General features: G+C 34.2%; 85 protein-coding genes, 3 pseudogenes and 1 other annotated feature. Of the genes and pseudogenes, 72 read left to right on the top strand and 16 right to left on the bottom strand.

Translation table 11 applies throughout. The features are described 5' to 3' along the window. The first annotated feature begins 264 nt into the window (after positions 1-264). The 5 genes and pseudogenes from LY60_RS14940 to LY60_RS14920 form a co-directional block, all read left to right on the top strand. Positions 265-591, top strand: a complete 327-nt coding sequence (locus tag LY60_RS14940; protein ID WP_145085665.1) for a DUF1904 family protein — start codon at positions 265-267, stop codon at positions 589-591. A gap of 57 nt (positions 592-648) precedes the next feature. Then, on the top strand, positions 649-1,245 hold the full coding sequence (locus LY60_RS14935; RefSeq protein ID WP_145085662.1) for a HutD family protein: 597 nt from the start codon (positions 649-651) through the stop codon (positions 1,243-1,245). Positions 1,246-1,328: 83 nt separating this feature from the next. Next, positions 1,329-1,886: a cysteine hydrolase family protein gene (locus tag LY60_RS14930; RefSeq protein ID WP_145085659.1), complete on the top strand. Its 558-nt coding sequence runs from the start codon at positions 1,329-1,331 to the stop codon at positions 1,884-1,886. A gap of 108 nt (positions 1,887-1,994) precedes the next feature. Next, positions 1,995-3,410 (top strand): MATE family efflux transporter, encoded by a 1,416-nt coding sequence (locus tag LY60_RS14925; protein ID WP_145085656.1) that lies wholly within the window; start codon positions 1,995-1,997, stop codon positions 3,408-3,410. Positions 3,411-3,652: 242 nt separating this feature from the next. Further along, positions 3,653-3,831: pseudogene (locus LY60_RS14920) on the top strand (PEP-utilizing enzyme); the annotation flags it as partial. A gap of 73 nt (positions 3,832-3,904) precedes the next feature. On the opposite strand, the gene LY60_RS14915 reads toward LY60_RS14920, so the two are convergent. After that, on the bottom strand, positions 3,905-4,477 hold the full coding sequence (locus LY60_RS14915) for a TetR/AcrR family transcriptional regulator (RefSeq protein ID WP_170226259.1): 573 nt from the start codon (positions 4,475-4,477) through the stop codon (positions 3,905-3,907). Positions 4,478-4,628: 151 nt separating this feature from the next. Between LY60_RS14915 and ppsA the strand changes: the two genes are divergently transcribed. The 9 genes and pseudogenes from ppsA to helD all read left to right on the top strand — a co-directional run bounded on the left by ppsA (position 4,629) and on the right by helD (position 16,506). Continuing rightward, the gene (gene ppsA, locus LY60_RS14910; RefSeq protein ID WP_145085650.1) at positions 4,629-7,262 is read left to right on the top strand and encodes a phosphoenolpyruvate synthase; all 2,634 of its coding nucleotides are present in this window, start codon (positions 4,629-4,631) and stop codon (positions 7,260-7,262) included. Positions 7,263-7,304: 42 nt separating this feature from the next. After that, positions 7,305-8,564 (top strand): MFS transporter, encoded by a 1,260-nt coding sequence (locus tag LY60_RS14905; RefSeq protein ID WP_145085647.1) that lies wholly within the window; start codon positions 7,305-7,307, stop codon positions 8,562-8,564. 204 nt (positions 8,565-8,768) lie between these two features. Next, positions 8,769-9,986, top strand: a complete 1,218-nt coding sequence (locus LY60_RS14900; protein WP_145085644.1) for a PLL family lectin — start codon at positions 8,769-8,771, stop codon at positions 9,984-9,986. Positions 9,987-10,137: 151 nt separating this feature from the next. Further along, on the top strand, positions 10,138-10,650 hold the full coding sequence (locus LY60_RS14895) for a DUF2680 domain-containing protein (RefSeq protein WP_145085641.1): 513 nt from the start codon (positions 10,138-10,140) through the stop codon (positions 10,648-10,650). Between the two features lie 116 nt (positions 10,651-10,766). After that, positions 10,767-11,024 (top strand): annotated as a pseudogene (locus tag LY60_RS14890) (TfoX/Sxy family protein). A gap of 297 nt (positions 11,025-11,321) precedes the next feature. Continuing rightward, positions 11,322-12,533 (top strand): DUF819 family protein, encoded by a 1,212-nt coding sequence (locus LY60_RS14885; protein ID WP_145085638.1) that lies wholly within the window; start codon positions 11,322-11,324, stop codon positions 12,531-12,533. Positions 12,534-12,550: 17 nt separating this feature from the next. After that, positions 12,551-13,525: a dipeptidase gene (locus LY60_RS14880; protein ID WP_145085635.1), complete on the top strand. Its 975-nt coding sequence runs from the start codon at positions 12,551-12,553 to the stop codon at positions 13,523-13,525. Between the two features lie 230 nt (positions 13,526-13,755). Next, on the top strand, positions 13,756-14,082 hold the full coding sequence (locus LY60_RS14875) for a PadR family transcriptional regulator (RefSeq protein WP_145085632.1): 327 nt from the start codon (positions 13,756-13,758) through the stop codon (positions 14,080-14,082). A 135-nt stretch (positions 14,083-14,217) separates the two neighbouring features. After that, the gene (gene helD / locus LY60_RS14870; RefSeq protein WP_170226258.1) at positions 14,218-16,506 is read left to right on the top strand and encodes an RNA polymerase recycling motor HelD; all 2,289 of its coding nucleotides are present in this window, start codon (positions 14,218-14,220) and stop codon (positions 16,504-16,506) included. A 1-nt stretch (position 16,507) separates the two neighbouring features. On the opposite strand, the gene LY60_RS14865 is transcribed toward helD, so the two are convergent. After that, positions 16,508-17,371: a LysR family transcriptional regulator gene (locus tag LY60_RS14865; protein WP_145085626.1), complete on the bottom strand. Its 864-nt coding sequence runs from the start codon at positions 17,369-17,371 to the stop codon at positions 16,508-16,510. Between the two features lie 161 nt (positions 17,372-17,532). Here LY60_RS14865 and LY60_RS14860 point away from each other — a divergent pair, with 161 nt between their 5' ends. The 20 genes from LY60_RS14860 to LY60_RS14765 all read left to right on the top strand — a co-directional run bounded on the left by LY60_RS14860 (position 17,533) and on the right by LY60_RS14765 (position 41,146). Further along, on the top strand, positions 17,533-18,441 hold the full coding sequence (locus LY60_RS14860; protein WP_145085623.1) for a DUF4392 domain-containing protein: 909 nt from the start codon (positions 17,533-17,535) through the stop codon (positions 18,439-18,441). A 47-nt stretch (positions 18,442-18,488) separates the two neighbouring features. Further along, on the top strand, positions 18,489-19,262 hold the full coding sequence (locus tag LY60_RS14855) for a LamB/YcsF family protein (RefSeq protein ID WP_145085620.1): 774 nt from the start codon (positions 18,489-18,491) through the stop codon (positions 19,260-19,262). 14 nt (positions 19,263-19,276) lie between these two features. Then, positions 19,277-20,032 (top strand): 5-oxoprolinase subunit PxpB, encoded by a 756-nt coding sequence (gene pxpB / locus LY60_RS14850; protein WP_145085617.1) that lies wholly within the window; start codon positions 19,277-19,279, stop codon positions 20,030-20,032. Further along, entirely contained in the window at positions 20,019-21,062 is a 1,044-nt protein-coding gene (locus LY60_RS14845; RefSeq protein WP_145085614.1) for a 5-oxoprolinase subunit C family protein, read from the top strand. The genes pxpB and LY60_RS14845 overlap by 14 nt, the downstream gene beginning before the upstream one ends. A gap of 49 nt (positions 21,063-21,111) precedes the next feature. After that, on the top strand, positions 21,112-21,909 hold the full coding sequence (locus LY60_RS14840) for a putative hydro-lyase (RefSeq protein WP_145085611.1): 798 nt from the start codon (positions 21,112-21,114) through the stop codon (positions 21,907-21,909). A 134-nt stretch (positions 21,910-22,043) separates the two neighbouring features. Then, positions 22,044-24,029 carry a transporter substrate-binding domain-containing protein gene (locus LY60_RS14835; RefSeq protein WP_145085608.1) on the top strand — a complete coding sequence of 662 codons (1,986 nt, stop codon included), beginning with the start codon at positions 22,044-22,046 and terminating at the stop codon, positions 24,027-24,029. A gap of 1 nt (position 24,030) precedes the next feature. Then, positions 24,031-25,404, top strand: a complete 1,374-nt coding sequence (locus LY60_RS14830; RefSeq protein ID WP_145085605.1) for a sigma-54-dependent transcriptional regulator — start codon at positions 24,031-24,033, stop codon at positions 25,402-25,404. A 174-nt stretch (positions 25,405-25,578) separates the two neighbouring features. After that, positions 25,579-26,943 (top strand): alanine/glycine:cation symporter family protein, encoded by a 1,365-nt coding sequence (locus LY60_RS14825; protein ID WP_145085602.1) that lies wholly within the window; start codon positions 25,579-25,581, stop codon positions 26,941-26,943. A 208-nt stretch (positions 26,944-27,151) separates the two neighbouring features. Further along, a complete protein-coding gene (gene recJ / locus LY60_RS14820; protein WP_246145513.1) occupies positions 27,152-28,834 on the top strand; it encodes a single-stranded-DNA-specific exonuclease RecJ in 1,683 nt (560 codons plus the stop codon). A 126-nt stretch (positions 28,835-28,960) separates the two neighbouring features. After that, positions 28,961-29,389: a MarR family winged helix-turn-helix transcriptional regulator gene (locus LY60_RS14815; RefSeq protein ID WP_145085596.1), complete on the top strand. Its 429-nt coding sequence runs from the start codon at positions 28,961-28,963 to the stop codon at positions 29,387-29,389. A gap of 158 nt (positions 29,390-29,547) precedes the next feature. Next, entirely contained in the window at positions 29,548-29,901 is a 354-nt protein-coding gene (locus LY60_RS14810; RefSeq protein WP_145085593.1) for a carboxymuconolactone decarboxylase family protein, read from the top strand. A 47-nt stretch (positions 29,902-29,948) separates the two neighbouring features. Continuing rightward, a complete protein-coding gene (lpdA, locus tag LY60_RS14805) occupies positions 29,949-31,655 on the top strand; it encodes a dihydrolipoyl dehydrogenase (protein WP_145085589.1) in 1,707 nt (568 codons plus the stop codon). After that, positions 31,648-32,631, top strand: coding sequence for a lipoate--protein ligase (gene lplA / locus LY60_RS14800; RefSeq protein WP_170226257.1), 984 nt, complete (start codon positions 31,648-31,650; stop codon positions 32,629-32,631). The genes lpdA and lplA (LY60_RS14800) overlap by 8 nt, the downstream gene beginning before the upstream one ends. Positions 32,632-32,789: 158 nt before the next feature. Continuing rightward, a complete protein-coding gene (locus LY60_RS14795) occupies positions 32,790-33,917 on the top strand; it encodes a GGDEF domain-containing protein (protein ID WP_170226256.1) in 1,128 nt (375 codons plus the stop codon). A 249-nt stretch (positions 33,918-34,166) separates the two neighbouring features. Next, positions 34,167-35,627, top strand: a complete 1,461-nt coding sequence (locus tag LY60_RS14790) for a Na+/H+ antiporter NhaC family protein (protein WP_145085580.1) — start codon at positions 34,167-34,169, stop codon at positions 35,625-35,627. 295 nt (positions 35,628-35,922) lie between these two features. After that, positions 35,923-37,341, top strand: coding sequence for a LuxR family transcriptional regulator (locus LY60_RS14785; protein ID WP_145085577.1), 1,419 nt, complete (start codon positions 35,923-35,925; stop codon positions 37,339-37,341). Between the two features lie 124 nt (positions 37,342-37,465). Continuing rightward, a complete protein-coding gene (locus LY60_RS14780; protein WP_145085574.1) occupies positions 37,466-38,038 on the top strand; it encodes a hypothetical protein in 573 nt (190 codons plus the stop codon). Positions 38,039-38,049: 11 nt separating this feature from the next. Next, positions 38,050-40,182 (top strand): hypothetical protein, encoded by a 2,133-nt coding sequence (locus tag LY60_RS14775; protein WP_145085571.1) that lies wholly within the window; start codon positions 38,050-38,052, stop codon positions 40,180-40,182. 9 nt (positions 40,183-40,191) lie between these two features. Next, the gene (locus LY60_RS14770) at positions 40,192-40,746 is read left to right on the top strand and encodes a hypothetical protein (protein ID WP_145085568.1); all 555 of its coding nucleotides are present in this window, start codon (positions 40,192-40,194) and stop codon (positions 40,744-40,746) included. Continuing rightward, positions 40,739-41,146 carry a hypothetical protein gene (locus tag LY60_RS14765; protein ID WP_145085565.1) on the top strand — a complete coding sequence of 136 codons (408 nt, stop codon included), beginning with the start codon at positions 40,739-40,741 and terminating at the stop codon, positions 41,144-41,146. Before LY60_RS14770 ends, LY60_RS14765 begins: the two co-directional genes overlap by 8 nt. A 101-nt stretch (positions 41,147-41,247) precedes the next feature. On the opposite strand, the gene LY60_RS14760 is transcribed toward LY60_RS14765, so the two are convergent. After that, positions 41,248-43,104, bottom strand: coding sequence for a sensor domain-containing diguanylate cyclase/phosphohydrolase (locus tag LY60_RS14760; RefSeq protein ID WP_170226255.1), 1,857 nt, complete (start codon positions 43,102-43,104; stop codon positions 41,248-41,250). A gap of 427 nt (positions 43,105-43,531) precedes the next feature. Here LY60_RS14760 and LY60_RS14755 point away from each other — a divergent pair, with 427 nt between their 5' ends. Then, positions 43,532-45,823 carry a sensor domain-containing diguanylate cyclase gene (locus LY60_RS14755; RefSeq protein WP_145085559.1) on the top strand — a complete coding sequence of 764 codons (2,292 nt, stop codon included), beginning with the start codon at positions 43,532-43,534 and terminating at the stop codon, positions 45,821-45,823. Positions 45,824-45,858: 35 nt separating this feature from the next. Here LY60_RS14755 and rsiV read toward each other — a convergent pair whose 3' ends face one another. Further along, positions 45,859-46,755, bottom strand: coding sequence for an anti-sigma-V factor RsiV (gene rsiV / locus LY60_RS14750; RefSeq protein ID WP_145085554.1), 897 nt, complete (start codon positions 46,753-46,755; stop codon positions 45,859-45,861). Between the two features lie 12 nt (positions 46,756-46,767). After that, positions 46,768-47,256 carry an RNA polymerase sigma factor SigV gene (locus tag LY60_RS14745; RefSeq protein WP_145085550.1) on the bottom strand — a complete coding sequence of 163 codons (489 nt, stop codon included), beginning with the start codon at positions 47,254-47,256 and terminating at the stop codon, positions 46,768-46,770. A gap of 338 nt (positions 47,257-47,594) precedes the next feature. On the opposite strand from LY60_RS14745, the gene LY60_RS14740 reads away from it, so the two are divergent. The 11 genes from LY60_RS14740 to LY60_RS14690 all read left to right on the top strand — a co-directional run bounded on the left by LY60_RS14740 (position 47,595) and on the right by LY60_RS14690 (position 60,124). Beyond that, the gene (locus LY60_RS14740) at positions 47,595-48,383 is read left to right on the top strand and encodes a helix-turn-helix domain-containing protein (protein ID WP_170226254.1); all 789 of its coding nucleotides are present in this window, start codon (positions 47,595-47,597) and stop codon (positions 48,381-48,383) included. A 307-nt stretch (positions 48,384-48,690) separates the two neighbouring features. Further along, entirely contained in the window at positions 48,691-49,335 is a 645-nt protein-coding gene (locus LY60_RS14735) for a bifunctional 4-hydroxy-2-oxoglutarate aldolase/2-dehydro-3-deoxy-phosphogluconate aldolase (RefSeq protein ID WP_145085544.1), read from the top strand. 1 nt (position 49,336) lies between these two features. After that, the gene (locus LY60_RS14730; RefSeq protein ID WP_145085541.1) at positions 49,337-50,359 is read left to right on the top strand and encodes a sugar kinase; all 1,023 of its coding nucleotides are present in this window, start codon (positions 49,337-49,339) and stop codon (positions 50,357-50,359) included. Positions 50,360-50,361: 2 nt separating this feature from the next. Next, positions 50,362-51,027 (top strand): hypothetical protein, encoded by a 666-nt coding sequence (locus LY60_RS14725; protein WP_145085538.1) that lies wholly within the window; start codon positions 50,362-50,364, stop codon positions 51,025-51,027. Between the two features lies 1 nt (position 51,028). Continuing rightward, positions 51,029-52,207, top strand: a complete 1,179-nt coding sequence (locus LY60_RS14720; RefSeq protein WP_145085535.1) for a pyridoxal phosphate-dependent aminotransferase — start codon at positions 51,029-51,031, stop codon at positions 52,205-52,207. Continuing rightward, positions 52,191-53,387, top strand: a complete 1,197-nt coding sequence (locus LY60_RS14715; RefSeq protein ID WP_145085532.1) for a Zn-dependent hydrolase — start codon at positions 52,191-52,193, stop codon at positions 53,385-53,387. The genes LY60_RS14720 and LY60_RS14715 overlap by 17 nt, the downstream gene beginning before the upstream one ends. Further along, a complete protein-coding gene (locus LY60_RS14710; protein ID WP_145085529.1) occupies positions 53,377-54,126 on the top strand; it encodes an aspartate/glutamate racemase family protein in 750 nt (249 codons plus the stop codon). The genes LY60_RS14715 and LY60_RS14710 overlap by 11 nt, the downstream gene beginning before the upstream one ends. Further along, on the top strand, positions 54,126-55,529 hold the full coding sequence (gene hydA, locus LY60_RS14705; RefSeq protein WP_145085525.1) for a dihydropyrimidinase: 1,404 nt from the start codon (positions 54,126-54,128) through the stop codon (positions 55,527-55,529). Before LY60_RS14710 ends, hydA begins: the two co-directional genes overlap by 1 nt. Positions 55,530-55,575: 46 nt before the next feature. Continuing rightward, positions 55,576-56,955 (top strand): sigma-54 interaction domain-containing protein, encoded by a 1,380-nt coding sequence (locus LY60_RS14700; RefSeq protein ID WP_145085521.1) that lies wholly within the window; start codon positions 55,576-55,578, stop codon positions 56,953-56,955. A gap of 187 nt (positions 56,956-57,142) precedes the next feature. After that, positions 57,143-58,675, top strand: coding sequence for a Na+/H+ antiporter NhaC family protein (locus LY60_RS14695; protein ID WP_145085518.1), 1,533 nt, complete (start codon positions 57,143-57,145; stop codon positions 58,673-58,675). Between the two features lie 24 nt (positions 58,676-58,699). Beyond that, a complete protein-coding gene (locus LY60_RS14690) occupies positions 58,700-60,124 on the top strand; it encodes an amidohydrolase family protein (RefSeq protein WP_145085515.1) in 1,425 nt (474 codons plus the stop codon). Positions 60,125-60,359: 235 nt separating this feature from the next. On the opposite strand, the gene LY60_RS14685 is transcribed toward LY60_RS14690, so the two are convergent. Continuing rightward, positions 60,360-60,824, bottom strand: a complete 465-nt coding sequence (locus LY60_RS14685) for a hypothetical protein (RefSeq protein ID WP_145085512.1) — start codon at positions 60,822-60,824, stop codon at positions 60,360-60,362. A gap of 160 nt (positions 60,825-60,984) precedes the next feature. On the opposite strand from LY60_RS14685, the gene LY60_RS14680 reads away from it, so the two are divergent. Continuing rightward, positions 60,985-62,718 carry an aminotransferase class V-fold PLP-dependent enzyme gene (locus LY60_RS14680; protein ID WP_145085509.1) on the top strand — a complete coding sequence of 578 codons (1,734 nt, stop codon included), beginning with the start codon at positions 60,985-60,987 and terminating at the stop codon, positions 62,716-62,718. Here LY60_RS14680 and LY60_RS14675 read toward each other — a convergent pair. The 3 genes from LY60_RS14675 to LY60_RS18070 form a co-directional block, all read right to left on the bottom strand. Then, positions 62,711-63,733, bottom strand: coding sequence for a PLP-dependent cysteine synthase family protein (locus tag LY60_RS14675; RefSeq protein ID WP_332459412.1), 1,023 nt, complete (start codon positions 63,731-63,733; stop codon positions 62,711-62,713). The genes LY60_RS14680 and LY60_RS14675 overlap by 8 nt on opposite strands. 104 nt (positions 63,734-63,837) lie before the next feature. After that, on the bottom strand, positions 63,838-64,650 hold the full coding sequence (locus LY60_RS14670; RefSeq protein WP_145085506.1) for an alpha/beta fold hydrolase: 813 nt from the start codon (positions 64,648-64,650) through the stop codon (positions 63,838-63,840). Between the two features lie 217 nt (positions 64,651-64,867). Next, a complete protein-coding gene (locus LY60_RS18070) occupies positions 64,868-65,041 on the bottom strand; it encodes a hypothetical protein (RefSeq protein ID WP_170226252.1) in 174 nt (57 codons plus the stop codon). 354 nt (positions 65,042-65,395) lie between these two features. On the opposite strand from LY60_RS18070, the gene lplA (LY60_RS14665) reads away from it, so the two are divergent. Genes lplA (LY60_RS14665) through lipB form a run of 4 tightly spaced genes read left to right on the top strand, consistent with a single transcriptional unit; the run spans position 65,396 to position 68,178 of the window. Next, a complete protein-coding gene (lplA, locus tag LY60_RS14665; RefSeq protein WP_145085503.1) occupies positions 65,396-66,364 on the top strand; it encodes a lipoate--protein ligase in 969 nt (322 codons plus the stop codon). 10 nt (positions 66,365-66,374) lie between these two features. Then, complete coding sequence (locus LY60_RS14660; protein ID WP_145085500.1) at positions 66,375-66,614, top strand: biotin/lipoyl-containing protein; 240 nt, start codon at positions 66,375-66,377, stop codon at positions 66,612-66,614. Positions 66,615-66,623: 9 nt separating this feature from the next. Beyond that, positions 66,624-67,478, top strand: a complete 855-nt coding sequence (gene lipA, locus LY60_RS14655; protein WP_145085497.1) for a lipoyl synthase — start codon at positions 66,624-66,626, stop codon at positions 67,476-67,478. A gap of 19 nt (positions 67,479-67,497) precedes the next feature. Beyond that, positions 67,498-68,178, top strand: coding sequence for a lipoyl(octanoyl) transferase LipB (gene lipB, locus LY60_RS14650; protein ID WP_145085494.1), 681 nt, complete (start codon positions 67,498-67,500; stop codon positions 68,176-68,178). 279 nt (positions 68,179-68,457) lie between these two features. Here the strand turns inward: lipB and LY60_RS14645 are convergent, their stop codons facing one another. Beyond that, positions 68,458-69,330, bottom strand: coding sequence for an AraC family transcriptional regulator (locus tag LY60_RS14645; RefSeq protein ID WP_145085491.1), 873 nt, complete (start codon positions 69,328-69,330; stop codon positions 68,458-68,460). A gap of 150 nt (positions 69,331-69,480) precedes the next feature. Here LY60_RS14645 and LY60_RS14640 point away from each other — a divergent pair, with 150 nt between their 5' ends. The 5 genes from LY60_RS14640 to LY60_RS14620 all read left to right on the top strand — a co-directional run bounded on the left by LY60_RS14640 (position 69,481) and on the right by LY60_RS14620 (position 75,835). Then, complete coding sequence (locus LY60_RS14640) at positions 69,481-70,713, top strand: Zn-dependent hydrolase (protein WP_145085488.1); 1,233 nt, start codon at positions 69,481-69,483, stop codon at positions 70,711-70,713. A gap of 141 nt (positions 70,714-70,854) precedes the next feature. Continuing rightward, positions 70,855-72,015 (top strand): M20 aminoacylase family protein, encoded by a 1,161-nt coding sequence (locus LY60_RS14635; protein ID WP_145085485.1) that lies wholly within the window; start codon positions 70,855-70,857, stop codon positions 72,013-72,015. Positions 72,016-72,341: 326 nt separating this feature from the next. Beyond that, positions 72,342-73,688 carry an MATE family efflux transporter gene (locus LY60_RS14630; protein ID WP_145085482.1) on the top strand — a complete coding sequence of 449 codons (1,347 nt, stop codon included), beginning with the start codon at positions 72,342-72,344 and terminating at the stop codon, positions 73,686-73,688. Between the two features lie 102 nt (positions 73,689-73,790). Continuing rightward, positions 73,791-74,014: a binding site (T-box leader), on the top strand. Positions 74,015-74,092: 78 nt separating this feature from the next. Next, complete coding sequence (trpS, locus tag LY60_RS14625) at positions 74,093-75,082, top strand: tryptophan--tRNA ligase (protein ID WP_145085478.1); 990 nt, start codon at positions 74,093-74,095, stop codon at positions 75,080-75,082. A gap of 114 nt (positions 75,083-75,196) precedes the next feature. Further along, the gene (locus LY60_RS14620; RefSeq protein ID WP_246145510.1) at positions 75,197-75,835 is read left to right on the top strand and encodes a lactate utilization protein; all 639 of its coding nucleotides are present in this window, start codon (positions 75,197-75,199) and stop codon (positions 75,833-75,835) included. A gap of 226 nt (positions 75,836-76,061) precedes the next feature. Here the strand turns inward: LY60_RS14620 and LY60_RS14615 are convergent, their stop codons facing one another. Beyond that, positions 76,062-76,667 (bottom strand): hypothetical protein, encoded by a 606-nt coding sequence (locus LY60_RS14615; protein WP_145085475.1) that lies wholly within the window; start codon positions 76,665-76,667, stop codon positions 76,062-76,064. A 238-nt stretch (positions 76,668-76,905) separates the two neighbouring features. Next, positions 76,906-77,118, bottom strand: coding sequence for a BlaI/MecI/CopY family transcriptional regulator (locus LY60_RS14610; RefSeq protein WP_145085472.1), 213 nt, complete (start codon positions 77,116-77,118; stop codon positions 76,906-76,908). Positions 77,119-77,632: 514 nt separating this feature from the next. On the opposite strand from LY60_RS14610, the gene LY60_RS14605 reads away from it, so the two are divergent. Together LY60_RS14605 and LY60_RS14600 are read left to right on the top strand one after the other, a co-directional pair. Then, positions 77,633-78,133 (top strand): GNAT family N-acetyltransferase, encoded by a 501-nt coding sequence (locus LY60_RS14605; RefSeq protein WP_145085469.1) that lies wholly within the window; start codon positions 77,633-77,635, stop codon positions 78,131-78,133. Positions 78,134-78,731: 598 nt separating this feature from the next. After that, a complete protein-coding gene (locus LY60_RS14600) occupies positions 78,732-79,106 on the top strand; it encodes a hypothetical protein (protein ID WP_145085466.1) in 375 nt (124 codons plus the stop codon). Here LY60_RS14600 and LY60_RS18400 read toward each other — a convergent pair. Beyond that, positions 79,085-79,466: pseudogene (locus LY60_RS18400) on the bottom strand (IS1634 family transposase); the annotation flags it as partial. The gene LY60_RS14600 and the pseudogene LY60_RS18400 sit on opposite strands and share 22 nt — an antisense overlap. Positions 79,467-79,799: 333 nt before the next feature. Here LY60_RS18400 and LY60_RS14595 point away from each other — a divergent pair. The 11 genes from LY60_RS14595 (at position 79,800) to LY60_RS14545 (ending at position 90,949) form a co-directional block, all read left to right on the top strand. After that, positions 79,800-80,699: a MurR/RpiR family transcriptional regulator gene (locus LY60_RS14595; RefSeq protein ID WP_145085463.1), complete on the top strand. Its 900-nt coding sequence runs from the start codon at positions 79,800-79,802 to the stop codon at positions 80,697-80,699. A gap of 72 nt (positions 80,700-80,771) precedes the next feature. Further along, positions 80,772-81,584: a Nif3-like dinuclear metal center hexameric protein gene (locus tag LY60_RS14590; protein ID WP_145085460.1), complete on the top strand. Its 813-nt coding sequence runs from the start codon at positions 80,772-80,774 to the stop codon at positions 81,582-81,584. A 193-nt stretch (positions 81,585-81,777) separates the two neighbouring features. Beyond that, a complete protein-coding gene (locus LY60_RS14585; protein WP_145085457.1) occupies positions 81,778-82,725 on the top strand; it encodes an ABC transporter permease in 948 nt (315 codons plus the stop codon). An 8-nt stretch (positions 82,726-82,733) separates the two neighbouring features. Then, positions 82,734-83,636, top strand: a complete 903-nt coding sequence (locus LY60_RS14580) for an ABC transporter permease (protein WP_145085454.1) — start codon at positions 82,734-82,736, stop codon at positions 83,634-83,636. Positions 83,637-83,658: 22 nt separating this feature from the next. Then, a complete protein-coding gene (locus LY60_RS14575; RefSeq protein WP_145085677.1) occupies positions 83,659-84,618 on the top strand; it encodes an ABC transporter ATP-binding protein in 960 nt (319 codons plus the stop codon). 16 nt (positions 84,619-84,634) lie between these two features. Further along, entirely contained in the window at positions 84,635-85,594 is a 960-nt protein-coding gene (locus LY60_RS14570) for an ABC transporter ATP-binding protein (RefSeq protein ID WP_019229806.1), read from the top strand. 54 nt (positions 85,595-85,648) lie between these two features. Next, complete coding sequence (locus tag LY60_RS14565) at positions 85,649-87,232, top strand: ABC transporter substrate-binding protein (protein ID WP_212633494.1); 1,584 nt, start codon at positions 85,649-85,651, stop codon at positions 87,230-87,232. Between the two features lie 65 nt (positions 87,233-87,297). Then, on the top strand, positions 87,298-88,056 hold the full coding sequence (locus LY60_RS14560; RefSeq protein WP_019229804.1) for a creatininase family protein: 759 nt from the start codon (positions 87,298-87,300) through the stop codon (positions 88,054-88,056). Between the two features lie 14 nt (positions 88,057-88,070). Continuing rightward, entirely contained in the window at positions 88,071-89,147 is a 1,077-nt protein-coding gene (locus tag LY60_RS14555; RefSeq protein WP_145085451.1) for a M42 family metallopeptidase, read from the top strand. 110 nt (positions 89,148-89,257) lie between these two features. Continuing rightward, entirely contained in the window at positions 89,258-89,482 is a 225-nt protein-coding gene (locus tag LY60_RS14550; protein ID WP_145085449.1) for a creatininase family protein, read from the top strand. A gap of 396 nt (positions 89,483-89,878) precedes the next feature. Beyond that, positions 89,879-90,949: a DegT/DnrJ/EryC1/StrS family aminotransferase gene (locus LY60_RS14545; protein ID WP_145085446.1), complete on the top strand. Its 1,071-nt coding sequence runs from the start codon at positions 89,879-89,881 to the stop codon at positions 90,947-90,949. Positions 90,950-91,932: 983 nt separating this feature from the next. Here LY60_RS14545 and LY60_RS14540 read toward each other — a convergent pair. After that, entirely contained in the window at positions 91,933-92,850 is a 918-nt protein-coding gene (locus LY60_RS14540; RefSeq protein WP_145085443.1) for a hypothetical protein, read from the bottom strand. A gap of 103 nt (positions 92,851-92,953) precedes the next feature. After that, positions 92,954-93,514 carry a hypothetical protein gene (locus tag LY60_RS14535; protein WP_145085440.1) on the bottom strand — a complete coding sequence of 187 codons (561 nt, stop codon included), beginning with the start codon at positions 93,512-93,514 and terminating at the stop codon, positions 92,954-92,956. Between the two features lie 435 nt (positions 93,515-93,949). Between LY60_RS14535 and LY60_RS14530 the strand changes: the two genes are divergently transcribed. Together LY60_RS14530 and LY60_RS14525 are read left to right on the top strand one after the other, a co-directional pair. Continuing rightward, positions 93,950-94,558, top strand: coding sequence for a recombinase family protein (locus LY60_RS14530; protein WP_145085437.1), 609 nt, complete (start codon positions 93,950-93,952; stop codon positions 94,556-94,558). 305 nt (positions 94,559-94,863) lie between these two features. Continuing rightward, positions 94,864-95,382 carry a hypothetical protein gene (locus LY60_RS14525; protein ID WP_145085434.1) on the top strand — a complete coding sequence of 173 codons (519 nt, stop codon included), beginning with the start codon at positions 94,864-94,866 and terminating at the stop codon, positions 95,380-95,382. A gap of 321 nt (positions 95,383-95,703) precedes the next feature. Here the strand turns inward: LY60_RS14525 and LY60_RS14520 are convergent, their stop codons facing one another. Beyond that, the gene (locus tag LY60_RS14520; RefSeq protein ID WP_145085431.1) at positions 95,704-96,156 is read right to left on the bottom strand and encodes an NUDIX hydrolase; all 453 of its coding nucleotides are present in this window, start codon (positions 96,154-96,156) and stop codon (positions 95,704-95,706) included. Positions 96,157-96,559: 403 nt separating this feature from the next. Between LY60_RS14520 and LY60_RS14515 the strand changes: the two genes are divergently transcribed. After that, positions 96,560-98,503 carry a P-loop NTPase fold protein gene (locus LY60_RS14515; RefSeq protein WP_145085428.1) on the top strand — a complete coding sequence of 648 codons (1,944 nt, stop codon included), beginning with the start codon at positions 96,560-96,562 and terminating at the stop codon, positions 98,501-98,503. Positions 98,504-98,764: the final 261 nt, after the last annotated feature.

Here is a 98,764-nt window from a genome sequence, read left to right as displayed (position 1 = left end):
CTGTTTAATTAAAATAGAACCATCTTGGAATGTAAATGTTGTTGAATACTTATATCAATACATACCCATATAAATTAAAATAGAACCATCTTGGAATGTAAATAGGATTAGAGAGTAATATTGACCCTACTTAGAAATGTTAGGCATATATTTTATAATATTAGTATTTTAATTTGCTATGTTTATTTAACGTTTTTTATTAATGTTTTTTTATAGTTGATATGATAAAATAGAATAAAATAATTTAGACAAAGAGAGGTTACTATGCCAGCATTAAGATTTAGAGCAATAGATATGAACAAGGCTTTAACAATAAGCAAATTGATGATTGATGATCTTCAGGAGTTGATTCAGTGCCCAAGAGAATATTTCAGCATAGAGGTAGTAAGTTCTTCATTCATAATGGATGAAAAAGTTGTGGAAGGTCTTCCGGCTGTGGATGTTTTATGGTTTGACAGAGGACAGGAAGTTCAAGACAAAGCAGCTATGATAATTACAAAGCACATAAACCTATTGGGATACAAAAATGTGGACGTTATTTTTCAAGCGCTTGAAAAAAGCAGATATTACGAAAACGGAGAGCATTTTTAAGTATTTGTAACTGAAGCGCTTATGAAAATACTATATTAATTTTACAAGGAGGTTGCTTTGAAAACCACATTAATTAGAAAAGATGATGTTATAACTTCAAAATGGGCAGGCGGAGAAAGCAGACAATACTTTATTTATCCTTTGAATTCTTCTTATGCTGACAGGAATTTTTCATTTAGGCTCAGCATGGCCGAGTCTTACAGCGAAGAGGAAGCAAAATACAGCAATCTTGAAAATTACACCAGACACTTGATCATGCTTGAAGGGAAGGCTCATGTTTTTCACAAAGACCACTATGATTTGCTTATGGAACCCTACAAACATATTGATGTGTTTGACGGAGGATGGGAATCATCAGCGGCAGGCAAGGTAACAGATTTCAACATGATGCTTTCAAAGGACTTTCATGGAAAGATGACTGTTGTTGAAAATGACGGAATACTTAAAAATGAATTTTGCAGGGAATATAATAAAACATTTGATTTCAATGCATTTTATTGTGGCAAAGGTGAAGCTGTTTTTGAAGTGTCTACTGGCGAGAAGATTGAAATATCTGAGGGAGATATGGCAATACTAGAAAATGTGGAAAATGATGTTGAAATTAATGTTGTTCTTAAAGAATCAAAGCTTGTACGGATGGATATTCTGCATTGAATGAAGTGATTTCATTGAACGCAGTTTAGCTGATTCAGACTGGGCAAGAAATGCAATTGAAAATATATAGTAGGAGTATGGCTATGAATGATACAGTACTGATTATAATTGATATTCAAAACATGTATTTTGAGGAAGGAAGTTATAAACTGTTCGATGCTGATGAAGCATCTTTAAAGGCTGCTAAAATATTGAATCATTTCAGAAGCAAAAATTTGCCTGTAATATATATAAAACACCTTTTCAAGGACAATAAAATAACTAAGCAGGAGCTGATGAGAAAGTGTGAAATTCATAAAAATGTCATGCCTGTTCATGGTGAAACTATAATGGAAAAGAATTATCCAAGTTCATTTCTTAATACTGATCTCAAGACATGTCTGGATGATTTAAAGGCTTCCAAGCTTGTAGTAGCCGGAATGATGAGTCATATGTGCATTGATACAACTGTCCGAGCAGCGCAAAATTACGGATATGATGTAACTGTACTTGAAGATGCGTGCACAACAAAGAACTTGAACACAAAAAACGGAGAAATCCATGCAAGTGTGGTTCATGATGTGTTTATGGCTTCCTTGAATGGTACATTTGCCAGGGTTATGACAGTGGATGAATACATAGGTGCTGAAAATCAACAATAAGTAAATATATACTTCATGTTGACTTATTATATCATTAGGAATATAATATTGTTTTGCAAGAAAAAGTTGCTCAGGCAGCTTTTTTTTCTTGACTTGAAGGAGGACAAAATGGAACAAATCAAAGAAAACAAAATGGGTGTAATGCCTGTTAGAAAATTGCTGGTAAGTATGTCTATACCCATGATGATATCAATGGTAGTACAGGCTTTATATAATGTTGTTGACAGCATATTCGTTGCAAGAATCAGCGAGGATGCACTGACTGCAGTATCGCTGTCTTTTCCGGTTCAAAACCTTATGGTGGCTATAGCAGTAGGTACAGGTGTAGGAATCAATGCTTTGCTTTCAAAAAACCTTGGTGAGAAAAACATGGAAGAAGTAAACAGCATTGCAGACAATGGAATATTTCTGGCATTTTTAAGCTATTTGTTATTCCTTGTTTTTGGAATGACATTTGTCAGACCTTATTTTGGAGCTCAGACAAACAACGCTGAAATAATTGAATACGGAATTTCTTACTTATCTGTATGCACCATTGCTTCTATTGGGATTTTCGGACAGGTAACATTTGAACGTCTGCTGCAATCCACAGGAAAAACCATATTCACAATGATGACGCAGGGAATCGGTGCAATCATAAACATAATACTTGATCCAATATTAATATTCGGTTTGTTTGGCATGCCAAAAATGGGAATAGAAGGAGCAGCTCTGGCAACTGTCATAGGTCAAATTGCCGCATGGCTTTTAGCTGTTGTTTTTAACGTCAAATACAACAATGAAATTAAAATTCAGGCAAATGGCTTCAGACCTAACATAAAAACAATTAAAAAAATCTATGCAATTGGTATTCCGTCAATAATAATGCTTTCAATCACTTCTGTTACAACATACTGCATCAACAATATTCTGATGAAATTTTCAGCAACAGCAACAGCTGTGTTCGGAGTGTACTACAAGCTTCAAAGTTTTGCGTTCATGCCGGTGTTTGGCCTCAATAACGGTATGGTTCCCATAATTTCATACAATTATGGCGCCAGATACAAGGAAAGAATAATTCACACAATCAGATTGAGCATAGAAATTGCCATTGGAATAATGCTTTTTGCACTTTTAATAATACAGCTGTACCCTGAAAAGATGCTTTTATTATTCAATGCTTCAAATGACATGATAAACATTGGAATTCCGGCTCTAAGGATTATAAGTCTCAGTTATATTTTTGCAGGATTTTCAGTTGTTGCAGGGTCTGTTTTCCAGGCATTTGGCAATGGTGTAATGAGTCTCATGGTTTCGGTGGGCAGACAGCTGGTGGTCCTTGTTCCAGCAGCATATCTTCTTTCTCTCACAGGCAATGTGAACCTTGTATGGTGGTCATATCCAATAGCGGAAGTAGCTTCTCTTGTATTGAGCATATTTTTCCTGAAGATCATATACAGCACGAAAATTGAGCCAATTTCAGATTGCTTTGGCGGAGATGATGGTGATGACATTGCAGGCGGTGCATTGCAGGGAGCAAAATAATAATTAAATTGAAAATCTGCACGGCCAGCGCCGTGATACATCATAAGATTGTAAATAACTAACACGTCTTGCCGTGTTCAGACTATTGACAACCCCGACACTTGGTATTTTTTAATGACCCTTGATTATTTAAATCAAGAGTCATTTTTTTTTCTAATAAACCATGGAGGCAATGGACAAGGAAGAAGAGATTATAAGTCGTTTGAAAAATCTACCGGGAGGCAGCAATAAGGCTAAAAAAATTTGTTACCATAAAAGGATTAGTTACTGAAGTAGGAGGTTTCACTACACACGGAGCTGTTATTACACGAGAATATGGACTTCCGGGAGTAGTAGGTGTTGAAAATGCCACAAAACTTATAAAGACGGTCAGAGAATTCGTGTAAATGGTACTGAAGGATATGTTGAAATATTGGGGTAAACAATAAGAGAATAAAGCAAGATACCTACTTTTATTCGAGAAGAGTACCTTGCTTTATTTGCAATAGAATTAATTATTTACTTGTTTTAAATATTCCATAAAAAAATAATTTGCCTAAATCGCTACGTACTTTTTGATCTAAGTTAGACTGTAGAGCTTTATTTACTGCATGAATGTAAATCAAAATTGATTCAGGGGAAATGTCAGTATCTAAATCCCCTTCTAATTTACCTTGATCGATTAATTGCATTAGCAAGGGAATGGTTTTATTCTCGCCATATTCATCAAGAAATTTCTGAATTAAAGGGTCCTTTATAAAATCAATCTGATTAAAAATTTCAATAAATGTATTGCTGGAATTAGTAGAAATAAAATGCATCTTGTTTATTTTTTCTTTAAAAGAGAGATCGCTTTCAACTAGAGCTTTCATATCAATCATTATGTCATCCATTATTTTGAAGAAAGCCTGTCTTGCCAAATTTTCTTTACTTTCAAAAAAATTATATATACTAACTTGAGATACATTAGCACTTTTTGCGATTTCAGCAATACTGACTTTTTTTATACCATACATTGAAAAAAGTTTAAGAGCAGCATTTAATATATCATTAATTTTATTTTCTCTGCGTATTTCAAATCCATTCATATGATTCACCTCATTACAAGTGTAACAATATTTATGAAATATTTCAAGATAATATTTCATAAATATATTGACAATGTGATTTTTGTGATATATTATGAAATATATACTGAAAATATTTCATAATTTTAATTTATGTCTAGGAGGTATTTGCATGAATTCTTATGTGCTTAGCTTTAAGGAAATTGATAAAACAAAGCTTATGGTTGTTGGAGGAAAAGGATTAAATTTAGGTGAGCTGTCTAAAATTGAAGGAATACTTGTACCAGAGGGATTTTGCATCACAACTGAGGCATATAAAAAGGCAGTTGAGTGTGAAGAGTTAAATATGCTTTTAGATAAATTATCATCGCTTCAGGCAAGAGACAGAGAGAAAATTGAGGAAATTAGCGGTAAAATTCGTAAAGCAATAGAAGAAAAAGAAATCAGTGAAGAAATTAAGTCTGATATTATTAATTGTTTATATAAGTTTGGTGAGAAGGATGCATATGCTGTACGGTCAAGTGCTACAGCTGAGGATTTGCCATTAGCTTCATTTGCTGGGCAGCAGGACACCTACTTGAATGTAATTGGCATAGATTCTATTCTGCATTATATTAAAAAGTGTTGGGCGTCTTTGTTTACAGATCGTGCTGTAATTTATCGAATACAAAATGGATTTGATCATCACAAGGTATATTTATCTGTGGTGATTCAAAAGATGATTTTTCCTGAAGTTTCTGGAATTATGTTTACAGCTGACCCTGTAACATTTAACCGAAAAGTACTTTCTATAGATGCAAGTTATGGACTTGGTGAAGCCTTGGTCTCTGGTTTAGTTAATGCAGACAATTACAAGGTTCGAGATGGTAAGATTATCCACAAAAAGATTTCAATAAAAAAATTAGCAATTAGTCCTCTGAACCAAGGAGGTACTGAAGAAAGAAAAATTGAATTAGAAAAACAAAATGTACTAACACTGAGTGATGAACAGATCTTACAGCTTGAAGAAATAGGAAGGAATATTGAGTATTATTTTGGCCATCCTCAAGATATTGAGTGGTGCCTGTTTGATGGAATGTTTTATATTGTCCAGAGTCGCCCTATCACGACATTATACCCAATCCCAGAGGAAGAAGACTCGAATAACCGTGTGTATGTATCATTAGGACACTTACAGATGATGACTGAGGATATCAAACCATTGGGAATGTCATTTTGTCAAATGCTATCATTTTGGTTTGGACAAAATTTAAAGCCCGCTGGCGGTAGACTTTTTATTGATGGGACATATGATTTATCTTCACCTATTGGAAGAAAGGTCTTAATTTCTAGTGCGGGAAATGCTGACATACTCATGAAGAATGCTCTTGTTAACTTAATGAAAAATATAGATTTTATCAATAAGCTTCCAAAAGGAAAGGGTACTATAAATGCAGGTACAGGAGCTCTAGCATGGATAATACCTGCAATTAAAGTGTACAGGAAAAATGATGTTAAAGATATAAAAGATATAATCACCTATAATGAGAAATTAATAGTGGATATGGAACAAAAAATTAAAACATTGTCAGGAGAAAAGCTGTTTGAATTTATTTTAAAAGATACAAATGATTTAAAGGATGTTCTCACAGGTCCTGAAAATATGAAAATGATGGTAGTGGGTGGATTTGTATCTAGTTGGATAAATAAAAAAATCGAAAAATGGTTAGGAGAAAAGGGTGCAGCAGATATGCTCTCTAAATCAGTAGAAAATAATGTTACTACTGAAATGGGGTTTGCACTTTTAGAGATAGCAGATGTTTCAAGACAATACCCAGAAGTTATTGAATATTTGAATAATGCTTCAGATGAGACATTTTTTGACGATTTATCAAAATTAGAAGGTGGAAAAACTGTAGGTACGGCCATGGAGAAGTTTCTTGAAAGGTATGGTATGCGTTGCCCTGGTGAGATAGATATAACAAAGACCCGTTGGAGTGAAAAACCGACAGCTATTATTCCTATGATTCTAAGTAATATAAAAAGCGTTGAGGAAACTACAAGTGTTGATAAATTTGAGCAGGGGCGTCTAGAAGCATTAGCAAAAAAACAAGAACTACTAGGTAGAATAGAACAATTGCCTGGTGGAAAATCAAAGGTTAAAAAGACAAAGAAAATGATTAGTGTTTTAAGGAATGTGATTGGTTTTAGGGAATATCCTAAGTATTCATTTATTAAGCGTTTTCAAATTTATAAGAATGCTCTAATAAAGGAGGCAAATGCTTTACTACAAAAGGGACTAATTAATGATATAGAGGATATTTATTATCTATATTTTGACGAATTACGAGATGTCGTTAAGACACAAAAGATAGATTACAATTTAATTGCCAAGAGAAAAGAAGCGTATAAAACATATGAAAAGCTTACGCCGCCTAGAGTATTGACTTCAGAAGGGGAAGTGATTTCTGGGGAGTATAACACTGAAAATATTCCAGAAGGCGCTTTTGTAGGGGTTCCAGTCTCAGCTGGTATCATCGAGGGTACAGCAAGAGTTGTTTTGAAATTGGAGGATGCCAGCATAGAGGAGGGTGATATTTTAATAACATCATTTACTGATCCTAGCTGGACTCCATTGTTTGTATCTATTAAAGGGCTTGTTACAGAGGTGGGAGGATTAATGACCCATGGAGCCGTTGTAACTCGAGAGTATGGTATACCTGCAGTAGTAGGAGTTGAAAATGCCACTAAACTTATTAAAGACGGACAGAGGATTAGAGTAAATGGAACTGAAGGTTATATAGAAATATTACAACAGGATTCGTAAATATTACTGAAGGCTTCATAATTGACAGGAGGAAATGACCGAATGAAAAGAGAAAGAAAATGCATCAACTCTAACTTTTTATTGTTCTTATTAGGTAGAATTGTATCTGATACTGGAACGAGCATTCAAATGATGATTATGCCCCTATATATTATAGATATAGGCGGGACGGCTAATACAGTAGGGGTTTTTTCTTTCTTGTCTTTATTACCAGCGCTTCTTGTATATCCTTTTGCAGGAGTTATTGGAGATAGACTGAATAGAAAAAGAATTATGGTAGTTACCGACTTCATCAGTGCTGTAGTATTATTAGGGTTAGGTTGGTTGTCCTATTTAGGCACAATGAAGCTTTCGTTATTACTAACTGTACAGGTAATTATTTCATTAATGAATGGGTTATTTGAACCTGCTACAAGGGGAATGCTCCCCCAGCTGGTGGATAAGGAACAATTGACTCGTCATAATTCAACTGTAGCTTCTGCTAGGAGTGCATCTGTATTAGTAGGTCCATTGATAGGTGCTGCACTATATGCTAATTTTGGAATAACTATTGTGTTTTTTGCTAATGCGGTTTCATTTTTATTATCTGGAATCAGTGAGATGGGCATTGGGTATATTCATATAAAGCAGAAAGCTACAGATGGTATAAAAGGAATTATGAATGATTTATCTGAAGGTATCAAATTTGTTTTGCAAAATAATCTTATTCGTAAATTAAGCTGTTTTCTTTTAGTGAGCTATTTTGTCATACAGCCAATTTTTAGTGTGATGCTACCATTGTTTTTCAAGAGAAGTTTATCATATACAGATGTACAATACGGTTATCTACAAACAATCATTATATTGGGCTCACTAATAGGGAGTATTATGATTGGTTTATTATATAGAAAAGAAAAAAGGATGACTAAGCTACTTGTTATAGGCTCTATTATACTTTTGTGTGGAATGCTATTGTTTACAGCTTTAATTTTCCCCATCAGTGTACTAACATTAGGTAATGATACAATCATTTACTTTATTTTATTGGCTACAGTGCTAGGTATTTTTAGTGCGGGAAATATGTTTATCTCTGTTCCAGTTCAGACTTTTATTCAACAGGCGACACCAAATGAATATATGTCTCGTGTGTTTTCATTAGTAAGTATGATTTCTCGCGGAGGAATACCCCTTGGTGCTCTTGTTTATGGAATGATTCTAGAAAAAGCTGAAATGCACTGGACAGTGCTGATAACATCTGTGTTTATAGTATTGACATTTATTATATTTTTTAATTCTTTATCAAGGTCTTCAAGCAGTATGTAATGTTAAAATTTACCGAGGCTAATTAATTGCTAATGTTTTAAAATCTGATAATATGGTGAAAAATCAATTATCAGATTAAGAGTGTGCTCAGGCTGTGAAACAGCCGTCCACACTCTTTTTTTATTAACATAATTTCTATGTAACAGTAACAAGTGCCGGAAATCACAATAAAATAGTATAAGTAGTATTTAAGGAGGATATAAAATGTTTAATGAACCATATGGATTTCAAGCACCAATAAATAATAATCAAGATTACTTATTTGCTCAGCGGGAAAGAAATGTTCAGGATATCATGCAAAATATTCGTTCACAGCATGACGGCCTTTATTATGAACTTGAGCAGGAAGGTCTAAACAGAAATATAGTTGATATGCTGTTTTATCTTGCTGTAAATTATGTTATGAGCCAACAGTTAGGAAATATGTCTGCAAATCAATTGTATTCAAGGTTTCAAAATCAAATTCCATGGTATGGATTAATGGTAAGACAATTTAATATACCTCGCAACAGACTGGACCGTATTTTAATAAGGCTTATTGAAATAGTTCTGGAACTTATAAGAGACGGTGGAGGTATGCCAGGACCTGGACCTGGTCCTGAACCTGGCCAGGGATGGTCTGGATGGGAGGATCTGGGTGGTGTGCTTTCGACAGCTCCTTCAGTTTCATCCTGGCAGCCTAACAGATTGGATGTTTTTGTGGGAGGTTCTGACAATGCCATGTACCACAAGTGGTGGGACGGCAGAAGCTGGAGCATATGGGAAAACCTCGGAGGCATTCTTACTTCTGCACCTGCAGCAGTATCATGGGGGCCTAACAGAATAGACGTATTTGTACGTGGAACAGACAATGCCATGTATCACAAATGGTGGGACGGAGCAAGATGGAACGACTGGGAAAATCTCGGCGGAGTTTTGACATCAGCACCTGCAGCAGCATCCTGGCAGCCCAACAGGCTGGATGTATTTGTAAGGGGAACTGACAACGCTCTTTACCACAAGTGGTGGGACGGGGCAAGGTGGAATGACTGGGAAAGCCTTGGAGGAAACCTCAACTCTTCTCCTGCAGCAGTATCATGGGGTCCAAACCGTATTGATGTGTTTGCAAGAGGAATGAGAAACGATCTTATTCACAAATGGTGGGACGGCAGAAGCTGGAGCGGCTGGGAAAGCCTTGGAGGAACATTGACATCAGGACCGGCAGTTTCATCACGCAGGCCAAATCATCTGGATGTGTTTGCACGAGGAAGAAACAACAATCTGATTAAGAGAACATGGAATGGAACAAGGTGGGAAGACTGGCAGAACATTGGAGGTAATCTTGACTCAGAACCTGCAGCAGTATCGTGGGGACCTAACAGAACCGACGTGTTTGCACGAGGAATGAACAAAAGCCTAATCCACATCTGGCAGGGGAGATAATATACAAAGAACATCCTGAATTCAGGATGTTCTTTTAAATGTAACTAAATACCATAAAAATAAAATATAAAAGACATATTTTTGCCATAGTACTGCTTTATATTAATACCATAGAAACAAACACAAAATCAAATATTGGGAGGTCAATAAAATGACAAATTTAAAAAAATTAGCAGTACTCGGAGCAGTAGTAATGGCAATAGGAACAACAACAGTAACGGCTTTTGCCGCAGCAAATTTTGCTACGCCTGCTGAGTTAGCTGCAGCAGTAACAGGAAAAACAGTTGAGGAAGTAACTGAAGAAAAATTACAAAGCGGAAAAACATATGGAGAAATTGCAAAAGACTATGATTCGTTGGAAGAATTTCAATCAGCTATGCTTGAAAACAAAATTGCAATTATTCAGGAAAGAGTTGAGGCAGGTACCATGACACAGGAAGAGGCAGAAGCCATAATCAAAGCCATTGATGAAAATCAGGCAGTTTGCGATGGAACAGGCCAGACAAGAGTTGGACAGCAGTTTGGTGCCGGATTTGGTGGAATGATGGGTAATGGAAACGCTCAAGGCAGAGGATTAGGAAACGGTCTTGGAAGAGGCCAGGGCGGGAACATGGCAGGAAATGGTTTTGGACTTAGAAATGGCTCCTGCATAGTACAAGAATAATTTACTTAAACCTTGCAGTCAGTGATTGCAAGTTTTTTTTATGTGAATATTTTGTGAGACTTGCTTTATGGACAGCATAATAGTAAAATGAAAATAAATGTGATGAGGAGGATGAAATGGGAGAATTGTCAAATTTAATAAACATTGGAAAGACAGTTGAGGAACAGCTTAATCAGATTGGAATTATAACGTACGAGCAGTTGAAGGAAACAGGAAGCAAAGAAGCTTGGCTAAAAATAAAAGCAATAGATGCTTCAGCATGAATAAACAGACTTTATGCACTGGAAGGTGCTGTTCAGAACATCAAAAAAACACATCTTTCACCAGAAAAGAAAGAAGAGCTGAAAGAGTTTTATAATTTTTTTAAGAATTGACTTATTGTTTTATAACGATAAGTCTTTTTTATATACGAGGAAAGTTCTCTTTCCTAGTTTATAAAAAACGGGGATTGCAAAGGGCGGGACGCCCTTGCCGTCAAGGGGGGTGCTCAGCAAAAAATACGTTAGTATTTTTTGCGCCGAAGGGGGACATAGGTCCCCCTAGCGGAGTTGCGAAGCAACTTTTTTATACTTTCAATAATGTCTGATAAGTAATAAACTCAAATCATCTAAATATAATATAGTAATGTTCAATAAAATGAACAAAATAAGAATTAGCTGAAGGAGGTTATTATGAATACTTTAATAAGTGCTGACAACACTTGGGCGTTGTGGTCTATTCTCATTGGCATTGCTGCAATGAGCATTTACCTTGAACAAACTTATGCCTGGGCTTCAAAGATTACCGGCGCCATAATTGGTTTGGTGGCAGCCATGCTTTTAGCCAATTTCAATGTTATTCCTACAGCAGCTCCCACATACGATGTAGTATGGGGTTATGTTGTGCCCCTTGCTATTCCTCTTTTATTATTTGATGCCAACATCAAGAAAATCTGGAGGGAAAGCGGAAGAGTTTTAATCATGTTTTTGCTAAGTTCCATAGGAACCATTGCGGGTGTTTTATTATCATTTATGCTGCTGAAAAATTATATTCCGGACTTATACAAAATGGCAGCCATGATGACCGGTTCGTACATTGGCGGAGGCGTAAACTTTGCTGCCATGGCTGAATCATTTGGAACAGGAGAAGAGTGGATATCAGCCCTTACAGTTGCAGACAATCTTTTAATGGCATTATATTTCTTTGTGCTGCTGGCAATTCCTTCAATTGGATTTTTTATGAGAAAGTTCAAACATCCCCACATTGATGCCGTAGCTGAAAATGCAAATAAAGAAGAAGGAGAAACACTTGCTGCCCAGTACTGGGGAAGAAAAGACATTTCCTTAAAAGACATATCTTTTGCAGTTGCTATTGCTTTTGTAGTAGTATGGATTTCCACAGCACTTTCGTCATTCCTGTCCGGTGTTATACCAAAAGGCAATTTTGTGTTGAATTTGTTTAATGGCTTTTTAGGCAACAAATATCTTTTGATAACAACATTTACAATGCTGCTGGCTACATATGCTCCTGGATTCATAAATAGCATTCACGGAGCTCAGGAACTTGGAACATTTTTGATTTACATATTCCTTGTGGTAATAGGAGTTCCTGCTTCAATACCCGTTATTATTTCACAGGCACCTCTGCTGTTGGTGTTCACTGGGGTCATAGTGCTTATTAACATGATTGTATCTTTCATATTCGGTAAATTATTTCACTTTTCACTGGAGGAAATTCTTCTTTGCTCAAATGCAAACATAGGCGGCCCCACAACAGCAGCTGCCATGGCCATAGCCAAAGGCTGGAATAAACTCATAGGTCCTATAGTGTTGGCTGGAATTTTTGGATATGTAATAGGAAACTATCTTGGAATATTTATGGGTAACCTGTTTCAATTAATGTAGTTTTCAAAGGGGGAAATATGTTTCTGGACATACATGGTGATATTTGGACAGATGTTACAATTAAAAGGGGATTGGGGAGAAAAAACATCATAAGAAACGATCATCTTGAAAGATTTAAAACAGGAGGAATGGCAGGGGGGATATTTGTCATATGGGCAGATCCTCCTAATGATAAAAGACCAAGGGAAAGAATTGTTGAAAGCATAAAATCAATGAGCTGTGAGCTGTGGGAAAGCAGAGACTTTTTAAAGGTTATGCTTAACACACATGATTTTTATACGGCAATGAAAGAAGATAAACTGGCTGTAATGCTGGGGTTGGAAGGATTAAGCTGTATAGGCGAAGAAGTGGATGACTTGTACACCTTGTACCAGCTGGGCTTCAGACATGCAACACTCACATGGAATGAACAAAACGATTTAGCAACAGGTGTGAAGGGTAATCAGGACAGAGGGCTTACCCGAAAAGGAAAAGAAGCAGTAAAAATAATAAATGATCTTGGAATTATGCTTGATGTATCCCATGCCAACGAAAAAACTTTCTGGGATATATGCAATGAAACAGATGTACCTTTCATGGCCTCTCATTCAAATGCTAGGATATTGTGTGATGTGCCGAGAAATCTCACAGACAATCAAATAAAAGCAATAGGTGAAAAGAAAGGTCTAATAGGCATGAACTCATTCAATGAGTTTATAAGTTTTGAACCTGAAAACATGACAGTTGATTTTCTAATTAATCACCTGGAGCATGTTGTTGAACTCATTGGAATTGACTGTGTGGCTCTTGGTTTTGACTTCTTTGACTATTTAGAAGGAGATACTACAAACAGCTTTACAAGTGATGCTTACAAAGGAACAATAGGTCTTGAGAACATAACCAAAGGCAACAACATGCTTGTAAAACTTGAAGAAAGAGGATTTTCCAAGGAAGACATAGAAAAAATAAGCTATAAAAACTTTCTGGGTTTCATGGACAGAGTTTTGAAATAAAAACTATTATGTCCTGGTAACGAATAGGAAAAATTTCATTATATTTAAGCTTTATTTCCCTGCGAGTTTTTTATTAATCAAATGCTGATAATACAATCGGAAATAAATGGATAATATTGCCTGTATTATGATTGGGATTAACGTTTACAGATTGAAAATACAGGTGTATAATAAATGTGAACTTTATTATTAGGGGAGATAAAGTGAAAATATTATATGGGTGGGGAAGCATGAACAATAAAATTTCCTCTGATTTGCTGAGAGGACATTCTGACACTATGATTCTTAAGCAGCTTATGAATGGTGACAAATATGGTTATGAAATAACCAGATTGATTAATTCAAGTTCTGCGGTTGAATATGAACCTAAGGAAGCCACAATGTATTCAAGCCTTAAAAGATTAGAAAATGAAGGCTGCATAATCTCCTACTGGGGTGATGAATCCCTGGGCGGAAGAAGGAAGTACTACACCATAACGGAAAAAGGTAGACTGACCTATTTCGAAAATAAGAAAAACTGGGAATATGTAAAAACTATTCTCGAACAATTGTTGTAACGATACAAGGAACTTGTGCTATGCAGGTTCCTTTTTCCTTTTGTTGATTTTGAATTCGCCATGTTTCTCCTTGACCATGTGTGTTATTTAAGTTATTATATAAAACGGCCGACAAATGCCGGTGAAGGAGGATATATGACACTTAGAGATCATCCTGATTATGAAATAGAACAAAAAAGACTTGAAGAAACTGTTGATTATATTGAAAACAACATAGGTTCATCGGAAAAGAACAAGGATTTGTACAAGGCTGAAATAAAGGACGCATATTCAAACCTTGATCCCACAGATTCAAGCCACAGCTACATGTCCATAATGCTGCACACAAGACTGTTGGATGAGCTGGAAAGAAACTTCGAAAGATTTGTGAAGGCAAAGGACAAACCGTATTTTGCTCGTATTGACTTTCAGGAAGAGGGAAGAAACCTAACAGAAAAATTTTATATAGGCAAGTTATCACTGCTCAGGCCTGACTGGGAAGTTCCCATGATACTGGACTGGCGTTCACCTCTTGCCAGCGTTTATTACGACGGAAGGCTCGGACATGTTACATACCTCAATGATTTGGGAGAAGAAATGTCTGGTGAGCTTCTTTTAAAAAGACAGTACGAAATAGAAAACAAACAGCTTAAAAACATAATGGATGTGGACATTACTGCCACAGATACTTTTTTACAGGCTTCACTTGGAGAAAACAAAGACAATCGTCTTAAGGACATAGTTTCAACAATACAGGCAGAACAAAACGCCATAATAAGATCAGACATAAACAAGCCCCTGATAGTCCAAGGGGTTGCAGGAAGCGGAAAAACAACCATAGCACTTCATCGAATAGCTTATCTCATATATACATATGAAAAATCATTTTATCCTGAAGAATTCATGATTATAGCTCCTAACAGATTGTTTTTGAACTATATTTCAGGTGTATTGCCGGAGCTTGGAGCTGACAATGTAAAACAGACCACATATGCTGATTATGCCTTTGAGCTCATAGGAAACAAGTACAAACTCACGGATTCCGAAGAGAAGCTTGTTTCAATCATCAATACAAATCATGTGGATTCACAAAATTCTGAATTAATTAAAGTTTCAGCTTTCAAGGGTTCTCTTGCATTCAAAAACATCCTTGCAAGATATGTGAAGGAAATTGAACTTGGCTACATACCAGAGGAAGATTTCAAGCTTGAAGGCTGTACGCTCATGAGCATAAAGGAAGTAAAAAATGCACTTCTTCGGGATTACAACCACCTTCCCCTTTATAAAAGGTTCGAGCAAATTGAAAAGCACCTGAGGTTTCGCCTGGATAAGGAAAAATCAAGAATTTATGATGAAGCAAAACTATCCTATGACAAGAAAATTGAAACCATAAGAAAAAATGAACCTGACAGCGAAGAACGAAGGCTTGTGATAGTTGACTTGTTGAACATAAGAGATGCAGCCCTGGAAAAAATAAAGAGAAACACAAAGAATGCCGTAAAAAATTACATGAGTCAATTTGTGAAAAAAGATTTGTTCCACTACTACATTGAAATCATTACAAGCGAAGAAAAATTAATTGCACTGAGCCAAGGCAAGCTTAGCAGTGAATTTGCATCTGTTGTGAGCAATTATTCAAAAAAAATTCTTCAAATGAACATGGTGGAACTTGAAGACCTTGCTCCATTACTGTACCTTAAACACAGAATAATGGGCTTTGAAAATTCTATTAACATCAAGTATGTTGTAATAGATGAGGCACAGGATTTCAGCTTATTTCAGTTTTATGTGCTGAAAAAAATATTTAACACTGACTTTTTCACAATTCTTGGAGATTTGTCACAGGGCATACACTCTTACAGAAGCATAAAGGATTGGAAAATGGTTCTAGAGAAAATATTTGAACCTGACAGCAGCCGTTTTCTGAAGCTTGAGCAAAGCTACAGAACAACAATTGAAATTATGGACCTTGCCAATGAAGTCATAAAACTCATACCAAATGATGAGCTTATTCTGGCAAAGCCGGTTGTAAGGCACGGAGATGTTCCTGAAGCAACAGCCTTTGAAACAAAAAAAGAAGTGATTGCTGCGGCACAAAAAATGGTGTCTGAACTTATGGCTGAGGGCTACAAATCAATTGCACTCATTGGAAAAACTCCTGAAGAATGTAAAAAGATACACAAAGAACTGAAAAAAGAGCTTAACATTAAGCTCATTGAAGGAAAAGAAGAAGAGTATGACAACACTATTGTAATCATGCCCTCATATCTTTCCAAAGGACTTGAATTTGATGCAGTTATAATTATAAATATTGATGACGTGTACCAGGAAGAAGAACTGGACCTTAAGCTACTTTATGTAGCCATGACAAGGGCCCAGCACAGGCTTCACATTTATTTTAAAAAAGGAAACAACAGACTTCTTGAAATGCTTGCTGATTTATAACTTACCGGAAGCATTCGAGAAAGTGTCTGGCTGCCAGGGTCAGGTAATGATTTTTAAGCCATACAACCACTAATCCGGTGTCTATGTTTATATCCGGTACTTCATAGCTTTTTAAATTTGAATTTGAAATGAGATTAGTCCAGTCTCTTGGTACAATTGAAACTCCCATTCCCTGTTCCGCAAGAAGCAGAAGGGGCCTTGTATCTTCAATTTTACACAGGATTCTTGGCTTTAATCCTTTTTCACGGAACATGTTCACAATGTCTTTTTCAAATCTTCTGTGCACCATCAGCGGCTTTTGGGATAGTTCTTCTAGGGACAATCTACTGCCGCTTTTTTTTTCGTTAATTTCATTGCTTGATACTGCCACCATTTTTTCCATTGGAAGACATATGGATTCATAATCTTCTGAATTAAAAGGTGCTCGTATTACCCCTATTTCCACAAGCCCTCTCTTTAAAAGCTCCAAAATTTCATCAGTGGTCTGCTGCCTTATTTCAAAGTTTATGCCCGGATATTGATTATGAAAAGAGAAAATTTTTTCCGTAAGTACTGTTTCTATGGCTATTGAAAGACATCCCAATGAAAGTACACCCTTTATGCCTTTGTTGAAATCTTTCATTTCTTTTTGTGTTGCTTCTGATAAGTCTAAAATTTGTTTTGCCCTGTAGCTTAATTGTCGGCCAGCTTCTGTAACTTTAAACTTTCGTGTTGTCCTGTCTATCAAAATCACTCCCAATTCTTCTTCAAGCAATTTGAGCATTTGACTTAAGTAAGGCTGTGCCAGGTGAAGTTTTTGTGCTGCCTTTGTAATATTTCCTTCTTCAACTATTGCAAGAAAATATGAAAGTTGTCTGTTGTCCATTGTCCCTCCATTTATAATAAATTAATAATATATCAAATAGATTTTAGATATTTTTATTATATATCATTTTCTGCTACAATGAAACCAAAACATACAATCGTTAACATTTATTTATAGAAAAATACCAGCATTACAAAAATGTTTGAAAAAAGGTGAATTTGATGTATATTAGAAGTAACTTTCATGTTAAATTTAATGAAATTGAAAAAATCATTTCAAGGAATCTTGACAAGAGGGGATTGGATAAAGTTAATCTCAGAGGGCAGCTCGAATCCTGTGTGAAATCTTTGAACTTAAGTCAAACAGTGGTTATTGTAACAGGCTTTGTTATAAAATCAGCAGGAGTGGGCGAGACGGACGGACCTCCTGGTGCCCTGGCTTTAGCCTATGGTCTTGAAAGATTGGGTAAGAAAGTTGTAATTGTAACTGATAAGTATTCAGAAAAGTTTCTGAAAATAGGTGCTGAATTATTAAATCTTGAAGCAAGTATACATATTTATAAAGAGAACATGGAAGACCAGCAAGCTGAACTAATTATTAATAAATATGAACCGGATCATATAATAGCAATTGAACGCCCGGGCAGAAACATTGAAAACAGATGTTATTCAATGATTGGAGAAGATATAACTGAATTTTGCCCAAATACAGATTTGCTGTTCATTAAAGCAAAACAGCATAATATAAAAACATCAGCAGTAGGTGATGGGGGCAATGAAGTGGGCATGGGAAAAGTCAGTGATGTTGTTAAAAAGCATGTGTATAAGGGAAGTATCATATGTGCACAGGTTGAGACTGATAGCCTCATTGTAGCAGGAGTTTCTAATTGGGGTGCTTTTGCAATCTGCGCAGGTCTTTGCATTACTAACAACAAAATAATCATGTACGGAGAAGAAACATACAAGGACGTATTGGAGAAAATTGTAAAAGCAGGTGCAGTAGACGGCTGCAGCAAAAAAAATGAAGCAACAGTAGATGGATTGTCTTATGAAGAAAATTTGAGCATTTTTATTAAGTTAAAAACAACAGCAGAAAATTCAGTCAAATATAGACTGTCAGCATCATATTAAACGTCTGGAAAATAATTTTAATTAATAAGATTGATTTGGAGGTATAAATGTACAAAGTAGATTTAAACAGTGACATTGGTGAAAGTTTCGGAGATTATAAGCTGGGTATGGATGAAGAAGTACTTAAACACATTTCTTCTGCTAATATTGCATGTGGATTTCATGCAGGAGATCCCTTAACAATGGACAAGACTGTAGAAATGGCTGTCGGTGAAAATGCTGCAATCGGAGCTCACCCTGGATTTCCCGATTTAATGGGTTTTGGCAGAAGAGAGATGAAAATAACTGCAGAAGAAGCAAAATGCTACATCAAATATCAAATTGGAGCATTGTGGGCATTTGCCAGAAGCAAGGGCGTTAGTCTGCAGCATGTGAAGGTTCACGGAGCTTTTTACAACATGGCAGCAAAGGATGCAGTTCTGTCTGAAGCCATTGCACAGGCAATTTATGAAACGGATAAAGATTTAATTCTTGTAGGTCTTGCAAACAGTGAAATGATAAAAGCAGGCAAAAAGGCAAATCTAAAGGTTGCAAATGAAGTGTTTGCAGACAGGGCGTACAATAAAGACGGAACATTGGTATCAAGAAAAAAAGAAGGTGCCATGATTCACGATGAAGACGAAGCCATACTAAGAGTTTTAAGAATGGTAAAGGAAGGAAAAGTCACTGCAATTACAGGTGAAGACATTGATATTCAGGCTGATACAATATGTGTGCACGGAGATAACCCAAGGGCGGTAGAATTTGTTGAAAAAATTAAAAGAGCTCTTCAAGCAGAAGGTGTTGAAGTTGTTCCCATAGGAAGTTTCATAAAATTATAAGATGTGAGGAAATCATGTACGACAAAACAAAATATCTATTTTCAGGTGACAGTGCTATACACATGGAGTTTGGAAACAGCATCTCTGAAGAAATCAACAAAAAAATAAGAGCCATGGCATCTGCAATTGAAATTAATAAAGTTCATGGAATTATGGAGCTGGTGCCTACGTACCGTTCTTTGATGATACATTACAATCCATTAGAGACTGATTTTTATAAACTTGTAAACACTTTGAAAAAGATTGAAGAAAATTTAAGCAACATCAAGCTTCCCGCACCTGAGGTAATTGAGATACCTACATTGTATGGGGGTGACTTAGGACCGGACATAGAAAACGTAGCAAGACACAACAACATAACAGTTGAAGAAGTTGTTGAAATACATACATCCAGGGAATATCTAATCTTCATGCTTGGGTTCACTCCAGGTTTTCCATACTTGGGAGGAATGGACACCAGAATTGCTGCCCCAAGGCTTCAAACACCAAGAACTAGAATACCTGGAGGTTCCGTAGGAATAGCCGGAGAACAAACAGGAATTTATCCTGTATCAAGCCCTGGCGGATGGCAGCTCATAGGAAGTACTCCCATAAAATTATTTGATCCGAATAGAGAAAATCCAATATTGCTCAAATCAGGAAACTATATAAAATTTAAGAAAATTAACGAACTAGAATATGAAAAAATCAAGCAGCAATTGGATAATGGAACTTATGAATACATGACGTATCCTAAAGAGGACGGAGGGGATGGACATGGGACAATTTAAAGTTGTTGATGCAGGGTTTATGACAACCGTTCAGGATTTAGGAAGGTACGGCTATCAGCAGTACGGGGTGTCTGTTTCGGGAGCCATGGATCATGTTGCTGCAAAATTAGCCAACATATTGGTTGGAAATGATGAAAATGAAGGCTTGCTTGAAGCAACAATGATTGGACCTAAAGTTGAGTTTTTAGATAATGCTGTCATAGCCATAACCGGAGGAGACCTGCAGCCTGCAATAAATGGAAAATCATTAGAATTAAACACAAGCATTGCAGTAAACAAAGGTGACTTTCTTTCATTTAAAGGGATGAAAACAGGGTTAAGAAGTTACATAGCCTTTGCAGGGGGAATTGATGTTCCTGTTGTAATGGGCAGCAAATCAACTTTCCTGAAAGCTCAGATAGGCGGATATGAAGGAAGAACCTTGAGAGCTGGAGACATATTAAAGACAGGAATAGCCCCCATGAGTGTGTCAGGAATTGAAATAGCAGGAAATTTCTATGACTATGGCAGTGCAATTGTTGAATTGAGAGTTGTGTTAGGACCACAGGATGATGCTTTTACAGAAAATGGAGTTGAGACCTTTTTTAACAGTAAATTTAGTGTGACTAATAATTGCGACAGAATGGGGTACACATTGACAGGAGAAAAAATAGAGCACAAAGATGGGGCAGACATAATATCAGATGGTATTTCCATGGGGGCCATACAAGTGCCAAGTAGCGGAACTCCCATAATAATGATGGCTGACCGACAAACAACAGGAGGGTACACAAAAATAGCCAATGTCATAACTGCAGATCTTCCTAAACTGGCACAGGCAAAGCCGGGAGATGTTGTAGTCTTTAAAAAATCAACCATAGAAGAAGCTCACATGCTTTTAAAGAATTTAGAAAATAAAATTGATGAAGTTAAAAAGCAATTATATGCTAAGAACAAAAATATAGCAGACGAAATAATAGTGAATAACATCAAAAGTTACAATGTAAGAGTAAACGGAAAATCATATGCAGTAAAAGTAGAAGAACTCTAATAAATCAAGAGAAACATTGATAACAATTTTGTTGAAGGGGAATGAGTAAATGAATTATCATGACTTGCATCCAAAAGAAATAAGAAAATTAATAAGAAATGAAATAATCACAACACCCACAGCAGGCATGTGTGGCGGATATGCCCAGGCAAATCTTGTTATACTTCCGCAAAAATATGCTGATGATTTTAAATTGTTTGCAGAATATAATCCTAAACCATGCCCAATACTTGAAATCACTGAACCAGGTAGTTTTATTACCAGCATGACAGCTCATAATGCAAATATTATCACCGACATACCCAAGTATTTCATATACAAAGACGGTGTGAAAACAGATGAATGTTATAATGCACAAAAATATTGGCGTGAAGATTTTGTTTGCTTTCTCATAGGATGCAGCTTTTCATTTGAGGAAGCATTGATGCGTGAAGGAATTGAAGTAAGACACATAACAATGGGATGCAATGTCCCCATGTACAAAACAAATATACAGTGCAAAACATCAGGAATATTCAGAGGTCCATATGTAGTAAGCATGAGACCCATAAAATCTGACGACATAAAAAAAGCATATGAGATAACAGAAATGTTCCCCCACGTGCACGGAGCCCCCATACATTCAGGAAATCCCGAAGAAATAGGAATAAAAGATATTAATAAACCTGATTACGGCGATAAAGTAGAAATTAAAGAAGGAGAAGTGCCTGTGTTTTGGGCATGCGGCGTTACACCACAGGCTGCAATTGAAAATGCAAAGCCTGAAATTGTAATAACTCATGCTCCGGGACACATGTTTATAACTGATATTCTCAATTCGGAAATTGAAGAAAGATTGTTTGGTTAGAAATACACTATTATTACGAAAAGACGATAGTGTATGTTTTTAATAACATTACAGGCTATAACTTGAGTTTTATACCTGTGAAAAACTGTAAAATAATGTTATAATAGGTTTATTATTCTCTGAAAGGATTTGCTATGTCAGAAAACAGGAAGTTATTTTTATTTATACCTATTTTTACAGCTTTAACTCTTTTTTTTGCAGCAAGCATGTATATTGACAATACATATGGCTTAAGCCTTTATGAATATATTCATTATTCAATTCCGGTTACCGACGAAGAAGCTGAGTACCTTTCTGAAAAGGGTACTATTTATTTTTCATCCGACAAGAACGCTCCACCTTTTGCCTACATTGACAATGCTAATGGGCAGTACAAGGGTTTGGTACTGGATTATGCCAGCGCATTATCAATTGAACTTGGCGTTGATATAGAGTTTGTTCCACAGGTTTGGGAAAATGTTTTAGGCAGTGTCATATCTGAAGATGCTGATATGTGTGACATTTTTCCCAGTGAAGAACGCAAGAAATATTTTGCGTTTTCAGAGCCTATCTACAGTATGCGTGCTATAGCTATGACCAGAAATACAGATGAATTTATAAATGCAAATGATTTGAAAGGCTATACGGTGGCAGTCCCTGCCGGTGATTATGCAGTTGAATATATAAGAAAAAATATTGAGGGTGTAAAAATAGTAGAAACATCTGACTTGTTTGATTCGGTGAAGCAATTTAAAGAAGGCAATGTTGATGCAGTTGTTGGGGATGAGCCTGTACTCATGCATTTTGCAGAAGAAATAGGCATAGATGACAAGGTTAAGATTCTTGATGCTGCATTGTACGATCGTGAGGTGTGCATTGGTGTAAACAAGAATGACATTCAGCTGGTAAACATATTAAATAAGGGAATATTGACTTTGAAAAAAACAAATTCCGTTGAAAAAATACATCAAAAATGGTTTGGAATTTCTGAGCCGATTTTAAAATACAGAGTTCCGGACAACCTAATGATGTTTTTCACTGTTCTTATTTCAACATTAGTTATTTTTTTCATGGGTATGGCTTTGTGGAGCTACACTTTAAAAAGTGAGGTAAAAAAAAGAACAGATGATTTAAATAGAAGCAGGAACAACCTTCAGATTACTGTTGACGCATTATCAAGCTTTCTGGTTTGTGTGGATGAAAAAGGATTGATAGTTAACACAAATAGATCTTTCTGCCGCTTCATGAAAGAAGAAAATAAAAAAGTTGAAGGTATAGATTACAGAGAAATTCCAATTTTAAGCCATATAGATATAAATAACTTAAAAAATGATAATGAATTTATGTTCGATGGGCGTTACTATATGTTTTCAATTTCTGAAATAGAGCATTATGACTATAAATACCTAATAGTAATAGAAGACATAACAGACAGTAAAATAAGTCAACAGCAGATTTTACAGCAAAATAAGATGATCGCTCTTGGTCAGCTATCTGCAGGAGTTGCTCATGAAATAAGAAATCCTCTTGGCCTTATTCAAAATTATTGCTACATACTTAAAACATATGTTTTCGACCAAAATAAGGTTGCAGAAGATGCTATAGACGTTATTGAATCATCTGTTCAAAGAGTTGGTAAAATAGTCGACAACCTGCTTAATTTTTCCCATATGGAAAACAATAAACCAGAAGTCATAAATCTGAAGGAAGAAATTTTAAATATAGTTGCCTTAGAAAACAAGCTCAGCTTAAAGAAGAAAATTGAAGTGAAAGTAAACTGCAGCGACAGCATAAAGTTCCTGACAAAGGCAGGGTCTCTGAATCATATTATTTTAAACTTGTTATCCAATTCAATTGACGCCATGGATGATGGAGGGAAAATTTTTATAGACTGCAGAGCGGAAAATGAATATTTGGTGATTGATTTTAAGGATACCGGAACGGGTATAAGCAAAGAAAATCTTGAACGAATATTTAATCCGTTTTTCACAACCAAGAAGGTCGGACAAGGTACAGGCCTTGGATTGTACATAGTATATAATGAAGTTCAGAAAATGGGCGGAGAAATTCATGTTAATAGTCAGCCTTGTCAAGGAACAATCTTCAGAATGAAATTTCCATTGCTAAAGGAGACATGCTAAAATGTATGATTTTAAAATATTGGTGGTAGATGATGAAGAAGAATTCAGAAATGTATACAAGCTCATGCTTGAATTCAGGGGGTTTGAAGTTTCACTTGCTTCATCTGGAGAGGAAGGGTTAAGCTTTCTTGAAAAGGAATATTATGACCTTGTGATTACTGATTTGAAGATGGAAGGTATGGATGGTACCGAACTTTTGAAAAAAATAAAAGAAAAGAACTATAACTGTGAAGTTATTTTGGTAACTGCCTTCAGCACCGTAGAAAATGCTGTAATTGCAATGAAGCTTGGAGCATTCGGGTATTTTATTAAGGGCCAGGATCCGCAGATTCTCCTAAAAGAAATAGACAAGCTTTTAAAAATAAAGGAGCTTGAAAATGACAATAAAACCATAAAAAGCAGTCTCATGAGCTTTAATTACCTGCTTGAAACACACAGTCCGAAGTTTAAGGAAGTATTGAGAATCTCAAAAAAGGCTGCAGAAAGCAATGCAAACATACTAATTTTAGGTGAATCGGGAACTGGCAAGGAAGTTATTGCTAAATATATACACCAATGCAGTAGTCGAAAGGAAGAAAGCTTTGTTGCAGTAAATTGTCAGGTTTTTTCTGATGGAGTGCTGGAATCGGAACTGTTTGGTCACGAGAAAGGATCATTTACCGGAGCTTTTGAAAAGAGGATTGGAAGGTTTGAAGAGGCTGACATGGGGACATTATTCATGGATGAAATAGGAGAACTTCCGCTTAATACGCAGGTCAAACTTTTAAGAGTAATTGAAAATAAAGCAATCGAGAGAATAGGAAGCAACAAAAGTATTGGTGTAAATTTAAGGTTAATTAGTGCTACAAACAGGAATCTGGATAAGGAAATAAGGGAAGGCAGATTCAGAGAGGACTTGTTATACAGAATTAACACAATAACTGTAGAAGTGCCAACGCTAAAGGAAAGGAAAGAAGATCTTCCTATTTTAATTAATTTCTTTATGGATAAGTATCAAAACGAGATGAAGAAAAAGATAAATAAAATGGAAGACGGGCTTCTGGAAATGCTTATAAACTACGATTATCCAGGAAACATAAGAGAACTAAAAAACATAATAGAAAGGCTTGTTGTGTTAAGTGATAATGGTATACTGAGAAAAAGAGACATGCCTTCGATAAAAGTATCTGTTCAGGAAAATCCAGAAATAGGAAGTGTAGTCGTTTTAAAACCCTTAAGAGAAATCAGACAAACTTATGAAATTAAGTACATAAAACTTGTTCTGTCAAGATGTGGCAACAATTTGAGCGAAGCTGCACGTATACTTGAAATAAGCAGGAGGCAGCTTTACAACAAGTTGGAAGAATACGGCATGTCTGAACAATATGTGAAATAAACTTCACAGTTTGTGAAATAATCTTTACATATGAAAAAGTATGTAAGATGAAGTCCTAATTATTCATTTCAAATATAACCTGTTTTTGAGCAAGTTTACCTTCCTTCATCATACTTTATGAATATGGCATAATTGTTGCTATATTATTGAGCAAATGATGAAGGAGGAATACTTATGGAAAAGATTGTACAAATTAATGACTTGGTGAACAGTATTGTATGGGGACCATACATGATTGCACTTTTGGTGGGCACTGGTATTTTTCTAAGTTTTAGACTTGGGTGGCCGCAGATTTTCAATTTCAGATTTATAATGAGAAATACAGTTGGGAAGATGTTCAAAAAGACAAGTGGTGTAGATGGTGATATTACCTCCGGGCAGGCAGGACTTACAGCTATTGCTGCTGTTGTAGGAACGGGAAATATTGCAGGCGTGGCCACTGCCATAGCCATAGGCGGACCTGGAGCAGTATTCTGGATGTGGGTTTCTGCATTCTTTGGAATGGCATCGAAGTTTTCAGAAATTGCCCTTGGTATTAAGTATCGCGAAAAAAAGGAAGATGGGTCAATTGCCGGCGGTGCAATGTATTATCTAGATAAAGGACTTCATAATAAATTCTTGTCATACTTTTTCTGCATTATGGTTATCATAACTTATTTTATAATGGGAGCTGTTGTTGATACAAATTCCATAGCGCTTTCTGTTCAGGAACAATGGGGTGTCAAACCTATAATAACAGGAGTAATTCTTTCGGCCCTTACAGCAGTGGTAATTCTTGGGGGTATAAAAAGAATGGGGCAAGTATGTGAGTTCCTTACACCATTTATGGGTGGCCTTTACATACTGACAGGAATTTCAATATTGATTCTTAACGCTACAGAAGTACCAGGCGCTATAGCGCTAATATTTACTAGTGCATTTAAACCAATTGCTGCAACAGGAGGGTTTGCAGGAGCAGCAATTGGCCAGATTGTAAAAATGGGCTTTGCTAGAGGATTATTCTCCAATGAAGCAGGTATGGGAAGTTCACCTATTATTCATAGTAGTGCTCAAGTTAATCATCCTATTGAACAAGCAATCTGGGGTGTGGCTGAAGTTTTTATAGACACTATAATCATTTGTACCATTACTGCAATAGCAATTGTGGTATCAGGTGAATGGACAACCGGCGTTTCAGGTGTCGCACTTACAATGAGAGCTTTCAACAAGACATTACCGGGAAACATTGGAAGCTATATAGTGCTTTTTTCAGCGATATTGTTTGGATACTCATGCCTCATTTCAGTAAATTATTATTGTGAAAGGGCTGGAGAATACCTGTTTGGACCTAAATGCATAAAACCTATGAGAATATTGTGGGTTATATTCATTGTGGTTGGTTCAATCGGAGGTTTGGAATTTGTTTGGGCACTTGCTGACACGGCCAATGGCCTAATGGCAATACCAAATCTTATAGGCTTGATATTCCTGAGCAGAACTGTTGTAAATTTAAAGAAGGACTTTTTTAGTAAAAATAAATCCGAGAATACAGGCAACTAAAAATAATATTATGAGTCAAAAGCAGACTGTTTTGAACAATCTGCTTTTTTGTATTATATTAGTAAGTACATAAATTAGTATCATGGGAAAAAGAATAAAGTAATTAATAATGAATATGTCAAAATGCAGGTATGATTTTGACAATTATGTCCTCAGAGGATATAATTGTATTTGAAATTATGTATTTTTGATGAATAGAGGAATTCAATTGAAAAACAGATGGATTTATCCCAAGGTGGAAAAGAAACTTAATATAAAAGAAATACCGGAAGTTGTACAAGCAATACTGAGTAATCGCGGATACACAACAAAAGAAGAAATGGAAGAATTCTTAAACTGTGATATAAACTCGCTTTTGGATACTTCCCTCATGAAGGATGCAGACAAGGGTGCTGATTTGATAATTTCAGCAATAAAAAACAATGAAGGAATTACAATAGTCGGTGATTACGATTGTGACGGAGTTTGTTCCACTGCTTTTGGAATGATCACATTGAAAAAGCTTGGTGCAGATGTTAATTATTATGTCAATGACAGGTTTATTGATGGATACGGAATCAACAAAAATGGAGTGGACTGCATTTTAAAGCAGTTTCCAAACACCAATCTGATATTAACGTGCGACAATGGAATTGCAGCCAATGAAGCAATTGATTATGCAAAGGAAAAAGGACTCACTGTTGTGATTACAGACCACCATGAGCCTGGAGAAAAAATTCCTGCTGCTGATGCAGTAATTGATCCTAAGCAGAAGGACGACACATACCCGTTCAAGGGATTGTGCGGTGCAGGGGTTTTGTTCAAACTAATGCTTCTTGTATACAAGAAGCTCAATGTCAACATTAACAAAGTGTATTGGCACATGGACATTGTGGCGCTGGCAACAGTGGGAGATGTTGTTCCATTGGTGGGCGAAAACAGGATTATAGTTCAAAAAGGATTAACTATAATAAACAACAATCCAAGTCCTGTATTTAAAATGTTCAAGGAAATATGCGATGTTAAGACAGAGGTCAACTCTCATTTTGTCATGGGATTCATTTATGTGCCCATGATAAATGCCATTGGACGAATAGTGGGCAAAACTGACAAGGCAATAGACTTATTTCTTATAAACAACAAACAACAAATCATAGAGTGCATAAATTTTTTAAAAGAAGTAAATGAGACGCGAAAGTCTATGACTGAACAGCAATACAGCACTGCAGAAAAAATTGTAGAAAATGATGAGCTTAAAAATGTGCTGGTTGTATATGACAAGAGCTTCCATGAAGGAATAATAGGTCTCATAGCAGGAAGGCTCAAGGAAAAATACAACAGGCCAACAATAGTGTTCACTGACAGCGAGGAAGGATTGCTGAAGGGTTCAGGAAGAAGCATCGATGGATTTAACCTGAAAGACGAGCTTGATAAAATAAGCCATCTTACTGTAGGTCATGGAGGACATGCCAAGGCAGCAGGTCTTACAATTAAAAAAGCAAATTTATCTGAATTTGCAGAGACAATTGTTGCTTTAGGCGAAGAAAATCTCACTGAAGAAAACTTCGTCAAGACATATCAGGTAGATTATGTGTTGGATCCGGATAACGTGTATGATGACATATGCACGGAGCTTAAGATGCTTGAGCCCTATGGAGAGGGATTTCCAAAACCAAATATTGTTCTGGACAATTTTGAAATTACAGGGCAGCCATTTTACATGGGAAAAGAAAAGCAGCATATAAAATTCAGGGGAAAGATGCTAAATGTCTTGATGTGGAATGAAGCTGAAGAATACAAGAGAATTGGTGAACCAAACAAACTGACAATACTGGGATTTCCTGAAACAAACACATTCAACAACGTTACGAGCCTTCAGTTCACATGCAAGGATTATCAGGTATCTTATTGATTTTACTTAATATTGCACTTTGTTCATTTTAATGATACAATGATTTGCATAATGACTTGCATACTGTCCAGAAAAGTGCAGAGTCTATAGTTTATTAATATAACTTAGGGTTATTTAGGAGGCAATATGTTTTTTAATTTAAATAAATGTGTGGGTCATATTACTGAAAATGCAATAAAGCAGATCTCGGAAGCCTTCGGCCGCAGGCTGCAGAATTCAGGTATAACACGTATTCAGTGGATTGCACTATATTATGTGAAAACAAACAAGCGAATTTCTCAAAGAGAGCTTTCCAATCTTATGAATGTGAAAGATTCTAGTGCAGGCAGGCTTATCGACCGCTTAGAGAGAGATGGTTTTATTGAAAGAGAAAGAGATAACAGCGATAGAAGGGTTGTTTACATACAACTTTCTGAGGCGGGTGACAAACTTATTTCTGATTTAATGCCCATAGGTATTAAATTCAATGAAGATTTGGTATCAGGAATTGATGAAAATGAACTTATAATTTATGAAAAAGTTTTGCAAAAAATGATTTTAAATACTAAAAAATAATTATTAAACTGCTTACCAGCACAATTAAATGATGGTAAGCAGTTTTTTTTAAAATTTTAAAAAAATTGTTTGCAATTTAACAAAATGTTTGCTATACTTAGCATTAATAATTGCTATGCTTAACATTGCATAGACAAATAAAATCAAGGAGAAAGAAAATGGCTTATAATGTTAGAGAATTACTTAATTCATTCGTGGGTGGACTTGAAAATCTTGCAACAACAAATCCTGAAAATGTAGGTGCCTTTATGGGATTGTTAGGCGCTTCTTATGAACCGAAGGCCCTTGACCTTAAGACAAAAGAATTGATGAGCGTGGCAATAGGCTGTTTCACCAGATGTGAATATTGTATTGTTTACCACTCATACAAGGCTTTTGAAGCAGGTGCAACAAAAGAAGAAATATTAGAAGCTGCTATGATTTCAGTGGCTTTTGGCGGCGGACCATCTATGGCGTATGCAGTAACACTGCTTAATGAATGTATTGTAGAATTTGAAGGCGATTTCAAATAAAAAGGGAAATCCCTTTTTATTTGAAATTATATTGGAGGCCTTAAGAAATGAAATATGATTTAATAATAGAAAAACTTTCCGGACATGACACGTCCGGAAAAATCGGAAAAATAAATAAAAAAGCCGGAGATGCTTTAAATGCAGGTGACACAATATTTTCAATAGAGTCCGGTAAAGGAACAATTAAATATACATCACAATACAAGGGTGTATTAGAAAAATTATCAATTACCGAAGGTGATATAGTAAAAAAGGGTCAGGTTGTTGGAACTGTTGAAGGAGAATTATTTAAAGAAACAGATACAGTGAAATCAAAGCCTGCCTATTCATTTGGTCTTGCAAAGCCTGTACAAAAAAGCTATGAAGTGGATGTAGCAATTGTCGGTGGAGGCCCTGGAGGTTATGTTGCAGCCATAAGGGCAGCCCAGGGTGGAAAAAAAGTAATCATAATTGAAGAAAACAGACTTGGCGGGACTTGTCTAAACCATGGATGTATTCCTACAAAAGCACTGGTAAGCAGTATGGATGCTTTAGAAAAAATAAGACGTTCTGAAAGTTTCGGAATAGAAGTAGGAGAAGTAAAGTTTTCTCTTGAAAAGATAATGAACAGAAAAAATGAAGTAGTCAATACATTGGTTTCAGGCATTGAGCACCTGATGAATGTTCATGAGATAGAATATTTAAATGGCAAAGCTGAGGTGAAAGATTCAGAAACTCTCACCGTGAAAAACAAATCCATCGATGCTACAATTAAATTCCAAAACTTAATCATAGCTACAGGATCAAAGACAGCTATTCTTCCAATTGAAGGTGCGGACAGTGAAGACATTCTTACAAGCCAGGATTTGTTGGAGATGACAGAAGTGCCTTCATCACTTACAATCATTGGTGGGGGAGTTATAGGTATGGAGTTTGCCTTTATTTATAACGCTTTAGGCACTAAGGTAAATGTAGTGGAATTCTTCCCTCAGATATTAAATAATATGGATGGGGATGTAGCAGAAGTAATTAAAACATCTGCCATTGAAAAAGGAATCAATATCTATGAGAGTGCTAAGGCATCAGCTATTAAATCTGCATTAGATGGAACAAAAATTGTTGAAATCAATGAAAATAACGAATCAAAATATCTTATCAGTGAAAAAGTAGCCATGGCAGTTGGAAGAAAGGCAAATCTTGAATCCTTAGACTTAACAAAGCTTGGGGTAGAACTTAATGAAAGACGCAACGGCATAATGGTTGATTCCCATATGAGAACAAGCAACCAAAATGTATATGCAATCGGTGATATAACAAATAAGATACAGCTAGCTCATATAGCTTCCCATCAAGGAATTGTAGCCGCAGATAATATAAACGGAATTGAAAATGAAATGTGCTATGATTTAATACCAAGTGCAATATTTACAATGCCGGAAGTTGCACATGTTGGATTAAATGAAAAAGATGCAGATTCTCAAAACATTGATTACATGACAGGCAAATTCCCATTAATGGCAAATGGTAAGGCACAAGCAATGGGGGAAACAGAAGGCTTTGTAAAACTTATTGCTGACAAGGAAACAAGAAAAATCATAGGCGGAACAATAGTTGGTGTCCATGCTACTGACATGCTTAGTACAATCAGCAACATAATAGTCTCAGGTTTGACTATTGATAAGGCTGCACACGTTATATACGCTCATCCAACTACAGCTGAGTCCATTCACGAGGCATTGCTGAATATTGATGGCCGAGGAATACATTTTGCATAAATTTAAAGTATATCTCTCAGAATCCTTTGACCCTAAATTCAATTTATCAATAGAAGAATGGCTGATGGATTGCAGTGAGCCTGATGAAGTAATTTTGTTTCTGTGGCAAAATGAAAATACCATTGTAATTGGAAGAAATCAGAATCCTTACAAGGAGTGTGACGTTAAGAAGCTTAAAGAAGATGATGTCTGCCTCATAAGAAGATTGTCGGGCGGTGGTGCAGTGTACCATGATCTTGGAAATCTTAATTTCACGTTCATAGCATCTGATAGTAATTATGATGTAGAAAATAATTTAAAAGTGATTATAGCTGCTATTGATAAATTTGGAATTAAAAGCTTTTTTAATGGCAGGAACGATTTGCTTGTAGATGAACGTAAGTTCTCGGGTAATGCATTTCTCAGTGACAAAGGCAAAAGCTGTCATCATGGAACCCTGCTTGTAGATGTTAATTTAGATAAGTTGTCAAGATATTTAACTGTGTCTCCTTTAAAACTAAAATCAAAAGGAATTGAATCTGTATTATCAAGAGTTGTTAACTTAAAAGAAATATGTCCGCAAATGACTATTGAAAGTTTAAAAGCTGCTCTCATAACAAGTTTCAATGAGTTTTACAATACAGAGGCTATAACAATCACTCTGAATGAGAATGAAATAGATGTAGCAAAGTATGTAGAAAAGTATAAATCGTGGGAGTGGAACTATTCAGAAAGTCCTGACTTTTCATTAGTATTAGAGAATAAGTTTGATTGGGGAATTTTTGAAATTAATTTAGAGCTTTCAGATGGAAAAATAGCAAATTGCAGAATATTTACAGATTCCATTGAGCTTGAAGACTTTAGAGTCTTAGAAAAATCACTTGTTAATGTGCAATTTAAAAGAAGTGACATACTTTGTGTTATTGAAAAATACATCAGAGGTGGAAAAATCAAACAAGGACTCTGTAGCTTCATTAGCGATAAAATACACATATAAACTTAACAACCTAAATAAGCCTTCATATGACTATTGAAAGTCGTAGAAGGCTTTATATTTTATTTGATAGAAAAAGCTAATTTTACAAAGTATTGTTGTAAAATTATGGATTTATCGTATAATATATATTAACATGATGCTAAATGCGGAGGAGCAAATTGGGGGATAAAAATAATTACGATATATCTTTTTTATGTGAATTTAAGGACAGAAATATTGAGAAGGAATTTTTAAATTATGAACTAAAAAGAAATGCCAAAGTCATAGGTCCAATAATTATTATATATGGACTTGTGTATTTCGTGTTTGTTGTTTCAGATTATTTTTCAATCATGAACACGCAGTCTTTTCAGTTTATTCTCACGGTTAGACTGATTTTTCTTGCCAGTTCTGTGTTGATCTATATGGGAATGAAGTTTATTAACAATTGTGATATTATGATTTATCTTATAACCGCTTATGAATTTGTAGCTGTACTGGCTTTTTTAATGATAATTAACCAATATGAAACACTCACGTTTCTTTCCATATTGAGTGTTGTTGCAATGAATGCAGCCATCTTCATCACTCCAAACAAGCTTATAAATGCTCAATTTATTTCTTTGTTTCTAAACATTGCTTTTTTCGTGTTTCCTGCAAATCATATTTACGGCATTGATACGTCAGTCCTTATAAAAACAATTTTATATGTCATAATGATTGTAACATATTGCAATATAGGGTTCTATTTGAACAATTATTATAAAAGAAAGCAGTATGCAGATAGTCTGGAACTATTAAGGCTGTCCATTACAGATTCTCTTACAGGAATCTTTAACAGAGCTAAGTTTAACGAAGAATTAAAAAAGTGGACAGATTACTGCAGTAGATATGAAAGTGATATTTCTCTGGTGTTTTTTGACATTGATAATTTTAAAAGAGTCAATGACAACTATGGTCATATGACTGGCGACAAAGTTATACAGGACATTGTTTTATCAATTCAAAATAAAATCAGAAGCACAGATATTTTTGCAAGGTGGGGAGGGGAGGAGTTTGTAATTCTTCTTCCAAATACGGGCAACGATCAGGCTGCTGAAATGGCAGAACGCATGAGGATTGCAATAGAAAAAATCACGGTGAGCGAATCAGAAAATATTACTTGCAGCTTCGGAATAGCAACTTTGAGAGAAAATGAAAGCTCGGAATCTTTTATAAAGAGAGGGGACAAACTTCTTTACGAAGCTAAAAGGAGAGGAAAAAATATAGTAGTTTATGAGATGGAAGTTTTAGAGGAAGTAAGATAATTGTTTTCAGCGCATTATTTTATTAATACATATGAAAAATCTGCAAATAAATGCAGTTTTTTTTATACAAATTGTTATTATGCTTTGATTTATATACATTTAATCAAGTTTGGTTACATTTTAGTTACACAATTTATATAAAAAATAACCTTATTGCTTGCATTAAACGATTATACATGTTATAATTACATTGTTAATTTATTAACACGACATTATACTTTAAACAAAACTTAAGAGGAAGGTATTTTTATGATAGCGTTTTTAAAGTTATCACCAGTGTTTCTAATGGCTGGACTTATGATAGCAAGCAACTTGGGTACATTAGGACTTGACATTTTACAAATTGCACCGATTGCGGTAGTTTATGCAGCCATTATTGCTGCACTTACAGAAAAGGTCAAATTTGGTGATTTGGTTGATTCCGCAGTTAACAATGTAAAAGAAATGCAATTGGTGTTTTTCATTTTAATGCTGGCTTATGCTATGGCAGAATCATTTATGTCAACAGGAGTAGGTGCTGCTATAATCAACTTGGCATTAGGTTTAGGAATATCTGCAAAGACAGTTGCAGTTACATCCTTTATAATAGCAGCCATTCTTTCGGTAGCAACAGGTACTTCTTGGGGAACTTTTGCAGCATGTGCGCCGATTTTTTTATGGCTGAACCACATAGTTGGAGGAAATCCCGTAATCACAGTTTGCGCCATAGCAGGAGGAGCTTGTTTTGGAGACAATATAGGATTAATCTCTGACACTACTGTTGTAAGCTCAGGAATCCAAGGTGTACAAGTTGTAGACAGAGTAAGAAGTCAAGGTCCATGGTCACTTTGCTGTCTTGTTCTTGCTGCTGTATGTTTTTTAGTGGTAAGTATGGGCATGCCTGGTGAAGTAGGCAATGCAGCAGATGCCATAAATCAAATTCCTAAGGAAGTATATGATGCACTGGCAATTGAAAGACCTTCGGCAGTTGAACTTTTGAGCCAGGTTAAAAATGGAGTGCCAATGTTTATGATAGTTCCATTAATACTGGTATTGATTACTGCTATAAAGGGTGTGCCAACTTTGGCATGTCTGGGAGTAGGGCTCATTTCATCACTGATATTCGGATTGTTTGCAGGAACAGTTACTTCTATTCATGAATTCCTGGACAATATGATGACTGGGTTTGCAGATGCAGGATCATGGGTTATTGTTATGATGATGTGGGTTGGTGCATTTGGAGGCATTATGTCAAAGATGCATGCATTCAAGCCATTATCTGATTTCATTGCAAAAACAGCTAAAAGTGTAAGACAGCTGATGTTTGCCAATGGAATTTTGTCTTTGGTAGGAAATGCAGCCTTGGCAGATGAAATGGCACAGATAGTAACTATTGGACCTATAATCAAGAACTTGACAGATGAAAATGTAGAGGCAAAACCTGAAGACATGTATAAATTGAAGTTGAGAAACGCAACTTTTTCAGATGCATTAGGCGTCTTTGGTTCTCAGCTGATTCCGTGGCACGTATATATAGGATTCTACGTGGGAATAGCTAACGCAGTATATCCACTGTATAACTTTGTTTCATTTGACTTAATAAGGTATAATTTTATGGCAATAACAGCCGTAGTCTCAATTTTACTGCTGACATTGACCGGATGGGACAGATTTGTTCCGTTATTTAAACTGCCGTCTGAGCCAGATGTTAGTTTGAAAAAAAGGGCATAAGAAAAATATCATTAAATAGTAATAAGGGTAGTTTGCAAAAAAAGTATAGAATCTAAGTATAATGTTCTAAAATTAAATTACAAATATTAGCATGAATTTAGCAGGATAGAATTTTTTAACGTTCTATCCTGTTTTAGTTGAATGCTATTTAATTTATAGATGGAATTATAAATACAGCATATTTATAACAGATTTATTTCATATTCCTATTTTATTTATTAATTGTTTTTTGAAGGATTCTAAAGTATAATTTAAAAAATAAATATTAATTAACAACTATTATTGTGGGTGTATTATGATGAAAAATGAAAGCAAGAAAAATATTTTTATTTTAAATGAACGGAACTTTTCTGTCCTTGTATTTTCCTTGTTTTTTTCTTGGCTGCTTGCATTTCCTTTTGAAGGAAAGGTTTTGTATGTTTTTTTGGAAAAATATCAAATTGATGCAGATAGCGTCATTTTTGAATCAATAGTGGCTCACCTTATGGGATTATTAAGCTGTTCATTTTATGTGAAGAATATTAAATCAGCAAAAAGGCTTATTATTATCTCTATATCTGCTTGTATAGCATGTACTTTTGTGTTTCTTTTCAGAACTGAATTTGTATGGAAGCTTGCATTGATTTTATGCTCTTATTTAGCAGGAGCTTCTGTATCAGCATGGGCATTTTATTTTAAGCAATTGTCCCAATCCAATGAACGCATAAAGATTGCAGCTGATGTATTGATTTTTTCTAATGTTTTTATGATTATCATTAACTTTATAGCCGTTAATATATCTGTAACTGCTGGAATAATAATTTCCATAGTCATGCTGGCAGGTGCTCTCATATTTGCTTTAAAACTTTCTGATAATTATTGTAAGACACAGGCAAGTTGTATTGAAAATTACAGTAAAATTAATATCAAAAACCCTTTGGTACTTTTATGTTTTTTTATTATTGTTATGACTGTTAATTCAGGTCTCATGTATCAGGTCATAAATCCTGATTTTGAACATTTTCCAATGCTGACAAGCTGGTATTGGGCAGTGCCTTACATTGCAGCCATATATATTATGAAAAATCTAACTGATAAGACAAATAGAACTTATATTCTATATGTGGCCATTGCAATGATAGGGTTTTCCTTTATAGCATTCATGATTTTCGACCGATCAGTTTTAAGCTATTTGTTGATTGACACCCTGCTGCTGGGTGCTTTTGGTGTTTATGATCTTTTTTGGTGGAGCATAATAGGAGAAATTCTTGATTATACTGAAAACCCTTCTAAAATTCTTGGCATCGGGCTGTCGGCTAACGTTTTTGGCGTTCTCATTGGAGGTATTATAGGCAGTGCTATTTACAACACAGATAACAGTAAATTAAATTCATCTGTGTTGGCACTTGTTATATTATTTATTATACTTATTATTTTGCCCATACTTCATAACCAACTCTCAAGGTTATTGAAAAATCATTCGTATCTGACATCAGTTCAGGAAAGAGAAAAAGATTTTAATGCTTATGAAAAATATAAGATATTTAATGAACTTACAGAGAGAGAAAATGAAATTGTCGGCTTGTTGTTAAATGGCAGGACTTATAAAATGATTGCAGAAGAATTATATCTCAGTGAGAATACTGTAAAAACTCATATAAAGAACATTTATTCAAAGTTACATATAAAAAGCAAATCTGAATTGATTAAAATGCTTTCTGATAAGATAATTTAAAATCTCATGATTTTAGCACTGTCACCCGAAAAAGGTGATGGTGCTTTTTCAATTTCACCCGTTAATAATGATTACAAAATTCCAGTAGCTATATATAATAAAAATAAAGGAAAGGAGGCAGTCAATGGCCGGTTATTCTGCTAAAATAAATGATCCTGCTTTCAATAAATATATTTTAAACACGAGCAGGTGGTCAGCAATTTTTTCAGTTTTTCTTGCTTTAATTGCAATTGTTGGATTTTTTATTTATGGTGAAACAAGCAATGAAATGGAAAATCCCCAGGCTTTGTTAATTGGGGTGGCTGTAGGAGCAATGTTCATGTTGGTGGCTTTGTTTCAAATAATTTCAAGAAACAAAGATAAAACATGGGATGGTGTTGTCCTGGATAAAAAAATAGAGAAAAAGCAAAAGAAACAAAATTCATTAAATAATGATTACTACATTAATTATTACACGGAATATAAAGTGATGATTGAGGATAATGAAGGAAAAGTTCACAGGATTGTAAATGAAGATGATGATACGGTTTACAATTATTTTAAAATAGGAGACAAAGTACGTCATCATAAGGGATTGAATTCTTATGAAAAATATGATAAGTCAAATGATACCATTGTATTCTGCAATGCATGCGGAAGCATAAATGACATTGAGGACGATTATTGTTTCAGGTGCAATTGTCCTTTGTTAAAATAAAAGGAGGCTATATGAAAAATAAAAAAGTATTTATTGCAATTATATCAGTCTTATTGCTGGCGGGATGTTCAAAATCGGCAGAAAATAACACAGAAGAGGCTATGGTACCGTCGGAAGCGGGGGCAAATGTTTTTGAACAGGAAGTGAAGGCTGATGACAAAGCAGTTGTAGGTGAAGCAGAAAAAGATGGAGCAGAAATAATGCTGCCTGAAAATACATTTGATGAAAATGTTGTAATATCTATTGAAAATATAAGTGATTACAGCGCAGACGGCTTTAGGTTTTTAGGTGAACCAGTTTCAGTGGGTGTGAAGGGCAAGGAAACTGTAAGACTAAATCAACCTGCAACCCTAAAATTCAAAATTCCAAATGACCAATTGAGTTCTATCGAAAAAGAGGAAGATGTCTTTGCAGCTTATTTCAACGGCACAGAGTGGGAATATTTTCATCCTGACAGTGTGAATCTCTCTGAGGGGACTGTTGAATTTACAACGTATCATTTCAGTGATTATGCTGTGGGACAGCTTTCCCGCCAGGAACAGCTGAAATATTATGCCCAAAGAATGGCAACAAACACTTGGGCAAAAGAAGACCAGGAAAAAAACTTCGTAGCAAAATTTGAAGGCTATCTTAACGACACTCTTGCAGATGCCTACGGCATAGAAAACAAGGAAACCACAAGGAAAATTCTTCAGTCAATGGCAAAGCAGATACCTTATATGGGAGGGATGTTTGTCAGTGCAGCAAATGGTGATGAATTGGAGTTTGCAGAAAACTTCTCTTCCGCAGCAGGGAAAATAATTCTTGACCAGATGAAGCTGGACGGTGATTTCATGGAAGAATCCGTAACCATTGCAAGCACCTATGGGAAAATGGCAGGTGATATGTCTGAAGATGATTATGAGGAAGCATTGAAGGATATTGCAAAGGGTCTGGCAACTACAATAATCAGCAAAAACATTGCAGGTAAAATGCTGATTGCCGGTGCGGAAATAATTGATGTTGCAATTACCGACTGGAAGGATAAAAACATTGAGGATGCTTTTTCGGCATATAAAAACGGTGCAGACGGAGAGCACGGATACAATTTGGATGCAGGAGACTTTGAACAGCTTAAACTTCAAATGAGGGGAATAAGCCATAAAATTTATTCTGATGGAATAAATGCTTATTGCAAAAGAAACAAAATCAGCACCGATGATTTGACAGAAGAAGAGGAAGAAAATATCAGGAGAGAAATAGACAGAAAGCTGAAGCAGGAATTCGACAACAGAATTGCAAAAGAACAGGATGTGGACAAACAAAAAGAGTACCATGAAAAGATACTGAAGATGTTTGAAGACAGAGGACTCCTGGAAGAAGGCTCTTTTGGTTACGATTATGGAATTACTCTTGAAGATAGAATCGAGAGATTATATCTTGTCATGGGACAAATATTAAGCCACACAGACAAAAAGTTTACTACCAGCACAACAGCAGGCGAAGGAGAAATATCAATAGAAGATGTATGCAAACTCATAGGAGTGTGGTATTCGGACAGAACAAACGGAAAGACTCAATATTTCGCAAAACTTAAGGAAATGGGTCATGCAAAAGAAGAAAAAGCTACTTCGGGGGAATATGCATGGGTGCTGACTGAAGTTGTGGATGGATCTAATGACAGCGAATGGGACCTGCAGAACCTGTCTGAAAGTTATACCTATTCTCCAAGCTATGGAAGAGGAGCGTATTCCGTAACAACAACTTACATTGGAGAATCTGATGATTATTACGATCCGCCTTATGTTAACGGTGAGTCGCTTACTGTTCAGGCAAACTGGAGCACTCCACCGGATGTAATAGGGAAGGATGATGTGGTTTCATTGAGTGGAACCATTACTGCCACAGCCAATACTCAATCAGCATTCAGATGGTCAGGATCAACAGGAGCTTGGATTGATAATACAAGGCTTTCAACGGAAGATGGAAAAACAACTTTTGAAACAAATGATGGCAACAACTATGAATCTCAGAGCGGAACTGTTACAGCTTCATTTGGTGAGGGAAGTGAAGGTGCAAAAAGAGTTATCGAGATATATTTCTTCAGCAGTAACAAGCTTTTCACCCAATATGTCTATGAATGGAAAGCTGTTGGCTCAAATTAAGGTATTAATATGGATACAAATATAATAGAAAAGGCACAATGGACCAACAGTATTCCCATATTTAAAAATTTAATAATATTAAAACAGCTGGGTATAGCCGTCGGCTTGCCATTTGGACTTGTAATTACCTTCATTTTGATTTCGTCCGGATGGAGTAAGGATTCTTTATATGCAGCGGCCTTAATAATTACGGCTTTGCTTTTGGCGTATTTATTAATAAAAGTAGTTTATGGCGGGAAATATGAGGCAGAATTTGCTGTGGATGAAAAAGGAATATATTGCCGTACAGAAGAAAAACAAGCTTCAAAAAGTCGATTATTGAATGGATTGACAGTGCTGGCAGGAATATTTTCCGGAAATCCTGCTGTTTCCGGAGCAGGACTTCTGGCTAAGTCAAAAAATCGCATATTCATACCGTGGACAAATGTAAGTAAAATAAAATACATTGAAAAGCATTTTGTTATATTGATTAATGGCGGATTTGCAGAAAAAATTACTTTGTTTTGCACTAGAGAAAATTATGGTGAAATAGAAAGAATCATTAAAGGTAAAACAAATGCATAGAAAAGTATCAGGAAGATTTCTAATTTCAATAATCGGTGCCCTATTGATAATTTACGGCATTAGCATGGTGCTGCTTGGAATAACTGGTGAAAAAAGCATGGCAGTTATTACTGATGTAAGAAGGGAGGGGGGAGAACTTCCATATGCAAGATCCGGAAAGTACATGTTCAACATGAGCTATACATTTGAACTTCCAAACGGAGAAGTTTTCTATGGATATACTAAAAAAAATAGTGACGGTGTATATATAAAAAAACCAAATACTGTGGTTAATGTAAAATATTTAGAAATTTTTCCTCATTTTAACGCACTGGAGGAGGATACAAGATTCGATGCCGGGAAACTGATTTTAGTTGCATTTGGGTTATCATTAATCATTATTGTCAACATAAGAGAATAAATTACTAAATATAGATATTATTACATTAAAAGATCAGCAGTAATATGCTGATCTTTTTGAATGTACACATTAAGTGTAAATAAATATTGTAGAATATACCATTAATGATTTTTATTATTTTCTATGTTATTGTAATTTTCAATAAAAACCTTTACAACATGTGGATCGAACTGTGTTCCGGAATTATTCTTGATTTCTGCCATAGCTTCATCAACAGACATTGCCTTTCTGTATATGCGGTTCTCAGTCATGGCGTCATATGCATCACTGACAGCCAGTATTCTTGAAAGAAGTGGTATATTTTCTCTCTTTAGACCTTTAGGGTAACCGGATCCATCCCATTTTTCATGATGACACAGAATGTATTGAGCTACAGGTTCCAGCTCCGGAGAAGACATTGCTATTCTATATCCGATTTCGGGATGTTTTTTCATTATTGAGCTTTCAATATCGCTTAACTTTCCGGGCTTATTTAAGATTCTATCGTCAATTCCTATTTTTCCGATATCATGAAGCATTGAAAAAAGTTCCAGCTCATCGAGTACATTAGGAGGAAGCCCCATATTACTCCCGATTTTCCTTGAAATAAACGCAATTCTTTTGGCATGTTCCTCAGTTTCATGACTTCTTTCATACATTGTAGCCATTATTGAAGATAAAATTGCACTGTGAGAACTTTTGCTGTTGAGAAGCTTTCTGTTGTGCATTACATCGCTTGCATCTTTAAGAGCTTTGTCTATACTTTCATTTGCATTTTCTTTAGTGCTTATGCCACATGAAATACTTATATCAAAGGCTCGGTCTCTTATTTTTTTGTTGTGCGCTTCACAGCAATTTTGCAGTTCACGCTGTACATAGGCACCTTCATAATTGCTGGTGTTTTTCATAATAATGCTGAATTCGTCACCTGCAGTCCTGGCTATGATGTCATTTTTCCTGCAGCAGCTCTCTATTATCTTAGCTGCTTCCTTAATAACCTGATCACCTTCATCATATCCAAACGCATCGTTTATAAGGCGCATTCCGTTGATATTTACTATCATAATAGTTACTGGAAGGCATTCATTCATGTTGTCCAGTCGATTTTTCTCATCATCGAAAAATTTCCTGTTGTATAAGTCTGTTAAAAAATCATGTTCGCTTAAATACTTTACTTGTTCTTCCCTGTCTTTTCTATCTGTAATATCAAATATGATACCTTCTAAAGCCTCAATTTTACCGTCTTCATTATAAATGCTCTGACCGATTTCTGATACCCACTTGCATTCTCCGGAAGCAGAAACAATTTCATATTCATATCTGAAAGGTGTTTTTAATGTCTGTACTCTTTCCCATTCCTTCCATACAATACATCTATGCTCAGGAGCTATTATATCACTGTAGGAAAGCGTTTTGTTGTTTATGAATTCTTCTGGATAATAACCTGTTAACTTAAAACATCCATCTGACATAAACTGCATAGTTCTTGATTTGTCAGGGAGGCAGCGATATGCTGTTCCCGGTAGATGAGAGAGCAGGACGGCCTTGCTTCTTTCGCTTTCTCTTAATGACTCTTCGGCCATTTTCTTGTTAGTTATATCCTGAACAATACACATTCGGGTTTGAGCAGCATTGCCCAAATCCAGCCTTGCTATGACCATGTTAACCCATGTAAATGATCCGTCGGGCTTAATATATCTTTTTTCCATTGAATAATTGTCTATTTCATGTGCCAACAACCTTTTTAATTGACTCATATCATATTCTATGTCATCAGGGTGAGTTATGCTTTTCCAATCAATGCCTGCCAACTCTTCCTTTGTTCTGCCCAAAATCTTCTCATACGTCTTGTTGAAAGGCTGAAATTTTGGAGAAAATTCTTTGGCAAATTCATCGGAATCGCCTATGCTTATACCTAATGGTGCCTGTTCAAGTATTGTTCTGAAAAGCAGTTCACTTTCTTCCAGCTGTCTTTTCATTTCATCAAATTCTAATTTGTCACTTCTTAATTTTTTATTTTTTTTAATTAATATAGAAAAAAATAATACTATTATAAATATGAAAAGCAATAGGACATAAGAATGAATAGTATATACAAATGCTGATGCTGCCATATTGTCACCTTTGTAAATTTATTTTTTAACTACATAAACTATTATCGTCAGAATACGATATTTATTAAGTATAAGTCAACATCATATTTTATAAAATATAGTCAGCTGATTAAAAAGAATTTTACAAAATTCATTTGATTTTTTGACAATATCCGAAAACTTTTTTCTTTCAAAAGAGACAAATAAATGTTACAATCTGTATGAAATAAAGGCATACTAATTGTAAGATTATATAAGGAAATTCATTAAAAGGATATCTGAATATTTCTATAGTTCAGAGCTGGTATAATTCTTGAAATCAAGGTTTACAAACATTAAAAATATTAATATAATCATTCTCCTGATAATTGCTTTTCTTATTTCATTTAGCAACAATTATGATTCTTCATTTGATGAATTCGAAGAAACTTCAAGAGCAAGGGGAAATCTACTCAGAGAGCATGTTCAAATAAGCAGCAGTTTTATAAAAAGTATGTCAATATACGGGAATCTATTTTTTGAAAATGAGTATGTCATTGACAACAAATATTTAAGCTTATTAACATATGAAGAAGAAACAAATACTTTCAGCTTGGATACCATCAAAGGTACTCAGCATGAAAAAGAAACAGGAAACATTACAGGCATCGGACAGATTCCAGAAGAAGGAATGGTAAGAAATGAAATAAATCTTGCACTGCAATACAATAAATTCTTTTCCAGCCATTTTGAAAAGTATCCTGATGTGGCGTGGTTGTATTACACAAGTAATAATAACTTTATAAATATATTCCCATGGGTTTCATCAAAAGACTTTAAATATTCAGAAAATCTTAAAACGGTGGAATTTTTTAAGGTGGCAAATCCCGAGAATAACCCCACGCGTAAAATAATATGGACTTCCGCATATGTTGATCATGCAGGAAAAGGGCTCATGGTTACATTGTCGGCTCCGGTATATGACGATGACACATTTAAAGGTGTTGTGTCTTTGGATTTAACAAATGAATGGCTTAACAACATTATAAATTCAAACTATGAAAGCTACCTGGTGGACGAAACAGATACAATTCTGGCAACCAGCAGCAAAAGTATGTCATCTGATCAAATTCACAAAATATATGATTTAAGCGAAGTTTCTAAAAATTATGTAGAAACTATGAAAACTTATGAAAAAGAAACAGTTCATAGACTGGGCGGTTATTATTTTTATTCTGCTTCTTTTGATGACACACCATGGAATTTATTTATTCGAGTACCTGTTTGGAGAATTGCAGTTGAAGCATTGGTAGCAACATTTCCCATAATCGTAATAAGTTTATTGCTGCTTATTTCAATACAACAGGTTGATGAACGTAAAAAAAGCGAGTTAGCAGTGAAAAAAGAAAAAGAACTTTTTAAAACCACTCTTTTCTCAATCAATGAAGGAATTATTGTCACTGATAATAAAGGCAAAATAACCCTTATGAACAATATTGCGGAACAAAGAACAGGATGGAAAAAGCAGCAGGCATATGGTCAAGACTTCCAAAATGTGTTTAACAGCGTTAATGTTAATACAGGTCTTAAAAGCAAAAATCCGGTTAATTATGTGCTTGAAACAAAAGAAAATTTTGATTTTGAACAAAATACTGCATTGATTTCAAACAGCGGATCTGAAATTTACATAAGAGGCAGCGCAGCAGGAATTATTTCCGATGACAAATCCATAGCGGGTGTTGTAGTTTCATTTAAAGACATGACAGTTGAATATGAACAGGAAAAGGAAATTGAGGAATTTCTCAATATGAATCTTGATATGCTTTGTGTCACAGACACAGGCGGGATATTTCACAGGATTAATAAAAAGTTTGAAGATGTTCTAGGTTATAAGGCTGAAGATCTTGATGGAAAGAGTATTTTTTCGTTTATGCACACAGAAAATGCAGATAAATCAGCTGTAAATATTGCTGATGAAAAACATATACCTTCGGATTTCATAAGCAGGTTTCTTTGCAGGGACGGTTCATATAAATTTCTTGAATGGCACACACAGACAAGTATTGGCAAATACATATATTATTCTGCAAGAGATATTACAGAAAAAGTTGCTACTGAGAAAAAATTAAGAGAAGATGCATTTAAAGATCAGCTGACAGGCATCAACAACAGACGTTTATTTGATACAATTATTGACAATGAAATTGATATGTCAGAAAAAAGCAACAAACCACTATCAATGATATTGCTTGATTTAGATAATTTTAAAATTGTCAACGACACATATGGTCATCTTGTTGGTGATGAAATATTAAAGCAATCAGCCCAGACAGTAAGCAGTATCATACGCAAGTCTGATATTTTTGTGAGATACGGAGGCGAAGAGTTTGTGATATTGATGTCCCAGACATCAGAAGATGGAGCTGTTTTATTGGCTGAAAAAATACGCGCTGCTCTGGAAGAAAAAAAATTTACTGTTGCAGGCAGACAGACTGCAAGCTTCGGCGTAGCTGTAAGAATGAAGGGCGAATCTTTTGAAGACTGGTATCAGCGCCTTGACAAAGCCCTATACAAGGCTAAGGAATCAGGAAGAAACAAAGTTGTCGCAGCAAGTTCAATGAAATAAATACCCCGCATAAGACTGCGGGGTTGTGAGATGTATTATTTTATATATTCATCACTTATTAAAACATCACCAAGGATATCAGAAGGGATTTGAAATTCCAGTACTCCCATATACCCAGGTGCAACTTCATATTTGTCAAATGAAATAACCAGTTTATTTTCATTATTTATATAAAAGCTCTGATTGCTTGATATTTTGTTAAATACAGCCATAGATGAATCTTCGATGCCTTCAATCCAGTAAACATTGTATTCATCAATCTCGTGTAATTTAATCATTTGTTCTTTTATATTTTCGCTTATGATATCAATATAGCTTTCATCTTTGAAAAGGCTTGGGAGAGTTATCAATATTTCATTTTCCTTGTCAATGGTATCATATTGAAAAGTCGTGGAAGAAGAACCAACCGTATTGACAACATAACGCCCCACTGACAATATTTTGTCTGTATCGGTTTTTACAACATACCCGCTATCAACGCCAAGGTGGCCACCGTTGTTTGCTTTCATACTTTCCATGTCTTTTGCAAATTGTTCATACAGCAATTTGTTTTCTTCCAGATACTTTTCATTGAGGCTGCTTTCAAGTTCCTTATTTTCAAGACCTTCTATTGCAGGTGTCTTTATGTTTGCATTATATGTGTCTTCATTTATTTTATATTCTCTGAATGTCAAAACCCTCACTATCTTGTTTATCACAGGTATTTCTGAAAGCGTAAGAGCCAATGCTTCGCTTGTGTTAATTCCTACGGTGAAAACCGCTGTAATGACTGCTGCCGTAGCTGCCGTTGTTTTTGCTATTTTTAAGTATTTTTGTCTGTTCATTTTTTTCTTCCCTTCCATTAATGATTTTCTTACTGCAAAATCCAATTCTTCCGGGATAACTATATTCATGTAATCATTTTTAAGCTGATCTATATTATTATTTTTCATGGCAATCCTCCATTAATCGTTCATTTCAATTCGAAGCTTATTCAGCGATTTATATAACCTGGTTTTAACCGTATTTACATTTTCGCCGAGTATTTGTGCAATTTCTTCTAATTTTAAATCCTCAAAAAATCTTAATATTACAATGCTGCGGCAGTCGCCGGGCAACTCATCCAGTGCATTATTCAAATCAATATTTTCATATTCATCAAAAACACAATCATAAAAAGCTGCAATGTTTTCTTCATCCATGGTTACCACCTTTTTTTGTTTTCTAAGAAAACCCAATGATGAATTGATTAATATTTTGTAAAACCATGTCTTCATATATTCTGAATTTTTCAAGGTGTTTAAAGAAACATATGCCTTGAATACAGCTTCCTGCACAATATCCAGCGCATCATCAGCATTTTTTACATAACTGTAAGCTATCCTGTAGTGCTTCTCCTTATTTTCTATAACATAATCTTCGTATTGTTTTTCTAATTTTAACCTAGTTCGCACGAATTTCACCTTTCCTTGTATTGATGCACATCTTAATTGTCTTAACAGTCTATAGACGCAGCAAGGATTCAAAAAGTTTTAATTATATAAAAAATATATTTCTATTAAACTTCAGATTAAAAAATACCATACATTTAATATGATTGTAAAGGAAAATAGGATTATAATTCTATTTTTTAAAATAAATGCTCAGTACAAAAAGCTTGCAATATATACATCATAATAATAGAATATTAAGTAATATATGTTCCATAGAGAATGGGACTAAAATATTTTGAATTATATTCGGAAATGTATAGAGATTGGATGTAGTTATTTTCAACTAAGGAGGTATGAATATGTCTTTTCTTGAAGAAAATGAGTGGATGCTTTTGAATGAAATAGCATATAACATTTCTTTTATATACTCTTTGGATGAGATGAGAAAAAATGTGCTTAATTGGATTAATATGCTGATTAGTTTTGATGGTGCAGTTTTTTCTCTGATTGAAAAGGATGCCAGTGTTTTAAAGGGTTCTATTGGCTGTAATATTGATGAAAAGTATGTGAAAATATATGAGAAAGATTATATGAAAAAAAGCCCTATAAGCTGGATGATTAGAAGCAGAAATGCATCTGCTAGCAGGGAAAGCGATTCATTGTCAAAGGAAGCTATTTCTATCAATGAATTTTATAAAGAATTCTATTCTCCAAACAGATTTTGCTATTCTGCGTGTATGAATATTGTTTTTCGAGAAGATGCTGTTGGACTAATATCAATATATAAACGCAGAGAGAACGGAGACTTTACCAACAGGGATTTGTTTGTTCTTAACCAGTTACAGAAGCATTTCGCATACAGGCTGTATTACGAAGCAAAGAAGGGAGATACTCGTTACTTCTATGCAAAAGGATATCATGATAGAATTTGCAAGGAATTCGGCTTAACTTCAAGAGAATCAGAGCTTCTAAATTATGCGGTAAAAGGCTACAGCAATGAAAAAATTGCTGAAATTATGACTATAAGTATACATACAGTTAAAAAACATTTTCACAGCCTTTATATGAAGATGAATGTGAAAAACAGAGTGCAGATGCTACAGTGCTTGCCTCTTTCAACAAATAAAATCAATTTTGATGAGATATAAAGAAAATGCAAGAACTTATCGGTAAAACCGTTAGAGTTAAAAATACAAATATTACCAATTTATGACACTAAATTTTCGTATCATATTGATTGAGAGGGCTGAATCCTGTATACAGGATTTAGTCTTTTTTTAATTTAATAAATTATATATTTCACTTTAAATACTGACATTTAAATTACACCTTAGTCTACTAAAAATATTCTAAAGTATATGACATATATAAGAATGTCCAAAACAATTAGACCTTAAGTTGGATTTTTTATCATATGCAAAAATGTTATATTAACCACAGATTGGGGTGAATAAAATGTGCATTAGTGAAATTTCAAAAACAGGTATTGTTCCGGTAATAAAGCTTACAAAAATTGAAAACAGTGAGAGACTGGCAGAGGCTCTTTTAAATGGCGGAGTAAATGTCGCTGAGATAACATTTAGGGCTGCAGGTGCAGAAAATGTTATCAGACGAATTACCAAAAATTTTCCAGATATGATTGTAGGAGCTGGAACTGTAGTAAATCTGGAACAAGCGCGAAGTGCTGCTGAAGCAGGTGCTAAGTTTGTTGTTAGTCCAGGAATTGATGAAGAGATTGTAAAATGGACTCAGGATAATGGGCTGGTTCCTTTGCCTGGCTGTGTTACACCTACAGAAATCATGATTGCTGTAAGATTTGGTATTAATGTTGTTAAATTTTTTCCTGCAGCTCAGTATGGAGGTGTGGACACTATTAAGGCACTGTCCGGGCCTTTTGAAAGCCTAAGATTTATACCAACAGGTGGTATTTCAATTGGTAACTTGGCTGAATATGCTGGAGAAGAAAAAGTTGCTGCTTGTGGCGGTTCATTTATGGTTTCATCTAAACTTTTGGAGGAAGAAAAATGGAATGAAATTACTGAGATTTGTATAGAAGCAAGAAATATTATTGAATTGGCTAGAAAGATAAGGAGAAAATGAAATGGCTAAATTTATTACATTTGGTGAATTAATGCTTAGGCTTGCACCGAAGGGATACTTAAGGTTTTTACAGGAATCTGAATTTCAAGCAACTTTTGGCGGAGGTGAAGCTAACGTTGCAGTCTCACTTGCCAACTATGGACTGGATGCAGCTTTTGTTTCAAAGTTGCCTGTACACAATATAGGTCAGGCGGCTGTTAATAGTTTGAGATACTTTGGTGTAGACACTTCAATGATAATAAGGGGTGGAAATCGTGTAGGAATTTATTATCTTGAAAAAGGGGCTTCTCAGAGACCTTCAAAGGTAATTTATGATAGATCTGAATCCTCAATAGCAGATGCAGTTTCTTCTGATTTTAACTGGGATATAATTTTCAAAGATGCAGAATGGTTTCATTTTACAGGAATAACACCTGCACTTGGGCCAAATGTAGCGCAAATTTGCTTTGAAGCTGTTTTGGCTGCTAAAAAAGCAGGATTAACGGTAAGTTGTGACCTTAACTATAGAAAAAACTTGTGGACAAGTGAAAAAGCGGAACAAACTATGAGTCAATTGATGGAATATGTTGATGTTTGCATAGCTAACGAAGAAGATGCAGAAAAGGTATTCGGAATTAAAGCTGAAAATACTGATGTTACATCAGGAAAACTTAACTACGACGGTTATAAGGAAGTTGCGCATAAGTTAACTAATAAGTTTAAACTCAAATATGTTGCTATTACACTTAGAACGAGTATTTCAGCAAATGATAATAAGTGGTCTGCAATGCTTTATGATGGAGTTAACTACCATTTCTCAAAAAGCTATGACATACACATTGTAGACAGAGTCGGTGGTGGAGACAGCTTTGGAGCAGGAATAATCTATGGATTATCACAAAAAATGTCTGCTTCAGAAAGCATTGAATTCGCTGTGGCTGCCTCATGTCTTAAACAAACCATCGAAGGTGACTTCAATTATGTATCTGTTCAGGAAGTTAAAAATTTAATGAACGGAAATAGAACAGGAAGAGTACAGAGATAACTATGAAAAAATGTGATGTATTATGGGCATTAGGATATTCAATGCTATTTTCCAGTGTGGCTACCATAGCGCTTATGGGCAAGCTTACTATTTGGAACAAGGAGTTTCCTTATTTGGGCGGATTTATTCAGTTTATGATTTTTGCTTCTTCAGGAGAAATTTTATCAACTAGAATTTTATATGGAAAATGGGAGGTAAATAAGTGTGCTATTTCTAAAGCTATTATGTGGGGAATTGGTGGATTATTTGTGACAATAGCATTTAAAGTAGTAAGCGGAGGAGTTGAACTGGCTATGAAGGACGAAATGCTCCCTTTCTATGGAAGCCATTTAGCAAAGGCATTTTTTATAAGCTGCTCTGTCAATTTGTTTTTTGCTCCTATACATTCTGCAGCTATGAGAATATTTAGTAACTATTTTGAAGAAAAGTATCTGTATAACAGAAAAATGACAGTGTATGAATCGGTAACATCTGTTGAATGGGGGGAATTTGTTGAATTTAGTTTTTTCAAGACTATTCCTTTCTTCTGGATCCCAGTCAACACATTAATATTCTTACTTCCAGAATATCTTCAGGTAGCATTTGCTGCAATGTTATCTTTGGTATTCGGGATGTTAATGACTTTATTAAAACACAATGAGAGAATGAAATCAGAAAGGATAATATAATATGATTACTATTTCAGACAATACAAAGGCAATTAAACATTCAAAAATAAGAGATATGTTTAATAGATCTTTAAAGTATGACAATGTTATTAGCTTTGCAATTGGCGAACCTGACTTTACAGCCTCAGAAGAAGTTGTACTTGCAGGTTGTAATGCAATAATAGAGGGAAAGAGCAAGTATTCTGAAAACACTGGCATTATGCCTTTGAGAATGACTATTTCTAATTATCTCTATAATGAAATAGGAGTTGAATATGACCCAATATCAGAAATTACTGTAACTACCGGTGCAATGTGTGGAATTTATCAGGTACTTAAAGTAATGCTTAATCCAGGAGATGAAGTTATAGTTATAGAACCATATTGGACTAATTACATACAGCAGATTATTATGTGCTATGGAGTTCCAATATCCATACCTGCAGATACTATAAACGGTTTGCAACCTGATATAAAAAAAATAAGGTCATCAGTTACAAATAGGACGAAAGCTATAATTATTAATTCACCTTGTAATCCAACGGGAATAGTGTTTAGTAATGAAATAATTAAATCAATAGCTGAGATTGCAAAAGAAAAAGATATTTTTATTATATCTGATGAAGTATATAAACATATTATATTTGATAATCTGCAATATAAAAGCATAGCAAGTTTTGAAGATATGAAAAAACGAACATTGGTAGTTGATAGTTTTTCTAAGACTTATGCAATGACGGGCTGGAGAGTAGGTTATGTTGCTGGCCCTCAACAAATCATTTCAAATATTACGAAACTTCAAGAAAATATCACTGCATGTGTGTCTATGCCAAGCCAATACGCTGCAATGGCGGCTCTTAATGGTACAAGAAATCATTTGAATATGATGATTTCATGTTATAAAGAACGAAGAGATTACATATCAAAAAGGCTTGAATCAATGCCAGGAGTAAGCTATAAGAAGTCATCTGGAACTTTTTATGCTTTTATATCGATAAAGGGCACGGGTTTGTCTTCTGAAGAATTTTCAATCAGGCTTCTTGAAGAAAAGCAGGTGGTTGTAGTACCGGGAACTGCTTTTGGCAACAGTGGAGAAGGATACATCAGAATTTCGTTTGCTACTTCCATGGAAAATATTCAGAAAGGAATGGATCTTATGGAAGAATTCATAAGAGGTATAAAACATGTCAATAAACATTAACCGACTGATGAATGATATAAATGAACTTGGTAAAATCGGATATGTAGACGGTATTGGAACAACGAGACAGGCATATAGCAAAAGTTTTTATGAGGGCAGAAAATTTGTTGAAGTACTTATGAAAAACGCCGGTTTAAAAACAAATATTGACAAAATAGGAAATCTCACTGGTTATCTCGAAGGAAGATGTAATGAAAAAATCATCGCTATGGGCTCACATATTGATACTGTATTAGGGGGAGGTATATTCGATGGAGCTCTTGGAGTGCTTGCTGCAATTGAAGTGGTACGAGCTATGAAAGAAGCAGGGTATAAAAATAGTCATCCAATAGAAATAATTGCATTCAATGAAGAAGAGGGAAATGTAATTGGCGGGACATTTGGAAGCAATGCTTTTATAGGCGCAGGTTTTGATAGCGTTATGCTTTCTAAGATGACAGCACAAGGATTAACAAAAGAGGATTTTTATGATTCGAAGAGAAGCAGTGATAACTACAGATGCTATTTGGAATTACATGTAGAGCAGGGTGGTTGTCTAGAAAATCAAGGAGTTGATATTGGAGTTGTAAGTGGTATCGTAGGAATTCTTAGATATAAGGCAACTGTTATAGGTAAGTCTAATCATTCAGGAAGTACTCCAATGAATTTGAGAGATGATGCATTAGAAAAGACGTGCAGAATAATAAGTGAGATGATGGAAGCTGTAAGGACTTTTAGCGATACGATGGTTTGCACTGTAGGAACTTTGAAAGTGATGCCTGGTGAGGTTAACGTTATACCAGGAACTACAGAATTCATAATTGAAATGAGAGATGTAAATCTTGATAACGTATTAATAATTATTGATAAAATTCAAACAAAATGGTGTGAAAGAGGCTTTTTTGTTGAAGAGTATATTAAACAAGGTGAAACCTTTTGCGATGAAAAATTAATGAAAATAATTGAAAACAGTACACGTAAAATTGGATACTCTTTCAAGCATATTATAAGCGGAGCTGGTCATGATTTGATGAATATGGCAAAATTTACACCATCCTCACTTATATTCATTCCAAGCCATATGGGAATTAGTCATAACATAATGGAATTTTCAAAAAAAGAAGATATTTTCAAGGGAGCAAGGGTGCTTTATGAAACATTAATACAGATTGATAAGGAAGGTAGAATTAATGAAAATTAAGTTAATTAACCCCAATACTACACAGTCTATGACAGATGGCATCAGAGAAATGGCTAAGAAGGTATGTAGGACTGATACGGAGATAATCGCAGTAAGCTCTAAAACAGGGCCAGAGAGCATTGAATGCTATGTTGATGAATACCTTGCAATTCCAGGTGTAATAGAAGAAGTTAGGAAAGGAGATCAAGAAGAGATGGTTGATGCTTTCATTATTGCGTGCTTTGGAGATCCTGGCCTTCAAGCGGCAAGGGAAGTTACGGACAAACCAGTTCTTGGCATCGCTGAATCTGCAATTACTACTGCAAAGTTCATAGCACCATACTTTTCAATAGTATCAGTTCTAGATAGATCTAGAAAAGTGACCGCTGATCTTATTGAAAACTATGGTGCGGAAAAGTTTTGCAGATCAATCAGATCAACAGGTATGTCAGTTCTTGAGTTTGGAAGTAACTATGAAAAAGGATTACTCGCACTTGAAGAGCAAAGCAGAATGGCTGTTGAAGAAGACGGTGCTGAATGCATACTTCTAGGTTGTGCAGGATTTGTGGATTTTGTTGATAAACTAAGAGAAAAACTTGGAATCCCAGTCCTAGACGGTATAATGCCTTCTGTAAAGTTTGCTGAAGCACTTGTTGAAATGAAAGTGAAAATAAGTAAATGCAATACTTTTAAATCACCAGAAAAAAAACTAGTAATAGGCTATGATAATATTATAAATATAGAAAGGTTAATGAAATAATGAGAACACTTATTAAAAATGGCACTATTTTGACTGCTGAGAATGAATACAAGGGAGCTGTACTAATAGAAAATGAAAAAATTATAGCTCTGGGATTGATTAATGAATGTAAGGCTGACAAAATTATTGATGCAACAGGAAAATATGTGATGCCGGGTGGAGTGGATCAACATACTCATTTTTCAGCTCTTTGCAATGTAGGAAATAAAGACACGGCTGGATATGAAACAACTAAATCTGCAGTAGTAGGTGGTACTACAACTATTATAGATTTTGCCCCTCAGGATCCATGGAAAGGACTTATAGAATCAATCGATTACAGAATTAACGTACGAGCAAAAGGAAAAGCATGTGTTGATTTTGGACTTCATGCCATGGTTACATATCTTATGGATAGCATTTTTAATGAAATAGATATGCTTCCTGCAAAAGGTATTTCCAGCATAAAAATCTTCATGGCCTATAACGGTTCACCTCTTCATGTAGATGATGGATCTTTTTTCAAAATACTTCAAAAGGCTAGAAATGTTGGCGTAACTGTTTTTGTACATGCTGAAAACGGAGAAATTATAGACTTTTTTAGAAATGAATGCATAAAAAATGGTCAGACAGAACCAAAATACCATTATATATCAAGACCACCATTCACTGAAGCAGAAGGCGTTAGAAGAGCTATTTACTTAGCATCACAGACAGATACCCCCCTATATATCGCTCACATGACATGCAGAGATGCTCTTAAAGAACTGCTTGAAGCAAAGGGTAAAGGAATCAGAGTAAGTGCAGAAACATGTACCCACTATCTAACTAAAACTAAGAAAGCGCTTGATAATCCTGATTTTAATGAAGCAGCAAAATTTATATGTTCGCCTGCCTTAAGAGATGATGAGGATTGCATTGCATTATGGAAAGCTCTTTCAAAAGGTCTTCTTACTGCAGTCTCTTCTGACCACTGCGGTATCGATTTGTCTGAACTTAAACAAGCAGGCAGAGATAATTTTACTAATATCCCCAATGGTTCTCCGGGTGTTGGGGATAGAATCCACATGGTATGGACTAATGGTGTTGTGGCAGGAAAGATCAGCAAACAGAAATTTGTTGAGGTAATATCTACAATGCCAGCAAAGATTAACGGCTTATATCCTAGAAAGGGAACTTTAGAAATCGGCTCAGATGGAGATATAGTAATTTTTGACCCTAGTTATAATGGAACAGTGAAGCTTGATGACAACCCTAATGGTGTGGATTATAATGTTTATGAAGGCAATAAACAGATAGGACGAGTTGAAACAGTATTGTTAAGGGGAAACGTTGTAGTTGAAAATGCAAAGTATGTAGGTGAAATTGGAATGGGAAAGTATATTCCTGCTAAAATGTTTGCATACTGTTATGATTTATGCTAGACTTTTTGGTAAATAACAGAATTTGTAAGAGTGGGGGGTAAAATGGATGGGTAATATTAATATTTCAAAAATGCTCAACATATATAACTATTTTGATGGAGTAATAATAACCGATGAAAAAGGTGTAATTAAATACTATACCAATTTCAGAACTGACTTATACAACCTTCGACTTGACGAAGTAATTGGTAAGACTATCATGGAAATACATCCTGAAATAAAAGAAGAAGATAGCACAATTATGAATGTGTTAAAAACCAAAAAGCCTATATATGACCATATCGAACATCTTACCACTCTTCATGGTGATAGTGTAACAAATGTATGCAGTACCCTTCCTATTATGCAAGGTGGACGTATTGTTGGTGCTATTGACTTTTCAAGGTGTATTGATGATGAATTTCATAAGAACATTGAACGAAGACAGATTGTTATTCCTAATATTTCAACTAAAGATGAAAAGCTGTACAATATAGAAGATATAATTACAACTTCTAAGAAAATTAATGAAATAAAAAAAATGATACCGATGATAGCCAGTACTGAATCAGCCGTAATGATATATGGTGAGACAGGTACAGGAAAGGAAATGATTGCTCAGAGTATTCACAGTTCAGGACCTAGGGCTTCAAAACCTTTTGTTTCGCAAAATTGTGCTGCAATTCCGGACACGCTTTTAGAAAGTATAATGTTTGGTGCTACAAAGGGTTCATTCACAGGAGCCGAGGATAAAGCTGGATTATTTGAAATAGCTAATGGCGGAACCATATTTCTCGATGAAATCAATTCCATGAGTATGGTTATGCAGGCTAAAATACTTAAAACTATAGAGGAAAAAAAGGTTAAAAGAATTGGAAGTAATGAATTCATGACTTTTGATGTAAAGGTTCTCTGTGCTCTTAACCAAGACCCAATAAAATGTATGAAGGAAAATATTATCAGAGAGGATCTTTTTTACAGACTAAGTACAGTTCTAATTGAGATTCCGCCTTTAAGAGACCGAATAGCTGATATTCCTTTCATGGTAAATTATTTTATTGGCTTGAATAACTTGAAAATGAACAAAAATGTAATGGGTGTTTCCAGTGAAGTTATGGAGATTTTATGTAATTATAATTGGCCTGGAAATGTAAGAGAGCTTAAAAATATTGTTGAAGGTGCATTTAATGTTATAGGATCAAACATTATCAATATAAAGGACCTTCCTGCATATATGTTCAATCTCTTTGAAAAAGAGCATAAAACTCTTCTTAAAATCGATGATAATCTTAGCTTGGAAGACAAGGTATATGAATATGAAAAAAGAATTATTATCATGGCTCTGGATTCTACCAAGAATATTACTCAAGCAGCAAAAAAATTAAAAATATCAAAGCAAACGTTGAATTATAAGTTACTTAAATTTGGACTGAAAAGTAAAAGGTAAAAAGAAAAAGTAAAAAGTAAAATATTTTTTACTCAATAAGTAAAATAATTTTGTTTTATTAAAATGACAGTGGCCCTTAAGTTGTTGAAATGGGTGTAATATAGAAATTCATAATATTGGCACAACTATTGCTATTTATAATAGTAAAATTAGCCAGACATAAGTCTGGTAGATAAGGAGAATATGTATGGAAAATGTTTTCGGTATTTTATGTTTACTCCCTCCAGTTGTTGCCATTGTGTTTGCATTGATGACAAAACAAACAATCTTATCATTATTTGTAGCTGTATGGGTTGGAGCAACTATGCTCAATGGTTTTAATCCTGTAGTGGGATTTGTAGCTGTCTTCAGAGATTATTTTATCCCATCAATTGCAAGTGAATGGAATGCAGGTCTGTTGCTGTTGGTAACACTTTCAGGGGGACTTGTGGCTATGCTAAGAGTAACAGGTTCGGCAAACGCTTTCGCTAAAATCGTTACAAAGAAAATCAATAATGCAAAAAAAGGTCAGATTGTAACAGCCCTTTCAGCATTTATCTTTTCTTATACTGAACCTTGCCTAATTCTTGGCACAATAATGAGACCTGTAACAGACATGGTAAGGGTTTCAAGAGCAAAGCTCGCATACATTCTTGACTCAATGGGATGCAACTTAGCTGCATTTTCACCAATTTCTAGCTATGGTCCTTTTATTGTAGGACTGATTTCTGCTGAACTTTTAGCAGGAGGGTTAACCGATAATGAATGGTCAATATGGCTTCATATGCTTCCATTCAACATATATGGATTGTTTGCTATGTTGACTGTTATATTGGTAGCAATATTTAATCTTAATATAGGACCCATGTATAAAGAAGAATTAAGGGCAAGAAAAGAGGGAAAACTTCTTGGTGAAGGCGTACAGCCTCTAGTTCCTGAAACTAAGGCAGAGCTTCCAGAAGGATATGAACCTTCAATTTTGAATTTTGCAATTCCAATGATTTGCTTATTTGTGTCATTGTTTTCAACAATTTTCTGGACTGGCAATATTTCAGAAAATGGTTTGAAAGAAGCATTTCTAAACGGAAATATGACCCTTGCAATTAGCATGGGTTTCGTTGGAGGTGCAATTGGTGCTGGTATTGTAGGTGTTACGACCAAGTTATTTTCAATAACTAAGGCATTTAATAATTTCGTAGATGGAATGGCCCAGTTAATTTCAGTACCATTTATACTAATTTGTGCATGGTCGGTTGGAAGCATTACAGGACAGATGCAAGTTGGTGTATATCTAGCTAGTGTTGTTGAAAATTACTTAACGCCAGGTTTAGTTCCGGTTATGATATTTGTTTTTGGTGCTGCAATTTCGTTTGCAACAGGTTCATCATGGGGTGTATGGTCAATTATGATGCCAATAGCTTTTCCTATGGCAATCGCGTTTAATCTTCCATTTGCGTACGTAGTAGGTGCAGTAATAAGTGGTGGATTATTTGGAGACCAATGCTCACCTATATCTGATACAACAATTCTATCTTCAACAGGAGCATCATGTAATCATATAGTTCACGTTCAGACGCAACTTCCATATGGACTTACTGTAGGAATTTCGGCGGCAATAGGATTCCTGTTCGGTGGATTGACTGGACTATATGCATTGAGCATTCTGATTACTGCAGTTATCTTAGCATGTGCACTGCTTATATTTTCAAAGATTACAAGTAAACAAGAAGTTATTGCATAAATAATATTTATTGGAAGGTAGAAAATGAAGAAGGTAGATATGATCGTGAAGGCACCTCATTTTTACACAATGAAAGGAGAAGGTGTCGGGTATAAGACTGATGTTGCAATGATTGTCGACGGCGGAAAAATTATTGATTTTATTGATAGCAATAAAGTCAATACGGAATATTCAGCTGAAGAAGTATTAGATTTGAAGGAACATGCCATATTTCCGGGGTTTATCGATGGACACATGCACACTGCATGTAATGTAATGAGAGGGCTGGCACAGGATACTAATAATTGGATGATGTTCGGACTGCAGCCTTTTGATAATGTAGTGACTAATGTGGAACGTGATGCTGGCAGTGAGGTAGCAATTATTGAAGCTGTAAAGGCAGGGACAACTACAATTGGTGACTATGAATTTGAAATGAACAATGTATGCAAATTCATTGATAAAGTTGGTGCAAGAGGCAATATTACTCAAAATATAAGAGCTGCAACAAGAAGAGTATATAAGACGGGTGAGCTCTATGAATTTGATGATGAGCAAGGCGAAAAGGCCCTAAAGAAAAATATGGAGCTTTATGACAAATGGCATAACAAATCAGATGGAAGGATTAAAATTCTATTTGGACCTCAAGGGGCTGATTTTGTTAGCCCAGAAATGCTGCTCAAAATTCAGAAGATAGTAAAGGAAAAAAATACAAAAATCCATATGCATGTTCAGCAAGGCGATCGTGAGACATATCAAATAGTCAAACGCTATGGCAAAAGGCCTACTGAATTTTTAAATGATCTTGGATATCTTGATAGTAGTCTTATTGCAGTACATCTTACTGATTGCAATGATGATGAAACTCGAATTATTGCAAAGAGTGGAGCATCAATGATAGTAAATCCTGCTTCAATTGGCATCATTGATGGAATTGTATGTCCCAGCGTAGTATTTCAGGAAAGCGGCGGAAAGGTTGCTCTTGGTTCTGATCAGGCATCAGGGAATAACTGTCACAATATTATACATGAAATGAAGAATGTATGTGTTTTTAATAAGATTAAATATGGCAATCCTGAAATAATGCCTGCATGGAGAGCATTGAGAATGGCCACAATCGAAGGTGCTCAGGCAGTTGGTCTTGGGGAATCAGTGGGTTCTTTGGAAGTAGGAAAACAGGCCGATTTCATTGCTATAGACCTTAATTTCCCATCAATGCAGCCGATATACACTTATCCCATGAGAAATATAGTTCCTAACCTAGTATATAGTGCCAGAGGTTGGGAAGTTGATCTATCGGTAGTAAACGGAAAAATAATAATGCAAAATCAAAAGCTTATAAATGTCAATGAGGATGAAGTGCTTTCCAAAATCAAAAAATATCCTGATGGAATAGGCAAAAGAGCTTCTAAAGAGTTTTTTGAAATCAACGGAACAAATTCAAAGTTCATGAAAGAAGGCAAGCTGTAACAGCTGAGTACTATTAGGGACAGCTATTAATTAAAGTTTATACACTGTAAAAATAATTGTCACAGCACACGACAAGTAAATCGTAGCTGTGACTTCTTTATTAGACTACATAAAGTATATTGTTGTTGTTACCATTAATACAATAAATTTATGTATTTACTAATAAGTGGCAATCACAAATCCGTAGTAAAACCAGAAATGGATTGCCACTCTTATTTTTTTAAGTCAATGTAAACTATACATAATTTTTATCGCTGTTAATAAATTTTAAATATGCCGAATCTGGTGCGATGTCACATTTGCCGTATTTTTTTAAGGCTTTTACATAGTTTTCATCCTTCAACCTTTCCAGCGAAGCATTGATTTCATCCCTATAGTCCCAGGGCCTGAGTACTAACACATAAATCAGGAATACTGCTGAACCAGCCTTCAAAAATACATCAAAACTTATAGACCCAACAGCAATCAAAGCTACGGCTGAACCTATTGCAAAACTAATAAGAATGCACCATGCAATTGCACCTATTGTTTTAGGAAGGAAGTCTGAAGGTGACATTAGTGCGGGTTCCCTGACTGAAGTATCATAATACGTATTTAAACAGCCTGGACATTTCCTTAGAGGACTGCCAAGTTTATTGTAATAACTCTCCACATTGAAATTTGCCTTGCACTGGGGACAATAAAAAGCTCTCTTTGCCAATTGAACATCACTCCTTTTACAATCATTATAAAATTAGTATAAAATAAAAGCAATAGCTGAAAAAATAAAATAAGGGTGGGTTATATCAAATTTTTTTCTAGATATGAATATAATTACCTCTACAGTTAATTATAAAAGCATATAAAATGGAGGAGATATTATGAGCATATCATTTGAAACATTAAGAGACGAATTGATTGGGTATGGATATAAATTCAAGACACCCTATGGTGAAAGAGTAATGACTTATGCAGATTTTACTGCTTCTGCACGTGGATTAAAATTTATGGAAGAATATCTGGCAGATATTCAAAAATGCTATGCAAATACCCATACAGAAGATGACATGACCGGAGAGGTTATGACTAAAATACTTCACAAGTCACTTGATATTATTAAGAAACATTTCAATGCCGAGAAAAATTGTATTGTAATACCATCAGGAAACGGCGCTACGGGAGCCATTGAATCTTTCGCTAAAATTATGGGTATTTATATTCCGCCTGCAGCCAGCAGAAGAGTTGACAGCATAATAGGTAACTATTTTAAAAACAACAAGGGTCTTTATGATCTTGTAAATGAATCAGAAGAATGCAAAAAACATATGCCTGTGGTTTTCATCGGTCCTTACGAACATCACTCCAACATTCTCATGTGGAAGGAAGGGTTGGCAGAAACAGTGGAGATTGAACTTGATATAGATGGTAAATTTGACATGGACAATCTCAGAAGGAAAGTTTCTGATGAAAAGTATAAGGGCAGACTGAAAATAGGTTCTTTCTCAGCAGCATCAAATGTAACAGGCGTTATCACTCCTGTCTATGATATTGCCAGAATAATGCACGAAAACAATGGTTACGTGTGTTTTGACTACGCTGCATGTTCGCCCTATGTTGAAATAAACATGAACAAGGGCAGCGATGAATTTCTGGATGCCATATATGTAGCTCCCCACAAATGGCTGGGAGGCACAGGTGCTTCAGGCTTGCTTATCTTAAATGAAAGGCTTTATGACAGCAGCATTCCTCCCACAGTTTCAGGAGGCGGAACAGTATCTTATGTGAGTGCATATGCTCACGATTATATCAGCAATCCAGAATTAAGAGAAATGGCCGGAACTCCTGGAATACTGCAGTTGTTCAAGGCTGCACTTGCAATTGAGCTCAAGGATTTGACGGGAACAGAAAAAATAGAAGAAAAAGAGAAGTATAATACAAAAAAGGTATTGGATAGATTAAAGTCAAATCCTAACATTGAGATACTTGGACCTGCAGATGAAAACAGAATGCCTATATTTTCAATCAAGATTAAGCACAGTGATAAACTTCTTCACCCAAGGTTTGCTGCTAAACTCATAAATGATTTGTTTGGAATTCAAATGAGAGCCGGATGTGCATGTGCTGCTCCTTACGGCCACAGACTCATGAAAATCAGCGAAGAAAAATCAAAGGCTTACAGGCAGTTTATAAAAGACGGGGTTACATCAATAAAACCTGGATGGCTAAGATTTAACATTCATTATGTAATGACTGAAGATGAGGTTGAGTTCATACTAAACGCTGTTGAGTTCACAGCACAGTACGGATACTTGTTTTTAAATGAATATGAGATGGATTTAAAAACAGGGAAGTGGAGCCATACAAATTATAAGGATTCATATGACATGGTGGATAGCTTTGGAATAAAAGAAAGCATTAAGTTTATCAGCAAAAAAAATAAAATAAACTCCACGGAAATACATCAGCTTTCCGAAGAATTTGGCGCATATTTGTCGGAAGCAAAGACTCATGCAGATAGATTATCAAAAGAACCTGACAACTTCAAGACACTTGATGAGGGCAGGTTCTATGGCCATGGATGGTTTTATTTTGTAAACTTGAAAGACGTTACCTGATGGCTCTAAAACCCATCAGTTCTATATGAGGAGTCATGTGTGCGGGCTTTTCCTCTTGACTTTCCACTAATTCAGTTGACAGATATTTCTTGTTGTCATCAGCAAATACTGTTACAACAATGGAATCCTCACTGCCAAGAATGTCCTGAGCTTTCAGTGCACCAAGAAAGTTTGCACCGGAGGAAATGCCTACACCGATTCCCAGCTGTGAAGCAAGCTTCCTTGCCATATTGATGGCATCACCGTCATCAACGGTAATAATGTCATCAAGTTCATTAAGTTTTACAATTTCGGGAATGAAGTCATCGCCGATACCGGCGATTCTGTGAGGACCGAATGACTTACCGTCTGTTGTCATTAATGGCGAGTTTTCCGGTTCTAACGGAAATGCCTTACAGTCTGGATATATTTCCTGAAGAGCTTTCTTTATACCCATTATGGTGCCACCGGTGCCGATTCCGGCCACAATGCCATCAGGCTTCTTTCCAAATTCAGCAAGTTGAGATAATATTTCTTTCCCGGTTGTTTTATAATGGGCGTCAACGTTGACTGGATTAGAAAATTGACATGGCAGACATATACCATTTTCTTTCCCCATGTCAGAGGCCATTTCAATACAGCCCTTAAAACCTCCGTCTTCCTTGGAAACTGATGTTACAGTTGCCCCATACTCCTTCATGAGAATAAGTCGCTCACGGCACATCCAGTCCGGCATGAATATTTTAACAGGATTGCCAAGATACACTCCAATTGCTGATATGGAAATCCCGGTATTGCCGCTTGTTGCTTCAACAATTGTATCACCTTCTTTAATGGTTCCGTCATCATAAAACTGCTTCATTATGTGAAGGACAATTCTGTCCTTTATGCTTCCTGTAAAATTGTAATACTCAGCTTTGGCATATACCTTTCTTTCAGTTCCTCTGTAACGGAGAGAAATTTCAAGCAGGGGAGTGTTATTTATCATAGCAGAAATTCCATTGAACTTTTCCTGCATTATTTTGCTCATTGTCATAAAAATTCCTCCTTTATATACTGTTAGTATATGTTGTCTTTAGGATTTTTACACAGGAATAAAATGCAGGTATTTATTATTGCTTTTTAAGTTCACTACTTTGCTTATTTTTCAATAAATTTCATCAATTCTTCATTGAACTTTTCATGTTCATCATAGAAAGCACCATGACCGCTGAATTCAAACGGCAACAAAATAGAATTTTTAATTCCATAGTGTTGCACTTCGCCTAATTCAAATGGAACAACTTTATCATGAATTCCATGTATAATTAACGTAGGTACTTTTATAGACTCTATATCATAAAATAATTGTTCTTGTAACCAAGTATTTGCAATAGCAGCAGTTGACCATCCAGCCGCTTGCAGCCCCAATTGAAGGAACCATTCATTAAATGGTTCAGATGTGTGCTGAAAGAAAAAAATCTCTCCGAAACCTCTAAGCATTTTGGGCCGATCATTATAAGTGCCTTCAATTATGTCCGTGACTACATTTTTTTCTATACCATATGGAAAGTTCGGCAATTTTACTAAACTCGGGGCTGCAGCAGCAAACAAAGCAAGCTTTGACACACCATAGCCGGTATACCTGGACATATATCTTAGTGCAATTGCTCCACCTGTGGAGTGACCTGCCAATACAAAATCCTGCAGCTTCAGAGCCTCAACGATGCATCTCACATCATCAGCTAAGCGATTGTAATCATAACCATGCCATGGTTTGTCGGATTTTCCAAATCCTCTTTGATCTATTCCAATACATCTGTAGCCTCTCCTCGGCAAAACATCAAACTGATACTCAAACAAATCATGGCTGCCGGGCCAACCGTGCAAGAATACAATTGTCCTTTTGCCCTCCGGATTAAGATCCTCAACATATAAATTGACATTCGGTTCAACACTTATATAATATCCCATAATACCTCCAGATTGAATGGTTTTATTGATATAGTATTCATTTAAATGTTGAATATGATTAATGATTTTATTCTTACAAGCGGTGTTAAACTAACTTGAATTGAATTAATACTTGTGAATAATAGAAAGTAGGAGCACAATCTAGGAGTTTTTTATCACATAAAATAACTAAAGGACGGGATTCAATTCCCGTCCATAGTAGACCAACATATAATAACTATCTATGACAATGATGGCCATTGTTTTCTTCTAATGCATCTTCAAGCAATTCTTCTAAACACTCGAAAACACATTCGCAGTCGCAGTGACGATTTCTGCCAGTGCCAGCTACATTATTCCTATGGCAGCAATGATGATTGTTTTCTCCAAGCACATCTTCAAGTAATTCCAATAAACATTCAAAAACGCATTCGCAGTCACATCTTCTACCAGTTGTACCAGCAACATTACCATTATTTCTATAACCCATAATATCACCACCTTTGATGTAAGTTCATTTTCAATATATTACATAACACGTAAGGTGTGATAACTTGTCTTATTTGAAAGTACTTTATATGGATTCAATGGTGTAACTGTATAAATATTGGAAATTATTGCGCCAATAAAATGTTCGTGATATAATAAAACAATTTTAACCTTGCTCAATCAGTTTTCGTATTAGTTAACAGGAATTCATTCTTATCTTGAAAAGATAGATTGAAGAAAGAACATAAAAATTGTACTTATCAAGGAGCGTAAATTAATGAAATACATAGAAAGTATTAGTGATGATGTATATTTTAATCTTGCCTTAGAGGAATACATATTTAATAATTTAAAAGATGATACATATTTTATGCTGTGGAAAAATCATAACAGCATTGTTTTAGGAAAACATCAGAATGTCTTTGAAGAAATAAATATTAAGGCAATAGAACAAAACAATATTAAAGTAGCCCGAAGAAATACAGGAGGCGGTACTGTTTTCCATGACAGGGGAAACTTAAACTACTCAGTAATTACTGATTACGATAAAAATACATTCATTGATTATGATCAATTTATTATACCGGTAATAAATGCCCTGAATTCAATAGGAGTTAAAGCTGAAAAAAGAAGAACCAGCGATATAGCTATTGACGGTAAAAAAATTTCAGGAAGTGCTCAAACAATAAAAGGCAACAGGGCATTACATCACGGAACACTGCTCTTTGATGCAGATTTAACCATGCTTCATGACTTGTTAAAAACTACTGAAGGAAAAATTGAATCAAAGTCAGTGAAGTCAGTAAGGAGCATTGTTACCAATATTAAGGATCATCTTAGAGATGAAATTAATATAGATGAGTTTCAAAGATTATTGATTAATACAATGTTTTCTGGCAATGCAGGAAAATATGAAATAAATGAAGAACAAATTGAAACAATACAGGAACTTGCTGAAAATAAATATTCGAAATGGGAATGGAACTTTGGTGCCTCACCGGATTTTTCCTATGAAAAGGAAAGTGAAATTCTCGGTGATAAAATCAATGTGAAATTATATGTTAAAAAAGGTGTTATAACAAACTGTTATGTTCAAGGAAACAATATTCCGTGTAATGATTTACAAGAACATATTACCGATTCTCGTTACAGTTACATGAATATAGTAAACAAACTTAAGGAAATTAGTTCTCTCAAAAATATGAAAAATTTAAATTATGAAGAATTAGCTGATTGCTTTTTCTAAAGGAGGAAATATGAAAAAAATAATTACAATGCCAAAGCTTAGTGCTAATATGGAAAGCGGTTTATTGGTTACATTGTGCAAGCATCCTGGAGATGAAATAAAAAAAGGTGATGTGCTTTTTGAAGTTGAAACTGAAAAGGTTGTTAGTGAAATTGAAAGTGATGAAAATGGAAGATTAGTCACATTGTATTATAAAGAAGGAGACAATGTAAAAGTAGACGAAATAATAGCTGAAATAGAAACAGTATAGGAGTTAAAAATGGGAAGAAAATTACCTGAATGGTTAAAAGTAAATTATAATAAAGAAGCAGTTGATGAAGTAAGCCATCTAATGGCTGATTTAAAGCTTAACACAGTTTGCAAGGAAGCAAACTGCCCTAATTTAGGGGAATGTTTCAAGAAAAAAACAGCAACATTTATGATTTTAGGAAGCGTCTGCACAAGAAATTGTAGGTTTTGCAATGTTTCAAATGGACATGCCACAAATGTGGATCCTGAAGAGCCAATGAACTTAGCACAGGCTGTAAAAAAACTTAATCTAACACATGTGGTAATTACCTCTGTTACAAGAGATGATTTGCCTGATGGCGGTGCAGCTCACTTTGCAAAAACCATTGAAGCAGTAAGAAATATAAATCCGGATACTACAATAGAGGTTCTTATACCTGATTTAAAGGGTGTTCATGAAAATTTGGATATTGTTATAAATGCAAACCCAAATGTAATCAATCACAATGTTGAAACAGTTAAATATCTTTACGCCGATGTACGTCCTCAGGCTGATTATGAAAGATCGCTCCAGGTACTTCAATATGTTAAAGAAAAGGCTCCTCATATAACTTCCAAGACAGGAATTATGGTTGGACTTGGTGAAACGGATGAGCAGGTATACGAAGTTATGGACGACTGCTTAAAGGTAAATTGCGATATATTTACCATTGGTCAATACCTTCGACCATCAGAACAACATATAGAGCTTAAGGAATATGTAACACCGGAAAAATTCGAAGAATATAAAAAGGTTGCGTTGGAAAAGGGTTTTAAATATGTTGCAAGCGGTCCATTAGTAAGAAGTTCATATAAAGCCGGGGAAGCATCAAGCATATTTAAGTAAGATAAGTAAGGAGAACAAAATGCAGCTTAATGTTGTTAAACTAGGAAAGATAGAATATGATGAAGCATTTAAACTTCAACAAGAAATTGTAAAATTAAGGCAAGAAAGTAAAATTGCTGATACTTTGCTTTTATTAGAGCATTTCCCTGTTATTACAGTAGGAAGAAGCGGTGACAATGACAATATTATTGTATCAGAAGAATTTCTTGAGGACAACAATGTAAATTTACACTACGTAAATCGCGGCGGTGATGTTACCTATCATGGACCAGGACAAATTGTAGGATATCCCATTATTGACCTTAACAATCATGGCAAGGATTTAAAGCTATATGTACATAAGGTGGAAGAAGTTATAATTAAGTTGTTAAAGGAAGAATTTAATATACAAGCCTACACAAAAGACATGAAGTACACAGGGGTGTGGGTTGATGATAATAAAATCACTGCAATAGGTGTATTGATGAAAAGATGGGTTACCATGCATGGTTTTGCATTTAATGTAAACACAAATCTCGACCATTTCAAATGGATAATACCATGTGGTATACAAGATAAAGGTGTAGTTTCATTAAAAAGTTTGTTAGGCAATGAATTAGATTTAAATATTATGAACGACCTTGTAGTGAAATATTTTAGTGATGTTTTTGGATATGATGATGTAAAAGAATGTAGTTTGGAAAATATTTTACAATATTAATCGATTTAATTACATAGTAAATAATTTATGTCCTAATATTTTTGAACTGACTCTTGTCAGGTAGACAGGTAAATTAATTAAATACTTATGTAAAATTGGATGCTTGATTTCGATATTTCATCGAGTTAAGCATCCTAATTTTTTTGAAGTCTCTGATTTTCAATATATTAGCTGCTCAAGTTAATTGAACTTTCACTGTAGTCTTTATAGAATATATAAAGTGAAAATGCAACATATTATAAATGTTTTTCGTACAAATTAATTGTACATAACTTATTCCTATTTCTTGGAACATAGGCTCTTTTTATATTCCAAGGGAGTCATGCCTGTTTTATTTCTGAAATTTTCAATATAGTAGCTGGTGCTGCCAAATCCACAGTCATAAGCGATTTGACTGATTGATAAATCAGAAAAAACCAAGGAATCTATACTTTTTTCTATTCTATAATCGATCACATATTCAAATATGGTACATCCCATATGACGTTTGAATAATCGGCAGCATTCACTGCTGCAAAGATGAACTTCATCAGAAAAATCCTTAAGTTTAAGTTTATCCTTATATCGGTTATGAATCAACAACAGCAATGCTTTTATGCGGGTTTCATCCATTTCAGATATAGCTCTGACAATAGGGAGCTTTTGTTTCTGAATCATTATTATTTCTTTCCATACGGTAAGTAAACTTATGAGAATATCAAGTTCATGACCGTATTTACCTTCTGTATATAGGCTATTCATTTTTGAAAATTGCAACAGAATTTGGTTTTCTGAAGCTGTTTCAGGTGAAAAAATACAGTGAGTTAATGTTGAACTTTGAATAAATGGTCTTATTAGTCTTTGTTCTATAACATTTCCTGGTGAGCCATATATCAGTGTTGGATGTACGTTTATACATACATATTTGCTGTCCGGAATTTCAAATGGCTTAATCATATGAAGGACATCCTTATTTATAAAAAAACCTTGTCCGGATTTTAGTATGATTTCTTCATTATTGATGTAAAGCATAATAATGCCCGAAACAACATAGCAAAATTGTAGCTCATTATGCCAATGCCAGTTTACAAATCCCAAAACATTTTTATTAAGTTGTGTTTCATAAATAGCAAAAGGAAAATCTAGACTGCCATGTTGAGTTGTTTCTTTCATTTGTTGATCAATGTGAATATCATATACTTGCAAATTATCACCTCGTATAAAATCAAAATAACGATATTTTATAGTCACATTATTATATACTGTACAGTATTTTGTCAATATAATTATATTGTAGATTATAAATAAAGAGGAGATACTTTAGTGAGCATAAAACTATCAATAAATGAAGAGCGTTTTCTAAGCCATCTTAAGAAGCTTGGCCAAACCGGTCGTGAGGCAGACAAGCTGACAAGGTTAGCAGTCTCTGATGCAGATAAAGCAGGACGTGATGCAGTGGTGGCATGGATGAAGGAAGCTGGTTTAGAAGTTAAAATTGATCGCATAGGAAACATATTTGGTATTTGGAGCAACCATGAAAATGAAGGGCAAGCTCCTGTCATGACTGGGTCACATATTGACACTGTTATAAATGCAGGAATTTACGATGGCTGTTATGGTGTTGTTGCTGGAATTGAAGTGATTAATACATTGCGTAGTAATGGGTTTGTTTCCTCCAGACCAATTGCAGTAGGGGTCTTCACAAATGAAGAAGGTGTGCGCTATGCACCTGACATGATGGGTTCCTTGGTGTATGCAGGAGATCTATCATCAGATGAAGCACTTGCGACTGTTGGAACAGACGGTACAGTGCTTGGTGAAGAGTTAAAGAGGATTGGATATTATGGTCCGGAAGAACCTGGATTTTTAAAACCTCATTCTTTTATAGAACTTCACATAGAGCAAGGACCAATACTAGACAGCATGAAAATGCCTATTGGAGCAGTTGAAAATCTTCAAGGAATTTCCTGGCAGCGCATTACAATCGAAGGAGTTGCAAATCACGCTGGAACAACACCTATGGCTATGCGTAAAGATGCAGGGCATGCAGCAGCCAAGGTGATAAGTTTTGTGTGTGATATGGCAAACAGCTCAAATTCTGTTGCAACAGTTGGATGTATTGCATTTGAACCAAATGCTATAAATGTTATACCCTCTAAAGCTACATTTACAGTAGATTTGCGCAATCCTAATGAGGAAATATTAAAGAAAGAAGAAGCTGCACTTGCAGACTATCTGAAGGAGATTGAAATCAGCAAAAATGTTAATATTTCTACAGAAAGATTAGTACGTTTTGAGCCTGTTATTTTCGATGAAAATATAGTAAGACTGGTTGAAGATGCAGCAAGACAGCACAATCTGCAATGCAGACGAATGACTTCCGGAGCTGGTCAGGATGCCCAGATGATGGCACGCATTTGTCCTACTGCTATGATTTTTGTTCCAAGCGTGAATGGTATCAGCCATAATCCTAAGGAATTCACACCGGTACCTGATTTAGTAGCCGGAGCAAATGTATTGATGGATGTAATTGTGAAGCTGGCGGAATTCAAATAAATTAAAGAGACAGTCATAGGTTTTAATCTGCATGTATAGTAATTTATATAAGACGATAAAATCTATATGAAACTATGATTCAGATATTACAAAAGTTGATTTGTGAAATGGAATTAAGTAAAATAATAAAGGAGGACTGTTGTGAATAATTTAGAATTAATAAATCAATTGGTTGAATGGAGACACTATTTACACCAAAATCCAGAATCAGCTTTTCAAGAGGAAAATACAGCAAAGTTTGTTGCAGAAAAATTAATAGTAATGGGTTATGAAGTTGAAACAGGAATCGGAAAGACAGGTGTTGTTGCAAGCTTAAAAGTTGGAGATGGTACAGGCGTTATAGGACTTAGAGCTGATATGGATGCAATCAACATGACGGAAAAAGGAGAAATACCATATGCCTCCAAGAACTGTGGCAAAATGCACGCATGCGGTCATGATGGACATACTGCTACATTGCTGGGAGCAGCAAAATTGCTTTCAGAAAGAAAAAATTTCAACGGAACAGTAAGATTGATATTCCAACCTGCTGAGGAACCTGGAAAAGGTGCACAAGCAATGATTGATGATGGGTTTTTTGAAAAATTCACGGTAGATGAAATATATGGCCTTCACAATATGCCATTTCTTCCCGAAGGCACAATTCACACGCGTCCGCTTGGAATACTGGCAAGCGAAGATAATTTTGTTATTAAAATAAAAGGTAAGGGCTCCCATGCTTCGAGTCCTCATGTGGGAATAGACCCGCTTGTAACAGCTGCTCAGATAATAGTATCATTGCAGACCATAGTATCTCGTAATGTTAATCCTTTAAATCAGGCAGTTATATCATGTACTGAGCTGCATACTGATGGCGTTCATAATGCCATACCTTCAAATGTTGAGATTTCAGGAGATACAAGAAGCTTTTCAACCGAAGTTCAAGAACTGATTGAAACAAGAATGAGAAGCATCAGCGAAGGGATTTGTCAGATGAATGGTGCAGAATGTGAATTTGAGTATACTCATGAGTTTGCACCTACAATTAATTGGGAAAAATGCGTGGATGTGGTTGTAAAAGTTGCTAAAAATGTTGTGGGAGAAGACAAGGTCAATACAAATTGCGAGCCTTGGATGGCATCAGAAGACTTTGGCAATTTCTTAAAATATGTACCTGGATGTTTCTTATTCCTCGGAAGTGGAAAAAGTACAGAAGTTTCTAAAAATATTCCGCTTCACAATTCCCAGTACGATTATAACGATGATGTATTATTGACTGGAGCGGAATTTTTTGCAGAGCTAATAAAGGTGCGTCTGCCATAACTAGGTTCGGTAAATTTAAAGCGTACTCCAGGTATGTAAAAAGCATCTAAATTGTAAAATAAGAGCCTTCTATGATTTGTATAATTGTAGGAAGCTCTTATTTTAAGAGTTATATATTCAATGTAAGTGAAAAACAAAGGGTGCATTAACCATAAAAAAGTTAGATTATGAATTTGGGAGAGTATTAAAACATTAGAGATATTATATATTAGAAACATAATTTTGAATAAATTTGTTGAATTAAAAATTTATAATTATTTAACTTGTAAATATGTATGCTTTCAGTTAGACTTGATAAGTGAATATAATTAGAACGGATATAGCATATGAGTAAAAATTTGGATTTAAAAGAAGGTAAAATACGCAGTACATTAGTTAAACTTGCTTTGCCAATCATGGGCACATCATTTATACATATGGCATACAATTTAACTGATATTATGTGGCTTGGGAGATTGAGCACAGGAGCAGTTGCTGCAGCAGGAACAGCCGGCTTTTTCTTATGGTTTGGATCATCCTTAGTAATGATTACACAGGTGGGAGTAGGCGTTAATGTAGCTCAATATATTGGACGCAATGATTCTGAAAGTGCTAAAAAATATATTACCAATGGATTTCAGTTGGATATATTCATAGCTTTATTGTATTCTTTGTTTCTATTTTCATTTAGGCATAATATTATAGGTTTTTTCAATTTACAAGATTCTAACGTAATTCAAATGGCAATAGAATATTTGACTATAATATCAATAGGAATAATTTTTCATTTTCTAAATCCGATTTTTTCAGCTGCACTTAACAGCACCGGAAACAGCATTACTCCATTTAAAATAAATACTATAGGATTAGTTGCCAACATTATACTTGACCCGCTGTTAATATTTGGTGTTGGACCCTTACCTCAATTGGGCATAAAGGGAGCAGCTTTAGCAACTATAATGTCTCAATTTGTTGTTACAATATTATTTGTAATTTTGGGTAAAGCTTTTAATAATATTTATTCTCACGTATCATTACTTTCAAAACCAGATATGCAAATTGTAAAAAGTATTATGAAGCTAGGTTTTCCTCCATTTTTGCAAACAGGATTACATGCTGTAATTAACATGATTCTTACCAAAATAATTGCACAATTTGGTCCTGTGGCTGTAGCTGTACAAAGCATAGGTTCTCAAATAGAATCTATTTCCTGGATGACATCCGAAGGATTTTCATCATCAATATCAGCATTTGTTGGACAAAACTATGGGGCTAAAAAGCTTGAACGGATTAAGGAAGTCTATAAGCAGGGTATACAAATTTTAGGCAGTATCGGTATATTTACATCTTTGCTGCTGATATTTGCTGCTAAATTCTTGTTTGCAATATTTGTACCTAATGATCCCATTGCCATAAATGAAGGTGTTATATATTTAAGAATTTTAGGATTGTCGCAATTTTTCATGTGTGTTGAAATTGGAACGATAGGAGCTTTTAATGGTCTGGGTAAAACATTACAGCCAACCGTTAACGGTGTAGTGTTAAATGTATTAAGAATTCCATTTGCACTTATACTGAGTTCTACGGTATTAGGATTATCCGGTGTTTGGTGGAGCATCAGTATTTCCTCAATACTAAAAGGAATAATATTATTTATTTGGTTTAGATTTGTTCTAGCAAAATTAAAAGTTTGATTTTTATAAACACAAAATACTCTTTTTTTAACATTCAATAAGGAGAAAAAAGAATTTTTTTGACTTGACAAATATTTTTTAGAGACATATTATGTAATAAAATATAAACCGTTGAATGAGAGTAGTAAACATATTAAATTAATTCCAGAGAGCTATTGTAGGTGGGAATATAGCATTAAATTTATGTTGAATGGGCTCATGAGGGCAACCCGAAAGTGTGCGAGTAGGCGTTGACGGAAATCCTAACCGTTATGATGGAAGCATATGATGGTATGTGAAACTTGCTATTTGGGTGGCAAAACAGATAATAGACTTCTGTCCCTTTGGGATAGGAGTTTTTTTGTTTTATTAAATAATTTATGAATGATGAGGTTCATTCTAAAAAATTGTAGGAGGATTTTAATATGAAAAGAATTTTAACAGGTGACAGGACAACGGGGAAGTTACACTTGGGACATTATGTAGGAAGTCTTCAAAACAGAGTAAAATTACAAGATGAATATGATACATTCATTATTTTAGCAGATATACAGGCGTTAACAACGCATTTTGAACAACCAGAGTTAATTAACAAAGGTATCTACGATGTAGCAATCGACAATTTATCAGTGGGATTAGACCCCAATAAGGTAACAATTTTCTTGCAATCTAAAATCAGTGCAATTGCAGAATTAACAGTGTTCTATTCAATGCTTGTCTCTGTAAATTCATTGCGTCATAATCCGACTATAAAGACTGAGGCAAAGCAATATGGGTACGATGACTTAAGCTATGGTTTTTTAGGATATCCTGTCAGTCAAACAGCAGACATAACTTTCTGCAATGCTGATTTAGTTCCAGTTGGCGAAGATCAGATTCCTCACATAGAACTAGGAAGAAAAATCGTGAGAAGGTTTAATGATTTATATGGTAATGGCAGAGTTATAATCAAAGAACCACAAGCCTTAATCAGTGAAACGCCTCGACTCATTGGTATGGATGGGAATTCTAAGATGGGTAAAAGCCTTGGTAATGCAATATATTTATCAGATACTGTTGAAGAAGTAAATAAAAAGGTAAAATCAGCAGTAACTGATAAAAATAGGATAAGCGTGAAAGATAAGGGGAATCCAGAAATATGTACAATAAGTAAATACCATAAGGCATTTAATCATGAAGAATACAATAATATTTGTGAAATGTGCAAAAACGCCAGCATTGGTTGTGTAGCTTGTAAAAATGATTTGTCAAAAAAGATAAATCAGCTCCTTGAGCCATTCAGAGAAAGAAGAGCTTATTATGAAGAAAATATTAAAGAAGTTCGGGATATTATACTTACTGGCAGCCAGAAAGCAAACATGATTGGAAATGAAACTGTTGATGTTATTAAAAAGGCTATGAGTATCCATATATAACATCATGACTTTCTCCCTACTTTAATTATAACAGACTTTTGAATGAAGATAAAGACTATTCATTTTTTTGTCCTTCTGCTAAAATGTTCTAAAAGGATATGGGAGGAATAGATTATGAATACTATTAATACAAAAGAATGTTATAACGCTTTATTGGCACAGAAGCTGATTGAGGAGTTTAAAAAAAGGAATATGGAAGGACTTTATTGCGCGTCAAAAGAAGAGGCTCTTAAAAAAGTTCTTGAGATGATTCCTAAAGAAAGTCTAGTTTCCTGCGGAAGTTCTGTTACACTTGATGAAATTGGTTTGCGTGCTGCATTAAAAAGCGAAGGATACAATTTTTTAGACCCTAAAGACGCACAAGCACAAGGTGCTAGTGCTATGGAGAAAATTGCCCACCAAGCATTAAGTGCTGATTACTTTTTAATGAGTTCTAACGCTATATCAGCTACAGGTGAGATGGTAAATGCAGACGGCATTGGCAATAGGGTAGCCCCACTTATTTTTGGACCGAAAAATGTCATAGTAATAGCAGGAATCAATAAGGTGGAGCCAAATTTAGAGGCAGCTATACTTCGAGTGAAAAACTATGCTGCACAAATGATATGTCTGGCATTTAAGAAGGACTACTCAAATTTTGATGATCTTTCTAAAGTAGCGGAAGATAGCTGTAATCAGCTTGTAATTACAAGTGGGTCAGTGTTTAAAGGACGAATTAAAGTAATAATTGTTGGAGAAAGTTTAGGATATTAGCCTTACGATACAAAAAATAGGGGTTTTGTTTTTTGATGTGAAGCAATAGAAGGAACTGGAAGTTCCAGGGTTGAATTAGGTTTTTTATAGTTTTTGTAAATAAAATAAGGTTACAAGATTTATGCATAATCACATAAAAAACCATCTAAAGTAATTATGAACCTTTAGGTGGTTTTTATATATCATATCATTTTCGCATAGTAATGTACTTAATGTAACTAAAATTCTATTGATTTAGAGTTAATCCGTCCATAAATTTTTCATATGATGCTTCATTCATTATGAAAACGGCACACTTTCTATACATTATCCCATTGTTAAGTGGTGTCATTTTAATAAACACATGGTTGCCATTTACCTCATGATTCCACTGAACACCTTTAATTTCATAATTTTCGTTGCCATCTAAATGCTTTAAAAATTCATCATACAAGGCTTTTGAATCGATATTTCCATATATCTCTGATGCAATGTCAAATAACAAAGGTAAATTCTGAACTTGCTCTTCTTGAATTTGTTCAACAGAATAATCATTAGGGTACATAACTTGAACTGTTAGATATCTTTCTTCTTCATTACCGATTGAATCAATGGTAGCCGTGATGCCTGTATCAATCCGTCCGGGTTCGTCTTTTCTATCCTTTATAACAAATGAAGTTTGATACTCTTTGTTTTGTTCATCAGTAATGGTCCAATTCGAATTTTTATCGCGTACCACATTCTCTACGGTTTCTCTGTTAATGGGAAACACATAAGTCTCCACAGTCTTAGTACACGATGAAACCAAAAGTACTGTTGCAAACAAAATGATAACGAATATTTGCTTTTTCATATAATATTGCCTCCTATTACATTAATTTTATAGGATACGGTACAGACAAGTCAGCCATGTCCATATGCCTTCTTGTTGCTTAAGCTATTGGAATGTAGAGAGCAATCGGTCAGGCAGTCGCTTCCTTGGACTTCGCGTCATATAAAGTCTGCCAACCAGCTCTTCATTCGCAATGTTCGTCTTATGCAGGTTGAACTGCTTTCCCAGTACGTTCGTGTCACACCACTGTAGATTGAAGTCAAAACAGATATTCTACTTGTGTTATTGCTGATGAATAGGTTCTTCCAAAATTTTTTCCTGTTTTTACGAAACCTTCTACTTTGATTGCCCCTTTTTTCAATAAACTGTTCAATAGAATATGAATAGAGATTTTCTTCCAGTAACGTTTTTCAGAAAGTTCAATAATTTCAGAACGGGACAAAGCCTTGACCTGTGTCCGTATAATATCCATAATTTCCGTTCTTTTTTTTAATGGAAATAAGGGTTTATGGCATATAAAGACCTCTGAATGTAAAAATTGATGAAGTTATATTAAATATGACCGTATTATATATAATATTATAAAAAAGTTTAAATGTAAAGTCAATAGAATACAATATAAAAGTATAAACGTTATCAAAAAAATTATACTATTATGACAGTACATGGTATTAAAGAAAGTTTAAGTTAGCCTCGAATTCAGCTTTGAAAAGTAATTTTTGTAAACAGATACTTGAATATTTAAAAGGAACGGATACAGATTCTGCATTCTTTGTAATTGTAGGGTTTACTAAAAAAGATAAAATGTAATGGAAAATTAAAGAAGACATTTCAAAATTCAGTAAAGATTATTCTCAGTACTTTGTTGATAGTTTTTATATTAGCGCTAAAGGAAAAGAGGGAGCATCTAAATATGATTAATTGTTTTTACTTTATTTTAAGTATGATATAATCAAAGAAAAATCGATATTATATAGGGAGAGGACATGAATACACTTGAATTTGCACAGCTTGAAGATTGGGAAATATGCAATCAAATTATCAATGCAGGAAGAGATTTTCAGAAAGAGCAAGGCTTTGTTCAGTGGACAGATGATTATCCTAATAAGGATACAATCTACAATGATATAAAAAATAAAAAGGGATATGTCGTAAAAGTTGACGGTGTAATTGCTGGATATATGTGCATAGACTATGATGGCGAACCAGCATATGAGGATATTCAAGGAAAATGGAGAACAGAAGAACCATATGCAGTTGTTCATCGAATGGCATTTAATAAGAATTTTAGAGGAATGGGGCTGGCGGGAATAACGTTTAAGCTGATAGAAGAGATGTGCATTCAAAATAGTATTAGAAATATTAGAATAGATACAGATTTCCCGAATGAACGTATGCAGCATATTTTAAAAAAGAATGGTTATGAAAATTGCGGAGTCATTATTTTTCAGGGGAGTGGAAAATTAGCATTTGATAAATCATTCTAACAAACTCCAGTTTGTCGGACTTTTATTCGCCTCGAAATGATCAAATAAATTCAAACAATTGGATTTTTTAAAAATTAGTTGTATAATGTATTAGCAGATAAGTATTAATCTTTATGATAGTGAATAGGAGGTATTATTATGGAATTGGAATTTTATTTAAAGTATGGTTTATTACTAGTGATTTTAATTTCAGTATTTCTTACGATATTACTATATAAAATTTTAATTATATGTAAGGGTATAAAAAAAATTAAAATTGTACTTACTATATTTTTCATAGTTTTTTTCGTTGTTAACTTTTTTCTTATATATGTTGCAAATTATGAATTCTCACTTTTATACCAAAAAATATTATTACCTGCCATATGTATTTCATTATCAACGACCATATTCTTAAAACCTATAGTAAAAGAGAAAAACAGGTGACATTAATTGGAAAACCAAAGATAATTTTCATAAAATAGAGTAATAAGTATAGAAAAATATAAAGATATAAACATAGATGACTTCTGTTCTGTTGGAACAGGAGTTTTTTATTTTATGGCAGCAGTAATAATATACTGTTGCCTATTAATTATGATAAATGGAGGTTGAATCTATGTACACAAAATATCAAATTGCTAAAGTACAAAATATATCCTTATTAGATTATGTTGAAGGTAGAGGATATGAACTGATTTATAGCCACAGTGATGTAAGATTGAAAGAACATGACAGCTTAGTTATATCAAACAACAAATGGAAGTGGTTTTCAAGAAATATTGGAGGTGGTACATTAGATTTCTTGATTGAATATGAAGTTAGAGGTTTTAAAGAAGCCATGCAAACTTTACTAGGTGAAAAAGGTATTGATGAAAACAAACCCCAATATAAAGAACATATTGAAGAACAACATGAAAGCAAAAAATTATCTGAATTACCTTATAAAAACAATAGTTCTTTTTCAATTTTTTTCATTCCGATAGGTATTTGATTGCGATCCAACAATCCAAGGCCGACAATAGGATCTTCTTGCTTTTGCTAGATCCCCTTCTTCTAAAGTCATCCTCTCTGTCAATTTCAAAGTAAAAGTTTGTACAGTCTAAATAGGATTTGGAAACATTAAATCCAAAAAAATTGTTTGTCTATACAGTAAATATCTCTATAAATTTTTATAATCATTTCCAAGGAAGAATAAACCACCTAAGAGTTGGTCATAGGAATAACTAATAGAACCATAAGGTTCTGGTAAACACCTCGTGAAAAGTCCTGAGTTTGCTGCATGGATTGACAGCTCTGGCATAAACAAGGGAAGATAGTAATTATAAAGATCGTAGTTGAAGTCATGGTAAAGTATGTTGAACTTGTTCTCAAAGATTTATGTTAGAAATTTCTAAAAGTAGGTATTATCACAATAAATTATAATTATAAAAAGGCAAGACCTTGAAACGGTAAATATTTATTGTCGATTCAGGGTTTTTGTTATTTTTAATAAAATTATAATGCAGATATTGAAATGTTATGAATAAAATTTTGCTTTTATATACAACTTATTTAAATGGAAATGTTAACAAAATAGCGACAAGTAAAGTAAACACTTTAAACTATATTGAATTGACAACGTTTTTTCTGTTGACAATGGCAATATGTCATAGTACAATAAAGCAAACATTATAAAGAGGTATGTATGGCTAATATAAGTTTTTTTTATAAAAAGTATAATAAACTTACAAAAAAACAACAGGAAATATATGAATATATCATAAGCAATTATGAAGATGTTGTTTTTTTATCTTTAAAGGAACTATCAAGGCGTGCTAATGCATCGGAAGTTTCAATTTTGCGATTATGTGAAAATTTGGGGTTTAAAAATTTTATTGGATTAAAAGAAGCTTTACGAGGCAATGAAAAAAACAATTTAAATTTTAAAGATATTGAATATATGGCTCGACATTCATCTGATTCAAAACAAAAAATGAAAAGCTTATTCAAAATGATTTGTTTTCTTGAACGAAAAAACGTTGAAGATATGATAAAAGGCGTAGAGGTTGACAAGATTTTTGAATGTGCAAATGAGCTGCTAAATGCGAATGATATAACTATTTTTGGCCATAATGCGTCAAAAGCCTTGGCTGATTATTTATCCAATAAGTTAATCTACTTAAGATTGAAAGCTTCATCAATAAAATTAGAGGATAATGATGCTGTTAGGACTGCTCTTGCGAGGGTTGATAGTAATGATTTCATTATTTTATTTTCCTTTCCACCTTATCATATACCGACCGTAGAAGTAATAAAGTTTGCTAAGATGAAAGGTGCAAAAATTATAACTATTACTAATAGTATGAATTCACCTGCTATCACAGAAGATGGATACAATTTCCTATGTAAGACTGAAACCCCATTTTTTTACAATTCACTTTCCATGCCAATGAAATTTATAGAACTTCTTACATCGTTTATTGCAATACAGCTTGGAGAGCAGTTGGACAAAATTGTTAAAGAAGAGTTGTTGGTAAGTCAATTTATTAATGAAAATAAACAAGTTTCAGAAGAAACAGTAAATTATAAAGATTATATGAGTTGATGTTTATGCTCTAAAGAATTGTGGTTGGAAATATTGCCATTTTAAAAATAAAAAATTACGGGGATAGATCAAATGAACTTTTCAGGAGAGAATGCAAGGGATTTATATAAATCATTAGAACGAATTTTTCGACCGCAGGAATGCACGGATATTTTTCCAAGGATTGGCATACAGCATCACAATACTGATTTAGTAAAAAAAATTTATACCTCAACATTTGCTTCTGAGGAAGTAATAAATGAAGTTTTGTCAAGGAATGAAAAGGATATTATGATTTTTACACATCATCCTGTTCCGCCTAAAGCAAATGAGAACTTGGCATATCCGGATATACCAGACCATTTAATACATCGAATGAAGGAAAATCGTATTAATCTTTTTTCTTACCATATCCCTTTAGACAGGCACAGCATATTTTCTCCAAGCTATACCCTATCCATAACATTGGGATTAAAACCATATGATACATTTTATCTTCAAAACGGTGTATATATGGGGGAACTTTGCTATGGAGGTTATGGGAATGTAGCTGACTTGTGCACAAGCTTGGAAAAAATCTTGGGACATGATGTAAAATTATATGCTTACGGCGACAAGGAAATTAAAAACAAACGTATTGCGGTTATGGCTGGCTGCGCAAAACAAGACATATATGAATTTCTAAAAAAACAAGGCATTAACACATTTGTAACAGGCGTGACGAACAAGGAAGTCTTTTGGGTTCCCAAAATACACGAGCTCGCTGAATGTAACGAAATTAATATTATTGGAGGCACGCACTATTCAACAGAAAAATTTGCCTTAATATCCATTTCAAATTTTTTTATAAAACTTGGGCTACCATGCGAATTCATAGAAGAAAAGCCTAATATGAGTGATATATAGAAAGGTGAATCATCGCATGTTGTTATATATTATGCACATCCTTTTATTTTATGGGAAGGAGTCAGCAATGATAGTACAAACATGATAATACAAACATGATAATACTAAGGTTCATAATAAAAGGATTAGATATAAGTAAATAATTAGAATACAAAATAAAAAAATAGAAAGTATTTTTAACGGAGTGTGAGACATGTATAAGTATATATTTAGACGCGTATTGATGTTGATACCTGTAATTATTGGCGTAACATTCATTGTATTTTTTATTTTGAATCTTTCACCGGGAGATCCGGCAGCAATAATTTTAGGTGACCAAGCAACTGCGGAAGCATTGGAAATGAAACGTGAAGAGTTGGGATTAAACGACCCGATATTTGTTCGATATGGCAATTATATGGTGAATTTAGTACATGGAGATTTAGGTACATCTTACAGAAACAATTTAGATGTTTGGGATCAAGTAATACAAAGATTCCCTAATACCTTTATTTTAGCTGTAATAAGTACACTTATAGCATTATTAATTGGGATACCAACAGGGATAACCTCTGCGTTAAAGCAATACTCAATGATGGATAACATTTCAATGATTATTGCTTTAATAGGTGTTTCTATGCCGGTCTTTTGGTTAGGATTAATGTTAGTAATATTTTTCTCATTAAATTTAAAAATTTTACCTTCACAAGGCATGGGCGTAGGGTTTATACCGCTTATCAAAAGTTTAATATTACCTTCATTTAGTTTGGGAGCTATGTCTGCGGCTGTAATTGCAAGAATGACTAGGTCATCTATGTTGGACGTAACTCGTCAAGATTATATTAGTACTGCAAGAGCAAAAGGGTTATCTGAAAAGATTATAACAAATCACCATATGCTAAAAAATGCTATGATACCTATTATAACTGCAGTAGGGTTACAGTTTGGAACGCTTTTAGGAGGTTCAATGCTTACAGAAACTGTTTTTTCCTGGCCTGGAGTTGGACGACTTATGATAGACTCAATAAAATCTAAGGATATTCCGCTGGTATTAGGATCGGTTATTTTCCTTGCAATAATGTTTACAGTTGTAAATTTAATTGTAGATATAGTCTATGCATTTGTTGATCCACGTATAAAGTCACAGTATAAGAGAAAGTAGGTAATCACATGGAAAAAGTTAAAAATGCAAATAAAGTAAGTGAGCAACGTTCTTTATGGGAGGATACCTGGAGAAGATTCAAAAAAAACAAAATGGCTATGATTGGATTATACTTTATGATTATACTTGTCATAATAGCGTTTGCCACTATAGTTATAGATATAGCAACAGGGCAATCTTTTTATAATCAACATATAATTAAACAAGATTTACGCAGAAGATTAGAGGGACCCAGCCCTGGGCATATTTTCGGATTGGATGAATTTGGTCGAGACGTATTGATGAGAATGCTTTGGGGTACACGTTATTCCTTATTTATGGGGACAATAGCAATTGTGTTATCATGTATTGTCGGAGGAGTTTTGGGAGCTGTCTCAGGTTTTTATGGAAAAGTGACAGATAATGTAATAATGAGGTTAATGGATATTCTTTTAGCTATTCCTTCCATGCTTTTAGCAATAGCTATAGTTGCTTCGCTTGGAACAAGCTTAATTAATGTTCTAATAGCAATCGCAGTATCATTGATTCCAAGATTTGCACGTACAGTACGTGCATCAGTTCTTACTGTTAAAGACCAAGAATTTATTGAGGCAGCAAGAGCAATTGGGTGTAGTGATATTAGAATTATTCTTAAGTATATTATTCCAAATTCACTATCTCCGTTAATTGTACAGTTTACTCTTGGAATTGCTAGCGCAATTCTATCAATAGCAGGGCTATCATTCTTAGGGTTGGGAATTCAGCCTCCAACACCAGAGTGGGGCGCGATGCTATCAAATGCAAGAACTTATATAAGAGATGCTTGGCATGTTACGGCAATTCCCGGGTTAGGCATCATGTTTACTATACTTGCACTAAATCTTGTTGGTGATGGGCTTAGGGATGCACTAGATCCAAGACTAAAAAATTAATAAATTGGAAAGGTACGATGATATGAGTAATTTATTAGATATTAAGGACTTAACTATATATTATGAAACAGATGATGGTATTGTGCAAGCACTAAATGACGTTAACCTTAAATTGGGCGTAGGAGAAACTCTTGGTTTAGTCGGTGAAACCGGTGCAGGAAAAACTACCTTGGCACGGGGTATAATGGGACTTGTACCAAATCCTCCAGGCAAGATAGTAGGAGGCCAAGTTTTATATGAGGGTAAAGATTTAACAAAATTAACAAATATAGAAATGCAAAAAATACGTGGGCAACATATTTCAATGATTTTTCAGGATCCCATGACCTCGTTAAACCCTGTCTTAACGGTTGGAGAACAAATTATGGAAGTTATAATTAACCATAATAAAATAACAAAGGCAAGTGCGAGAATATTGGCCGAGGATATGTTGGAGAGGGTGGGTATTCCAAAAGAACGATATGATGAATATCCTCATCAATTTTCAGGAGGCATGAAGCAAAGGGTCGTTATTGCTATTGCATTGGCTTGCAATCCTAAAATTCTTATAGCTGATGAGCCAACTACAGCTTTAGATGTTACAATTCAGGCACAAGTTCTTGACATGATTTATAAATTAAAATCAGAAAATAATACATCCATGTTGCTAATTACGCACGATTTGGGGGTGGTTGCTCAAAACTGCGACTATGTAGCAATTATATATGCAGGAGAAATAGTGGAATATGGCTCATTAAAAGAGATTTATAAAGAAACAAAACATCCTTACACTGAAGGATTATTTGGCTCTATTCCAAGTTTAACTGTAAATGTGAACAGGTTGCAAGCTATAGTTGGAATAATGCCGGACCCAACAAAACTGCCTAAAGGGTGTAAATTTTATGATAGATGCAAATATTCAAAACCTATTTGCGCAGAAAAACTACCAGATATGGTTCAGCTGAGTGAAACTCATAAGGTTAGATGCATTCTTTACCAGTAGAAAAGAGGATAATAATATGATTGAAAATGATGAATTATTAAAAGTCGAACACTTAAAAAAATATTTTGATACGCCAAGCGGACTTTTACATGCTGTAGATGATATGAATTTTTCTATTAAAAAAGGCGAAACCTTAGGGGTAGTTGGAGAATCTGGATGTGGAAAGTCTACAATGGGCCGTGCAATATTAAGGCTTCATGAACCAACATCCGGGAAGGTATTATATAAAGGTGAAGATATCATACAATATAATAAAGTTCAAATGAAAAATATGAGAAAAAAGATGCAAATAATTTTTCAAGACCCATTTGCTTCTCTTAATCCAAGGATGACCGTTAGTGAAGCAATAATTGAACCTTTAATGGTACAAGGGATTTTCCTTAAGTCAGATAAAAAAGGATTAAATGCACAAGTTGATAAAGTAATGGAGTTGGTTGGTCTTGCCAAAAGATTGATAAATACATATCCTCATGAACTTGATGGAGGTAGACGTCAAAGAATTGGTATTGCCAGGGCATTAGCCGTTAACCCTGAATTTATAGTATGCGATGAACCTGTTTCAGCTTTAGACGTATCAATTCAAGCTCAAATATTGAACTTAATGCAGGATTTACAGGACGAGTTAAATTTGACTTATATGTTTATAACACACGATCTTTCAGTTGTAAAGCATTTTGCAAACGATATAGCGGTTATGTATTTAGGTCAAATGGTTGAGAAGGCCCCTTCAAAAAAATTATTTGAAAATCCAGTTCATCCATATACAAAGGCTTTGCTTTCTGCAATACCAGTGCCGGATCCTGATTATAAGATGGATAGAATATTTCTTAAGGGAGAAATAACATCACCTATTAATCCAAAACCTGGATGCCGTTTTTCAAAAAGATGTCTTTATGCTACTGAATCTTGTATCGGTGGAGATATTGCAACTAAAGAAGTGGAACCGGGACATTTTGTAAATTGTGTATTAGCTTAAATATGGTAGAGACTGTAAAACAGTTTTTATAAAAATTACGACAAGGAGAAGTATATGAAAAGACAATTAAAAAAACTCGCATTATTTGCAATGATTGTTGCTATGTTGGTTATGATAGTGGCTTGCTCTCAGAATGCGGATAATACTCCGGCAAACAATGACGAACAACAAAGCGACAATGGACAGCAAAACACAGAAAAGCAGTACAAAGATACATTGGTTTGGGCACAAGGAGCTGACATAACATCTTTAGACCCTCACCAAGGTAAAGAAACAACAGCGGTACAAGTAACAGATCAAATATTTGACACACTAACAGTGGTAAATGCGAAAACAGGTGAATTGGAACCTCAAATTGCTGAAAGTTGGGATCAACCTAATGATACAACTTATGTTTTTCATATAAGAAAGGGTATAAAGTTCCATGATGGTTCTGAACTTACAGCTGATGATGTAAAATTTTCCCTTGACAGGGCAATTGCTTCTGCTGCAGTTTCTTATATTGTAGACTTTATTGATACGGTTACAGTTATTGATAATTATACTGTTGAGGTAAAATTGGATGCGCCATATGCCCCTGCATTAAGAAATCTATCGGTACCATTTTCTGCTATAATTCCTAAAGCAATAGTAGAAAAAGATGTGGATGCCTTTATTAAAAACCCAATTGGCTCAGGCCCATACAAATTTGTAGAATGGAAACAAGGGGATTCTGCAACACTTGAAGCTTTTAATGATTACTATGCTGGGGCGCCGGCAACTAATAAATTAGTTATGAAAGTTATACCTGAAGCTGCACAAAGAACAATAGCATTGGAAACTGGTGAAATTGATTTGGCGTATGATATAATACCTAATGACTTGGCTAAAATTAGAAACAACCCGGATTTAACATTATTTGAAGCTCCATCATTAACATGTTACTATATTTCTATGAACACAAATAAGAAGCCATTTGATAATGAGAAAGTTAGAGAGGCCATAAACATAGCTATTGATAGGGATTTAATAATTGACACAATTGCTTCAGGTTCAGGTGAAGCAGCAGATGCCATAATTGCTCCAGCAGTATACGGTTATTTTAGCCCTGGTAAATATGAATATAATCCTGAAAAAGCAAAACAATTGTTAGCTGAAGCTGGATATGCTAATGGCTTCGAAACAAGTATCTGGGTAAATGATAATCAGATACGTATAGAAGTATGCCAGGCTATTCAAGCAATGTTACAGGAAGTTGGCATCAAAGCAAAGGTTGAGGTTCTTGAATTTGGTAAATTTATTGCTGATTCTTCTGCAGGAAAACATGATATGGGATACTTTGGATGGGTTACTTCAACGACTGATGCTGATTACACATACTATTCTTTAGAGCATTCTTCACAAAAAGGTGCTGCTGGTAACAGGTCATTTTTGAATGATCCTGAAGTTGATAAATTGATTGAGAAAGCAAGAACTAGTACAGATGAAAGTGTTAGATTGAAAGCTTATGAAGACTTATCAATTTTACTTAAAGAAATCAATAATAATGCACCTATATATTATTCAACAATAACTGCAGGTGCTAGTGCTAAAGTTGAAGGGTTTGTGATGGATCCTATAGGATATCACAAGTTAACAAACGTAAAAGTAGCAAAATAATTCTAAGTACAATCCTACTTTATGTAGTAGGATTGTACTGTTAAAACAAGAAGGAGGATGAATGATTGAGATTATCAAATTTAACATGGCCTAAAGCAAAAAAATATTTTGATGAAAATGATATGGTTATAATAGCAATCGGAAGCATTGAATGCCATGGCAGACATTTACCTTTAGGTACAGATACATTAATACCAGATAAAATATTAGAACTTATTGAGGAAAAAAGTGATGTATTAATTGCGCCTACTATCCCATATGGTGCTTGCCAATCGTTGGAGGATTACCCTGGAACAATTAATATTGATAATGAGGTATTGTATCAATTTTTATATTCAGTTATAGACAATTTATATAGGCATGGTGCGAGAAAGCTCTTAATATTAAATGGGCATGGAGGAAATATAAAAGTTATAGAAAGAATTGGATTATCATTTGAAAAGAAAGGTGCTATGGTCGTGATGCTTAATTGGTGGCTCATGGCATGGGACATGAACCCAAAATGGAAAGGTGGACACGGAGGTGGAGAAGAAACTGCTGGTGTAATGGGTGTTGATCCATCTTTAGTAGATGAAGAAGAAATAGGCGGACCATTAGAGTTAAAAAATATTAGTGACAACTTAGTAGCAACCGGGTTTAGAACAATTCGTTTTAAAGGAGTAGAGTTTGAAGTGCTAAGGAATACACCGAATGTTACTGAAAATGGTTGGATTGGTCCTGACCATCCTAATACCGCAACAGTGGAATGGGGTAAAGAAATGCTTCAGACAACTGCTAACTATATAGTAGATTTAATAGAAGAATTAAAATTAGTAAAACTATAGAATTGGTGAATAACATGGATAAAAAAAATACATTAAAAATGATTGCTGATATATCTAATGCAAATGGAACCTCGGGCTTTGAAGATTTAGTGGTAAATGAATTGCGTAAATATTCAAGTGATTTAGGTACAATAAAAGAAGATACTCTTAGGAACTTGTATGTATATAGGAAAGGAAATAAAGGAAACAGGCCGATAGTTCAATTGGACGCTCATAGTGACGAAGTTGGATTTATGGTACAAGCAATTAGACCAAATGGAACATTGCAAATAATACCTATAGGTGGGTGGATAAACAGCAATATACCTGCTCACAAAGTTTGGGTTAGAAATTCTGAAGGCGAATATATATTAGGTATTACTTCAAGCAAACCACCTCATTTTATGACAGAAAAAGAACGAAGGAATCCATTGGATATTTATGATATCACAGTTGATGTTGGTGCTACGTCAAAAGAGGAGGCTACCGATAAATTTAAAGTTAGAATTGGTGAACCTATTTGCCCGGCAGTATCTTTTGAGTATAATGATGAGCATGATTTAATGATAGGAAAAAGTTTTGACTGCAGGTTAGGGTGTGCTTCAATTATTAGTACGCTTAAGGAGCTTGAAAATGTCGAATTGAATGTTGATATAGTAGGTGCTACTGCTTCGCAAGAGGAAGTAGGTGTTAGGGGCGCCACATTGACAGCAAATACAGTTAGACCTGATATAGCAATAGTATTTGAAGGCTGCCCAGCTGATGATACTGTTGTTTCTGAGTATGAAATACAAACTGCAATAAAAAAAGGACCCATGTTGAGACATATAGATTCAAAAATGATAACTAATCCTCGATTTCAACGTTTTGCTTTAGATTTATGTAAAAAGAATAATATACCGGCTCAAGAATCTGTAAGAAAATCCGGTTCTACAAATGGAGCTGCAATTCATTTATCAAATAAGGGGGTACCAACAATTGTTATAGGAATACCGGTTCGATATGCTCACACTCATTTCGGCATATCTTCATATGAAGATTATGCTAACGGAGTGGCTTTGGCTTGTGAGATTATAAAAAGTTTAGACGTAGATGTGTTAAATAAATTTTAATTTTCAAATATAATTATATAATTATAATTTTATAATGATTCAAAGGGAGAAAAGCCATGAGGTTAGAACATCATTCATAGATGCAGATACAATAATATTTTGAAAAAGATATTTTTATAGTACCTCTTGGGAGTGTGGAAAATTATGGTTCACATCTTGGCTTGGGAACAGATTTCATAATACCTAATAAAATTGTAGAATTGCTGGAAAGAAAAGTGGATATTTTAAGCATTCTGGTTATGCCCTTTGGCATGGTTGACCATCATATGAATTTTCCTGGAACATTTTTTATAGGGAATGAAGGTTTGTTTTTAATAATGACAAAAATAACATAGTAATTATTTAATTATGGTGCAAGAAGAATTATATTTTTAAATGGTCATGGTGGAAACACACCTGTTCTTAATAGAGTTGCATTAAACATGAATAAGAAGGTGCTATTTGCGCTATAATCGATTGGTAGACTCTTGCATATCAAATAAACCCAAACTGGAAAGGTGGACATGCTTGCTGGTGCATAGGAGACTTCACATTTATCTTTGTAGAGGTTCTGATTCAGAAAGCAAAGGAAGAATAGAAGCTGTAGTCAAATATGCCCAAGTATGTATTTGCTGAACGTATATCAATTGTATTAACAAATAAGGTGTATTATAATAAATATAAAAAAGTGGTGACACCCGCACACCATTTATAACACGTGCCGTCATCGGTAGCGGCAACTGGAGGCCCATATGAATGAGATTGGTGGTTTTTTTTGTAATGAGGAACTAAATGAAAATAAAAATAACTTTTTAAAAAGCATGTGCCCTATTGATGGTGATATGGCATATTTAATGTCCGGTCGTTGCGGAATATACTATGCATTAGAGGATCTTAAAATAAAGGATAAAAAAAGAATAGCGTATTTACCGGCATATACTTGCGAAACCGTAATAGCCCCTTTTGTGAAATCTGGTTATGAACTGGTGTTTTATGATATAGATAAAAATATGAAACCAATTTTCAACAATGAATTGATTACAAAAATCAGTGTAATTTTAATATGTGGATATTTTGGATTTTGTTATTATGACAGGGATTTTATTAAACTATGTTCAGAAAACGGTGTTTCAGTGATAGAAGATACAACTCATTCCATGTTCTCAAGAAATGGCATTGACCCCAATTGTGATTATATAGTCGGAAGTTTGCGAAAATGGATAGGTATCGCATCAGGCGGATTTGCAATTAAAACACATGGAAAATTTACCTTTGGCCTATTAGATTCTGATAAAAATCATATTGCTGCCAGAAATTTAGCCATGAGCATGAAAAAAGAATATTTAGAGCATTCAGATTCCGATAATTTACAAGAAGCAACAAAAATATTCTGGAATGCTGAAATGAATTTACGAAAAGTATTTAACATATATAAAAGTGATGAAGACTCCATAAAAGTTGCAGAACATTTTAATGTACAAGCTTTGGTTGAAAGAAGAAGGGCTAATTATCAATATCTCATTGATCATCTCAAAGAAAATTCAAATTTCACATTAGTATTTCCTGATCTTGATGATGATTCTGTTCCAAGTCACCTTACAATTTATTCAAACAAAAGATTAGATTTACAAAACTATTTAACAAGTAATAAAATCATTAGTACGATTTATTGGCCTATAAATGATTCAGTAAATTTAGAATCATTCCCAAATGCTAATTACATATATAATAATGTTTTATCGATTTCTTGCGATCAAAGATATAATGAAAAGCATATGCAATATATTTGTGATATTTTAGAAAGATTCGAATATAATTTATAAATAAATTTCAAAAGAAAAAAGCCAATTTAATGAAATTGCCTTTTTCTTTTTATTAGAGGGAATGTATATTAAAAAAGTAAAATATTGTTTGTTAAACCTTTATGTTTATAGCTTTACTTTCTCAAACTTTAAAATAAAATCTGCTACATAATTAACAGTACTTTCAAGTATTTCTTTACCCCATTCAGCTGTGCATCAAAAAAGGAGTAAATGTTAAGACAAGAATTCAGAAACTAACTACATATTTGACGAGCTAAAATACATAATTTCACCAATATTATACCAAGCAAAAAAGTTCTTGTCTAACTTAACAATATTATGCAGAGAATATAATAGCAGTATAATAATCTAGGAAATTTTTGGGACATTTTTTATTATAAAAGAAAGTAAAATGTAGTTATTATATAAAGAAGTTATGACCCAAAAACATTGAAATTAAAAAGAAGTGTTAATTACATATTACATCCTATCACTTGGGAGGTAAAGCTACTCGCTCAAAACATAAAGAAGCACATGAGATTGGGAAAGTTGCGAAATATAGTTAATTAACATATAAGACTCTGGCCAATCAGCGAGTCTTTTGTAGTATTTTTACAAAGTTAATTTTAATATATAAAAAATTAAGAGCAGACATACACTATTGTGTAGGTTCTGCCCTTTTTCTTTTACTTTGTCCAAATTCCATTCATTTTTTGTATTCCCTAAACTACTTATAAAAATCTTGAATCATACTTTTTACTTACTATATTCTTATATAATTTCTCAACTATATCTTTTTATGAAGAAGCTTTAAACGGAAACCATTTAAATTCCAGTTACTTCATCATCATGTTCATTATCTGCTGTGAAAAATCGAAGCAAGTATACAAAATATCGGTACAATATACACCGTGGCAGTTTCAAAAGAACCATATAACTTTATGCAGATGACCGCCAAATATTAGTAATTCTATAGAAACCTTTTAAACATATATTTTTATTTATTATAGTGTATCCCTTTTACAATAATTCTCGCAACAGTCTGATTTATCAAACAATTCAACATTTACAAAGTCATGACATTTATGGCATTTATAAACTATGGTATCCTCACCACAATTCAAGCATAGTCCTTTAATCATGTTATTATTATACTCAATATTACCAGAATCACATATTACCATTTCTTCTCCACACCACCCACATTTAACAAAAGCAAAAATATCTTTTGAAACATCAAAATTGGTTAAGCATCGTGCACAATATTTATATGGCGTTACTGTTCTGGTACTACAATATGGGCATGTATAAAGTTTATCATATTCATTCTCTAAGAACTCATATAACTCTCGGTTATATATAGGATTATGAAGAAGTTTAGAATATTCTCGACCATTAAGATATTCTTGCATAAAATGTTTATATTCATAATCCGTACTATCACTCATCAAAATACCCATAATATGTATTAAAACATATATTATATCTTGCTCTATCTTTTTAATCTCCTCATCAGAAAAAATATATGAAGAATGTAAGATTTGATTTCTATATTTCTGAAATTGTTCCATATGCTTATATTGTGTTTTTTCAAAATTATACACTTCAATATTAGCATCTTTTGTCTTAGTGAAATTTTTTAGCATATTATACTCTTTTAATTTCAACCTATTTTCTCTAAACAACTTTTCAATTTCTTCATCCGTCATTCTACTCTGTGGGTCCATTAACACTGTTCTAACTCCATAATAATTAACAATGGATGATTTTAACGCTAACTCTATAGCAATTTGTATATTTACAATAGATAATACAATATTTCTTCTTTCATTTAAACCTAAGTTTATAAAACCAACAGCTTCATTTAAAAAAATAACCGCATTATTAAAAAGTGCTGTTGCAAATTCATGTTCCCATTTCATATTTATATCTCCTATCGAACTTTCAAAAATATACTATTAATATCTATATCATTATGCCATACTCTGTTTGTAGGCGATTATTATTTATTCAAAAAGCTTTTGATTATAAGATATGACACATGTTTTTGCATTTTAATACGTTGCTAATTTGTTCGGTATTACTAAGATTTGGATATATGCTAATCTTAATATTCATAAAAGATATAAAGTACTTCATTATTCCAGTAATTGTTTTTACCATCATAAGAATCATTATAATAGAATAAATATGAATTAAAAAATTGCTCTGTTCAAATAATATGGCAACAATAAACCCTAAAATTACCATTACTATAGTAGGAAATATAGAGAAAATATATCTTATAAATAACTCTTGTCTATTTTCATTATTATCTCCTCCAATCAACTGATTATCTGATTGAAAAACGCTAATTCCTAAAGCTATAATAGCAAATATTACAGTCATGGAAAATTCAGATAGGCTTTTTAGTAATTCTGCAGTAAAAATTGGAAAATCCTCATTATAATTAAAAAGAAATAAAATAACTAATAAAGTAATTATAAAAAGTAATAGACTTGCAATCATAATATTTATCTTCCTTGAAGGAAAAATAAAGTCAAACCAATTTCTATACTTTTTGCTTATATTTTGTTTTTTTTTCATAGTCTTTTGCACCTTTATATTTTTTTATTGTTAAGATTTGACTTATACTGGTGAGCATAATTTTGAAACAAAATTATCATAACATACTATTACAAGAATTTCCATATGTCTTTATAATCTATTATATTATAACTGTTGATTTATGAAAGATATGCTTCTTGTTAATGCAAATGGTCAGACAAGCTATTGAAAAGTTCTTTATATAAGGATTTATCATTACTATTAAACAAACATATAAATTAGTTACAACTCTTCTTAAAAAAGCAATATTAATATATGTCACTAGAGTATACCTCAATGGCACATCAAAAATTACATTTAAACCGTCCCATATAACTACAAAAAGCAACTATGGAACGTATCACAACCCCTCTTGATTCTATTGGAACATAAATGTTATTATTTTAGTATAAATTACGTAAAGGGGAAGAAATAATGTCAAATAAAATATATGGTTACATAAGGGTCAGCAGTAAAGAACAAAATACCGATAGACAAAAACAAGCATTATTGGAATATGGAGTTGATGAAAGAGATATTATTGAAGATAAAGTTAGCGGTAAAGACTTTAATCGAAACGGATATTTGACCTTGAAAAATAGTTTGCTCAGGGATGGTGACACCTTAGTTATTAAAGAATTGGATCGCTTAGGAAGAAATATGGATATGATAAAAAATGAATGGCAGGAAATCCAATCTAACGGAATTGATATTGCTGTATTAGACACACCAATATTAAATACAAAAAATAAATCAGATCTAGAAAAGAAACTAATTGCAAATATAGTATTTGAACTACTTGCATATATGGCAGAAAAAGAACGCATTAAAATAAAAGCACGTCAAGCAGAAGGTATTGCAATAGCAAAAAGTAAGGGATTGTATAAAGGTAGGAAAAAGATAGTCAATGAAAACTTTAAAAATGTTTATAATGATTGGAAAAAGGGAAAATTAACTGCAGTTAAAGCTATTGAAATGTTAGAAATGAAAAAAAGTACATTTTATAGACGTGTTAAAGAATATAACCATTTCTTAGGCCATTAAACTTGAAAAAGTAACAATATGACTACAAGATATGACACTGGAATTTTGTTAAAATTATTATAAACAATTAGGTTATCAATACTTATAAGTTTCGGTTACTTATTCCAACACAATTAAACCATTTCAATGTAAAACGTTGAAGTTTTAAACGTTTTCTCATTGAGATTTTACATATTTTCATAGTATATTTTATGTTATAAAATGCTTAAATCTTGAGACTAATTTTTAAAATTATCACTCCTTATACATAAACAAGCTGTTATGTAAATATATTTATATAAGAATAATATAAAAGGGAGAATACTATGAATATTGATTTACAAAGAACTTTTAATGAATACAGTAAAACTTTTATCTCTGGTGAATACGATATTAATACCATTTCAAGTTTATTAGATGATATTAAATATGGAATACCAGAATTAACAAGTGAAGAGTTTAATTTATTAATGCAAGTTCCTTTAAGTGTATTAAGAAGCGATCTATGGATCTCTGACATTAATAAATTAAATCAGTGGCAAGGAAAAATTGGTGACTATTTTGCTGGCAATATGTATTGCATAAAAAAAGAAGATTTCGCTATAGATTTAATCAAAAAATTCAAAGATGGAGATTTTGATTTAAAGGATATAGTGGGTTTAGCTGAGTTTGTTATGGAAAACTATGATAGTCTATCTCAAAAATATCCTGACCATTTAAAATATGTATTAAGCAATGTAGAAGTAACAATAAATCATGAAGATGTAAGTCTACTTAAGGAAAAAAACTTTTATTCAAGTGGTAATATATTTGCTGCATACTTAAATAAGGCAATAAACATATAAAGCAGAAAAAAGAGGTGCCGTATCATGTACGAACTGGTTTAGTTTTGAGGGAAAACTTATAAAAATCACTACAAATCGCAAGTAAATTCATACATAAAATTTAAAGTAGTATCATAGTTTTTTGGCAAAAAGTCACTTAAGGGATTCATTTATATGATACCTCTTAAGTGATTTTAGATATAAATATAAAATCGGAAACTTCATCTGTTCACTTACTAAATATCTTGCTTGTGTTTTTACCAATCAATATCTCATATCTTATAGTGGGCTAATTCCGTAATTTTTTGTAGACTTTAAACCAAAAAAATTGAATCATATATTTTACTTACGATATTCTAATATAAACTTCTCAATTATATCTTTTTGTGAAGAAGCTATGTTTTTTGGTAGGTTGTTTAATGGGAACCATTTAACTTCAGTTACTTCATCATCATGTGCATTATCTGACTGGGAAAAATCGAAGCAAGTATACACAATATCAGTACAATATACCTCGTGGCCGTTTGGATAAGTATAATGTCTATTTTCTCCAGCAAAAGCACCATATAACTTTATGTCATTTGCAATTAAACCTGTTTCTTCTTTAAACTCTCGTTTTGCAGATTCTTCAGTTGTTTCACCAATTTCCATATAACCTCCTGGATAACCCCATACGCCAATATCTGCTCTTTTTTGTAATAATATCATGTCATCTTTAAATGCAATAACAATTGTCCCAACGAGAAGTAAAGGTCTATCTCCAATTAACTCTCGCATTACTTTTATATAATCCACTTACTTTATTACCTTTCTTCAAATTTATGATATAAAAGATTTTCTTGTATCATCTAATCTTAGAATACAATTTTGATTTTCTGTACAACTTACTCGAGCATATCATACAATCACTTAAAAACCAATTTATTTTTTAAAGTTATTGTATCACAAACGTTTCTTATAACAATAGATTGTAAAATATTATTTGGTACACTTTAGAGTACCAAGCTATTGAAAATTGAAATTATTTACGTGTCAAAAACCACTGTTTTTGATACATTGTAAACGATTGACTTAACTTGCAATTAATAGTAGAATAAATGTGATTTATAAATCAAAACGGAGAACTGCCAATGATTAAATAGGAACTGACTGAATATTGGAAAACGCGATGATTAATTTTCGGAAGTGAGATAACAATATGAATACATTAGATGAATTATTATACTATTGCAGAGAAATCGAGCCTGTAGGTGCGTTGCTACTAACAGGGGAATGGGGATGTGGAAAAACATATCTCATAGAGAATGAATTAAAAGATGCTCTTACTGATGAAGCAGTAGTTCTACGAGTATCATTGTTTGGCATATCTTCACCTGAAGAAATACATAATGCTGTTAAGAATGCATGGATAGTAGCATATTGCAAAGTTAAGGGTATTGATGAAGTTGCTGAAAAAGTCGGTGAGGGTAAAAAGCTCATTGCAAAATTAGAATTTCTTCCGGAATGGTTAAGGGGTATCGCTTCTACAGATGTGACTTCTTTCTTTCCAATTAACAAGAAAATGGAAGACAAATCAGTAATACTCGTTTTTGATGATTTAGAACGTTGCAGGATGTGTAGTGTAGATGTTTTGGGCATTATTAATGATTATTGCGAAAATCAAAAGTATCACACGATTATTGTTGCAAATCAAGAAAAGATTAAAACTAAACAGGAACCAACTCAAATAACTGCCGAAATACAGTTTGTTTCTTCTAAAAATAGCAAAGTCGAGCCGGATGAGAAAAAAGCCACTTTGACGATCGATAAGCCCACTCAAATGGAACATGGAGAGATTTCATACACAGAAATCAAGGAAAAAATCATTCAGAGAACTGTGCAATATTTGCCAGATTACACTAAAATAGTACATGCTGTTATTAAAGATATTAAATATAAGGACAGTGAATATAACGCATTCGTGGAAAGGTGTGAAGAAGGACTATTAGAATTATTTGCACCAGATAGAAATGCTTTTGGTTATGACGAGAAGCCCACTAGAAATGAAAGGGAGCAACCGCAGAGAAGACCTCATAACATCAGAAGTTTAAAATGTGCAATAAGTGATTTTTATCGTGTATATAGTATATTGCGTTGTAATGAATTTGAAAATATTGCTGACTGGTTTTATAGTTTTGCATCATATGTGATTTCATATAAAGCAGATATTGCTAAAGAAGGTTATTACGGTACCCTTTTTTCTGACGGAAAAGTGCGTAAGCTATACCCAGTTTTTCAAGATAAATATATGTTTAGTGCTGTAAAACAATGGATACTTCATGGTGTTTGGAATGAGGATGCTATATCGCACGAGATTGAAATCATAAAGAAACGCAAAGAAGCACAAAAGCCATGTGAGATTATAAAAGCTAATCGGATAATGGATGTTGACGAAGAGATAATCGATAAGGGTTTTGAAGATTTTCTCAATAGCGCATATAAGGGGAGCTTGACTTTAGATGATTATGTTCTTTTTATTGAGAATAGCAGTTGGGCAAGATACTACGGATACTCCTTTCCTGTAGCGATAGATTGGGATAAAGTTAAGGGAGGAGTCGGTAAGAGCATAGAGAGCCTTAAAGAGGCATTGCCAGAAGGCCAAATATTATTTCATGTTATTGGAGATGACAATAAGGAACATTTTACTAATGAAGAATGGTGTATATATAAGCTTATCTCTGATTTTGCGCTTAGTGATAGATTGATGTTTTTCAGGAATCGAAAACTTTACATTGAAAAAATGAAAGAGCTTGCATCTTCATCTTTCGTGATTACTCAAAATAAAAGGTTTAACATATTTGATGAAGAAATGGCAATAGTAACAGCGCAAGCATTTGCTCTAGATGATAATGCTGGAAAGAAGCTGTTTGTTAACTATTTCAAAGATATGTGGGAATGTAATGTTGAATCACCATATATAGAGATTGAAAAAAGTCTAAAAGGATTTTCTAAACTAAGGGATTTATTAAAAGAACAAATTCAAGATTATCAAATGAAGAAAAAAGCTATTGCAGTGTTGCATACAGAAAGATTTATTCACGCAGTTGAGGAATTGATTGCATCTAAATGTACGGAAAATGCTCATGAGCTGTCAAATGGATAACGCGAGAAAATAATTACTGTTATTTCCAACTTCCTCTAATATTTATGATCTACCCTTTTACGAAATGAAATGAAAGTCTAATTGATTATGCTTATTTTTAACAGAGGGTTGAAAAACAACAAATCTCTATTGCAGATTTGTACTCTACATTTACAAACAACAAACAATTTGTATGTGCATGATACCTTTCAGAAACTCAGGGCTCACTTCTGTACCTGCCAAAATCAAACAGTGAGAGCGTACTGCAGGAGCTTACTGCAT

This window comes from Sedimentibacter saalensis (assembly GCF_007830175.1).
GTDB classification, from domain to species: domain Bacteria; phylum Bacillota; class Clostridia; order Tissierellales; family Sedimentibacteraceae; genus Sedimentibacter; species Sedimentibacter saalensis.
The sequence above is the reverse complement of the archived record's forward strand: the minus strand, read 5'-3'. Positions and strand labels throughout refer to the sequence as shown.

Excerpts from the sequence above, each read along its gene's own strand:
- LY60_RS14940 (WP_145085665.1), top strand. The coding sequence starts at position 265 with ATGCCAGCATTAAGATTTAGAGCAATAGATATGAACAAGGCTTTAACA.
- LY60_RS14930 (WP_145085659.1), top strand. The coding sequence starts at position 1,329 with ATGAATGATACAGTACTGATTATAATTGATATTCAAAACATGTATTTT.
- LY60_RS14925 (WP_145085656.1), top strand. The coding sequence starts at position 1,995 with ATGGAACAAATCAAAGAAAACAAAATGGGTGTAATGCCTGTTAGAAAA.
- LY60_RS14915 (WP_170226259.1), bottom strand. The coding sequence starts at position 4,477 with ATGAATGGATTTGAAATACGCAGAGAAAATAAAATTAATGATATATTA.
- ppsA (WP_145085650.1), top strand. The coding sequence starts at position 4,629 with ATGAATTCTTATGTGCTTAGCTTTAAGGAAATTGATAAAACAAAGCTT.
- LY60_RS14905 (WP_145085647.1), top strand. The coding sequence starts at position 7,305 with ATGAAAAGAGAAAGAAAATGCATCAACTCTAACTTTTTATTGTTCTTA.
- LY60_RS14900 (WP_145085644.1), top strand. The coding sequence starts at position 8,769 with ATGTTTAATGAACCATATGGATTTCAAGCACCAATAAATAATAATCAA.
- LY60_RS14895 (WP_145085641.1), top strand. The coding sequence starts at position 10,138 with ATGACAAATTTAAAAAAATTAGCAGTACTCGGAGCAGTAGTAATGGCA.
- LY60_RS14885 (WP_145085638.1), top strand. The coding sequence starts at position 11,322 with ATGAATACTTTAATAAGTGCTGACAACACTTGGGCGTTGTGGTCTATT.
- LY60_RS14880 (WP_145085635.1), top strand. The coding sequence starts at position 12,551 with ATGTTTCTGGACATACATGGTGATATTTGGACAGATGTTACAATTAAA.
- LY60_RS14875 (WP_145085632.1), top strand. The coding sequence starts at position 13,756 with ATGAACAATAAAATTTCCTCTGATTTGCTGAGAGGACATTCTGACACT.
- helD (WP_170226258.1), top strand. The coding sequence starts at position 14,218 with ATGACACTTAGAGATCATCCTGATTATGAAATAGAACAAAAAAGACTT.
- LY60_RS14865 (WP_145085626.1), bottom strand. The coding sequence starts at position 17,371 with ATGGACAACAGACAACTTTCATATTTTCTTGCAATAGTTGAAGAAGGA.
- LY60_RS14860 (WP_145085623.1), top strand. The coding sequence starts at position 17,533 with ATGTATATTAGAAGTAACTTTCATGTTAAATTTAATGAAATTGAAAAA.
- LY60_RS14855 (WP_145085620.1), top strand. The coding sequence starts at position 18,489 with ATGTACAAAGTAGATTTAAACAGTGACATTGGTGAAAGTTTCGGAGAT.
- pxpB (WP_145085617.1), top strand. The coding sequence starts at position 19,277 with ATGTACGACAAAACAAAATATCTATTTTCAGGTGACAGTGCTATACAC.
- LY60_RS14845 (WP_145085614.1), top strand. The coding sequence starts at position 20,019 with ATGGGACAATTTAAAGTTGTTGATGCAGGGTTTATGACAACCGTTCAG.
- LY60_RS14840 (WP_145085611.1), top strand. The coding sequence starts at position 21,112 with ATGAATTATCATGACTTGCATCCAAAAGAAATAAGAAAATTAATAAGA.
- LY60_RS14835 (WP_145085608.1), top strand. The coding sequence starts at position 22,044 with ATGTCAGAAAACAGGAAGTTATTTTTATTTATACCTATTTTTACAGCT.
- LY60_RS14830 (WP_145085605.1), top strand. The coding sequence starts at position 24,031 with ATGTATGATTTTAAAATATTGGTGGTAGATGATGAAGAAGAATTCAGA.
- LY60_RS14825 (WP_145085602.1), top strand. The coding sequence starts at position 25,579 with ATGGAAAAGATTGTACAAATTAATGACTTGGTGAACAGTATTGTATGG.
- LY60_RS14815 (WP_145085596.1), top strand. The coding sequence starts at position 28,961 with ATGTTTTTTAATTTAAATAAATGTGTGGGTCATATTACTGAAAATGCA.
- LY60_RS14810 (WP_145085593.1), top strand. The coding sequence starts at position 29,548 with ATGGCTTATAATGTTAGAGAATTACTTAATTCATTCGTGGGTGGACTT.
- lpdA (WP_145085589.1), top strand. The coding sequence starts at position 29,949 with ATGAAATATGATTTAATAATAGAAAAACTTTCCGGACATGACACGTCC.
- LY60_RS14790 (WP_145085580.1), top strand. The coding sequence starts at position 34,167 with ATGATAGCGTTTTTAAAGTTATCACCAGTGTTTCTAATGGCTGGACTT.
- LY60_RS14785 (WP_145085577.1), top strand. The coding sequence starts at position 35,923 with ATGATGAAAAATGAAAGCAAGAAAAATATTTTTATTTTAAATGAACGG.
- LY60_RS14780 (WP_145085574.1), top strand. The coding sequence starts at position 37,466 with ATGGCCGGTTATTCTGCTAAAATAAATGATCCTGCTTTCAATAAATAT.
- LY60_RS14775 (WP_145085571.1), top strand. The coding sequence starts at position 38,050 with ATGAAAAATAAAAAAGTATTTATTGCAATTATATCAGTCTTATTGCTG.
- LY60_RS14770 (WP_145085568.1), top strand. The coding sequence starts at position 40,192 with ATGGATACAAATATAATAGAAAAGGCACAATGGACCAACAGTATTCCC.
- LY60_RS14765 (WP_145085565.1), top strand. The coding sequence starts at position 40,739 with ATGCATAGAAAAGTATCAGGAAGATTTCTAATTTCAATAATCGGTGCC.
- LY60_RS14760 (WP_170226255.1), bottom strand. The coding sequence starts at position 43,104 with ATGAAAAGACAGCTGGAAGAAAGTGAACTGCTTTTCAGAACAATACTT.
- rsiV (WP_145085554.1), bottom strand. The coding sequence starts at position 46,755 with ATGAAAAATAATAATATAGATCAGCTTAAAAATGATTACATGAATATA.
- LY60_RS14740 (WP_170226254.1), top strand. The coding sequence starts at position 47,595 with ATGTCTTTTCTTGAAGAAAATGAGTGGATGCTTTTGAATGAAATAGCA.
- LY60_RS14735 (WP_145085544.1), top strand. The coding sequence starts at position 48,691 with ATGTGCATTAGTGAAATTTCAAAAACAGGTATTGTTCCGGTAATAAAG.
- LY60_RS14730 (WP_145085541.1), top strand. The coding sequence starts at position 49,337 with ATGGCTAAATTTATTACATTTGGTGAATTAATGCTTAGGCTTGCACCG.
- LY60_RS14725 (WP_145085538.1), top strand. The coding sequence starts at position 50,362 with ATGAAAAAATGTGATGTATTATGGGCATTAGGATATTCAATGCTATTT.
- LY60_RS14720 (WP_145085535.1), top strand. The coding sequence starts at position 51,029 with ATGATTACTATTTCAGACAATACAAAGGCAATTAAACATTCAAAAATA.
- LY60_RS14715 (WP_145085532.1), top strand. The coding sequence starts at position 52,191 with ATGTCAATAAACATTAACCGACTGATGAATGATATAAATGAACTTGGT.
- LY60_RS14710 (WP_145085529.1), top strand. The coding sequence starts at position 53,377 with ATGAAAATTAAGTTAATTAACCCCAATACTACACAGTCTATGACAGAT.
- hydA (WP_145085525.1), top strand. The coding sequence starts at position 54,126 with ATGAGAACACTTATTAAAAATGGCACTATTTTGACTGCTGAGAATGAA.
- LY60_RS14700 (WP_145085521.1), top strand. The coding sequence starts at position 55,576 with ATGGGTAATATTAATATTTCAAAAATGCTCAACATATATAACTATTTT.
- LY60_RS14695 (WP_145085518.1), top strand. The coding sequence starts at position 57,143 with ATGGAAAATGTTTTCGGTATTTTATGTTTACTCCCTCCAGTTGTTGCC.
- LY60_RS14690 (WP_145085515.1), top strand. The coding sequence starts at position 58,700 with ATGAAGAAGGTAGATATGATCGTGAAGGCACCTCATTTTTACACAATG.
- LY60_RS14680 (WP_145085509.1), top strand. The coding sequence starts at position 60,985 with ATGAGCATATCATTTGAAACATTAAGAGACGAATTGATTGGGTATGGA.
- LY60_RS14675 (WP_332459412.1), bottom strand. The coding sequence starts at position 63,733 with ATGACAATGAGCAAAATAATGCAGGAAAAGTTCAATGGAATTTCTGCT.
- LY60_RS14670 (WP_145085506.1), bottom strand. The coding sequence starts at position 64,650 with ATGGGATATTATATAAGTGTTGAACCGAATGTCAATTTATATGTTGAG.
- lplA (WP_145085503.1), top strand. The coding sequence starts at position 65,396 with ATGAAATACATAGAAAGTATTAGTGATGATGTATATTTTAATCTTGCC.
- LY60_RS14660 (WP_145085500.1), top strand. The coding sequence starts at position 66,375 with ATGAAAAAAATAATTACAATGCCAAAGCTTAGTGCTAATATGGAAAGC.
- lipA (WP_145085497.1), top strand. The coding sequence starts at position 66,624 with ATGGGAAGAAAATTACCTGAATGGTTAAAAGTAAATTATAATAAAGAA.
- lipB (WP_145085494.1), top strand. The coding sequence starts at position 67,498 with ATGCAGCTTAATGTTGTTAAACTAGGAAAGATAGAATATGATGAAGCA.
- LY60_RS14645 (WP_145085491.1), bottom strand. The coding sequence starts at position 69,330 with ATGAAAGAAACAACTCAACATGGCAGTCTAGATTTTCCTTTTGCTATT.
- LY60_RS14630 (WP_145085482.1), top strand. The coding sequence starts at position 72,342 with ATGAGTAAAAATTTGGATTTAAAAGAAGGTAAAATACGCAGTACATTA.
- trpS (WP_145085478.1), top strand. The coding sequence starts at position 74,093 with ATGAAAAGAATTTTAACAGGTGACAGGACAACGGGGAAGTTACACTTG.
- LY60_RS14620 (WP_246145510.1), top strand. The coding sequence starts at position 75,197 with ATGAATACTATTAATACAAAAGAATGTTATAACGCTTTATTGGCACAG.
- LY60_RS14615 (WP_145085475.1), bottom strand. The coding sequence starts at position 76,667 with ATGAAAAAGCAAATATTCGTTATCATTTTGTTTGCAACAGTACTTTTG.
- LY60_RS14610 (WP_145085472.1), bottom strand. The coding sequence starts at position 77,118 with ATGGATATTATACGGACACAGGTCAAGGCTTTGTCCCGTTCTGAAATT.
- LY60_RS14605 (WP_145085469.1), top strand. The coding sequence starts at position 77,633 with ATGAATACACTTGAATTTGCACAGCTTGAAGATTGGGAAATATGCAAT.
- LY60_RS14600 (WP_145085466.1), top strand. The coding sequence starts at position 78,732 with ATGTACACAAAATATCAAATTGCTAAAGTACAAAATATATCCTTATTA.
- LY60_RS14595 (WP_145085463.1), top strand. The coding sequence starts at position 79,800 with ATGGCTAATATAAGTTTTTTTTATAAAAAGTATAATAAACTTACAAAA.
- LY60_RS14590 (WP_145085460.1), top strand. The coding sequence starts at position 80,772 with ATGAACTTTTCAGGAGAGAATGCAAGGGATTTATATAAATCATTAGAA.
- LY60_RS14585 (WP_145085457.1), top strand. The coding sequence starts at position 81,778 with ATGTATAAGTATATATTTAGACGCGTATTGATGTTGATACCTGTAATT.
- LY60_RS14580 (WP_145085454.1), top strand. The coding sequence starts at position 82,734 with ATGGAAAAAGTTAAAAATGCAAATAAAGTAAGTGAGCAACGTTCTTTA.
- LY60_RS14575 (WP_145085677.1), top strand. The coding sequence starts at position 83,659 with ATGAGTAATTTATTAGATATTAAGGACTTAACTATATATTATGAAACA.
- LY60_RS14570 (WP_019229806.1), top strand. The coding sequence starts at position 84,635 with ATGATTGAAAATGATGAATTATTAAAAGTCGAACACTTAAAAAAATAT.
- LY60_RS14565 (WP_212633494.1), top strand. The coding sequence starts at position 85,649 with ATGAAAAGACAATTAAAAAAACTCGCATTATTTGCAATGATTGTTGCT.
- LY60_RS14555 (WP_145085451.1), top strand. The coding sequence starts at position 88,071 with ATGGATAAAAAAAATACATTAAAAATGATTGCTGATATATCTAATGCA.
- LY60_RS14545 (WP_145085446.1), top strand. The coding sequence starts at position 89,879 with ATGAATGAGATTGGTGGTTTTTTTTGTAATGAGGAACTAAATGAAAAT.
- LY60_RS14540 (WP_145085443.1), bottom strand. The coding sequence starts at position 92,850 with ATGAAATGGGAACATGAATTTGCAACAGCACTTTTTAATAATGCGGTT.
- LY60_RS14535 (WP_145085440.1), bottom strand. The coding sequence starts at position 93,514 with ATGAAAAAAAAACAAAATATAAGCAAAAAGTATAGAAATTGGTTTGAC.
- LY60_RS14530 (WP_145085437.1), top strand. The coding sequence starts at position 93,950 with ATGTCAAATAAAATATATGGTTACATAAGGGTCAGCAGTAAAGAACAA.
- LY60_RS14525 (WP_145085434.1), top strand. The coding sequence starts at position 94,864 with ATGAATATTGATTTACAAAGAACTTTTAATGAATACAGTAAAACTTTT.
- LY60_RS14515 (WP_145085428.1), top strand. The coding sequence starts at position 96,560 with ATGAATACATTAGATGAATTATTATACTATTGCAGAGAAATCGAGCCT.